This window comes from Brevundimonas naejangsanensis DSM 23858 (assembly GCF_000421705.1).
GTDB lineage: Bacteria > Pseudomonadota > Alphaproteobacteria > Caulobacterales > Caulobacteraceae > Brevundimonas > Brevundimonas naejangsanensis.
Window position 1 is genome coordinate 1 of the sequence record NZ_ATXN01000002.1, and the last position, 110817, is coordinate 110817.

Sequence of the window (110817 nt, forward strand, 5' to 3'; positions counted from 1 at the left end):
TCCTGACAACCCATCGCGTAGGAGCCCGCATGTCCGCAGGCGACGAGATCATCACTCCGGTCACCAAGCCGGAGGCCGTCAGCATGGCCGAAATCCATGCCATGCGCGGTCTGACCGACGCGGTGTCAGCGCTTGGCCGTCAGGTCGAGCGGATGAACGCCAAGGTCGATGACGTGCGCGAGCGGGTCATCAAACTGGAGGCGCGCGAGTACGAACGTCAGATCGAAGCCCTGAACGATCGCCTGTCCGCCGCCTTCAAGCGGATCGATGATCTGGAGGGGACCCGCGACCAGCAGAAGGGCGCCAAGGCCCTGGTCGACTGGCTGCGTCAGACCGCGCCCTGGCTGCTGGCCGGCATCGCCGCCTTTATCGCAGGCATTAGCGTCAAGAACGGAGCCGGAGCATGACGCACACCCCTATCCAGCCGCCCCCGACCCGGCTTGAGCGCATCAAGAGCTTCATCGGCGATCTGGCTCGGCCGTTCGCCATCATCGCAACATCGTTCGCCGCATCGTGGGCCACCATCGTGATCGCCTATCGGGTTGAGAACGGGAACGACGGCGCCATCTTCATCGGCGGCGTCTTCGCAGGTGTCGGCGCGCTCTACATCGGCAAAGCCTGGGAAGTGGCCAAGACGGGAAAACAATCGGCCGAGGTCGAGATCGCCAAGGCGAAGACAGAGCCAAGTTAGACTGGAAACACCAGGATCGTTCGGTCTTTCACGAAGTCTGTAATCTCTTCACGATCCAGCCCCGCATTGCGCGCAAACCGGATTGCACGGGCTGCTGCTGAACGCCAAGCCTGCGTAACGGTGCCCGAGGCTCGCGCCCGCTCCATTTTCAGGTCGGCGATCTGGTTCCTTGCTTGGCGTTTAGCCTCAGCGTTGCTCATAGGGGAAGCTCCTTTTTTGCACCCCAGAGCGTACCTCATCGTTGGCGAGCCTTGCACACCCCCCTAGGCGAGCCAGCGCCACAGCCCCGCAACCAGCAGGATCACACTGCAGATCGTCAGCCCCTTCGTGGCCGGGACGAGACCCGGCGCCCACGGTGGCCGCTTACGTAGCTTAGTCCAGGTGTCCAGCGACCAGATCAGCCCTGCCGCACCCAGCAGCGCCTGAACCCACCAGGGCCAGATCAAGCTGTTCACATCCATGCAGTCGCCCTCCCGAGGGTGAGGCTGCCATACGCGCACGCCGTGCGCATCCTGCGAAAACTGAACTGGAGAACGCGTTGAATACCATCGCTCAAATGGCACAGACTTGCGCCTGCTCCGAAGCTGCGTGCCGCTCGAAAGGTTGCGCCATCGTCAGGGGTCGAGAAGCGCGACGTTCGTCATTTGGGACGGATCGCTTGGAAGTTGAAGGGCCAGAATCGAACTGGCGATCCGCAGTTCTACAGCCCGAGATGGCGGCATCGCGAGCCAGCGCTGCCAAAGTATCGATCAGCGGCCCGAGATATTCTGTCGGCGGCTCACCAGGTCAGCCGAATTTCACCGCCTTTAGGGCCGACGGTCAGATGAAAATGTTGGATGAAGTCCATCCCCAGCAGGATGTCATACTTCATTCCTGATGATCGCAGGTCGGCGGTTGCAAAGCTGCCCGTTAACGTGAAGTCGCTGCCCACGAGCCCTATTATACCCACCTTGCGTGGCCGGCTTGTTGCAATGCCCACTGCCCATCCGGACTGGAAACCATCCTCTGCGCAGTTAGCGCCAAGCTCCGCATCGATTCGGCAGAGGTCAGCGCCAGTGTCCAGCATTCCTATCACCTGCTTTGCTGGGCCGCCCGGCGGTCCAAAAAGAACATGAACTGCAGGATGTCGAAGGCCGGGAATATCGTCATTGCCTGCCAGCGGCTGGGTGAAGAAGCCCAACACCATATTTTCTGCCGCCCCTCGAGCAGCCTCTGAAGCGCTGGCGTGGGCGTGAAGCGTGGATGTCATCTGCCTCTCCGTTGGCGTCGTCACCGCGACGACGCAGGCTAACCACGGCCCCGCTTAAAGAGTCGAGTCCCCGAACTCGGTTCGCCAATCCCATCTGAAAACCTGAACTGGAGACCATCATGGCCTTTCGCCTTGGTGCGCAGTCGCGTGCCCGGCTCGCTGGCGTTCACCCGGATCTCGTCCGCGTGGTCGAGCGGGCCATCCAGCTATCAACCGTCGACTTCTCTGTGCTGGAGGGCGTTCGCACGCCGCGCCGCCAGCGCGAGCTTTATGCGCAGGGCCGCACGAAGCCCGGCGCTAAGGTCACCTGGACGCTGACCAGCAACCACTTCGTCAATGCACAGACGGGCTATGGCCACGCCGTCGATCTGATCCCGTTCCCGGTGGACTGGGAGGGGCCGGTGCGGTTCCCGAAGTTCGACGCCATCGCCAAGGCCATGTTCGCGGCGTCGGCCGAGCTGGGCGTTCCGATCCGCTGGGGCGCCGACTGGAACCGCAACGGCAAGCCGCGTGAGCGCGGCGAGACCGACAGCCCGCATTTCGAGCTGGCGCTATGAACTGGCTCCGCACCCTCACCGCCACCGGCTGGCTTGCGGTCGCCTGTCTGGCGCTCGCGCTGATCCTACTGACCATGTGCGTCGCCGATGACCGCCAGAGGGCCGCTGACCGCACTCGGCAGGCTGATGCGCACAAAACCCTCACCGAGGGGCGCACGGCCGCCGCGCAGGACGCCAGCGCCATCCGCGACCGGGCCGACGCTCGCGACCAGTTCACCGCTTCCATCGTCACCCAAGCCGAAAAGGAAATCCGCCATGCGCCTGATCGCAATGCTGCCGCTGATGCTGCTCGCCGCAGGGTGTGCCAGCTCTCCGATTACCGTGATGCACAGTGCGCCGTGTTCCGCGCTGATCCCGGCCGGGTGGACTGAGCCTGTCCCGTCCGCCTCCCTTCCGCTGGAGCCCTCCGACGAGCGGGACTGGATGGCTTTCGGGGTGGCGCAGACTGGGGCGCTCAGGGCGGCCAATGGGCGGACGGCGGATGTGATCGGCATCGTGCGAGCTTGTGAGGCGAGGGATGCGGAGGCCGTCGAGCGAATAGGGCGGCCGTGGTGGGCTCGCCTCAGGCCGGGCTGATCATTTCGGTGGCGTCGCCAATATGAACCGGCGTCGAGCCCTCGGGCTCCGCTACGCACTCCATTCCCAAACTCACAGGAATGTCAGTTTCTGAAAGAGCGATGTTTTCTAATATGCTCGAGCGGCAACGGAGCCGTTTGGGAGAGAAAAGATGAAGAAGCTGATTATTGCCGCGTCTTTCGCGGGTTCAATGCTGGTCGGTGTCCCCGCTGCTAACGCCAGCCCACTGGAATGCATGCAACAGTACGATTCTGCTGTGGCTGCCTGCGCTGCTGCTGGGCAGGGTTATGGCAGCGCCTGTGAAACGAAGGCTGCCATCGAAATGGTAGACTGCATGAAGAGGTTGGCGTTGATCGTTTCTTAAGAACGTCGTCTCTGGCCCGCCCTCTTCGGAGGTCAGGCCTCCATTTTCGCCCCGTCGCCCTCACCGGGTGGCGGGGCTTTCTTCGTTTGTAGGCTTGGCGCGCTCGCGGGCTTTAGTGTGCAATTCAATCAAGAGTTGGCATACTACTGCCGTGTACCGTGAGCGCTGGGGCTAAACCATCATGCATGTCCATATTTGGTGAGTTATGAGCGACTTTCTACAAACTCGCGCTCTGGTGAGCTCGGCGCGCTCAAATATTACAAAACTGAGAGAGCTGTGGCGGCGGCATTTAGATTCGTGTACTTTTACTTTGAGTATAGAGCCCTCTTCCGGGAGAGCGCACCACTACGCTAACTATGATCCGTCTGTGCCGATCGACCTAGCTATTACATCAAAACATATACTGTCCGACCTTCGCTCAGCACTGGATTACGCCGTCTTCGCGTCCGCCCGGGCCGCCGGCACCGCCGCAAGTGGGGGGCGGAATGTAGCATTTCCTTTCGGAAGGGACGCCGATGATGTCTCATGTCAATTCCTTAGAAAATACAGTGGCGTTCCGGAATATTTACGTGACCATATCCTAAATATGCGACCATACGTTGGAGGTGATGCGCAACTAACAAGATTAAATAATCTCAGAAATCGCAAAGATCATCGCGCTTTGTTGGGTCTAATTTCTCACGCAGTGGGCGTTAGGTTCAACCCGAGTCATAATATGAATCTTTTTACCCCATCCCCCTGCGGTGAGCCAGTTGAAGACAGGTTTCTACTAGGGACATCCCCTCTGGCCGGCGACGTGCGTCTAGATGTAAGCCTTATCCTAGAGCTTCTTTTTACAGCCGAAGGCATCTCCCCCGCAATTGAAGCGTTGCCAACTTTATCGGCCATAGCGGACCGGGTAGAAGAAGTGGTGAGATCGATTGAAACTCTAGCAAAGGAACATGCCGGTATTTAGCAGGATCGGCCTGCCCTATCGCGCTTCTCAGCAATCCACGTCAGAAGCAGCAAGAGCAATTTCAGCCGCATCGCTGTCGCCCTATTCTAAGGGGTGCTTTTGACGATTGCGCGTCGAACTGCGTTTGCAGAAAGATCAAGCGCGAGGCACAGGGTCCCGATAAGGTGCGCCGCACTCTCCCGCTTCAGCCCGCGTCAGCACCTTCGTTTCCTGCTGCGATCCGACGTGGACCACGATGTCCCGATAGCGCAGGCCGTCATGAAGGGCTGCGCAAGTCGCCCGAACGGCAGACAGCACATCCACCCAATGGCCGCTCTCGACCGTGATCAGGCCGGGCAGAAGGTTGGCGTCATCGCCAGCGGCGGCGGCCATTGCGTCGAGGGCGGCGTTTAGTTCGTCAGGGGTCATGCGGCGGACGTGTAGCTGAGTCGGTCGCTTGGGGCGCCCCTCATTCACCACAGAGGAAACTGCACCGTGGGGCGGACGGCCCCGCAGCGCGTGCATTTGAGCCGTTTGGCGATTACGCTGAGGTGGATATCGCCGTAGCCTTTCTGGATCAGGCTGCGGGGCGCGATTGTCGCTTCGTGGGTGCAGCGAGCCGAGGTGCAGATGACGCGCAGCATTCCGCCCTGGCGGGCGAGGCCGCGAGGGGTGTGAGGCTCGTCGTGCAGGGCAGGGCGATGCGGCATCAGGCGAGGCCCGAGGCGCTCCGTTGTTCGGCGCGATGAATGGCGGTCATGGCGCGCAACCGAGCAAGCGTCCCTGGCGCCTTCGCTTCGATCTCGCGCAGGATAAAACCCGCACCCGCCCGGCCGTCTGCGCTGTGAAGGTCCAGGCCGGTCAATTGCAGCATCAGCGCGGCTAGCTCTTTGTCCCGATCACTCATTGCGGTCGCCCCACAAGCCGCATGCCCGCGACCAGCCCGGCGACCAGATCGACGGTCGGCTGGGGGATGTCAGCGCGCTCTCGCTGTTCCAGCTCGCGATCCAGCTGCTGCAGATCGCGGGCGAAGGCCTCATCGGGGCCAAGGGGTTTCGTTTCCATGTTCGTCCTCCTCAAGCACCGACCCGAGGCGGACTCCTACATGAGAACGAAATGAGAACAAGCGGAATTGGGAGGGGGCTCGTGCTTTCCAGTTACTTGCCAGAAACCCCGCAGAACACCGTGAACAAACCCGGAAAGTTTGAAACCACAAAGTGTTATAATCCAACGCGTTAGGTAACAAGCGCTTTCGTTTACACCGAGGGGGTCGGCGGTTCGAACCCGTCGCCGCCTACCATTCATCGCCATTGTCCGATCTTGTCGCCGCGATCACTATCGCGCGCGGGCGCTCGCCTGGCCGCCGGACGGAGGCGGCGAGGCCGAGCTGGCGGCTGCAATGCTTCGGCGTTGACCGTCGCGTCGGCGGTGGCGGTCAGATCCTCGTCCGGTGAAAGTCTGGTCCAGCAGTCTGACGGCAGCGCAGCGTTTGAGCGTGCCGTAGCGGGTGATGTCATGATGTTCGACCGACTGGGCGGCGGCCAGCAGGCCGGCATCCAGCGCCGCCGTATCCTTTGGGGGCGGTCTTTAGACCGCCCCCCTCAGCGAATCCTCGCGGCGGGCGTCAACCGAGGCTGGATTGCAACTGCTTGGCGCGCTCCAGGTGCGCCTCGATCTTGGGCAATACCGTGCGGGCGTGTTCCGCGAGGGCGGGCACGTCCGTGTTGTTCGAGAAGCCGCGATGCAGGGTGACGGCTTCTTCATGGGCGGCGACTTGTTGGTCGACGTAGGTCTTGTCGAAGTTCGCCGCCGAGGCCGAGCGGAGGTTGTCGATCAGGCCCTTGCGGCGCTGGTCCAGTTCCGTCGGCAGGGTCGTGTCCGGCGCCGCCTGCCCTGCCGCCGTTTTCAGCGCGGCGGAGGCGGCGGTGTGATCGGCCTTGATCATTTGGGCCAACTCCTTGACCTGAGCGTTCTGCGAGCGCTCGAGGGCGATGTCAGCCGCTTGAATCTCGTACATGTCGCCCATCGCCGCGTTGGGGACGTAGGCGCTGACCATATTGGCCCCCATGGTCGCGGCCGAGGTCTGACCCACTGGCTCGGAGACGGCGTCTTGGGCCTTGTCGATAGCTTCAGAGGCTTGCTGCTGATTGCAGGCGGCCAAGGTCAGGGCGGCGGTGGATACAGCCAGAACGGCCACGGTTTGCTTGATCATAATCGATTTCTCCTTGGATAATTTTCAGGACTTAGCGGCCATGCCCGGTGTGCTGGGCGCCATCTCTTCAGCCTGAGTCTTGGGCGGCGGCGCGTCGGCCTGCTGCAACCCGTCGTCAGGGCTTTCTCGAATGGACAGAATGGCCTCATGCGCGCGCATCAAGGGAGCGGCGGCGTCGGCGGCCTGGGCGTCGGTGGGCGAAGCCACGCGCAAATGCCGCTGCGGTCCGCTGTCGCTGCCGACCACCACTTCATAGAAGCGCATGGCGGACTCCCTGTATGAAGGGACGGCGCAGTCGTGAGCGATGCTCGGTCATTATTTCCTCCCTGTGACAGGAGGTTAAGCAGCGAAAGCGCGAGCCCGTTCCAAACGGTCAAGCTTGGCGGTCGCTACATGGCGCGCTCCAGCGGCGCTTCGCCTCCGGTCATCTGCGGGTCCGGAACCTTGCTGTGGGTGCGCAGAAAGCCGGTAGCGGCGGTCGCCAGATAAACGATCAGCAGCAGCGCCAGGAGAGCGCCGACGACCATCAGCAATCGCCGCGGGCGCTGCAGAATGGGCGGTTTTTGCTTGTTGGCGAGAGGCAAGGCGGTTCCTTTCGTTCTGAGGAGAAGCGACAGGCATGCGGCCTGTTCCATACGGCGCCGGTGGTTCGCCTATTTCTGTCGCGGCGGGCGGCGAGAGGGTTCCACAGGGCCGCCGTCTTCCCGTCCGGCGATAACGGCGCGAACTAACTCTTCCGCCGCCAAACGCACCTCGTCCTGGATGGCCTCGTCATGGTCCAAGGCCTCGTGACTGGTCGCGTACGGCTCCCAGTAGCCGATATAGCGGTCGATCTCCGCGTCGGGTCCGGCCGGCGACAACTTCATCGATACAAGCCAGTCAGACAGCGATCGGCGCACGTTCTCCGCTCCTTCTACGTCGCCATGGACCACCAGGGCGAAACGCCGGCCGGCCAGGTGACGCGGATAGGGCCAATCGGCAAGCTCCAGAGCCTTGGCCAGGGCGACGGTCTTGCCCTGCGTCGACGTGGGGTCCGGGTTGCCGCCGTCGGCGCAGACCAACCGGTCCATCATCAGCTTGAATGGGCTGGAGGCGTGATACCAGTTCACCGGCGTGACGATCAGCACCCCGTGCGCCCGGACCCACATGGGATAGATGTCGTTCATCCAGTCGTGGACCTGGCCCAGGCTGTAGTTGGGATAGCAGCTGCACGGCCAGTGACAGAGAGCGGCCGCCGTCGAGAAGCACGCCTTGCAAGGGTGGATTTCGCGGCCGTACTCCGATGCCAGCCGCGACAGGTCGAGGATTTCGCCCTCTATCTCGGGGGTGCGCTCAATGGCCTCAAGCGCTATCTGGACCAGGCGCCAGCTCTTGGACATTTCTCCGGGGCAGGTGTGTTCCGATCGGCTGGAAGCGTTGATGATGAGGATGCGTAAAGGCGCCGACGCATCGTCGTGACAGGCCTGGGCGGCGCGGACGGCGGCGTGGGCGTACACCCAGTCGAGAGCCAGCTCATATTCGGGATCAGCAAAACCCTGGCCGGCGGCCTGCGTCAGCGGCGATTTGCGGCCCGAGATATATCCGTCCCAGGCTGTGGCGGCCAAGCGATCGATCTCCTCTCGCAAAGAATCGAAGGCGGGGTCAGCGAACCGGCTGCGAAAGCGCGCGTTGAAGGTCGCGCGATCCAGTTCGGGGTTGGGCATGCCTTTGCGCGGCTCGGGGACGGCAGGAGGCGGGGCGACGGAATCGGGCATGGATGCCTCCGGCTTGGCTTTGCCGGAAACGTCGCTTCCGATCCCGCCGTTCCATCCTTGCGCCGGGAACGCCCGCGGCGGGCACGACTTAGAATGGCGACCTTCAGTCGTTCAGAGGAGCCGTCATGCCCGACCGCATCACCATGCAAGACCCCCGAAATCAGTATCCGCGGCCTCCCTTTCCGCGCCAGCCCCAGTCGGCCCCCGGCTTGGTCGCCAAGATGGAGCCGCAGCCCGATCATGGGGAAGAGACCTATCGAGGCCACGGGCGGCTGAGGGGGCGACGCGCCCTGATCACCGGCGCCGATTCCGGCATAGGCCGTGCGGTCGCCATCGCCTACGCTCGTGAGGGCGCCGACGTTGCGATCTCATATCTTCCTTCAGAGGAAGCCGATGCGCGCGAGGTGATCGCCTTGATCGAGGCCGAGGGCGTCAAGGCGCTGGCCTTGCCCGGCGACGTGCGCGATGAGGCGTGGAATGCGACCATGGTGGAGCGCACGCTGGAGGCCTTCGGCGGGCTGGACATCCTGGTGGTCAATGCCGGACGCCAGCAGTTCCGCGAGGATGTGGGCGAGGTTTCGACCGATGATTTCGACGCCACGATGAAGACCAATCTCTATGCCCTGCACTGGCTGTGTCAGGCGGCGACGCCCCAGCTGCCGCCGGGCGGGGCGGTCATCACCACCGCCTCGATCCAGGCCTATGAGCCGTCGGACATTCTGCTGGACTACGCCACCACCAAGGGCGGGATCGTCACCTACACCAAGGCCCTCGCCAAGCAGTTGATCGAAAAGGGCGTTCGCGTGAACGCCGTGGCGCCAGGCCCTTTCTGGACGGTGCTGCAGCCCAGCGGCGGCCAGCCTCAGGAAAAGGTCGAACAGTTCGGCGCCCACAGCGCGTTCGGCCGACCGGGCCAGCCGGTAGAGATCGCACCGATCTATGTGCTGCTTGCCTCGCAGGAGGCCAGTTTCGTCACGGGCGAGGTCTGGGGCGTCACCGGCGGCGCCGGGATCGCCTGAGCTTTCAGACCTCGAACACGCGATAGGGGGTGTCGCCCAGCGTCCGCAGCACGGGCAGGGCGACGTTGTAGACCGGAACGCCGCGCGCCGTGCGGCCTTCCGGCGCCCCGCGATGGGCGTGACCATGCAGCACCAGCTTAACGTTCTCATAGCGGTCGACGACCTCGGCCAAGCGTGACGAGCCGAGGAAGGCGTGAATCTCGGGCGGCTCGCCGATCACCGTGTCCACGACCGGGGCGTAGTGGAGCAGCACGACGCTTCGTTCGGTGCGCAGGGTGCGGATCGAATTCTCGATAAGGTTGGCGTCTTCCACCGCTTCATTGACGAAAGTCTTGATCGAGGCCTCGCCGAAGGAACTGAGCATGTAGCGACCGAAGCCGCCGACGAAGCCCTTGCCGCCGGCGAAGCCGACGCCGTCGATCTCATAGGCCTCGCCGGCCAGCATCTTGATCCCGGCTTCGCTCAGCATGCGGGTGACTTCCAGGGGCTGGCCGCACTCGTGCTCGTGATTACCCAGAACGCCGACCATGGGGATGCGGCAGGCGCGCAGGTCTTCCAGCAGGTTCTCCACCTCGACCGTCTTGCCGAAATTGACCAGGTCGCCGCACAGGCACAGCACGTCGGCGTCTTCATGCACCCGATCGAACAGGTCGCGATAGGCGCGATGCGAGGTCTCGCCGACATGCAGGTCGCCGACGGCGGCGACGCGCAGCTTCTTCTTCGGTCCGGCCTCCATGCCCGGCTGAGGCGTCTGGCCTTCAGCGGGGGCGGGGGCGGTTTCAGGCGACGGGGTCATGGCGTTCCTCCAGGCCTTTGCCGACGACGTCGCCGAAGCCCCACTCGGAGATGTCGGCGATGTAGTCGCGCGGGCTGAACAGGCGGCCGCGGCAGACCTTCACGCGCGGCGGCGGAAGATCGACCTGAGCTTGCAGGCGGCCGATCAACTCGGTCATCAACCAGCCGGGCACCAGGCCGCGCTCGGTCGGATAGGCGAAGCGGAAGTTGAGCAAGTGCGCCATCAACACCTCCCAATAGAGGTCCATCTGATCCAGCAACGACTTCCAGTCGATGGCGTCCGCCTGCTTCAGGATGACGTGGTTTACGTCGGCGCCGTCGTAGCGATAGCGGTCCTGGATGAAAACCTTCGACAGGATCAGGGCTGTCGGCGGGGTGATCGTGACCTCATGACCGTAGACGGTGATGCGGTCGGGGCCGAACCAGCTGTCGGACACGGCGATCGTGCCGTTCGACATGGCGAAGATGACGTCGAAGAAGTGTTTATCGTCTTTCCAGACCTTGGCGATCCAGCGCTCGTCCTCGACGTCGGTGCGATAGCCGCGCGCCTGGAAGAAGGACAGGATACGGGGGTAGTCGCCGGGCTTGCAGAAGACGTCCAGGTCCTTGGTCGGGCGTCGGATGCCCGTATAGGCGGTGACGGCGTAGGTCCCCGACAGCAGGAAGGGCACGCCCGATTCCTTCAGCAGGCCCAACGCCTCCTCATAGAAGGCCTGCGCCTCGGGAGGCGGTTCAAAGGCGGGTTCGGCGACCGTATCAGACATGGTGTCGGGGTTCCTGAGCAGGGCAGGAAAACGGCGCAGGTCGAAGCCCGGTTCCGCCGCTCGTCGGGCCGACCACGCGCTCGCCTCGCCGTCGGCGACGCTCTGGCCGCGTTGGCAGGCAGGCTGCTCCATGGGCGCATGCCTGTTCGCGACCGGTGGAACCGCTTGGGAAAATCTGAGGTTTGCCTCAGCATGGCTTCTGGCATTCATTTCGGCCGCATCCCGGCCAACGCCGTCCACCTGTGCGTGGACATGCAACGGCTCTTTGCTGAAGACACCGCCTGGCGCACGCCGTGGATGCCGCGCGTTCTGCCCATTGTCGAACGCCTGTGCGAGCGTAAGTCAGACCGGACCTGCTTCACTCGGTTCATTCCCGCGCGTTCGCCTAGTGAGGGGCGGGGGACGTGGCGGCGCTACTGGGAGCGATGGTCGTCGATCACGCTCGAGAACTTGGGTGAGGACAAGGTGCAGCTTCTGCCTGAGCTTCAAGGCTTCACCCCGCCCGCCAGGGTCTTGGACAAGGCGCATTATTCTCCATGGGTAGATACCGGTCTGGCGAAGGCCCTTGCGGCCGGTCATGTGGACACCCTGGTGGTGACGGGGGCGGAGACCGACGTGTGCGTGCTTGCGACCGTGCTCGGCGCCGTGGATCTGGGCTTGCGGGTGGTGGTGGTTTCCGACGCCCTGTGCAGTTCGTCGGACCAGTCGCACGACGCCTTGCTCGGCCTCTATCATGACCGGTTCGGCCAGCAGATCGAGACGGCGGAGTGCGATGAAGTCTTGGACGCCTGGGTCTAGTTCGCCTGAGGGTCTCATCTGCCGGTTCGCCTGGGCGTGATTGGCGGCTGATTCCGGAAGCGCGCTTTCGGAACGGCGGCGCAGGCCTAGCGTTGGCCGGTCATGAATGACCAGCTAGCGAACATCATAGGCACGGCGGCGGCGATCTGCTCCATCACCAGTTTTGCGCCGCAGGCATACAAGATCTGGAAGGAGCGCGATGCGTCGGCGGTCAGCCTCAAGACCTATTCCTTGACCGTCAGCTGCTTCATCCTCTGGACGATCTATGGCGTCATGACCCAGGCGTGGCCTGTAACCTTCGCCAACGCCTGCGCTCTGGTCATGGCGTCGGCCGTTCTGATCATGAAGTGGCGCTTTCGAGACAGAGGCGCCCAGTGACGCGGGAGCGGAAGTCAGACGCCGGCGTTGGATGGGCATGAACTCGCTGCAGGATATCGGGAAGGCGGAAGACGGCGCCTATATACGGGACCTGGGCCGGGCGTTCGGCGGCGCGCTGCTGTTCAGCCTGCCCCTGCTGATGACCATGGAGATGTGGGCGCTCGGCTTTGCTGCTGAGCCGGTGCGGCGTCTGCTCTTCTTGTTGGCGGCGCTGCCGGTGCTGTTCGGGTTGGCGCATTACGCCGGGTTCTCGGCGCGACGAGGCCTGGTGAACAATGCGTTGGACACCCTGGTCGCTCTGGCCGTGGGATTCATCACCGCCACCGCGCTTCTGTTGATGTTCAATGTTCTGGATGGGAGTTCGCCGGCATCCGCCGTGGGGCAGGTCTCCTTGCAAGCGGTGCCGGCCGCGCTTGGCGCCTTGGCGGCGCGACGTCAGCTGTCCGGCGATCCGAACGAGGGTGAGGAGGACCAAGCCTCTTATCCGGGCGAACTGTTTCTCATGCTGGCCGGGGCGCTCTATTTCGCCCTGAACTTGGCTCCTACGGAGGAGATGCGGCTGATCGCCTATCTCACCACTCCTTTGGGCGCTCTGGGGGTGTTGGCGGTGTCGGTTATCCTGCTGCACCTTATCGTGTTTGAAGCCGGATTCGCGGGGCAGGAAGAGGCGGAGACGCCGCTGCGGGCCTTCCTCGACTTCACCCTGCCGGGCTACGCCCTGTGCCTGCTATCCAGCCTGGCCATGCTTTGGGTGTTCGGAGGAGCAGACGGCCACGGCGTTCAGTCGCTGGCCGCCAATACGATCATCCTGGCCTTTCCGGCGTCTGTCGGCGCGGCTGCGGCCCGGCTGTTGGTGTGACCATGGCGCGCCGAGGGAAAGAGCAGATGGATAAGAAGTCCGTGTCGCGGCTGCAGGCCTGCTGCGCCGTCGCGGGGTGTGTCGTTCTGTTCGGGGCCGTGGCCGTTCTCGCTTCTGCGGCCTTTTCCAAACCGTCGCCGGCGGACCTGACCATCACGCGCGATGATACTCGGCCCTCGGCGGGCGGATGGGTGGTCGACATCGTTGTCGCCAATCATGGCGATCTGGCCGCCGCCGCCGTGGATATCGAGGGCCAGTTTGGCGATGAACGGTCCGGCGTGTCGCTGGACTATGTGCCGGGACGGGGAGAGAAGAAGGTCAGCTTGGTCTTCTCAGGTGCGCAGAAGCCTGAGCCGCGTCTGCGCGTGCTGGGTTGGTCCGAGCCTTAGCTGGCGGCTTGTCGTTCAGTCGCGGCGCCCGCGAGGCGGGCCTCGCGCCAGGCGGCGGTGGTGAGGGCAGGCAGCATGGCCACGGCGTCGGCGGCCTTGGCGCTGGAGGCGTTGCCCGACAGCATCCGCTTCTTCACCCCCTGGATGATGCCGATCAAGCGGAACAGGTTGAAGGCGAAGTGCCAGTGCAGGTCCGGCAGGGCGTCGCGGCCGGTGGCGGCGCAATACCGCAGGGCCATGTCGTCCAGCGACGGAATGCCCGCGGCCTCGAGGTCCAGACCGTTCAGCCCGGCGCGGCCGTCGGCGGGCAGGATCCAGTTCATGGCCATATAGGCGAAGTCGGCCAGCGGATCGCCCAGCGTCGCCAACTCCCAGTCCAGCACGGCGCGGACAGTCATGGAGTCGGGGGCGTAGATCAGGTTGTCGATGCGATAGTCGCCGTGGATGATGGCGGTGCGAGTTTGTTCCGGCGCCGTGCGCGGCAGGAAGTCGATCAGGCGCTCGACCTCGGGCAGGTCGTCGGTCTGGGCGGCGCGGTACTGTTTGGTCCAGCGGGCGACCTGGCGCTCGAAATAGTTGCCAGGGCGGCCGAAGTCCTCCAGCCCGGCGGCGACAGGATCGACGCTGTGCAGCCGGGCCAGCGTGTCGACCATGGCCTCATAGGCGGCGCGGCGCTCGGACGGCGACAGGTCGGGCAGGGCGCCGTTCCAGAAGGTGCGGCCTTCGACCAGTTCCATCACATAGAAGGCCGAGCCGATGACGGCGTCGTCCTGACACAGGGCCAGCGGTGCGGGCACTGGAAAGCCGGTCGGATGCAGGGCGCTGATCAGCCTGTATTCGCGCTCGACCGCATGGGCCGAGGGCAGCAGGGGGCCGAATGGGCGGCGACGCAGAACATAGTCCCGGCTGTCGACAGTCATCCGATAGGTCGGGTTCGACTGGCCGCCCGGGAACTTTTCCAGGCGGATGTCGGCGGGCGCGGCGGGCAGGACGCCAGCCAGCCATTGCCCCAGACGCGCGACGTCCAGATCGCTCATCGGGTCGCCTCAGCGTGGCGGGCGAACTCGGACCGGGCGATGGCGCGCGCGTGGACCTCGTCGGGACCGTCGGCGAAGCGCAGGGTGCGGATGCCCGCCCAGGCCGCCGCCAGTTCGAAGTCCTGGGACACGCCGCCGCCGCCGTGGGCCTGAATGGCGTCGTCGATGATGCGCAGGGCCATCATCGGCGCCTGGACCTTGATCATGGCGATCTCGTCCTTGGCCGCCTTGTTGCCCGCACGGTCCATCATGTCGGCGGCCTTCAGGCACAGCAGGCGCGTCATCTCGATGTCGATGCGGGCGCGGGCGACGCGCTCTTCCCAGACCGAATGCTCGCCGATCCGCTTGCCGAAGGCGACGCGCGTCATCAGGCGGCGGGCCATCGCCTCCAGCGCTTCTTCGGCCGCGCCGATGGTGCGCATACAGTGGTGGATGCGGCCCGGCCCCAGGCGCCCCTGCGCGATCTCGAAGCCGCGCCCCTCGCCCAGCAGGATGTTCTCGACCGGCACGCGCACGTCGGTCAGGCTGACCTCCATGTGGCCGTGCGGGGCGTGGTCATAGCCATAGACGCTGAGCGGCCGCTCGATCTTCACGCCCGGCGTATCCATCGGCACCAGGATCATCGACTGCTGGCGATAGGTCTTTTCGTCCGGGTCGGTTTTGCCCATGACGATGGCGACGCGGCAGCGCGGATCGCCCGCGCCTGACGACCACCATTTGCGGCCGTTGATGACATAGCAGTCGCCGTCGCGACGGATCTGCGTCTGGATATTGGTGGCGTCGGACGAGGCGACAGCCGGTTCGGTCATCAGGAAGGCCGAGCGGATCTCGCCGTTCATCAGCGGCGTCAACCACTTCGCCTTGTGCGAAGGCGTGCCGTAGCGGTGCAGCACCTCCATGTTGCCGGTGTCGGGCGCCGAGCAGTTGAACACCTCGCTGGCCCAGTCGATGCGGCCCATTTCCTCGGCGCACAGGGCGTATTCCAGGTTGGTCAGCCGCTCGCCCGTGAACTTGAAATCGTCCGGTTCGGCCATGCCTTCGGGCGCGGGCGGCATGAACAGGTTCCACAGCCCTGCGGCGCGCGCTTCGACCTTCAGCGCCTCGATCGAGGGCAGGGGCGCGGCCCAGCGGTCGCCCTGCGCCACCTCGGCGTGAACGGCGGCGACGCGTGGGCGCACCTTTTCGGCCATGAAGGCCCGGACGCGCGCCTGAAACGAACGCTCGCGTTCCGTCAGGGTGAAATCCATCGCTTAGCTCTCCTTGGATCAGGCCACGATACCGAGTCGGCTTTTCAACCGGTCGAAGATTCTCGACAGGCTTCACCATGCCAGACCGTTCGTCATTTGAAATCGCTGGCGGGGTTCGAAGGCAGAGGGCGCGCTCCCGCCTGGCGTGGGAGAGCGCGCCGGTCGCCTGAGCCTATTCCGAGGTCTTGCCGTCGAAATGCTCTTCGGACTCGTCGGCCTTGGTCGGGTGGACCACGTCGTGGCGATGCTCCGGCGGGCCATAGAGGGTGTAGAGCTTCAGCGGCTCCGAGCCCGTGTTGATCAGGTTGTGGCGGGCTCCGGCGGGAACAATGACGCCGGACTCGGCCTGGGCAGGGCGCGATTGCCCGTCGATGACGATCTGTCCTTCGCCCTGTTCGATGCGGAAGAACTGGTCGTGGCCCTCATGGACCTCTTCGCCGATCTCTTCGCCTGGCTGAAGCGTCATCAGCACCAGTTGCAGGTGACGGCCGGTGTAGAGCACGCGGCGATAGTCGTCGTTGTCGAGCGTGGCCCGTTCGATGTCGTCGAGATAGCCTTGCATGGCGGATCCTCATGAAGAAGAACTGGGAGAGTTCGACTCTTAGCGCGCCTGATGCGGCCGGGTCTTGATCTTTCGCAAAGCCAAGAAAAAACGCCGGAGCTCTCGCCCCGGCGTTTGTGCAGTCTTACGCTTTTGATCTCTTAGCCGCGCTGAGCCAGCGGGACGTAGTCGCGCTCGGTCGGCCCGGTGTACAGCTGACGCGGGCGGCCGATTTTCTGCGACGGATCGGCCATCATTTCCTGCCATTGGGCGATCCAGCCCACGGTGCGCGCCAGGGCGAACAGCACGGTGAACATGGTGGTCGGGAAGCCCATGGCCGACAGGGTGATGCCCGAGTAGAAGTCGACGTTCGGGAACAGCTTGCGCGAGGTGAAGTACTCGTCCGACAGGGCGACCTTCTCCAGTTCCTTGGCGACCAGGAACAGCGGATCGTTCTCGCGACCCGTGGCGGCCAGCACTTCGTAGGCCGACTGCTGCATGACCTTGGCGCGCGGGTCGTAGTTTTTGTACACGCGGTGGCCGAAGCCCATCAGCTTGTACTTGCGCGCCTTCACGCCCTCGATGAACTCGGGGATGCGGTCCGGCGTGCCGATTTCCTTCAGCATGTTCAGCGCCTCTTCATTGGCGCCGCCGTGTGACGGGCCCCACAGGCAGGCGATGCCGGCGGCGATACAGGCGAAGGGATTGGCGCCCGACGAACCCGCCAGACGAACGGTCGAGGTCGAGGCGTTCTGCTCGTGGTCGGCGTGCAGGATGAAGATGCGGTCCATCGCGCGCACCAGTGCCGGATCGACCTGATAGTCCTCGGCCGGCACGGCGAAGCACATGCGCAGGAAGTTCTCGGCGTACGACAGGTCGTTGCGCGGCGAGATGAACGGCTGGCCGATATGGTACTTGTAGGCACGGGCCGCGATCGTCGGCATCTTGGCGATCAGGCGGATGGCCGAGATGTTGCGCTGCACCGGATCATGGATGTCCAGGCTGTCATGATAGAAGGCCGACAGGGCGCCGACAGTGCCGACCATGATCGCCATCGGATGGGCGTCGCGGCGGAAGCCTTCGAAGAAGCGGTCGAACTGGGCGTGCAGCATGGTGTGCCGCGTGACGCATTGCTCGAACTCTTCGTATTCGGCGGCGTTCGGCAGTTCGCCGTGCAGCAGCAGGTGGCAGACTTCCAGGAAATTGGACTTCGAGGCCAGTTGGTCGATCGGATAGCCGCGGTGCAACAGAACGCCAGCGTCGCCGTCGATGTAGGTAAGGGCCGATTCGCAGGCCGCGGTGGAGGTGAAGCCGGGGTCGAAGGTGAAGGCGCCGGTGCCGCCGTACAGCTTGCGGATATCGATGACGTCCGGGCCGGTCGAGCCGGAAAGGACGGGGAGCTCTACGGTCTTGTCCTGGTAGGACAGGGTCGCCGAGCCGGCGGGTTTCGCTTGTTCAGTCATCTAGGCCCCTTGTTCTTCCTTGGACCGGCGCGGGGAGGCGGTCGGCCTGAGTTGGTTATGGGTGATCACTTAGTCTGTTGCAGCGCATCATCCAAGCGTCCGAGACTTTCGTTATGCCCGAGAGCGCAAAGAGTTCGCGCGATATCGGGCGAGGCCGAACCGCCCGTCAAGGCTGCGCGCATGGAAGGTCCTATTTTTCCGAAGCCTACGCCTTCTTCCTCCGCAAAGGCCTTAAGTTCGGCTTCAAGGGCGAAGACGTCCCAGCTCTGGAAAAGATTCAGACGTTCACGCAGTCGTGAGATTCTCTGCCGGCTTTCGCCCTGCAGCAAACCGGCCGATTTCTCGTTGAGCGCGAGTGGACGCGCCTGCAACACGAATGCCGTTTGATCCGCCAGCTCAGGGATGGTTTTGGCGCGATCCTTGACGAAAGGCATGGCCCGCAGAAGCCGTTCCTCGTCGTCCGGCTCCAGCGAACGGCCGCGCGCCAGATGGGCGTCAAGTGTGAGCTTGGCGAGGCGGTCGTCGTCCGCCAGCCGCAGCCAGTGGGCGTTGACGTGGGCCAGTTTGTCGAAGTCCAGCCGGGCTGGCGCCTTGTTGACGCCCGCCAGGTCGAACCATTCCAGCGCCTGCTCGTCACTGAACAGCTCGTCGTCGCCGTGCGCCCAGCCGAGGCGGGCCAGATAGTTGCGCATGGCTTCGGGCAGATAACCCATGTCAGCGTATTCGTGCACGGCCTGGGCGCCGTGGCGCTTGGACAGCTTGGCGCCGTCCGGACCGTGGATCAGGGGGATGTGGGCGAAGGTCGGCCGCGTCCAGCCGAGGGCGTCGTAGATCAGGCTCTGACGGGCCGCGTTGTTCAGATGGTCGTCGCCGCGGATGACGTGGGTCACGCCCATGTCGTGGTCGTCCACCACCACCGCCAGATTATAGGTCGGCGCCCCGTCCGAGCGCAGGATGACAAGGTCGTCCAGCGACGCCGATTCCCAGCGCACCGTCCCCTGCACGGCGTCGTCGACCATGACGGCCTGATCCAACGGGCGGCGGAAGCGCACCGTGTGCGGCTTGGCCAGATCATCGACGCTGGGCTCGCGGTCGCGCCAGGGCGAGACGAAGTCGCGACCCTCGGCCTTGGCCTGGTCGCGCAGGGCCGTGGTCTCGTCCGCCGTCAGGAAGTCGCGATAGGCGTGACCCGTCGCCAGCAGTTCGTTGATCACCTCGCGGTGACGGTCGGCGCGAGCGAACTGGAAGACAGGCTCTTCGTCGCCGAACAGTTCGAGCCAGGACAGGCCGTCGAAGATGGCCTTCACCGCCTCATCCGTCGAACGCTCTCGGTCGGTGTCCTCGATACGGATCAGGAATTTGCCGCCGCGCCCCTTGGCGTACAGCCAATTGAATAACGCAGTTCTCGCCCCGCCGATATGCAGATAGCCTGTGGGCGAGGGGGCGAAGCGGGTGACGACGGTCGACGAGGGTGAGGTCATAGAGGCAGCATCCATAGGGCAGGGTCTTATACGCCCGCCCGTGGGGAAGCGAACCCTTATGGCTGGGTTATTTGCCAGTCTGGTCGCAGATGCACGGGCGCAGGCCGAACGCTGGCCGTTGTGGTCGTCCGTCTGCTTCGGCGCCGGATGCGGGGCCTATTTCACGCTGAAGGACGAGCCGACGACCTGGCCTCTGGTGCTGGGCGCCGCCGTCTTGCTCGGCGCCTGGATCGTCAGTCGGGCCAGAGGCGCGCCGCGCTGGGCGACCCTGATCCTGCTGATGCTGGCCTGTTTCGCGGGCGGACTGGCGGTGGCCAAGCTGAGAACAGACGCTGTGGCGGCGCCGATCGCCCCTGCGGACATGGCGCCGACCCAGGTGGAGGGCTGGGTCATGGATGTGGATTCGTCCGGCCAGAATGGGGCGCGCGTGGTGGTGGCGCCTGTGCGCGTGCGGGGTCTGGCGCCTGAGCAGACGCCCGAGCGGCTGCGCGTGACGGTGAAGGGGACGCCCCCGCCGCCCGGCGCGCCGATCCGGGTGTTCGGCATCCTGAACCCGCCGCCGCCGCCCGCCAGTCCCGGAGCCTACGATTTCGGCCGCAACGCCTATTTCAAGGGGATGGGCGGGATCCTGTTCGCCCTGGGCCCGACGCGTCCGGCGGTACTCGCCCCGCCGCCGTGGCGGGTCAGGGCGGCGATGAAGGTCAATGCCGTACGCTACGCCCTGGCTGAGCGGATCGTGGCGCGTCTGGGCGAGCGGACCGGCGGGGTGGCAGCGGCCATGACGACCGGTCACGAGACGTGGATCCAGGATCCGGATCTGGACGCCATGCGCGATTCCGGGCTGGCGCATATCCTGTCGATCTCGGGCCTGCATATGGCGGTCGTGGGCGGCTTCGTTTTCTTTGCGGTCCGCCTTCTGGTTGCGGCGTGGCCGTGGCTGGCGTTGCGTGTGTCGGGCAAGAAGGCGGCGGCGATTGCGGGGTTGATCGCGGTCGGGACCTATCTGGTCATCTCGGGCGCGCCGCCCCCGGCTGAACGCGCCGCGATTACGGCGTCGATCGCCTTTCTGGCGATACTGACGGATAGGCAGGCCGTGACCATGCGGGCGCTCTCGGCAGCGGCCTTTGTCGTCCTGTTGCTACGGCCCGAGGCCGTCGTGACGCCGGGGTTCCAGATGTCGTTCGCGGCGACGGCGGCTCTGGTTGCCCTGGTCGAGGTCTGGCCGCGTCGCGTCCGCGAACTGTCCGTTCCCTGGCCGATCGCCGCCGTTCAAAGGTTTGCAAGCTGGGTGATGGCCGCCTGCGCCGCCAGTCTGGTGGCGGGGATGGCGACCGGGCCGTTCGCCATGCAGCACTTCAATCGCACGGCCGTCTATGGGCTGATCGCCAATATGGCGACGGCGCCGCTGGCGGATTTCGTCATGATGCCCATGCTGGCGTTGGGTGCGGCGCTGGAGCCGCTGGGGCTGGGCGCGCCCTTCCTGTGGGCGGCGGGTCAGTCGGTGGACGCCATGCTGGCGATCGGACATTGGGCGGCCAATCTGCCCGGCGCAGTGAAGGCGATTTCCAGCGCCCCTGCGGCGGCCCTGCCGGTCGCCTTTCTGGGTATATTGTTCATGTGCCTGTGGCGCGGATGGTGGCGGTTGCTGGGGCTGCCTTTTGCGGCCGCTGTGCTGATCTGGCCGCGCGCGGCGCCGCCGGATATCTGGATCGGCGATGGTGGAGCGAATGCGGCCTATCGGCTGGAAAGCGAGGCGGTTGTGGTGCGGCCTGCGGTTCGCAGGTTCGCCATCGATCTGTGGTCCCGGAGACGAGGGCTGGAGCCCGTCGCGCGGTCGCCCGAGGGTTGGGTCTGTAAGCGTTCTTTCTGTGCGCCGGACGGCGGAACGGGGCCGCTGGCGCTGTGGTGGGGCAAGGCGGCGCCGACGGCCGAGCAGTTGGATCAGATGTGCCGTAGCGCGCAGGTTGTCAGCGTGCGCGCCGTGATCACAACCCTGCCGTCGTCATGCCAAGGGCGATTGGTGCTGGACGGCGCCGACTATGCGCGCGGCGGTTCGGTGGAGTTATGGCGCGATGACGCCGGCGGCTGGCGCGCCTTGTGGGCGGCCGAAGTGCGGGGCAGGCGGCCGTGGAGCGGGCCTCTCTCTTAACCCGCTCATCCCGGCGGACGCCGGGATCCAGTAAGAGCCACATGTATTGTCGCTGGCCAGGGGAGGCCGGCGGACAATCAAACGGCTCCGCTTGCGGCCAAAGCACTGGGTCCCGGCGTCCGCCGGGATGAGCGGAAAGAAGGCGCGCGTGGGGCCTCTGCCCCGTCCTCAGTGATATCGGCGCAGCAGGCCGACCAGCTTGCCCTGAACCTCGACCTGATCGGGGCCGAAGATGCGGGTCTCATAGGCGCTGTTGGCGGGTTCCAGCGCGATGGATTGGCCCTTCTTGCGCAGGCGTTTCAGCGTGGCTTCCTCGCCCTCGACCAGGGCGACGACGATTTCGCCGGAAGAGGCGTTCTCGACTCGCTTGATGATGACGGTATCGCCGTCGAGGATACCGGCCTCGATCATGGAATCGCCTTCGATTTCCAGCAGATAGTGTTCGCCCGCGCCCAGCATGGCTTCGGGGACCGGCAGGCGCTCGCGTTCGTGCTGGATGGCGGCGATGGGGGTGCCGGCGGCGATCTTGCCCAACAGGGGAAGGTCGCGGACATCGTTGGCGGCCTCGGCGACGGACGGGCGCGGGTTGAGGCCGCCGCCCTGGATCACGTCGGGCTTGAAGGGGGCGCGTCCCTTGGCCGGAGCAGCGGTCGTCGCCTGTTCTGGCAGTTTCACCACCTCCAGCGCGCGAGCGCGGTGGGCCAGACGGCGGATGAAGCCGCGTTCCTCAAGCGCCGTGATCAGGCGGTGGATGCCCGACTTGGACGCCAGGTCCAGCGCCTCCTTCATCTCGTCGAAGGAGGGCGACACGCCCGTTTCCCGAATGCGCTCATGAATGAACATCAGGAGTTCGTGCTGTTTCTTCGTGAGCATGGCGGCGAATCCAGAACAAGGCGTGAACCGTTGGTGATGTTCTGTAAGTGTTCTGGTTAAAAGTCAACTAACGCCACGCTGGCCCCCGCGCCCGTCGCCGGACGGACGCGGGGAGGCTCTTACTGCGCCGTCGTGGTCGGGGCGCCGTCCTTATAGCGTTCGAACCACTCGATCATGGCGTTCATGCGCGCGGCGTTCTGGGACGGGCGAACGGCCAGGCTGTGGCCGACGCCGGGGATCTTCACCAGGGCCGTGGGCACACCGCGCAGTTGCAGGGCGGTGTAGTACTGCTCCGACTCGCTGACCGGGGTGCGGTAGTCCTCGTCGCCGACGACGACCATCGTCGGGGTCTTGACGTTGCCGACCAGTGAGAGCGGCGACCGGCGCCAATAGGCCTCCGGGTTCTCCCACGGGAACTCGCCGAACCAGTAGCGGGCGAAGAAGGCGGGATTGTCGGCGGTCAGCACGAAGCTGGCCCAGTCGATGACGGGCTTCTGGACCACGGCGGCCTTGAAGCGGTCGGTCTTGCCGACGATCCAACTGGTCAGCACGCCGCCGCCCGAGCCGCCGGTGACGAACAGGCGGTTGGGATCGGCGATCCCCTGAGCGATGATGGCGTCGACGCTGCTGATCAGGTCGTCATAGTCGTTCGACGGATAGTTGTGGTGGATCAGGTTGGCGAACTCGTCCCCATAGGAGGTCGAGCCGCGCGGGTTGACCGACAGCACGGCGTATCCGGCGGCTGCGAACAGCTGATTGTCGGTTGCGAAGTGCGGGCCATAGGCGGCGAACGGGCCGCCATGGATTTCCAGCACCAGCGGATAGCTCTGGCCCTCGACGTAGTCGGCCGGCAGGGTCAGCCAGCTTTCGACCGCGCGCTGGTCGTGAGACGAGGCGACCTGGATGCGGCGCACCTCGCCCAGGCGGCGGGCGCTGAGGAAGTCCGCGTTCAGGCGGGTCAGCTGAGTGCTGCGGCCGCCCTTCAGGACGTGGACATCGGCCGGACGCATCGGCGTGCCGCGCGTAAAGGCGATGGCGCCGTCGTCGGCCACGGTGAAATCGCCGCCGGTGTAGGGACGGCCGAAATCGTCGCCCGTCAGGTCTTCGATCAGGGTGGTGACGGCGCCGTCCAGCGAGACGCGGGCGACCTTGGTGCGCCCCTGATCGTCATAGGCGACATACACCGAGCGGCCGTCGCGGCTCCACACCGGCGATTTGACCGAGCGGTCCAGATTCGGCGTCAGCACGCGGCTGTTCGAGCCGTCGGCGTCCATCACATAGAGGCGGGTGTTATGATAGCCCATCCGCTGGTCGTCATAGCCGAGATAGGCGATGCGGCGTCCGTCGGGTGAGGCGACGGGCGAGTTGTCCGGCCCGGCGCGGCTGGTCAGGGCGGTCAGGCCGCCAGTCTGCACGTCCAGGGCGAAGACTTCGCTGTCGGCGGCTTCGCGCTGCCAGTCGGGTCGACGGTTGGCGCTGAGATAGAGGGTGCGGGAATCAGCCGACCAGGACAGACCGCCGCCGTGATTGAAGTCTCCGTGAGTCAGTTGGCGCGCGCCGCCGCCCTGGGCGCCGACGACGAAGACATGGCGGAAACCGGGCTTGAGATAGCCCTGACCGTCCGAGCGGTACGAGACGGTGTCGATAATCTCCAGCGGCGGGGCCCATTTGGCGCCTTCGGGCTTGGGCAGCGGCGAGCCGATCTTGGGCTTGTCGCCGGGAACCAGGACCGAATAGGCCAACTGCTCGCCGTTGGGCGACCAGCTGATGCTGGACGGGGTGTTGGGCAGGTTGGTGACGCGGACCGCTTCACCCGACGCCATCCAGCGCACGAAAAGTTGCGGCGCGCCGCCCTCGGCGTTCGAGATGTAGGACAGGCGCGTTCCATCCGGCGACCAGCGCGGCTGGCGGTGGGAACCGGCCGAAGCGATTAGCGGCGTGTGTTGGCCCGTCTTCACGTCGATCAGCCAGATGGTCGGACGCATCTGATCGGTCATGATGTCGGCCGTCTGGCGCACATAGGCGATCCGGCTGCCGTCGGGGCTGATCTGGGCGTCGGAGGCGACCTCCATGCCGAACAGGTCCTGGGCGGTGAACAGGCCGCGGTCGGCAGAGGGCAGGGCGGCCTGAGCAACAGCAGGCGCAGTTTGCGCGAGCGCCGGCGCATGGGCGCTAAGGATCAGGGCGCAGGCGGCCCAGGCGAACTTGTTCATATGAATCCCCCTCTGAACTGACAGGGATCATAGGAAGACGCGAGGCGACGACAAGATACGGAAAAGGCCGCCGGAACGAATCCGACGGCCCGTTTTGATCCGAATCCCGAAGAAGAATCAGAACTTGAAGCTGGCCCGCAGCAGCAGGGTGTAGCGGACGTAGTCTTCCAGCAGTTCGGCGTCGCCGGTGATGGCCAGCATCCCCAGGTCGTTGCCGACGTTGAGACGGAAGCCCAGGATCGGACCGCCGCCTTCGATGCTGGCGGGCGTCAGGGTGAAGGCGTCGCCGCCTGAGGCGAAGCGGGCGATGGTGGTCCCGGCGTCGACCGAGAAGTTCTGACGCCAGCCGAGGCGGACTTCCGGGCGGATCCAGCCGTCCTTACCGAAGCCGTAGCCGATGTTGACGGCCGCCACGCCTGAGAACATGTGGCCGTCGCGCTCGTCGATATCCAGATCGAAGCCGTCGCCGCCGCCGCGTTCGGAACGGGCGTCCTCGCTCAGCGAGAAATATTCGACGTAGGCTTCGGGGCGGACATTCAGGCGGCCGAAGTGACGCTCGTACGAAGCGCCGCCCGCTGCGGCCAGGGTGAGGCCGTGCCAGTCGGATTCGTTCTTCAGGTTGACGCCTTCGGCGACCAGCTTGCGCGTCGCGCTGAAGGAGGCGTAACCGCCCGCCGCACGCGCCCATGTCGTCCAGTACTGACCCTGGGCGCGCCAGTAGAGGCCCAGTTCCAGTAGGTTGGCCGAGAGGACTTCTTCAGCGGCCGATTCCGGGTCTTCCAGATCGGAGGAGGTGAAGGCGGCCGTCAGACCGAAGGCGCCCATCGAGGTCCCACGCTCGACGCCGCCCGCCAGGCCGAAGCCTTCCGAGCGGAAGCCGTAGGTGTCGGTCTTGTCCTTGTCGGCGTAGAAGTTGATCTCCTGCACCCAGGCGCTGGTTTCGCCCGGAGCTGCGGCGGCGTTGCGGCCGGTCAGGGCGCGGGTCACGGCGTCGACGCCGCTGGCCAGCGACAGCAGCGGCCCGCCCGAATGCTCGGGCAGCAGTTGCTGATAGATGTGGAAGAAGCCTTCGCGATCCGTCTGGTTCAGCAAAGCCGCGCGGATGATCTCATTGTCGGCCAGACCGGCGTAGAGCACGTCGTACGCGGCGGCTTCCGCGTCGATCATCTTGGCCTCTTCGGCCGTGATCCTGCGGGCGTCGATCGACAGTTCGTTGCCGGTCACGTCGCCGATTTCGACGACGAAGGCGTAGGGCGAGTTTGATTGCAGTTCTTCGGACGTCAGATCGCCGGCGTTCAGGTCGCCCGCCTTGATCACCTTGAAGGTGGTCGTGCCTTCAGCGTCAATCAGGGAGTTGAAGCGGACGCCCAGGCTGCTGGCGCCCGCCAGGTCGGCCGAGCCGCTGACATTGTAGCGGAACTCGTCCTTGGTCGCCTCGTCCAGGGTGACGATCAGCTTGCCGTCTTCGCCGACGTTCAGGCTGGAGATGTCCAGGCTTGTCGTCTGTTGAGCGTCCAGAACGCCCTTGGTGATGTCGATGTCGAGCTGGCCGTCATCGTTCGACAGCTTGCCCGTGACCACGGCGCCGCCGCTGATCGACAGGCGGTCGGCGCCGGTCCCGAACGAGATGTCGCCGTTCACCGTGCCGTTGCGGATATCCAGCACGTCAGCGCCTGAGCCGAAGCGGATGTCGCCGACGATCGCCGGTTCATTGGCGTCCGGCACCCCGTCGCCGTCAGCGTCAGGCAACTTGTGGTCCGGTACGACGACGCCGTCCTGAACGAAGGTCACGCCGGTCGTATTGGCGCTGACATCCACGGCGATGGCGGACCCCGTCTTCTCGACATCCTTCTCGGGCGTGACGACGGCGATAATGCGACCGGTGTTGTCGATTGTGGAAAGCGTGCCGGATTCGTCGCGAATGGCCACGGCGGAACCCTTGGACCCGTTCACCGCCACGGCGATGTTGCCCGAGTTCGAGATCGAACCGACGTTGGCGCCGTTTTGGATCAGGACGCCGCTGGCCGTGTCGGCGTCGGAGGTGGCGATGGAGCCCTGAATGGCGCCGCTGTTGAAGATGGTAGGCAGCGAAGCGCCGCTGCCGACCAGCACGGTGCTGCTGTTCGCGGATACGGCCGATGAGACGATGGTGCCTTCGTTACGGAAACCTCCGGCGACCGTCACGTCCTGGCCCGTACCGCCGATCTGCACGGCCTTGGCGTCGATGTCCTTGTAGACGCCGGCCGCTTCGATGGAGCCGCGGTTGATCAGGCCATAGGCGGAATCGCCTGTGCCGGCCGCGCCCAGGGTGATGGCGTTGTCGGTCGAGCCCACCAGCACCGCCGCCGCGCCGCCGAACGAGCGGATGGTGGCGGTCGTTTCCTGGGCGTCGGGGATGCCGTCGCCATCGCGGTCATCGTCTTCGCGGTTGATCTTGCCGTCGCCGTCGTCGTCCTCGTCGCCGTTCTTGACGCCGTCGCCGTCGTCGTCGCCGTCGATTCCGCCGGGACCGTAGGAGGGGGCGGTGTCGAACACGACGCCCTTTCCGACATCGCCTGCGATTCGCACGGCCGGGCCACCCTGCAGCAGGTCGTCCTCGTCCAGGTTTTCGAGATAAGTCTGGCCGGGCCACGGCTCGCCGGTCGTGGGCTTGGAGGGCGGGGCCGTGGTGTAGCGGTAGCCGGTGGCGGTCACGGCGCCCTGAATCTTGACCTGGCCGCCGACATCGCCGTCGATGGCGACGCCGGTCGAGTTCTCGCCCACCACGCCGATGCCGCCCAGCAGGGTGACGTCGCCGCTGACATCGCCGGTCGTGCGCACGCCATAGCCGTTGTCGCCGATGACGTTGATCTGGCCCATGCTGACGATGTTGCCGGTGAGAGGCGCTTCGACCGACAGACCGGCGGAATTGTTGCCCTCAACGCGGATCGAACCGGAGTTCTCGATCCGGATGTCGCCCGTCAGGGGCGAGCCGCCGGTGACGCGCACGCCATAACGGTTATTGCCGTCGGCGAAGGGACCATCCAGGTCGCCGTCCTTGTCGTCGTCCTTATACTCGTCGATCCCATCGGTGATGGTGATGGCGCCGCCGATGGTGATGTCGCCGGTGTTGCCGCCGTTGGCCAGGATGCCCGTGGCGCCGTCGGCCGCCTTCAGCATGTCGATCTTGGAGCCGGCGTCGAGCTTGACGCTGTTGCTTGAATCCAGCGTCACGGCCGAGCCGGACGTGACCGTGACGGAGCCGCCGCTGGCGATCCGCACGTCGTCGCGCGCGCCGTTGTTGACGGTCGAGGTGCTGACCGGCGTGGTGCGGCCGTTGGAGATGACCTGTTCGGCCTGGGCGCCGGCTGCAACCATCAGGGGAGCGATCGCTACAGCGGTCGCGAGCAGAATACGCATCGGTAGGAAACCCCTCGTGGTCGCACGCGCAAGGATTGAGGCGCCCCTCCTAACAGGGTCCGCACCCACATGCCCCAAGTTTCTTGAATTTGAGGCGATTGCAAGGCCTCGCGTTAGGGGATGGAAGCTGAACGGCAGATGAAAACCGCACCGTGGCCGGGACGCAAGCGCGGCCTTGTGCGCTTCCGGCTTGCAGCGTAGCCGGAGGGGAATATAGGGCGGAAAATCTGCCGGATGCTGATTTGCACCGTCCCGCATCCAAAGTCGGAGCCTTGGCGTTAACGTGAAGAAGTTCAGCGGAAAGGCCCCAGGCATGAGCGTCAACCCGATCGACGTCCAGGAAAACGAACTGCGCCTGTTTCCGGGCCTGGATGATGAGGTTGCGACGACCTTGCGGGCGCTGAAGGCCTGCGCGGCCGAGGATCGGCCCCGGCTGGTGGACACCACGATGTTGTTCGCGCCGCGCTCGGGCGGGGTGAAGCGTTATCTTCTGTCCAAAAAGGCGTGGCTGGCGGACAATCGCCCCGATGTGGCGCACAGTCTCGTCGTGCCCGGCGCCGGTTACAGGGCCAGCGGCGACGGCGTGGTGCGGCTGCAGGCCCCCAAGCTGCCGTTCGGGGACGGTTATCGCTGGCCCGGTTCGGTGCGCCGTTGGGGCGCATGGGTATCGTCGCTGAATCCCGCGCTGATCGAGGCGGGCGATCCCTATACGCCGGGGCAGGGCGCGCTGGAGGCGGGCCAGCGGGTCGGTTGCCCGGTCGTGGGTTTCTGTCATTCGGATCCGGCGAGTCTGGCGGCGCTGCATTTCGGCGAATGGGCCAAGAAGCCGGTCGAGAAACGCTGGGCCAAGCTGTTCTCGCAGTTCGATCGCGTCGTCTCCCCCAGCCGCTTCATTGCTCGACGGCTGGAAGAGGCCGGGGTCGGCGGCATCGTCGTGCGCCCGCTGGGCGTGGAGGTCGATACCTTCCATCCGGATCGTCGCGATCGCGACTGGCTGCTGAAGAAGCTGGGCCTGGGCGCAGACGCCCGTCTGCTGTGCTTCGCCGGGCGTCCGGCCAAGGAGAAGAACGTCGGCGTGCTGATGGACGCGGTCCAGCGTCTGGGCGCGCCCTATCATCTGGTGCTGGTCGGCGCGGGCGCAGGAATGCCGCCGGAAGATCGCGTGATCTCCCTGCCGTATGAGAAGGACCCGCGCGCCGTGGCCCGGATCATCGCCAGCTGCGACGCCTTCGTGCACGCCAATGACAAGGAGCCTTTCGGCCTGATCGTGCTTGAGGCGATGGCCTGCGGCCGGGCCGTGGTCGGCGTCAATGCGGGCGGCGTGGCCGAGACGGTCGATGACAGCGTGGGGCAACTGGCGGCCTCGGCTGATCCGGTCGACTACGCCGCAGCCATTGAGGCGTTGTTCGCGCGCGACGTAGAGGCGCTGGGCGCGGCGGCGCGGGTCAAGGCGGTCGAGCAGTTCGCCTGGAACCGCGTGTTCGAGGATCTGACCATGTTGTACGGCGAACTGACCGGGAAGGCCGCCTTCGTCACGCCGCGAGAGAGGCTGCCGCTCAACTAGGCTTGGGGACCGATGAACTGCGGGCGTGCGAAAACGGCGCCTGCGGGTCGGTTTTGATTTTCAGGAGAAGAGGGAAGGGCGGTGCGCCACTCCCTCAAAGCCTTGAGAGGAGTGGCGCGAGTGACGGGGCTCGAACCCGCGACCTCCGGCGTGACAGGCCGGCACTCTAACCAACTGAGCTACACCCGCGTTCCCATCCGAAGCGACTGTGCGCCCCGGCGAGGGGCGTCGTTTAGGCGGGGCTGCGCCGAAGGTCAAGCGACCTGGCTGTGGATAAATCAAATCATCTTGTCGGAGCGGCTGCGGCGGCCTGAGGCGGGGCGGCGGGACCGGCGATTCCGCCGTCCGCAGGCAGTTGCGACGCCGTGGCGGGCGGCGGCGGTTCGTAGTGGACGCCTACGCCCGGTCCCAGCGGCAGATCCAGCGCCACCCAGGACGCGACCATGATCAGGCCGGCGATCAGGAAGGCCCCGGCGTAGGGCAGCATGGTCGCCATCAGCGATCCCAGGCCGAATCTGGGATCCCAGCGCTGGGCGAAGGTCAGGATCAGCGGGAAGTAGCTCATCAGCGGGGTGGCGATGTTGGTGACGGAATCACCCATGCGATAGGCGGCGGTCGTCATCTCGGGGCTGATGCCCAGCAGCATGAACATGGGCACGACGATGGGCGCGAGCGCCGACCACTTGGCCGAGGCCGAGCCGATGAACAGGTCGAAGATGCAGGACACCAGCACGACCATGATCAGCAGCACTGGCGTCGGCAGGGCCAGTTCGCGCAGGGAGGCGGCCGCATTGACCGCCAGGATCGGCCCCAGGCCGGACCAGTTGAACATGGCGACGAAGTGGGCGGCGAAGAAGGCCAGGACGATATAGGGCGCCAGTTGGCTGATCCCCTCGCGCATCATCCGCACCAGGTCGTGGTGGCTCTTGATCGAGCCGGAGCCCGCGCCGAAAGCCGCGCCCGCCATGAAGAAGGTCAGGGCGAAGAAGGCCACCAGCGAGCGATACAGAGGATTGAAGCGCTGCTCCGGCTCGGCGTCGGCGTCCATGAAGGGCGAGCCGGGCAGGAAGGTCACGGCGGCCCAGACGGCGATCATGGCCAGTATGGTCAGGCCCGCCCAGCCCAGTCCGCGCTTCTCGGCGGCGGTGAGAGGGGTCTTCTCCTCGGCGGCGACCGGGGCGGCGTCGTGCGGGATCCAGGCGCCCAGGCGCGGCTCGATCACCCGGTCGGTCAGGAACCAGACGATGGGGGTGAAGACGATCACCACACCGACGATGAAGAACCAGTTGCCCGCGATGCTGACGGCGTAGGACGGATCGATCAGATGGGCCGCCGGTTCGGTGATGCCCAGGATCAGGGCGTCGCTGGCGCCAGGGAACAGATTGCCCGCATAGCCGCCCGACACGGCGGCGAAGCCAGCGGCCAGGCCCGCCAGCGGATGGCGGCCCGCAGCGGCGAAGATGACGGCCGCCAGAGGAATCACCACGACATAGGAGGCGTCCGACGCATGGTGCGACACCATGCCGGTGATCACCACGATCGGCGTCAGGATGAAGCGCGGCGCGTTCAGCAGCGCGCCACGGATCGCCGTCGAGAACAGGCCTGTCCGCTCGGCCACCGAAGCGCCGTAGATGATGGTGATGACGATCCCCAACGGCGGAAAGTCGGCCAGGGTGCGCGGCATGCCGATGAACAGCCGTTCCAGATTGGCGGGCGACAACAGGCTTTGCGCCTGCAGCACCTCGCCGGTCACGGGATTGACCGCAGACCAGCCCAGGCCAGCCCCGACCAGACTCAGGACCACCAGTCCCAGGATCAGCCATAGGAATAGAAAGACAGGATCTGGCAGCCGATTGCCGATGCGTTCGACGGAGTTCAGCAGGCGGGCGGCCAGGTTCATGCGCAGGCTCTGGGCTATCTATGGGCGACAGCGCATTTCGCGGATCACCGGCATAGGAAGCAATCGGGAGGGCTGCGGCAAATCGCGCAAAAAACTGCGAACCATTCGCAACAAAGAACCTTTGCCGACATGGGTTTGAACCCTGGCGAGGTTGGGTCTAAGAAGCCCCGAATCCGCCCCCTACCTCCCGGCGGGCGAGGCAGCTCGAATGAACGAATTTCTTCTAGAATATCTTCCGATCGTCGTTTTCCTGGGCATCGCCATCGTGCTCGGCGCCGGCTTCATGCTGGCGGCCTGGGTGCTGGCTCCCAAGAACCCCGATACCGAGAAGCTCTCGGCTTATGAGTGCGGCTTCAACGCCTTTGACGACGCGCGCATGAAGTTCGACGTGCGCTTCTATCTGGTGTCGATCCTCTTCATCATCTTCGACCTGGAAATCGCCTTCCTGTTCCCGTGGGCGGTGTCGATGTTCGACCTGTCGCACGGCGGCATGGTCTTCGCCTTCTGGTCGATGATGGTCTTCCTGGGCGTCCTGACTGTCGGCTTCATCTACGAATGGAAGAAGGGAGCACTGGAATGGCAGTGATCGCCCCCTCCAGTCCTCTGGTCCCCGCAGGTTCGGCTGCGCGTTCGACCGTCGAGGGCTATGATCCCAAGATCCACGACAAGTTCTTCGAGTCCGTCAATACGGAACTGGGCGAGCGCGGCTTTCTGACGACCTCGCTGGACGACGTCATCACCTGGGCCCGCACGGGTTCGCTGATGTGGATGTCGTTCGGTCTGGCCTGCTGCGCCGTGGAGATGATCCACCTGTCGATGCCGCGCTTCGACCTGGAGCGTTTCGGCACCGCGCCGCGCGGTTCGCCGCGCCAGTCGGACCTGATGATCGTCGCCGGGACGCTGACCAACAAGATGGCTCCGGCCCTGCGCAAGGTCTACGACCAGATGCCGGACCCGCGCTACGTCATCTCGATGGGCAGCTGCGCCAACGGCGGCGGCTACTATCACTACAGCTACAGCGTCGTGCGCGGCTGCGACCGCGTGGTGCCGGTGGACGTCTATGTTCCGGGCTGCCCGCCGACCGCCGAGGCCCTGCTGTACGGCATCCTGCAACTGCAGAAGAAGATCCGCCGCACGGGGACCATCGAGCGATGAGCGAACTGGTGCGCGTTGCGGAGCGCGAATCCGCTCTTACGCCTCTGGGCACGGAAATGGTCGCGGCGCTCGGCGTCGAAGCTGTGGTGGCCTATGGCGAACTGACCCTGATCGCTCCGCGCGAGAAGATAGTCGAGATCATGACGGCCCTGCGCGATCAGTTCGGTTTCCAGCAGTGCATGGATGTCTGCGGCGCCGACTATCCCGATCGCGCCGAGCGGTTCGAAGTCGTCTATCACCTGCTGTCGCTGACCCGCGCCGCGCGCGTTCGCGTCAAGGTGTCGACCGACGAAGTGCAGCCGGTCCCCAGCGTGACCTCGGTCTATCCGTCGGCGGGCTGGTTCGAGCGTGAAGCCTTCGACATGTACGGCATGATCTTTTCGGATCATCCGGACATGCGCCGCATCCTGACCGACTACGGCTTCCAGGGGCACCCGCTGCGCAAGGACTTCCCGATGACGGGCTACGTCGAGGTCCGCTACGACGAAGAGCAGAAGCGCATCGTCTACGAGCCGGTGAAGCTGACGCAGGAATTCCGCAACTTCGACTTCCTGTCTCCGTGGGAAGGCGCCGACTACCCGACCGTCCTTCCGGGCGATGAAAAGGCGGGAGCGCAGTAATGGCCGACGTCAAGAACATGCCCGCGCCGCTCGGTTCGGCCATCGACCCGTTCGAGGATTATGAAGACGGCCTGACCCCGCACGCACGGGCGATGGACGACCGCAAGTTCACCATCAACTTCGGCCCGCAGCACCCGGCCGCGCACGGCGTGCTGCGTCTGGTGCTGGAGCTGGACGGCGAGCTGGTCACGCGCGTCGATCCGCACATCGGCCTGCTGCACCGCGGCACCGAGAAGCTGATGGAGGCGCGCACCTACCTCCAGAACATCCCCTACCTGGACCGGCTGGACTACGTCTCGCCGATGAACCAGGAGCACGCCTTCTGTCTGGCCATCGAGCGCCTGCTGGAGATCGACGTGCCGTATCGCGGCCAGCTGATCCGGGTCCTGTACTCGGAGATGGGCCGCATCCTGAATCACCTTCTGAACGCGACCATGCAGGCCATGGACGTGGGCGCTCTGACCCCGCCGCTGTGGGGCCATGAAGAGCGCGAGAAGCTGATGGTCTTCTACGAGCGCGCCTGCGGCGCTCGTCTGCACGCCAACTACTTCCGCCCGGGCGGCGTCCACCAGGACCTGACGCCCGAGCTGATCGACGACATCGGCCGCTGGTGCGCCGAGTTCCCGGCTGCGCTGAACGATATCGAAAGCCTGGTCACCGAGAACCGCATCTTCAAGCAGCGCAACGTCGACATCGGCGTGGTGTCCAAGGAGAACGCCCTGGCGTGGGGCTTCTCGGGCGTCATGCTGCGCGGTTCGGACATCGCCTGGGACCTGCGCAAGGCCCAGCCGTACGACTGTTACGCCGACATGGAGTTCGACATCGCCGTCGGCAAGAACGGCGACTGCTGGGACCGCTATCTGTGCCGCGTCGAAGAGATGCGCCAATCGGTGCGCATCATGGAGCAGTGCATCCACAAGCTGCGCAACTGCCCCGGCGAGCCGGTCCTGACCGAAGACCACAAGGTCGCCCCGCCGCGTCGCGGTGAGATGAAGCGTTCGATGGAAGCGCTGATCCACCACTTCAAGCTCTACACCGAGGGCTTCCGCACCCCGGAAGGCGAGGTCTATGCGGCCGTCGAGGCGCCGAAGGGCGAGTTCGGCGTCTATCTGGTGTCGGACGGCACCAACAAACCCTACCGCGTCAAGCTGTCGGCCCCCGGCTTCCGTCACCTGCAGGCGATGGACTGGATGAACCGCGGCCACATGCTGGCGGACGTGTCCGCCATCCTCGGCTCGCTCGACATGGTGTTCGGAGAAGTGGACCGATGAGCGTTCGTCGTCTCGCCAAGGAGCAGCCGTCCTCTTTCGAGTTTTCGAAGGAGACGATGGAAAAGGCTCAGTGGTGGATCAAGAAGTACCCGGAATCGCGTCGCCAGTCGGCCGTGATCCCGATCCTGTGGCTGGTTCAGAAGCAGGAAGGCTGGGTGTCCGAGCCGTCGCTGCGCGCCATCGGCGACCTGCTGGGCATGGCCTATATCCGGGTGCTGGAGGTCGCGACCTTCTACACCATGTTCCAGTTGACGCCGGTCGGTACGGCCGCGCTGATCCAGGTCTGCGGCACGACGCAGTGCATGCTGCGCGGCTCCAATGAGCTGATGCGCGTGTGCCGCGAGAAGATCGGTCCCAAGGACGAACTGTCCGCTGACGGCCGCTTCACCTGGCAGGAAGTCGAATGCATCGGCGCCTGCTCGAACGCGCCGGTGGCCCAGATCAACGACCTCTATTACGAAGATCTGACGCCGGAAAACATGGCCCAGATCATCGATGATTTCGCTGCGGGCAAGACGCCGAAGGCGGGCAGCTATGTCGGTCGTCACACGTCTGAGCCGGTAGGCGGCGCGCGCGTGCTGACGGATCCGGCGCTGTATGACGGCTCGGCCGCCAAGAAGATCAAGAAGCTGCCGAACTCTGAGCCTGTCGCTGAAAAGGCGCCGGTCTGATGGCGCGGCCGGACCTCGAGACAGAAGCGGGCAGGGCGGCCTATCGGGCCGAGCTGCGTCGCGTGGGCTGGCGTCAGCGTTGGGCTGGCCTGGCTTGCATCGTGGTCGCGGCCGCATTGGTTTTGTTCGCGCGCGACGGCCGTTTCGGCCTGACTGACAACGCGGTGATGGCGGCCTATGGCCTGTTGGCTATCGGATGGGTGCTGGTGATCTACGCCGTCTTCCAGCGCACCCGCCACCATAAACGCCGCATGGCGGAAGGACTTTAAGGGATCATGGTCGGCATCCTCCAAGACAAGGATCGGATCTTCACCAACCTCTACGGCTTCCACGACTGGGGCCTTGAAGGTGCGAAGAAGCGCGGCGCGTGGAACGCCACCAAGGACATGCTGGACCTTGGCGGCGACTGGATCATCAACAACGTCAAGAACTCGGGCCTGCGCGGACGCGGCGGCGCCGGTTTCTCGACCGGGCTGAAGTGGTCCTTCATGCCCAAGGAAGTGAAGGATCGCCCTCACTACCTGGTCATCAACGCAGATGAGTCCGAGCCCGCGACCTGCAAGGACCGCGAGATCATGCGTCATGATCCGCACCTGCTGATCGAAGGCGCCCTGATCGCCTCCTTCGCGATGAAGGCCCACGCCTGCTACATATACCTGCGCGGCGAATACATCCTCGAGCGCGAGCGCATGGAAGCCGCCGTCAAGCAGGCCTATGAGGCCAGGCTGATCGGTGACGACAACATCCACGGCTGGGACTTCCACGTCTACATCCACCACGGCGCCGGGGCCTATATCTGCGGCGAGGAGACGGCGCTGCTGGAGTCGCTGGAAGGCAAGAAGGGCCAGCCGCGCCTGAAGCCTCCGTTCCCGGCGGGCGCCGGCCTCTATGGCTGCCCGACGACCGTGAACAACGTCGAGTCGATCGCCGTGGTCGGCACCATCCTGCGTCGCGGGGCTGACTGGTTCGCCAGCTTCGGCCGTCCGAACAACGCGGGCACCAAGCTGATGTCGCTGTCGGGTCACGTGAACACGCCCTGCGTGGTCGAGGAGGCCATGTCGATCCCGCTGCGCCAGTTGATCGAGGATCACGGCGGCGGCGTGCGCGGCGGCTGGGAAAACCTGAAGGCCATCATTCCGGGCGGCGCGTCCTGCCCCGTCATCACGCGCGAACAGGCCGAAGTCGCCCTGATGGACTTCGACTCCATGCGCGAGCATCGCTCGTCGCTGGGCACCGCCGGCGTGACCGTCATGGACCAGTCCACCGATATCGTGAAGGCGATCGCCCGCATCAGCTACTTCTTCAAGCACGAGAGCTGCGGCCAGTGCACGCCGTGCCGTGAAGGCACCGGCTGGATGTGGCGCGTGCTGGAACGTATGGCCATCGGTGACGCCGACCCGTCCGAGATCGACCTGCTGCTCGACGTGGCCGGTCAGGTCGAAGGCCACACCATCTGCGCCCTCGGCGACGCCGCCGCCTGGCCCGTTCAGGGCCTGATCCGGCACTTCCGTCACGAGATCGAAGAGCGCATCCACACCTACCGCAGCCGCCGCGCGAACTTCGCCGGCCACGCGATCGCGGCGGAGTAATCGTAATGCCTATCGCCAAGGTCAACGGCGTTGAAGTCGAGTTCGAACCGGGCATGACCGTGCTGCAGGTCGCCGAGCGCGCCGGGCAGGAAATCCCGCGCTTCTGCTACCACGAGCGCCTGTCCATCGCCGGCAACTGCCGCATGTGCCTGGTCGAGGTGAAGCCTGGACCGCCGAAGCCGCAGGCTTCGTGCGCGCTGCCGGCCGCCGACGGTCAGGAAATCTTCACCGACACGCCGATGGTGAAGAAGGCCCGCGAAGGGGTGATGGAGTTCCTGCTCATCAACCACCCGCTGGACTGCCCGATCTGCGACCAGGGCGGCGAATGCGACCTGCAGGACCAGGCTGTCGGCTACGGCCGTGACGGTTCGCGCTACGGCGAGAACAAGCGCGCGGTCGAAGAAAAGAACATGGGCCCGACGGTCAAGACGTTCATGACGCGCTGCATCCAGTGCACGCGTTGTGTCCGCTTCATCACCGAGGTGGCGGGCGTTCCGGACATCGGCATGATCTCGCGCGGCGAAAGCGCCGAGATCACGACCTATCTGGAAAAGAACATCGACAGCGAACTGTCGGGCAACGTCAACGACCTGTGCCCGGTGGGCGCCCTGACGCACCGCCCGTGGCAGTACCACTACCGCCCGTGGGAGCTGAAGAAGACCGAGACCATCGACGTGATGGACGCGCTCGGCTCCAACATCCGTGCCGACTCGCGCGGCGCCGAGGTCATGCGCGTGCTGCCGCGCGTGAACGAGGGCATCAACGAGGAATGGCTGTCGGACAAGAGCCGCTACGCCGTCGACGGCCTGCAGGCGCGTCGTCTGGACCGCCCGTGGGTGCGTGAGAACGGCAAACTGCGTCCGGCCTCGTGGGACGAGGCTCTGTCGGTCGTCGCCGACAAGATCAAGGCCGCTTCGGCTGACCGCATCGGCGTCATCGCAGGCGATCTGCAGGACGCCGAGTCGATGAAGGCGACGCTGGATCTGTTCCGCGCGCTGGGCTCGGCCAACACTGACTGCCGTCAGGACGGCGCGGCGCTGGGCGGCGAGGCTCGCGAGGGCTGGCTGTTCAACTCGGGCCTGCAAGGCATTGAAAACGCTGACGCCATTCTGATCGTCGGCGCCAATCCGCGCACGGAAGCGCCGCTGCTGAACGCGCGCATCCGCAAGAGTTGGCTGAAGGGCGGCGTCGAAGTCGGCGTCATCGGCCCGCAGGCCGACCTGACCTATGACTACAACTACCTGGGCGCCGGTTCGAAGACCGTCGGCAAGCTGCCCAAGGCGGCGACCGACTTCCTGACCAAGGCCGAGCGTCCGGCGATCATCGTCGGCGCGGGTGCCCTGACCGGCGAGACCGGCCCGGCCGTGCTGAACGCCCTGGGCGCGCTGGCCAAGAAGGTCGGCGTCGTCAAGGACGGCTGGAACGGCTTCAACGTCCTGCACGCCGCCGCCGCGCGCGTCGGCGGGCTGGACATGGGCTTCCTGCCGGGCGAGGGCGGTCTGGATGTGGCCACCATGCTGAAGCCGGGCGCGCTGGACGTGCTGTTCCTGCTGGGCGCCGATGAGGTGAACGCTGACGCATCGGGCGCTTTCCGCGTCTATCTGGGCTCGCACGGCGATCGCGGCGCGCACGGCGCGGACGTGATCCTGCCTGGCGCGGCCTACACCGAAAAGTCGGGCCTGTACGTCAACACCGAAGGCCGGGTGCAGATGGCCGAGCGCGTGGTCTTCCCGAAGGGCGAGGCCAAGGACGACTGGGCCATCATCCGGGCCCTGTCGGAGCGCGTCGGCCACAAGCTGCCGTTCGACACCCTTGAGCAACTGCGGACGAAGCTGATGGGCGACCATCCGACCTTTGGCCGCATCGACTATCTGGCCCCCGCCGCGACGTTCGACGTCGCCAAGCTGGGCGCCAAGGGGGACCTGGGCGACGTCGCCTTCGTCTCCGTCATCGCCGATCCCTACCTGACCAACCCGATCGCGCGCGCCAGTGAAACCATGGCCCAACTGTCCGCTGAGCGGATGGCGCCGGTCGCCCTGGCGGCGGAGTAAGACATGGACGCTGCGACTTCCTTCTGGGCCACTCCCGTCGGCTGGACCCTCGCCACTCTGGGCGGGATCCTGCTGGTCGTGGTCGGCATCCTGATCTCCCTGGCCTTCCTGCTGCTGGCCGACCGCAAGATCTGGGCGGCCGTTCAGCTACGCAAGGGTCCGAACGTGGTCGGTCCCTTCGGCCTGCTGCAATCCTTCGCCGACTTCTTCAAGTTCGTGTTGAAGGAGATCGTCGTCCCGGCCGGGTCGGACAAGGTGGTCTTCATCCTGGCCCCGCTGATCAGCTTCGTGCTGGCCTTCATCGCCTGGGCGGTGATCCCGTTCGCGCCGGGCTGGGTGGTGTCGGATCTGAACGTCGGCATCCTGTACATCCTCGCGATCAGCTCGCTGGGCGTGTACGGCATCATCATGGGCGGGTGGGCTTCGAACTCGAAGTATCCGTTCCTGGGCTCGCTGCGTTCGGCGGCGCAGATGGTGTCCTATGAGGTCTCGATGGGCCTCATCATCATCAACGTCATCCTGCTGGCCGGGACGATGAACCTGACCGAGATTGTGACCCAGCAACAGGGTTGGATCTGGAACTGGAATGCCTTCGGCGGCGGCCTCGAGACCCTGCCGACGATCATCGTCATGCTGCCGATGACCGTGGTCTTCTTCATCTCGGCCCTGGCCGAGACCAACCGCCCGCCGTTCGACCTGCCCGAAGCGGAGTCGGAACTGGTGGCCGGTTATCAGGTCGAATATTCCTCGACCCCCTATCTGCTGTTCATGATCGGCGAGTACGCCAACATCGTCTTCATGTGCGCCATGATCACCCTGCTGTTCTGCGGCGGGTGGAATCCGGGCTTCCCCACCGACTTCCTGAACAGCGTCCCGGCCTTTGTCGCCAACCTGTTCTACCTGGCGGTCTTCGCCGTGAAGGTGGTCTTCTGGTTCTTCATGATCGCCCTGGTGAAGGCCTTCGTGCCTCGCTATCGCTATGACCAGCTGATGCGTCTGGGCTGGAAGATCTTCCTGCCGGCCTCGCTGGTCGCCGTGGTCTTCGTGGCGGCGTGGCGCGTCTTCGCGGTGGGCGGCTGATGGGCGGTTACGCCACATTCCTGATCGCGCTGGCGCTCGCCGCCGGCCTGTCGGCCTGCACCTTCAAGCCGATGGATCCGGCCGCGCCCGAGACTGCGTCCGCGCGTCTCGAGCGGCTGGACCGCGAGCGGGGAGAGGAGGCGGACAAGCGTGCTTATTGCCAACGTCTGTCGCGGGACGATCCGCGCTTCAACAGGGACGGCTGCGAACGCCGGATCGGCGGATGAAGACGAAAGCCGCAGGCCTGATGTTCGCCCTGGCCGCGCCCATGCTGGCGTCGGCCTGCGCGCCCTATGAGGCCGAGCCCGTCTCGGTCTATCAGTGGGAACGCAAGGTGCAGGAAGTTGAACGGCGCGAGGCGGAACGCCAGCGCCTGTGCCAGACCCTCGACAAGGAAAGCGCCCGCTATCAACGCGAGTGCGCTGGAGTGAAATCGTAATGCTGACCCGTATCGTTCAGGCGGCCAAGGGCGCGATGCTGACCGACGTGTTCGGCGCTGTCGGCCTGTCGCTGAAGTACATGGCCAAGCCGAAGGCCACGGTGAACTATCCGTTCGAGCGCAATCCGCAGTCGCCGCGTTTCCGTGGCGAACACGCGCTGCGCCGCTATCCGAACGGCGAAGAACGCTGCATCGCCTGCAAGCTGTGCGAGGCCATCTGCCCCGCCCAGGCCATCACCATCGAGGCCGAACCGCGCGCCGACGGCAGCCGCCGCACGACGCGCTACGACATCGACATGGTCAAATGCATCTACTGCGGTCTGTGCCAGGAGGCCTGCCCGGTGGACGCCATCGTCGAGGGACCGAACAGCGAGTTCGCCACCGAGACCCGCGAAGAACTGCTCTATGACAAGGCGCGCCTGCTGGACAACGGCGACCGCTGGGAGCGTCTGATCGCGAAGAATCTGGAACTCGACGCTCCGTATCGCTAAACGGAGCGGCGATTCCGCCACGCTGACCCTGACCTCCGGGCCGGGGCCGATTTCTTGAAGGGTCCGGGATTTCCATCCGGGCCATTGGTTTTGAAGAGGGGCGTCGTCCCGCACATGTTGCAAGGCCTGGCCTTCTATCTTCTGGCGACGGTCGCCGTGGTTTCCGCCCTTCTGGTGGTGACCGCGCGCAACCCCGTGCACTCCGTTCTCTGGCTGATCCTGACCTTCTTCTCGGCGGCCGGTCTGTTCGTTCTGCTGAGCGCCGAGTTCCTGGCGATGCTGCTGGTGGTCGTCTACGTCGGCGCCGTGGCGGTGCTGTTCCTGTTCGTCGTCATGATGCTTGACGTCGACTTCGTGAAGCTGCGCGAGGGTTACGCGCGCTACCTGCCGCTGGCGGGCATTGTGGCGGGCGTCCTGCTGGCCGAGATGATCATGGTGTCGATCAGCGTTGTGCAGGGCGGAGCAGCCCGCGACGCCGCCTCGCCGGTTCCGGCCGGACCTGACGTCACCAACATCGAGACGATCGGCCGCGTGCTCTATACCGACTACGTCTACTTCTTCCAGGCGGCGGGCGTGGTTCTGCTGATCGCCATGATCGGCGCCATCGTCCTGACCCTGCGTCACCGTCCGGGCGTGCACCGCCAGGATCTGGCGGCCCAGGCCAACCGCGAACGCGCCAAGGCCGTCGAGGTCAAGTCCGTGACCACGGGCCAGGGCGTTACCCCCGAGGAGCTTCTGTGATGGATATCTCGCTCCAGCACTATCTGGCGGTCGCCGCCATGCTGTTCACCATCGGCGTCTTCGGCATCTTCGTGAACCGCAAGAACGTCATCATCATCCTGATGTCGGTCGAGATGATCCTGCTCGCGGTGAACATCAACTTCGTGGCCTTCTCCACGCACCTGAACGATGTGTCGGGGCAACTGATGGCCATGTTCGTCCTGACCGTCGGCGCGGCCGAGGCCGCTGTCGGCCTGGCCATTCTCGTGACCTTCTTCCGTAACCGCGGCGACATCGCGGTCGACGACGCCTCCGTGATGAAGGGCTGATCGGAACCGTGACTATCCAGACTCTCGTCACTCTCGGCGTCTTCGCCCCCCTGCTGGGGGCGATGATCGCCGGCTTCTTCGGTCGCCGGATCGGCGACATTCCGTCTCAGGCCGTGACCACCGGCCTGCTGTTCTTCTCGTGCGCGGTCTCCTGGATCGTGTTCAGCCAGTGGACCTGGGGCGGGCTGGAAGCCTTCACCGTGCACATCGCGCCGTTCATCCACGTCGGCGACTTCCAGTCGAACTGGTCGATCCGCGTCGACGCCATGTCGGCGGTCATGCTGATCGTCGTGACCAGCGTCTCGTCGCTGGTTCACCTCTATTCCTGGGGTTACATGAAGGAGGACGACAGCCGTCCCCGCTTCTTCGCCTATCTGTCGCTGTTCACCTTCATGATGCTGGCGCTGGTGACGGCCGCCGACTTCGTGCAGATGTTCTTCGGCTGGGAAGGCGTGGGCCTGGCGTCCTATCTGCTGATCGGCTTCTGGTACAAGAAGGCCTCGGCGTCTTCGGCGGCGATCAAGGCCTTCGTGGTCAACCGCGTCGGCGACTTCGGCTTCCTGCTCGGCATGATGACCGTGTTCTGGATGTTCGGCACGATCGAGTTCGCCAAGCTGTTTCCGCTGATTGAGGGCAAGGTCGGCACGGGCTGGGAGTTCCTGGGCTACACCTGGTCGGCGCTGGACCTGGCCGGTCTGCTGCTGTTCGTCGGCGCCATGGGCAAGTCGGCGCAGTTCTTCCTGCACACCTGGCTGCCGGACGCGATGGAAGGCCCGACCCCGGTGTCAGCCCTGATCCACGCGGCCACCATGGTCACGGCCGGCGTCTTCATGGTCTGCCTGCTGTCGCCTCTGTATGAGCACGCGCCCGTCGCGTCGCAGTTCATCGCCATCATCGGCGGGATCACCGCCATCTTCGCCGCGACCGTCGGCATGATGCAGAACGACATCAAGCGGGTGATCGCCTATTCGACCTGTTCGCAGCTGGGCTACATGTTCTTCGCGGCGGGCGTCGGCGCCTATCAGCCCGCCATGTTCCACCTGTTCACGCACGCCTTCTTCAAGGCCCTGCTGTTCCTGGGCGCCGGTTCGGTGATCCACGGGATGCACCACGAACAGGACATGCGGAAGATGGGCGGCCTGTGGAAGCTGCTGCCCGTCACCTATGCGACTATGATGATCGGCACCATCGCCATCACTGGCCTTGGCATGCCCGGCGTCGGCGGCTTCGCAGGCTTCTACTCCAAGGACTCCATCCTCGAGAGCGCCTATGCCGCGGCGACGACCGGCCACTCGGCCGCAGGCATGTTCGCCTTCGTCATCGGCATCTCGGCAGCCCTGCTGACGGCCTATTATTCCTGGCGTCTGGTGTTCATGACCTTCCACAACAAGCCGGTTTGGAAGGAAGAGGAGGGCGCGCACGCCCATCACGCGGACGATCACGCCTCGCACGCTCAGATCGAAACCCATTCGGAACCGCTGGACGGCGACGATCATGCGCACGACGACCATCACCACGGTCCGCTGAAGCCGCACGAGAGCCCGTGGGTCATGGTGCTGCCGCTGCTGCTGCTGTCGGTTGGCGCGGTGGCTGCGGGCATGATCTTCGCCCCGCACTTCATCGGCCATCATGAGGCCGAGTTCTGGCGCGGCGCCATCTTCGTCGGCGGCGACAACCACGTCCTGCACGAGAGCCACAACGTCCCGACCTGGGTGAAGTGGGCGCCGCTGATCGTGACGCTGCTGGGCACGGCCATCGCCTACTGGCTGTATGTCGTGAAGGAAGGCGCGGCCAAGGAAATGGCCGACCGCAAGGGTCCGCTGTGGACCTTCCTCTACAACAAGTGGTTCTTCGATGAGCTGTATGACGCCGTCTTCGTGAAGGGCGCCAAGGCGATCGGCGACTTCTTCTGGAAGATCGGCGATGTGAAGATCATCGACGGCCTTGGCCCGAACGGCGCGGCCTGGGCTTCGCTGAAGTCGGGCGGCTGGCTGTCCCGGTTCCAGTCCGGTTTCGTCTACTTCTATGCATTCGTGATGCTGATCGGCGTGGCTGCGTTCCTTGCCTTCGCCATCTTCACGTGGGGAGCCTGAGCCTCGTGCCTCACATTCTGAGCATCGTCACCTTCCTGCCGCTTCTCGGCGCGGCCGCGATCCTGGTCGCGCGCCTGCTGAACAAGGGCGGTCAGGACGCCGCGGCCCCGGCCGCCCGCTGGATCGCCCTGGTCACCACCATGCTGGTGCTGGCGGTGTCCGTCGTGCTGGTCGCGCAGTTCGATCCGTCGAACCCGGCCTATCAGTTCGTCGAGAACCACGCCTGGTTCGCGGGCGCCGCCTATCATTTGGGCGTGGACGGGATTTCCATCCTGTTCGTCCTGCTGACGGCCTTCCTGCTGCCGATCTGTATCGTGGCCAGCTGGAAGTCTATCCAGACGCGCGTCGTCGAATACATGATCGCCTTCCTGATCCTGGAGACGCTGGTCATCGGGGTGTTCACCTCGCTGGACCTGTTCCTCTTCTATATCTTCTTCGAAGGCACCCTGGTCCCGATGTACCTGATCATCGGCATCTGGGGCGGCGCCAACCGGATCTACGCGGCGTACAAATTCTTCCTGTACACCCTGCTCGGGTCGGTCCTGATGCTGCTGGCCATGCTGTGGATGGCGCACACGACCGGCACCACCAGCATCCCTGAGCTGAAGCAGTACGCCTTCGACGCCTCGGTGCAGCCGCTGTTGTGGCTGGCCTTCTTCGCCTCCTTCGCGGTGAAGATGCCGATGTGGCCGGTGCACACCTGGCTGCCCGACGCTCACGTTCAGGCGCCGACGGCGGGTTCGGTTATCCTGGCCGGCATCCTGCTGAAGCTGGGCGGCTACGGCTTCATCCTGTTCAACATTCCGATGTTCCCGCTGGCGTCGCAGATGTTCACGCCTCTGGTGCTGACGCTGTCGGTCATCGCCATCGTCTACACCTCGCTGGTCGCCTTCCGTCAGACGGACATCAAGAAGCTGATCGCCTATTCGTCGGTCGCCCACATGGGCTTCGTGACCATGGGCATCTTCGCCGGCAACGACACCGGCGTTCAGGGCGCTGTCTTCCAGATGCTGAGCCACGGCCTGATCTCGGGCGCGCTCTTCCTGTGCGTCGGCGTGGTCTATGACCGGATGCATACGCGTGAGATCGCCCTCTACGGCGGCCTGACGGCGCGGATGCCGTGGTATGCGGCCATCTTCCTGATGTTCACCATGGCCAACGTCGGCCTGCCGGGCACCTCGGGCTTCATCGGGGAAGTGCTGACCATGACGGGCGCCTATCAGGTCTCGACCTGGACGGCTCTGATCGCCGCCTCGGGCGTGATCCTCTCGGCGGTCTATGCGCTGACGCTGTTCCGTAACGTCATGTACGGCCCGATCACCAACCCGGCGCTGGAAAACATCACCGACATCGACAAGCGCGAACTGTTGATCTTCGTGCCCCTGATTGTCGGCACCATCTGGCTGGGCCTCTATCCCAACGCCGTTCTGGACTACACCGGGCCAAGCGTTGAGGCCCTGACGACCGCCTATCGCGCAGCCATCGGCGGGTGAGAGCATAATGACTGATCTGTCTTCCGCCCTTCATCTCTCGGCTCCCGAACTGACCCTTGCGGTCGGCGGTCTGGTGCTGCTCATGGTCGGCGCCTTCTCCGGCGAGAAGTCGCCCCGCCTGGTTTCGGGCCTGTCGGTTCTGCTGCTGCTGGCGGCGACGGCGTTGGCTGTCGTCGGCCCGTTGGGTTCGGCGTTCAACGGGGCCTATGTGGCTGACCCGCTGGCCGTTTACGGCAAGGCGGTGATCTTCCTGTCCGCCGCTGTGGCTGTGGTGCTGGGCGACAGCTGGATGCACCGCAACAATATCGCCAAGTTCGAGTATCCGATCCTGATCGTGCTGGCCTCGGTCGGCATGGGCATGATGGCCTCGTCAGGCGACCTGATCTCGCTCTACATCGGCATCGAGATGCATTCGCTGGCCCTCTATGTTCTGGCCGCCTATCGCCGCGACGACCTGAAGGCTTCGGAAGCCGGTCTGAAGTATTTCGTCCTGGGCGCCCTGTCGTCGGGCCTGCTGCTGTACGGCGCCAGCCTGATCTACGGTTTCGCCGGTTCGATGCGGTTCGAGGACATCGCCGCCTTCGCCAGCGCCAACCCCGGCCCGGGCCTGATCTTCGGCCTGGTCTTCCTGATCTGCGGCCTGGCGTTCAAGGTTTCGGCCGCGCCGTTCCACATGTGGACGCCCGACGTCTATGAAGGCGCCCCGACGCCGGTCGTGGCCCTGTTCTCGACGGCGCCCAAGGTGGCGGCCATGGTGCTGATCATCCGCGTGCTGGTCGAAGGCTTCGGCCTGGCCCATGCCCAGTGGGCCCAGGTCGTGATCCTGATCTCGCTGATCAGCTTCGCCGTCGGCGCCTTCGGCGGCCTGATGCAGAAGGACATCCAGCGCCTGCTGGCCTATTCCTCGATCATCAACATCGGCTACGCCCTGTTGGGTGTGGCGGCGGGCACGCATGTCGGCGTTCAGGCGACCCTGATGTTCATGACCCTGTATGTCGTGGATCAGATCGGCTTCTTCGCCATCCTGCTGTCGCTGAGCCGCAATGGCCGTCCGATCCGCAAGATCGCCGACCTGGCGGGCCTGAAGAAGGACCGCCCGCTGACCGCCGTGGCCCTGACGATCCTGTCGCTGTCGGCCGTCGGCATTCCGCCGATGTCGGGCTTCTGGGGCAAGTTTTACGTCTTCGGCGCGGCCGCCGACGCCGGTTACTGGATGGCGGGCGCTGCGGGTCTGGTGGCCTCGGTCGTCGCAGCCTTCTACTACCTGCGCATCATCAAGGTGATCTGGTTCGACACGCCGGAGTTCGACGTGACCACGGACAAGGCGCCGGTCAGCGCCCAGTGGATCGGCTGGGCGGCTGCGGCCTTCAGCTTCCCGGTGCTGCTGATCGCCCTGACCTGGCTGGAGCCGCTGACACGCGCGGCGGCCGCGGGCGTCGGGATCGGATAAGGGGCCTTGGCGGCTCCGGTCCTGATCCTCGAAGAGACCGACTCCACCAACGCCGAGGCGCGTCGCCGCGCCGAGGCGGGCGAGGTCGGGCCGCTGTGGATCGCGGCCCGGCGTCAAACCGCCGGGCGGGGCCGTCGCGGCCGCGCCTGGGACAGCCGGGACGGCAATCTGGCCGCGACCCTGCTGCTGACGCTGAACCGCACTCCGGCCGAGGCGGCGCAACTGACCTTCGCCGCTGCGCTGGCGGTGGCCGATCTTCTGGACCGCTATGTTCCGCCCGCGCTGGTCAGCATAAAATGGCCCAATGACGTACTGCTGGACGGGCGCAAGTCGTCGGGCATCCTGATCGAATCCGGGCCGTCTCCCAGCGGCGGCCTGTGGTTGGCCGTCGGCATCGGCGTGAACCTGTCCCATGCGCCTGAAGGGACCGAGCGCCCGACCACCTGCGTCGCCGAGCACCTGCGTCACGACGTGACCGCTGCGCCGTCGATGGAGGAGGGCGCGAAGGCGCTGGCCGAAACCTTTGACGCCTGGCTGGAACGCTGGATGCGTCTGGGCTTTCAGCCGGTGCTGGACGCCTGGGTCGCGCGGACGCCGGGCCTGTTCGGGCCGTGCACGGCGCGGCTGAGCCACGAAACCCTGAGCGGGATCGCCGACGGCGTCGAGGCCGACGGCGCCCTGCGTCTGAAACTGGCGGACGGAAACCTGCGAGTGATCTCTGCGGGCGACGTCTTCTTTGGAGAGGCCGCCTGATGCTGCTGGCGATCGAGCAAGGCAACACCAACACCCTGTTCGCCGTCCATGACGGTCAGGAGTGGATCTTCCAGTGGCGCACGGCCACCGATCCCATGCGCACGGCCGATGAATACGCCGTCTGGCTGCATCAGTTGTTCGAGATGCGCGGGCATGGCCTGACGATGGGCGACATGGACGGCTGCATCATCTCCAGCGTGGTGCCGCAGTCGATCTTCAACCTGCGCAATCTGGCGCGGCGGTATCTGAGCGTCGAACCCCTGGTGATCGGCGAGAACGTCGAGCTGGGCATCGAGGTGCGTATCCATAAGCCCAGCGAGGCCGGGGCCGACCGTCTGGTCAACGCCATCGGCGCCTTGCAGGTTTACGAGGGCGACCTGCTGCTGATCGACAGCGGCACGGCGACGACCTTCGACATCATTTCCGGCGCCAACGGGCAGGGCATGGGCGCCTTTGAGGGCGGTCTGATCGCGCCGGGCATCAATCTGTCGCTGCAGGCCCTGCACGAGGCGGCGGCCAAGCTGCCGCGCATCGCCATTCAGCGCCCCGAGACCGTGATCGGGCGCGACACCGTCACCTCCATGCAATCAGGCGTCTTCTGGGGCTATATCGCCCTGATCGAAGGGCTGGTGGACCGCATCAAGGCCGAGTGGGGCAAGCCCATGACGGTTATCGGCACCGGCGGCGTCGCCTCACTGTTCGAGGGCGCAACTGACTCTATCGACCGGTTCGATCCGGACCTGACCATCCGCGGCCTACTCGAAATCTGGCGGCGGAACTCCCATCTGTAAGGCCGTATGACTAAGAAAAATCAAAACGACGAACTCGTCTTCCTGCCGCTGGGCGGCTCGAACGAGGTCGGAATGAACCTGAACGCCTATGGCTTCGGCCCGGCGCATGATCGCAAATGGATCATCGTCGACGTTGGCGTGACCTTTGGCGACCAGTCCACGCCGGGCGTGGACGTGATCGTGCCCGATCCGACCTTCCTGGAAGGCGAGAACATCCTCGGCATCGTGCTGACGCACGCGCACGAGGATCACATTGGCGCCCTGGGCTGGCTGTGGCCCCGTATTCAGGCGCCGCTGTACGCCACGCCTTTCACCGCCTTCCTGATCCGCGAGAAGCTGCGTGACGCCGGCATCTATGAAGATGTCGAACTGATCGAGGCGCCGCTGGGCTCGACCGTGAACCTTGGCCCGTTCGAGGTGACATACGTCACCATCACCCACTCGATCGCCGAGCCGAACGGCCTGGCCATCAAGACGCCGCTGGGCACCGTGCTGCACACCGGCGACTGGAAGATCGACAACGATCCGGTCGTGGGCGAACGCACCGACGTGGACTTCATCCAGAAGCTGGGCGACGAAGGCGTCCTGGCGATGGTGTGCGACTCCACCAACGTCTTCGTCGACGGCGTCGCCGGGTCCGAGGGCGAGGTGAAGGTCAAGCTGGCCGAGCTGATCAGCGGTTTGAAGGGTCGGGTCGCGGTCGGCTGCTTCGCCTCCAACGTCGCGCGCATGGACAGCGTGATCCGCGCCGCCGAGGCCGCCGGGCGCCGTGTGGCGCTGGCCGGTCGCTCGATGCACCGCATCACCGCCGCCGCCAAGTCGGTCGGCATGTTGAGCGACCTGAAGCCCTTCCTGTCGGAGCAGGAGGCCAAGATCTGGCCGGCGGACGAGATCCTGTACCTGTGCACCGGCAGCCAGGGCGAGGTGCGCGCCGCCCTCTCGCGTGTGGCCGAAGGAACGCATCCCTTCATCAAGCTGGGGCAGGGGGATCACTGCATCTTCTCGTCGCGCGTCATCCCCGGCAACGAACTGGCCATCGGCCGTCTGCAGGACAAGATGGCCGAGCGCGGGGTGCGCATCTACACTGAGAAGGATCATCCCGGCATCCACGTCTCGGGCCACCCGTGCCGTGACGAACTGCGCCAGATGTATCAGTGGGCCCGGCCGCAGATCGCGGTGCCGACCCATGGCATGCGCCGTCACCTGATCGAGCACGGCAATCTGGCCAAGGACATGCAGGTGCCGGAGACGGTGACGCCGCGCAACGGCGACATGGTGCGCCTGGCGCCCGGACCGGCGGCCATCATCGACGAAGTGCCCTCGGGCCGTCTGTTCGTCGACGGCGGCATGCTGGTCGAGGAGGGCGGCGAGGCCCTGCGCGAGCGCAAGCACGCCGCCAGCAACGGCATCCTGATCGTCAGCTTCGCTCTGGATAAGCGCGGCCGGATCGCCAGCGACATCGACGTGCGCGGCATCGGCCTGCCCGGCGACGCGGACCGTCCGCTGGGCGATGTTCTGGACGACATGGCCGAGCGTGTCGAGAACACGGTGCGCGGCCTGAAGGGTGAGGCTCTGGAAGACGAGATGGTCATCGAACAGGCCGTCAGCCGGACGCTGAAGAAGGCCAGCCAGCAGATCTGGGATCGCCGTCCCATCGTCGAAACCGTGGTGCTGAGGCTCTGATGGCGGATCGTCTGTATCTGCTGAATCCGGATTGGTTCGACGATCAGGGCGGGCCGTGGTTCTGCCCGCCCGGCGCGCGGATCGAAGGCGTTCTGGGCCTGTATCCGCGCCTGCGCGAGCACCTGACCGTGACCTATCTGGATCACCCGTGTCCGCGCCCGGCCGTAATCGCCGAAGTGGGGGAGGCGAACCAGAGCTGTCCCCTGCTGGTGCTGGACGGCGAGTTCGACTGGCCGGATGCTCAGGTCAGCGAGGAAACGGGCGCGCGCTTCCTGCAGGACGACGACATCCTGCCCTACTGGACCGCGCGCTACGGCATCGGGCGGCCGCATCCGTAACCGATGTTCCCTTCTCCCGGTGGGAGAAGGTGGCCCGAAGGACCGGATGAGGGTTCCGGCCGATGTCGGCGAAAGCCGTTGCAATACGGCTCCGAACCCTCACCCTTTTGCTTAGCGGATCGCCTTCGGCTCTCCGAAGCTCAAGCCCTCTCCCATCGGGAGAGGGTGTTAGAGTGTGACCTTGCGATAGTTGTCGCGGTCCAGGTTTCCGATTTCGACCGAGATCTGGCGTGGGCCGTCATAGGGCGAGACGCCCGCCAGCAACGCGGCCTGGACAGCTTCGCCCAGCGCAGTCTTCTGTTCCTGGGTGCGGCCGCTGAGGATGCGCAGGTCGCAGTGGACCATCGCCTGCTCCGGGGAGCCGTCGGCGATGATCAGATTTTCGCAGCGGACGATGCGGGTCTTGCAGGCCGGCAGGGTCGCGCCGACCATGTCGACACAGAGGCGATGAATCTCCAGCGCCAGGGCGCGCCAGTCGGTCGCGTCGAAATGGGTGGAGTGTTCCAGCGTAATCTGTGGCATTCAGGGCGTCCTTGTTGCGGAGCCCCTCCTTATCGCTCCGCGACGATGATTGCGATGAACGGACTTTAGAGACGATGCCCCTTGGCCCCTTCACCCTGATCGCCACTTTCCTGACGGTGTGGTGGATCGTCCTGTTCGCCATTCTGCCGCTGGGGATGTCTGATCAGGTCAAGGATCCGCCGACGGACGGCACCCAGTGGGGCGCGCCGAAGAATCCGAACCTCAAGAAGAAGTTCATCACCACGACCTGGGTGTCGGTCATCGTCTGGCTGGTGATCGTCGCCTTCGTCTGGATCGGCTGGACCCCTGTTCCCGACATCACCCACGCGAACGCGCTCTAGCTTTCGCCCCCTTCGCCCGGTTAAACCTCGGGCCTGACTGAATTTGCCGAGAAACGTCCAATGCGCCTGTCGCGCTACTTCCTGCCTATCCTGAAAGAAGCCCCCTCCGACGCCCAGATCGTGTCGCATCAGCTGATGCTGCGCGCGGGCATGATCAAGCAGGAGGCCGCCGGCATCTACGCCTGGCTGCCGTTGGGCCTGCGGGTGCTGCGCAAGATCGAGAACATCGTGCGTGAGGAGCAGGTCAAGGCCGGAGCCGTCGAGCTGCTGATGCCGACGCTGCAACTGGCCGACCTGTGGCGCGAGAGCGGCCGCTACGACGCCTATGGCCCGGAGATGCTGCGCATCACCGACCGCCACGAGCGCGAGCTGCTGTACGGGCCGACCAATGAGGAGATGGTCACCGACATCTTCCGCGGCTTTGTGAAGTCGTACAAATCCCTGCCGCTGAACCTCTTCCACATCCAGTGGAAGTTCCGCGACGAGCGCCGTCCTCGCTTCGGCGTCATGCGGGGCCGCGAGTTCCTGATGAAGGACGCCTATTCCTTCGACATCGACGAGGCGTCCGCGCGCATCGCCTATAAGCGGATGTTCACGGCCTATCTGAACACCTTCGCCCGTCTGGGCCTGAAGGCGGTTCCGATGCGCGCCGACACCGGCCCCATCGGCGGCGACCTGAGCCACGAGTTCATCGTCCTGGCCGAGACCGGCGAGAGCGAGGTCTTCTGCGACCGCAAGCTGGTCGAGATGGCCCCGCCGGGCCACGATCTCAGCGTCGAGCAACTGGAAGGCGTGTTCAACGATCGCACCGCCCTGTACGCCGCGACCGAGGAAATGCACGACGCGGCCCAGTTCGAGACCCAGACCGCCGAGGGCGACCGCCTGTCGGCGCGCGGCATCGAAGTCGGCCACATCTTCTATTTCGGCACCAAATATTCGGCGGCGATGAAGGCCAATGTCCAGGGGCCGGACGGCAAGGACGCGCCGGTCCACATGGGCAGCTACGGCGTCGGCGTCTCGCGCCTGCTGGGCGCCATCATCGAGGCCAGCCACGACGCTGGCGGCATCATCTGGCCGGACTCGGTCGCCCCGTTCGACGTGGTGGTGATCAACCTGCGCGCCAGCGACGAGGCCGTCTCGACCGCGTGCGAAGAGGCCGTGGCCAAGCTGGAAGCGGCGGGCAAGGACGTGCTCTACGACGATACGGACGAGCGTCCGGGCGGCAAGTTCGCCACCGCCGACCTGATCGGCGTGCCGTGGCAGCTGACCATCGGACCCAAAGGCCTGGCCGAGGGCGTGGTCGAACTGAAGCGTCGCGCCACCGGCGAGAAGCAGAGCCTGTCGCTGGACGCCGCCCTGGAGCTGCTCACGAAATGACCGACGCCGCGACGGCTGCCGCTCCGCCGCCCGCATCGAAAGGGTCCGGCCCGTTTTCCAGCTGGGAGATCGGGCTGGCGCTCCGCTATCTACGCGCCAAGCGCAAACAGGGCGGGGTGGCGCTGATCGCCATGATCAGCTTCATCGGCATCATGTTGGCCGTCGCCGTGCTGATCAGCGTCATGAGCATCATGGCGGGTTTTCGCGGCACCCTGATGGACCGTATCCTGTCGTTCAACGGCCATATGTATGTGCAGGGGCCGGTGCTCTATGCGCCTGATCGCGACGCTGCGCTGAAGCGGATCGGCGACGTGCCGGGCGTCGTCTCGGTGACGCCTTTGACCGAAAGCCCCGCCATGTTCCGCGCGGGCAATCTGGCGACCGGCGGCATGGTGCGCGGCGTAAGGCCTCAGGACCTGGCCTCGATGAAGTTCGTCTTTGAAAGCCTGAGCCCTGAGGCACGCGAGCGTTTCGGTAATGGCGAATACGGCGGCGACCACGTCCTGATCGGCAAGACGTTGGCTGAGGAAGCCGGGCTGCGCGAAGGCGATCCGATCTCGCTCTACACCCCCACCGGCGCCGACAGCGCCTTCGGCAATCTGGGCGGGCTGGAGAAGACCTATATCGTCGGCGGCGTCTATACGTCGGGCGCAGCGGATTACGACCGGGCCTTCATCTTCATGCCGCTGGAGCAGGCTCAGCTCTTCTTCGGCAAGGATGGCGTCTGGGACATCATCGAGATGAAGGTGGCCGAGCCGGACAAGGTCGAGAGCCTGCTGACGCCGGTCCAGCACGCCGCTGGGCCGGGCAATGCGGTCACCGACTGGCGCAACCGCCAAGCCGCGATCTGGGGCGCGCTTCAGGTCGAGCGCACGGCCATGAGCATCATCCTGGGCATGGTGGTCGCCATCGCCGCGATGAACATCATCAGCGGCATCGTCATGCTGGTGAAGAACAAGACGCGCGACATCGCCATCCTGCGGACCGTGGGCGCCAGCCAGTCGTCCATCCTGCGCATATTCTTCATTTCGGGCGCAGCCATCGGCATCGGCGGCACGATCGCGGGTCTGGTGCTGGGCCTGCTGTTCTGCTGGAACATCGGCGCGATCCAGCATTTCCTGGAGGGACTGCTGGGCGTCCAGTTGTTCAACGCCGAGGTCTATATGCTCGATTCCGTCCCGGCCAAGGTCGATCTGTGGGACGTGGTCGGGGTGACCGTCTTCTCCTTCTTCATGAGCTGCCTGGCTAGCCTGCCGCCGTCGTGGACCGCGTCGCGCATCGATCCGGTGGAGGCCCTACGCTTTGAATAGGCTGCTGAAGAAGAAGCCGACCGTGACGACGGAGACCAACGGCGCCATCCTGTCGCTGCGCGGGGTGACGCGCACCTATCCGACGGCTCAGGGCGGGTTGACTGTGCTCAAGGGCGTCGACCTGGAGGTCATGCCGGGCGAGGTCGTAGGCCTCATCGGTCCGTCTGGTTCGGGCAAGTCCAGCCTGCTGCACGCGGCGGGCCTGCTGGAGCGGCCGACCAGCGGCCAGGTGCTGATTGACGGCGAGGATGTGGGCGGGCTGGACGAGAGGGCGCGTACCCGTCTGCGGCTGCATCGAATTGGTTTCGTCTATCAATTCCACCATCTGCTGCCGGAATTTGATGCTTTGGACAATGTCGCCCTTCCCATGCGGATTGCGGGCGTGCGGGAAGGGGAGGCACGTCGCCGTGCGACCGAGCAACTGACCGCGCTCGGCCTCGGCCAGCGTATCACGCACCAGCCGGCGCAACTGTCGGGCGGCGAACAGCAGCGCGTCGCCATCGCCCGCGCCCTGGCCAACAGCCCGCGCCTGCTGCTGGCGGACGAGCCGACCGGCAATCTGGACCCCGTCACCAGCCAGGCTGTGTTCGAGGCCCTGCGTGAACTGGCCAAGACCACGGGCGTCGCCGCCCTGATCGCCACGCACAACATGGAACTGGCCGGCCACATGGACCGCGTCTTCGCCCTCAAGGACGGCCATCTGGAACAGCGCGCCGCCGAAAGTCAGACCTATTAGGAGACGACAAGCCTGTTCGTGGGCGTGAGCGCGGTCCGATAGGGCTGCATCACCCATCGCATGGCGGCCGCGCCGAGCAGTGGCGGGATATCGCCATAGGCGGGGGCGTCAGGACGAAGAGCCTGCTGCAGGGCCAGAATCTCTTCGGACATCAGAACCGGTTGTGACAGGGCCAGCACGCGCTGAACGCGGAAACGAATGGTCTCTCGCCAGGCTTCGTGCGTCACGGCCTGACAGGGACTGACGGTCAGCAGGCGGAGGAAATCATCCAGCGCCGCCGGGCCGCCTTCCATTGCGTAGATGATGAGGTCATCGACCGTGACCATGACGCCGGCGAGATTCAGGCTGCGGGCTTGGTCGCGGCGCATATCGGTCAGCGCGGGCCAGCGTGCGCTGTCAATGAAGCCGCAGGCCGGGCGGGCTAGAAAAACAGCGCTTTGCAGCACGTCGAACCTTCCCGTCTCGTAGCGTGACCGAGACATCGATCGGCGATGAGAAGAAGCGGATCAACTGCGTGGGAATACGAGGTTTTCACGTGGGAAAGCTTGCGTATTTTCAAATGTATGATGCTTGATAACGCCGTCGGTAATCGAAATGATCAGATCGCGAACAAAGCAGGGCGTCCCATCACCGAAGTCGCCATCATCGACGACGATCGAGCGCTGCTGGAACTGACGCTTCTGGCGGTGCGTGAGGCGGGCTTTTCCGTTGTCGGTTTTCACGAACCGCTCGACGCCCTGATGTGGGCCTCCGACGCGGAGCCGACCTGCATTATCGCCGACCTGAAGATGCCGGGGGTCGAGGGGCTGGATCTGGTGGCGGCCTTCTGCGCGCTGAACCGGCACGCGGTCATTATCGTCAGCGCCTTTGTGGACGTGCGAACGACCGTCGACGCCATGCGCTTGGGCGTTGACGACGTCCTGCCCAAGCCTGCGACGATTGATGAGTTGGTGCGCGCCCTGCGACGGGGCATGACCGCGCTGGCTGCGACGGCGCCGCGTGAAGAACTGACATTCACACGTCGCGAACGACAGGTCGCCGAAATGCTGGTCGAGGGCCTGACGACCAAGCAGATCGCTCAGAACCTGGAGCTCAGCCCGCGCACGGTGGAATTTTTCCGCGCCAGCCTGCTGCGCAAGACCCAGTCCCCCAACTCCGCCGCCCTGGCGTCGGCGCTGACCCGTCTCGGCTTCCTCGCGAATTGAGGTTGACGAGAACAAAGAGGCAACTTAGAACAAATGGGCAACATTTGATCTGGGGATAAAATCAATGGCGCGTTGGGTGAGGGATCTGCTGTCGCTTGCGTCCTGCGGCGGCTTCGTCTGGATGGTCTGGCAGGCGGCCTTCCTGGTGACATGACCGCGCCCCGTTGAGGGGCGACTCCCTGCATGATGATGAAGCGTCGTTTGAACGACGCTGCGATGCGGAGTTTTCTTTTGTCGGATGCGGTGAACAGTCAGGGTTTCGTCCACCTGCGGGTCCGCAGCGCCTATTCCCTGCTGGAAGGGGCGATCAAGGCCGGCAAGATCGGCAAGATGGCGGCTGACGTGGGAATGCCGGCGGTCGGCATGGCCGACCGCGCCAACCTGTTCGGCGCGCTTGAGTTCAGCCAGACGACCAGAGATGCGGGCGTTCAGCCCATCGTCGCCTGCGCCCTGCCCGTGCTCGACATTGGTGGGCAGGTCGCTCAGCGCTGGGCCAAGACTCCCACGCTCGTTCTGATCGCTCAGAACGAGCAGGGCTGGCTCAACCTGTGCGCCCTGTCTTCGGCCGCCTACCTCGACGCGGGCGAGATGGCCGAGCCGGGGGTGCCCTGGGGACAGGTTGTGGATAAGTCCGAGGGGCTGATCCTGCTGTCCGGCGGGCCTGACGGTCCCGTTGATCCTTTGTTCGTGCAGAAGAAACCGGCGGAGGCCGCCGCGGCGCTTGATGAGATGAAGCGGGTCTTCGGCGATCGCTTCTATGTCGAGCTTCAGCGCCACGGCCTGTCCAGCGAGACGGTGGCCGAGGGAGGGCTGGTCGAGTGGGCCTACGCCCACGATGTCCCGCTGGTTGCGACCAATGACGTCTATTACGCCAAGGCGGCGCAGGCGAAGTCGCACGACGCCTTGCTCTGCATCTCCGACGGCGCCTTTACGGGCCAGGAAGATCGCCGCCGGGTTACAGGAGAGCACTGGTTCAAGTCGGCCGAGGCGATGAGAGAGTTGTTCGCCGACCTGCCCGAGGCCTGTGACAACACCGTTCAGATCGCCCGCCGCTGCGCCTTCCTGGTCAAGACGCACAAGCCCATCCTGCCGCGCTTTGATACGGGCGCGGGCCGTTCCGAGGCCGACGAACTGGCGCACCAGGCGCGCGAGGGGCTGAGGGCGCGGCTGGAGAAGAACAAGGCCTATGCGCCCGAGGAGGACTACTGGAACCGTCTCGAGTGGGAGGTCGGGATCATCCAGCAGATGGGCTTCCCCGGCTACTTCCTGATCGTGTCGGACTTCATCAAATGGGCCAAGCTGCATGACATCCCGGTGGGGCCGGGACGGGGGTCGGGCGCGGGCTCGCTGGTGGCCTGGTCGCTGACCATCACTGATCTGGATCCCTTGCGGTTCGGCCTGCTGTTCGAGCGCTTCCTGAACCCCGAACGCGTATCGATGCCCGACTTCGATATCGATTTCTGTCAGGAGCGGCGCGAAGAGGTCATCGACTACGTTCAGGACCATTACGGCAAGGATCGGGTGGCCCAGATCATCACTTTCGGCACCCTGCAGGCGCGGGCCGTGCTTCGCGATGTGGGCCGCGTGCTGCAGATGCCGTTGGGTCAGGTGGACCGTCTGGCCAAGATGGTGCCGGCCAACCCCGCCAACCCGGTGACCCTGGCACAGGCCATTGATCTGGAGCCGCGGCTGCGCGAGGCGCGCGATGCCGAGGCCTCGGTCAAGGCGCTGCTGGAGACGGCGCTGGAGCTTGAGGGGCTGTACCGCAACGCCTCGACCCACGCAGCGGGCATCGTCATCGGCGACCGGCCGCTGACGGAACTGGTGCCGCTGTATCAGGACCCGCGCTCCACCATCCCGGCCAGCCAGTTCAACATGAAGTGGGTCGAGCCTGCGGGCCTGGTGAAGTTCGACTTCCTGGGCCTGAAGACCCTGACGGTTCTGGACCGGGCCAAGGGCTATCTGGAGCGGCGCGGCGCAGCTCAGGACTGGGGCCTGCTGCCGCTGGACGATCCCAAGACCTATGAGCTGATGGCCTCGGGCCAGACGGTCGGGGTGTTCCAGCTGGAATCCCAGGGCATGCGCGACACTTTGCGCAAGATGCGCTGCGGCTCGATCGAGGAGATCACCGCCCTGATCTCCCTCTACCGGCCGGGGCCGATGGAGATGATCGACACCTATATCGACCGGAAGTTCGGTCGGGCCGAGGTCGACTATCTGCACCCCAGCCTGAAGGAGGTGCTGACCGAGACCTACGGCGTCATCATCTATCAGGAACAGGTGATGAAGATCGCCCAGATCCTGGCTGGCTACAGCCTGGGCGAGGCCGACCTGCTGCGTCGGGCGATGGGCAAGAAGAAGAAGGAGGAGATGGACTTCCAGCGCCTCCGCTTCGTCAAGGGCGCGTCCGAGAAGGGGGTGCCGGAGAGCCAGTCCGGCTCCATCTTCGACCTGGTGGCCAAGTTCGCAGGCTATGGCTTCAACAAGTCTCACGCGGCCGCCTATGCGCTGATCTCGTTCCAGACGGGCTGGTTGAAGGCCAATCATCCGGTCGAGTTCTTCGCCGCCTCCATGAGCCTGGACCTGTCGAACACGGACAAGCTGGCGGTCTTTTATCAGGACTGCCGACGGTTCGAAGTGCCGGTGCTGGCGCCCGACATCAACCGCTCCTCGGCCGACTTTGATGTGGCATGGAAAGACGGGCAGGGCAGCGTGCTTTATGCGCTCGGCGCCATCCGCAACGTGGGTCTGGAGGCGATGCGCCACGTCGTCGAGGTGCGCGAGACGGGCGGGCCGTTCGCCGATATTTTCGACTTCCTGGAGCGGGTCGATCCCAAGGCCGTCAACAAGCGTGCGCTGGAAGGACTGGCGCGGGCGGGCGCCTTCGACAGCATTCATCCTAACCGCCGTCAGTTGTTCGAACAGGCCGACGTCCTGATCGCCTATTGCCAGAGCGTGGCGGCTGAACGCGCCTCGGCTCAGGTGAGCCTGTTCGGCGCCGATCAGGCAGGGGCCGCGCGTCCGCGCCTGAAGAGCGTCGAACAATGGGCCGGGCCGGACAAGCTGGACCAGGAGCTCTATGCTGTCGGCTTCTACCTGTCCGGCCACCCGCTGGAGGAACTGACGCCCGCCTTGAAGCGCAAGCGGGTGACCTTCGTGGCCGAGGCGCAGGGGCTGGCTGAGGCGGGGCATGAAGCCTTCCAGATGGCCGGGGTGGTGCGTCGTCGTCAGGAACGCGCCAGCGCCCGCACCGGCGAGAAGTTCGCCTTCGTCACCTTCTCGGACCCGACGGGCGAGTTTGAGTGCCTGTTTCCGCCCGAACAGCTTCGGCGTTGCCGCGAGGTTCTGGAGGTCGGGACCTCGGTTCTGGTCAGGGTGCGGGCCAAGGCGGCGGACGGGGAGGTGCGCTTCTTCGGCGACGACGCCAGCCGCATGGACGTGTTGCTGGACGACGCCCAGATCGGATTGCGGGTCATCCTATCGGCGCAGTCGGCCGACGCCGAGGCGCTGAAAGCGCGGCTGGACCGGGCGCGGGCACAGGGCAAGGGCGGGGAGGTCTGGCTGCAGGCGACGCTGGGCGGCCGCACTGAAGTGGAGATCAAACTGCCCGGACGATACCGGCTGGACGCGGCGCTGCGCGGCGCGTTGAAGTCGGCGCCGGGGGTGGTGATGCTGGAGGATGCATGATGAGCGAGACGAGCGTAAAGACCCATGCCGGGTCCTGCCACTGCGGCGCGGTGGCGTTTGAGGTCGATGTCGGTCTGGATGGACTGGTCGAATGCAACTGCTCCCATTGCTATCGCAAGGGGTTCGTTCTGGCCTTTGCGCCGCGTTCGGCCTTTCGACTGACGAAGGGGGAGGGGGAGACGACCTCCTATTTCTTCAATCAGCACAAGATCGACCATCGCTTCTGCAAGACCTGCGGAGTGCAGCCGTTCGGTTACGGCGTAGCGCCGGACGGAAGCGAGGTGGCCGCGATCAACATCCGCACCCTGACCGATATCGAGCCGTGGACCTGGACGGCGCAGCGCGTGGACGGTCGCAGCTTCTGATCCGGCCGGAGCGTCGGCTCGCGGGATGACATCGGGCTCGCGGCGCCTGTTGTGGCCATGTTGTTCGGCCGCTTGTGTTTTTCAGGCCTTTCGCCTATATGCGCGGCGCACTTCGCACGTGGGCGTGGCGCGGTCCGGGGAGACATCCCGGCCTGCACCGTTCCGAGGGATCAGCCGATCCTTTTAACCGCCCACGCTAGGTTTGATCGGAAAAAGGAAAACACGATCATGGCTCTGCCTGAATTCTCGATGCGCACCCTGCTGGAAGCCGGCGCTCACTTCGGTCACCAGACGCACCGCTGGAACCCGAAGATGGATCGCTACATCTTCGGCTCGCGCTCGAACATCCACATCATCGACCTGTCGCAGACGATGCCGCTGCTGCATCAGGCTCTGGTCGCCGTCCGCGATGTGGCCGCCAAGGGCGGTCGCGTGCTGTTCGTCGGCACCAAGCGTCAGGCCGCCGATCCGGTCGCGCAGGCCGCCACGCGCTGCGCCCAGTACTATATGAACAACCGCTGGCTGGGCGGCACCCTGACCAACTGGCGCACCGTCTCGAACTCGATCCAGCGCCTGCGCGAACTGGAAACCATCCTTCAAACCGGCGAAGGCCGGAACAAGAAGGAGCTGCTGACCCTGCAGCGCGAGAAGGACCGTCTGGAACTGTCGCTGGGCGGCATCAAGGACATGGGTTCGGTGCCGGACATCATGTTCGTGATCGACACCAACAAGGAATCGATCGCGATCCAGGAAGCCCGCAAGCTGAACATCCCGATCATCGCCATCCTGGACACCAACTCGGACCCGGACGGCATCACCTATCCGGTACCGGGCAACGATGACGCCGCCCGCGCCATCCAGACCTACTGCGACCTGATCGCCGACGCCGTCCTGGACGGCCTGGCCGCCGGGGCCGTCGCCCAAGGCATCGACCTGGGCGCTTCGGAAGCTCCGGTTGAGCCCATGCTGCGCGAAGCCCCGGCCCCCGTGGCCGCCGACCCGGCTCCGGCCGGCACGGAAGGCGTGGCTGAAGAACTGGTCGCGGCCGATGCTGCTGCCGTCGAAACCCCTGCGGTTGAGGCTGCCGAGGTCGTCGAGGCTGAGAAGGTCGAGGGCTGAGATCGACGTCCGGGGCCTAGAGCGCCGGAGTGACGTCAACTTGACATGCGGCCGGGCTATCCAGTCCGGCCGCCCATTTTGAATTTCAGGAGAAAGACATGGCCGAGATCACTGCCGCCCTCGTGAAGGAGCTTCGCGAGCGTTCGGGCGTCGGCATGATGGACTGCAAGAAGGCGCTGGTTGAGAACAACGGCGACATCGAAGCAGCCATCGACTGGCTGCGCGCCAAGGGCCTGTCCAAGGCCGCCAAGAAGGCCGACCGCGTCGCCGCCGAAGGCCTGGTGGCCGTCGCCGTGCGCGAAGACGGCAAGGGCGAAGTCGCCTCGGCCATCGAGTTCAACGCCGAAACCGACTTCGTGGCCCGTAACGACCTGTTCCAGTCGGCCGCCAAGGAATTCGCTCAACTGGGCCTGCACCACGACGGCGTCGAAGCCATCCACGGCGCGACCCTGGAAAACGGCAAGACTGTCGAGGCCGAAGTCACCAACCTGATCGCCACCATCGGCGAGAACATGCAGCTGCGTCGCGCGGCTCGTCTGTCGGTTGGCGAAGGCGCGATCGCGACCTACGTGCACAACGCCGTTTCGCCGGGCGTCGGCCGCATCGGCGTGCTGGTCGCCCTGGAAGGCGCCGGCGACAAGGAAGCCCTGCGCGAAGTGGGCCGCAAGATCGCCATGCACGTGGCCGCAACGGCTCCGCTGGCGCTGGACACCTCGGATCTGGATCCGGCTGCGATCGAGAAGGAGCGCACTGTCCTGATCGAGAAAGCCAAGGAAGAAGGCCGCCCGGAAAACATGATCGAGAAGATCGTGTCGGGCCAGATCGCCAAGTTCCAGAAGGACGTGGTGCTGACCAAGCAGCCGTTCGTCATGGACCCGGACGTGACCATCGAACAACTGGTCGCCAACACCGGCAAAGAGCTGGGCTCTGAGCTGAAGCTGGCCGGTTTCGTCCGCATGGCTCTGGGCGAAGGCGTCGAGAAATCCGACGCTCCGGACTTCGCGTCGGAAGTCGCCTCGATGACCGGCGGCAACTAAGAAGACCTCTCCCTCCCCGCGAAGGGGAGGGAGAATTATGCGTTTGGGCGCGTTCGGCTTTGAAGGCTGACGCGCCCTTCGTCTATGATGAGCCGCCGATTCACTTCGCGCGGATGCTAACCCCTGTATCCACGGACCCCTGATCATGCCCGACGCCCCCTCTGAGTTTCGTTACAAGCGCGTCCTGCTGAAGGTCTCGGGCGAGGTCCTGATGGGCGATCAGCCCTATGGCATCGACATGAAGACGGTGGATGTGGTCGCCGCCGCCGTTGCCGCCGTGGCGCGTCAGGGCGTCGAAATCTGCCTGGTCATCGGCGGGGGCAATATCTTCCGTGGCCTGTCCAAGGCGGCCGAGGGCATGGACCGCGCCAACGCCGACTACATGGGCATGCTGGCCACCATCATGAACGCCCTGGCCATGCAGGGCGCGCTGGAGAAGATCGGCGTCGATACGCGGGTTCAGAGCGCCATTCCGATGGCCGCGATCGCCGAGCCCTACATCCGTCGCCGCGCGCTGCGTCACCTTGAAAAGGGCCGGGTGGTGATCTTCGCCGCCGGCGTGGGCGCGCCCTTCTTCACCACGGACTCCGGCGCCGCGCTGCGGGCGGCCGAGATGGGCTGCGACGCCTTGCTAAAGGGCACCAGCGTTGATGGCGTCTACACGGCCGATCCGAAGAAGGACCCGACGGCCACCCGCTATGAAACGCTGACCTATCAGGATGTCCTGGCCAAGGACCTGCGGGTCATGGACGCTTCGGCCATCGCCCTGATGCGCGACAGCGGCATTCCGATCGTGGTCTTCTCGATTCGCGAGGAAGGTTCGCTGCACAAGACCTTGACGGGGCAGGGGACCTATACCGTCATCACCAACAAGCCCGCCTGAGCGGCTTCGCTATTCAACGACAGGACCAAGGACATTCGTCATGGCCAAACCCGATCTCAAAACCTTTCGTGACCGGATGGAAAAGTCGGTCTCCTCGCTGAAGGATGACTATGCGGGCCTGCGCACGGGCCGCGCCAACGCGGGCCTGCTGGAGCCGGTCGTCGTCGAAGCCTATGGCGCGACCTCGCCGCTGACCGCCGTCGCCGCTATCAGCGTGCCGGAACCGCGCATGATCTCGGTCAGCGTCTGGGACAAGGGCATGGTGGTCTCGGTCGAGAAGGCGATCCGCTCCGCGGGCCTGGGCCTGAACCCGATCGTCGACGGCCAGAACCTGCGTATTCCGATCCCGCCGCTGACCGAAGAGCGCCGTAAGGACCTCGCCAAGCTGGCCGCGAAATACGCCGAGGACAAGAAGATCGCTGTGCGCAACGTGCGCCGCGACGCCAACGACGAGCTGAAGAAGGCTGAAAAGGCCGGCGATATCAGCCAGGATGAACAGAAGAAGATGGAAGCTGAGGTCCAGAAGGACACTGACGCCGCCATCAAGCGCATCGACGAGACCTTGAAGGCCAAGGAAGTCGAGATCATGCAGGTCTGACGCCCGCGTCAGGTCTGTCCAAGGAAGGTCTCATATGTCGGCCGAGCCCGTCGCCACGGCGCCTGCAAAGGGGCCTCGTCACGTCGCCCTGATCATGGACGGCAACGGCCGCTGGGCGCAGCGACGGGGCCTTCCGCGCGCCGTGGGTCACCGCGAGGGGGTCCAGGCCCTGCGCCGGACCATCAAGGCCGCGCCTGAACTGGGCGTGCAGTGCCTGACGGTGTTCGGCTTCTCGACCGAGAACTGGAGCCGTCCGGCCGACGAGGTGTCCGACCTCATGGGGCTGGTGCGCGCCTTCGTCGGCAGTGATCTGAAGCGGCTGGAGGCTGCGGGCGTGCGGGTCAAGGTGCTGGGGCGCCGCAAGGGCCTGCCTGAGGACATCGCCGGCATCGTCGCGCGGGCCGAGGCGCAGACGGCCCACAACGACAAATTCCTGCTGCAGGTGGCCTTCAACTATGGCGGCCGCGCGGATCTGGCCGATGCGGCCCAGCGGCTGGTCGATCGCGCCCGCGCGGGCGAGGACATCGTCGTCGACGAAGAGGCGCTGGGCGCCGGTTTGTCGACGGCCGGGGCGCCGCCGGTCGATCTGATCGTGCGGACCTCGGGCGAGCAGCGTCTGTCCAACTTCCTGTTGTGGGAGGCGGCGTACGCCGAGATGGTTTTCCAAGACATCCTGTGGCCGGACTACGGCGCTGAAGCCCTGGCCGAGGCCATCGCCCAGTTCGCCTGTCGCCAGCGTCGTTATGGCGGGCGCGAGGTCATGGACACGGCTTATGGCGAGGCGGCGGTCTGATATGGCGCTGAAGCCTCGCGACATCGCCCTGCGCGCCGCCTCTGCGGTCGTACTGGCCCCGGCGGCGGTTCTGGCGACCTGGGCCGGCGGCGACTGGTTCTGCGCCCTGGTGGTGGCGGGCGCGGTGCTGCTGGCGTTTGAATGGGCGCGGATGTGCGCGCCCAGGCTGTGGCGACCGATCGGTATCGGCGTGGCCCTGGCCCTGGTCGTGGCGGTGATCGCCGCCCACGTCGGCCAGATTTCCCTGGCCCTAGTGCTTATGGTGTTCGGAGCGCTGGCGGCGGGTCTGTTCGCCCGAACGCGCGGCGAGTCGGCGCTCGATACGGCCTATGGCGTGCTGTATCTCGGCTGGCCCTGCGTCCTGCTGATCTGGCTGCGCGACCTGCATGAGGTGCAGGGGCTGTACTGGACCGTGCTGGTCTTCGCCGTGGCATGGTCGGCGGACATTCTGGCCTATCTGGTCGGCAGCTTCGTCGGCGGCCCCAAGCTGTGGCCGCGCTTTTCGCCGAACAAGACATGGTCCGGCTTCATCGGCGGGCTGACCGCTGGGATGATCGCCGGCGCCGCGATGGCGGGCTGGCTGGATATGGGGATGCTGACCGCTGTCTGGGGCGGGGTGCTGGGCCTGGCCGCCGCCCTGGCCACTATGGGCGGCGATCTGTGGGAGTCGGCGCTGAAGCGGCGTTTCGGGGTCAAGGACGCGGGCAATCTGATTCCGGGCCACGGAGGCCTGCTTGACCGCGTCGACGGCCTGATGTTCGCCGTGGTCGTGGTCGCCGCCGGGCGCCTGATCGTCCTCATGCTGGAGCGGGCGGCGTGATCGCGCGGCGCGTGACGGTTCTGGGCTCGACGGGGTCCGTCGGCTCGTCGACGCTGGACCTGATGGAGCAGGCGCAAGGCGCGGGCTCTGCGCGGTTCGAGGTCGAGGCCCTGACCGGCGGCGCCAATATCGCCCGGCTGGTCGAGCAGGCGCGCCGCTGGCGCCCGCGCATCGCTGTGACAGCCGATCCCGCGCGGCTGAATGAACTGCGCGAAGCGCTGAGGGGAACAGGGATCGAAACGGCGGCCGGTCCTGGCGCCATTGTCGAGGCGGCCACGCGGCCAGCCGACTGGATCATGGCCTCCATCGTCGGGGCGGCGGGCCTGCGCTCGGCCTGGGCGGCGGCGGGAACCGGAGCGACCTTGGCCCTGGCCAATAAGGAGAGCCTGGTCTGCTGCGGTCCGACGTTGATCGAGCGGGTCCGGCGCAGCGGCGGCCAGTTGATCCCGGTTGATTCCGAGCATTCCGCCATCTTTCAGGTCTTCCCCTTTGAGGCGCCCGAGCGCGTGTCCAAGCTGGTGCTGACGGCCTCGGGCGGGCCGTTCCGCACCTTGCCGCGCGCCGCCATGACGCGGATCACGCCCGAACAGGCGGTCGCCCATCCGAACTGGAGTATGGGCGCCAAGATCTCAGTCGACAGCGCCACCATGGCCAACAAGGGGCTGGAACTGATCGAGGCCGCCTATCTGTTCGACATGCCGGGCGAGCGGGTCGATGTGGTGGTCCACCCGGAATCAATCATCCACAGCCTTGTGGAATATGTGGACGGTTCGACCCTGGCCCAGATGGGTCCGCCGGACATGAAGACGCCGATCGCCTGCGCCCTGTCCTGGCCGGATCGGCTGGCCTGGCCTGCGCCCAAGCTGGACCTGGCGTCGTTGGGGCGGCTGACGTTCGAGGCTCCCGACGAGGCGCGCTTTCCGGCCCTGAGGCTGGCGCGCGAAGCCTTGGCCGCAGGCGGCGCATCGCCGATCGTCTTCAATGCAGCCAACGAAGTGGCGGCTCTGGCGTTTCTTGACCGAAGGCTGGGCTTTCTCAATATTGCCGCAGTCGTCGCCGACACCCTTGAGAAGGCGACCAGCGCGGGCGTGTCTTGCGGTTCGGACGATGCCTGCGACGCGGCTCTGGCCGTCGATGCGCAGGCGCGGCGGATTGCGGGCGACGTCATCGCCTCGCTGAACATGGCTGCCTGAGGGCGCAGGAGAGATGAGCGGCATGATAGGCGTGATCAGCCAGATTCTGACCTATGTCGTGCCGTTTCTGCTCGTTCTGACGTTGGTCGTGACGGTGCATGAACTGGGGCATTTCCTGACCGCGCGCGCCTTTGGCGTGAAGATGGATCGCTTCGCCATCGGCTTTGGCCGCGCCATCTTCAAACGCACTGACAAACACGGCGTCGAATGGCGCGTGGGCTGGCTGCCGCTGGGCGGCTACGTCAAGTTCTCCGGCGATCTGGATGCCACCGGCGTGCCCGACCGTGCGGGGCTGGAGACGATGCGCCAGGCGTTGACGGTCAAGCACGGACCGGGCGCCGAGCGCGATTATCTGTATTTCAAGCCGCTGTGGCAGCGCGCCCTGGTCGTGGCGGGCGGCCCGTTCGCCAACTTCGTCCTGGCCATCTTCATCTTCACACTGCTGTTCAGCCTGGTCGGCGTCGAGCTTCGTCCGGCGCGGGTGATGCAGGTGCAGGCGGGATCGCCCGCCGCCGCCGCCGGCTTCCAGCAGGGCGACCTGATCACTCACGTCAACGGCAAGCTGATTGCCGATGGCGGCGAGGTGACGCGCGTTGTGGCTCTGAGCAGCGGAGATCCGGTGCGCTTCACCGTCGAGCGCGGCGATCAGGCGGTGCAACTGACCGCTACGCCTGAGCGCCGGGTTGAGACTGATCGCATCGCGGGTCGCGTCACCGTCGGCCGCATCGGTCTGGCCCTGGGTTCGACCCGCGACGAGATTCGTCATGTCCGTTACGGCCCGATCGCAGCTGTGGGGCAGGGCGTGCGCGAGACGGGCGCCATCCTGAATACGACCCTGACCTATATCGGCCGCATCTTCACGGGCCGCGAGTCGGGCGATCAGTTCAGCGGGCCGCTGGGCATCGCCAAGGCTTCGGGCGCCCTGACCAACGCCGCCGTGGCGGCCAATCCCGAGCCCTGGGCCATTGTTCGCAATCTGTTGCTGACGCTGACGAGCTTCGCGGCCATACTTTCGGTCGGAATCGGCTTTTTAAATCTGATGCCCATTCCCGTTCTGGATGGGGGGCACCTGCTGTTCTACGCTTATGAAGCCGTGGCGCGCCGTCCGATGGCGGCCAGGGTGCAGGAAGCGGGGTACCGGGTCGGTCTTGCTTTGCTGGCGAGTTTGATGTTGTTCGCGACCTGGAACGATCTGCAGAAGCTCAATCTCTTCAAATTCCTCGGCGGGCTCGTCTCGTGAGCCGACGCCAGCCCCCGATGGTACCCGCATGAATCAAAACGACAGTCGCCTCATGACCCAGACCCGTGGCCGCATTCTCGGGGTCAGCGCCCTAGCCCTGACCTTCGCCGCCGGCCTCGCGAGCCCTGCGCTGGCCCAACAGACGCCCAACGTCGTGGTTCAGGAAGCGCCGCCCCAGGCCGATCGCGCCGTGGTGAACCGTATCGTGGTGCGCGGCAATGAGCGGATCGACCAGACGACGGTCCTGTCCTATCTGCCGATTCAGCCGGGCGACACCATCGACGCCGTGACCATCGACGTGGCGGTGCGGACCTTGTCGCGCACAGGTCTGTTCGCCGACGTTCAACTGGGCCTGCAGGCGAACGGCGATCTGATCGTCGAGATCGCCGAGAACCCGATCATCAACCAGGTGACGTTCGAGGGTAACAAGGCGCTGGCTGAGAAGAAGCTGCGCGACGAGGTCACGATCCGCCCGCGCGGCATCTACACCCGCGCCCGGGTTCAGGAAGACGTCGGCAAGATCGTCGAACTTTACCGCCTGTCGGGCCGCATCTCGGCGACGGTGACGCCTAAGCTAGTCCAACTGGATCAGAACCGCGTCGACGTGGTGTTCGAGATCGACGAGGGCCCCGAGACGGGCATCGCCGCCATCACCTTCCTGGGCAATCGAGCATTTTCGGACAGCGACCTGGCCGGGGTCATGGTGACGAAGACCTCCAAATGGTGGCGGCTGTTCAGCTCCAACGACAACTACGATCCGAACCGGCTGGATTACGACCGGGAACAGCTGCGCAAATTCTATACGAACCGCGGCTATTACGACTTCCGCATCCTGTCGTCGGTGGCTGAGCTGAAGCCGGACAACAGCGCCTTCGGCGTCACCGTCACGGTGGACGAGGGCGACCGCTACAACTTCGGCGAGATCAAGGTCGTCACCGAGAATGACCGGCTGAACGGCGACTTCCTGCAGTTGCTGCTGCCGATCCGCAAGGGCGATCTGTATGAAAGCGATCGCATTCAGGCGGCGGTCGACACCCTGACCTTCGCCGCTGGCTCGGCCGGTTACGCCTTCGTCGAGATCAACCCGACCTATCGCGCGGATCCTGAAACCGATACCGTCAACGTCACCTTCAACGTGCGTGAAGGCCAGCGCGTCTACATCGACCGCATCAATGTAGTCGGCAACACCCGCACGCTGGACACCGTCATCCGCCGCGAACTGATGGTGGGCGAAGGCGACGCCTTCAACCGCTCGCTGGTCGAGCGTTCGCGCAACAACCTGCGCGCCCTGGGCTTCTTCAAGGACGTCAAGATCGAAGAGACGCGCGGCAGCGCGCCGGACCGCTCGGTCGTCAACGTGACCGTCGAAGAACAGCCCACCGGCGAGTTGTCGGTCGGGGCAGGTTTCAGCTCGGTCGACTCCTTCGTGCTGAACCTGGGCATCACCGAGCGCAACTTCCGCGGTCGCGGCCAGAACGTCGTGGCCCGCGCCGAATGGGGTTCGCTGCGTCAGCAGATCGACTTCCGCTTCACCGAGCCCAAGTTCCTGGGGCGCGACGTGCGGGCGGGCTTCGACCTGTTCCACACCCGCTACGACCTCAGCAAATATTCGTCCTATGACTATCGCTCTACGGGCGGCGGGGTGCGTGTAACTTATCCGCTGAACGGCTACGCCAGCTTCAGCGCTCGCTACTTCCTGAAGAGCGATGAAGTCGTCATCCCGTACGGCTATTGCGGGGGCGTCGGCGCCGGCTCGTCGGCCTTGTGCGATCAGGCAGGGTCGTTCCTGAACTCCTCGGCGGGCTATACCTTGCTGGTCAACCGCCTGAACGATCCGGTGCGCCCGACGCGCGGCTGGACGGCCTCCCTGCGTCAGGACTTTGCCGGCATCGGCGGGGACGTGAACTACATCAGGACCGAGGCGGACGCCTCCTGGTACTATGGCATCCGTCCGAACTGGGTGGTCAGTTTCCAGGGCCAGACGGGTTATGTCAGCGGGTGGAACGGCGATCCGATCCGGATCAACGACCGCTTCTTCAAGGGCGGCAACACCTTCCGCGGCTTTGAGACGGCGGGCATGGGCTCGCGCGATCTGACCACGACGGACGCCCTGGGCGGCAACTTCTACGCCATCGGTACGGTCGAACTGACCGTGCCGAACATGCTGCCCGATGAATACGGCATCAAGACCTCGCTGTTCGCGGACGTCGGCACGATCGGCAAGCTGGATGACCGTTATCTGGTCGACCCGTCGACGGGGCTTCGCAACCCCAACATCGTCGACGACCTGGCCTTGCGCGCGGCGGCGGGCATCAGCATCCACTGGCGTTCGCCGATGGGGCCGATCCGTTTCGACCTTTCCAAGGTTCTGGCCCGCGAAGACTACGACAAGACCGAGACGTTCCGCTTCTCGACCTCCACCCAATTCTAACTGCGGCCTGACCGCCGTCACTAAGGCTTAGATTATGAAACTCATCGCTATCGGCGCCTTCGCCCTCGCTTCGCTGACCGCCTCGGCTGCCCTGGCCCAGTCGCAGGGCCCGGCCAACCCCGGCCCGGTCATTCCCGGCGTCTGCGTCTATTTCAACCAGCGCGTTCTGGCCCAGTCGACTGTCGGCCAGGCCGTTCAGACCCGCATGGAACAGCTGGCGCAGGAAGTTCAGGGCGAAATCCAGCCCTACGCCACCACCATCCAGACCGAGGCTCAGGCCCTGCAGCAGGGTCAGGCGACCATCCCGGCTGACCAGATGAACCAGCGCCGCCAGCAGCTGCAGCAGCGCATCCAGGAAGCCCAGCAACTGGAAGCCACGCGCGAGAACGAACTGCGTTACACCCTGGCTGAACAGCGCCGCAAGATTTCGGAAGCCATCGAGCCTCTGCTGGTCGCCGTCTATCAGGAGAAGGGCTGCGGCATCATGATCGACCGCGAGAGCGTCTTCATCCTGAACCCGGCCATGGACGTCACCGATACCGTGATCCAGCGCCTGAACGCCCAGCTGCCGACGCTGAGCTTTAACCGCATGCCGGTTCCGGCCCAGCCGCAGTCGTAAGACGGGCCATGCCCGATCCGAGGTTCTTCCAGACCCTGTCGCCCCTGACGGTCGCCGCCCTCGCCGAACACATCGGCGGGGAGGTGGTCCGGGGCGGCGAGGTCGTCATCTCGGCCGTTGCGCCCCTGTCCAGTGCGGACCGGGGCGCGATTGCGTTTCTGGGCGACCGCAAGTTCGCCGCCGCCCTGGCGCAGACCAAGGCGGGTTGCGTGATCGTGCCGCCGTCGGCCGTGGATGCGGCGCCCGCTGACGCCGCCGTCATCGTGTCGGGCGAGGCTCAGGCCGCCTGGGCGCGGGCATCGTCGCTGCTGCATCGGCCGATCCGTCTGGACCGCGCCATCACGGTCGCCGAGGCCGCCGAGGACGACACCGTTGTGGTCGAGCCGGGCGCCATTCTGGGCGAGGGCGTCCGCATCGGGCGCGGCACGCGCATCGGCGCCAACACCGTGATCGGACCGGGCGTCCAGATCGGCCGCGACTGCCTGATCAGCGCTGGCGTCACTGTCGGCTTCGCCCTGCTGGGCGACCGGGTGAAGCTTCTGGCCGGCGCGCGCATAGGCGAGGCGGGCTTCGGCGCCGCCGGGTCGAAAGCCGGGCCGGTGGATATTCCCCAATTGGGTCGCGTCATCCTGCAGGACGGGGTGACGGTCGGGGCCAATTCCTGCATCGACCGGGGCGCCTATGACGACACCGTCATCGGCGAGAATACCAAGATCGATAATCTGGTCATGATCGGCCACAACTGCGTCATCGGCCGCAACAACCTGATGGCGGCGCACACCGGCATCTCGGGTTCGGTCACCAGCGGCGATAACTGCATCTTCGGCGGCCGGGCGGGCGTGGGCGACCACATCACCATCGGCGAAGGCGCGCGCGTCGCGGCCGGCGGCGGCGTCCTGGCCGACATTCCGCCGGGCGAGATCTGGTCCGGCTATCCCGCCAAGCCTTTGCGCCAGTTCTTGCGCGAGACGGTCTGGCTGTCCAAACAGGCGTCCCAGAAGAAGGGCGCGAAGGAATCGAAAGAATGAGCGAAGACAACAAGATCGATTACGCCGAGGTGATGCGTCGCCTGCCGCACCGCTATCCCTTCCTGTTGGTCGACAAGGCGCAGGACTTCGTGGCGGCGACCTCCATCGTCGGCATCAAGAACGTCACCCACAACGAGCCCTTCTTCCCCGGCCACTTCCCGATCGACCCGGTCATGCCGGGCGTGCTGATCGTCGAGGCCATGGCCCAGACGGGCGCGCTGCTGATGTCCAAGTCGCTGGACGTCGCGGTGGCCGACAAGGTCATCATGTTCATGTCGATCGACGGAGTGCGCTTCCGCAAGCCCGCGCGTCCGGGCGACCAACTGCGCATGGAGGTCAAGGTCATCAAGGCGCGCGGCGACGCCTACAAGTTCCGCGGCGAGACTTTCATCGACGGCAAGCTGGCCGCCGAGGCCGAGTTCATGGCCATGGTCGTGACCGTGGCGGAGCCCGCCCAGTGACCATCCACCCGACCGCCGTGGTGGACGCCTCGGCGACCTTGGCGGACGGGGTCGAGATCGGCCCGTTCTGCACCGTGGGGCCGGGCGTGGCGCTGGCTTCCGGCGTGCGTCTGGTCAGCCATGTGGTGATCCAGCAGGATGTGAGCGTCGGCGCCAACACGACGGTTCACCCCTTCGCCGTCATCGGCGGCGATCCGCAGCACGGCGGCTACAGGGGCGAGCCGGTGCGGCTGGAGATCGGCGAGAACAACCTGATCCGCGAGCACTGCACCTTCAACCGGGGCACGCCGCAGGGATCGGGCGTCACCCGCGTCGGCTCGAACAACCTGTTCATGACCGGCGCCCACGTCGGCCACGACTGCGTGGTCGGCGACAGCGTCACCATGGCCAACAACGCCACCCTGGGCGGCCACGTCCATGTCGGCGACAAGGTGTTCCTCGGCGGCCTGTGCGCCATCCATCAGAACGGCCGCGTCGGGCAGGGCGCCATCGTCGGCGGTCTGGCCGCCGTGACGCGCGACGTCATTCCTTACGGCTCGGTCTGGGGCAATCACGCCAGCCTGCACGGACTCAACCTGATCGGGCTGAAGCGCAAGGGCTACGGCAAGGACGCGGTGCGCCGCCTGCTGGCCGCCTATCGCGACCTGTTCGAGGGCGAAGGGGTCTTCGCTGAGCGTCTGGACCGGGTCGAGGCGAACTACGCCGACCTGCCCGAGATCATGGAGATCACCGCCTTCATCCGTGACGGCGGCAAGCGCCCGCTGTGCCTGCCGGGCGCGGAATGACGACCGCGCCCAAGCTGGCCTTGATCGCGGGTTCGGGCGATCTGCCCATCCGCGTCGCCCAGCGCTGCGAGGCCGAGGGGCGCGAGGTCTTCATCATCCGCCTGAGGGGCTTCGCCGACGCCCACCTGCACCGTTGGCCGGGACAGGACTTCGGCATGGCCGAGATCGGCAAGATCGTGAAGGCCATGCGGGCCGAGGGCTGTCGCGCGGTCTGTCTGGCGGGCTACGTTAACCGCCCGGATTTCAAGACGTTGAAGCCCGATCTTAAGGGTGCATCCCTGCTGCCCGGCATCATCGCGGCGGCGTCAAAGGGCGACGACGCCCTGTTGCGCAAGATTCTGTCGGTATTCGAGGACGAAGGCTTCGCCGTCGAGGGCGCGGACGACATTCTGGGCGGCGAGATGCTGGCGGCGGGTGCGCTGGGCCGCGTGGCGCCGACGGCGGAGCAACTGGCGGACCTGGAGAAGGCGCTGCACGTCGCTGAAAAATCAGGCGAACTGGATATCGGTCAGGGCGCGGTCGTCTGCGACGGACTGGTGCTGGCGGTCGAGGCTCAGGAAGGCACGGACGAGATGCTGCGCCGCGTGGCGGGTCTGCCCGCCGACCTGCGCGGCTCGCCCGGCTTTGCGCGCGGCGCGCTGGGCAAGGCGCCCAAGCCGATCCAGGATCTGCGCGTCGACATGCCCGTTATCGGGCCGACGACGGTCGAACTGGCCGCTGCTGCGGGTCTGGCCGGGATCGGCGGGTTCGAGGGGCGGCTGATCGTCATCGACCACGAAGGTCTGGTTGAGGCGGCCGACCGTCTGGGCCTGTTCGTGTGGGGAGAGCCGCGATGAGCCGTCCGCTGAAGGTCATGTTGGTGGCGGCCGAGGCCTCGGGCGATGCATTGGGCGCCGGTCTGGCGCGGGCGCTGAAGGCGCGGCTGGGCAAGGACGTGGTCTTCGTCGGCGTGGGCGGCCCCAAGATGGCGGCTGAGGGCGTCGAGAGCCCCTTCGACATCGCCGAACTGTCGATCCTGGGCTGGATCGAGGGGCTGAAGGCCTACGGACGGGTCAAGAAGCGCGTGGCCGAGACGGCGGCGCTGGCGGCGGCGGAGAAGCCGGACGCCGTGGTTCTGATCGACAGCTGGGGCTTCACCATCCGCGTGGCTCAGGCGATCCGCGCCGCCTCGCCGAAGACGCCGCTGATCAAATACGTCGGGCCGCAGGTCTGGGCCTCGCGGCCGGGGCGGGCCAAGACGCTGGCGGGGGCGGTGGATCACCTGCTGGCCCTCTATGTGCTGGACGCGCCGTGGTTCGAGAAGGCGGGTCTGCCGACGACAGTCGTCGGCTCACAGGCGCTGCACGTCGACATGGCGGGGGCCGACGGCGCCCGCTTCCGCGCGGCGCGAGGCATTACGGCGGATGCGCCGCTACTGCTGGTCCTGCCGGGCAGTCGCCCAAGCGAGATCACGCGCATGACGCCTGTCTATGAGCAGGCGGTGAAGCAGTTGAAGGCGCAGATTCCGGGGCTGGAGATCGCCGTCGTCGCGGCGGGCACGGTCGCCGCCGACGTGGCGGGCCGCGTCGCCGCCTGGCCGTTCCGCGCCCATGTCGTGCAGGAGGCCGACAAGTACGACGCGATGAAGGCTGCAAACGCCGCCCTGGCCACCAGCGGCACGGTTTCGACCGAACTGGCGCTGGCGGGCGCGCCGATGGTCATCGCCTATAAGATCGACGGGCTGAGCTACGTCCTGATGAAGCGGCTGGTGACGGCCAAGCACATCACCCTGTTCAACATCGCCGCCGACGAGGCCATCGCGCCCGAGTTCATCCAGCACGAGGCGACGCCGCAGGCGCTTGCCAAGGTGGTGGGGCGGCTACTGACCGATCCCGAGGCGGCGGCCGATCAGGCGCGCCGTCAGACCGAGGCTCTGGACCTGATGGGGCGCGGCGGGCCGGACCCGTCGGAACTGGCGGCCGATGCCGTGCTGCGGGTGATCGCGACGAAGGCGGGCTGATCCCTTACTCCCCGCTCATCCCGGCGGACGCCGGGATCCAGTAAGAACCACGCGCGCAGTTTTTAGTGAACCGAGCCTGGGACGGCCATGGCTGCGGCCTTAGCCAAAGCACTGGATCCCGGCGTCCGCCGGGATGAGCGGGAAGAGGAGCTTAGGCCAGCAAGGCCCGGGTCGCGGCTTCGACGTCCGCCTGTCGCATCAGGCTTTCGCCGACCAGCAGGGCGCGGGCCCCCGCATCCGCCCCTCGCGCTACATCCTCTGGCGTAAACAGGCCGCTTTCGGCGACCAGCAAAGCGCCGTTAGGGCTCATCGCCGCCAGGCGCTCGGTCGTCGCCAGATCGACCTCGAAGGTTCGCAGCGAGCGGTTGTTGACGCCGATCAGGGCGTCGTCGCGGCCCTGAACCAGTTTGGCGGCGCGCGCCATTTCGTCGGCGTCGTGGGTCTCGATCAGAGCGTCCATGCCCCAGCGGGTCGCCTCGGCCAGCAGGTCTGCGGCCAGGGCGTCGTCCACCATGTCCATGATGATCAGGATGCAGTCGGCGCCCAGCGCCCGGCTCTCGGCCACCTGCCACGCATCGACCAGAAAGTCCTTGCGCAGGCAGGGCAGGGCGGCGGCCGCGCGTGCGGCGGTCAGATAGGCGTCGTCACCCTGAAAGCTGGGGCCGTCGGTCAGGACGGACAAGCAGGAGGCGCCGCCGCGTTCATAAGCCTGCGCGAGGGCGGGCGGGTTGAAGTCGGCGCGGATCAGGCCCTTGGAGGGGCTGGCCTTTTTGATCTCGGCGATCAGGGCCGGGCGGCCGGTTTCGGCGAAACGTCTGGCCAGGGCGGCGCGGAAACCGCGCGGGGCCGTAGCCTCTTTCGCGCGGGCCTCGATCGCGTCCTGCGAAACGGCGGCCTTGCGGGCGGCGACATCCTCGCGCTTGTAGGCGGCGATGCGGTCCAGAACGTCGCTCATCAGGCGTCCTCGTCTTCGATCGGCGCGTGGGAGACGCGCACCAGTTCAGCCAGGGCGGCGGCGGCGCGGCCGTCGTCGATGACGGCGGCGGCCAGTTCGGCGCCCGATTTCAGGTCCTCGGCCCGCCCGGCCACTACAAGGGCGGCTGCGGCGTTCAGCAGGACGATGTCGCGGTAGGGACCGCGCTCGCCCGCCAGCAGGGCGGTCAGGGCCGCCGCATTATGCTCGGCGTCGCCGCCGCGCAGGTCGTCCAGCGTCGACAGCGGCAGGCCGGCGTCGGCGGGCGTGACGGTGAAGCGGCGGACGACGCCGTCCTTCCACTCGGCCACCTCAGTCGGGCCTGTGGTGGTCAGTTCGTCCAGACCCTGACCGTTGACGGTCCAGGCGCGCCGGGCGCCCAGTCGGCCCAGAACCTCGGCTAGCGGCTCCAGCAGGGCAGGGTCGTAGACGCCCATCACCTGATGCGTCGCGCCCGCCGGATTGCACAGCGGCCCCAGCAGGTTGAATACCGTGCGGAAGCCGATCTCGCCGCGCACCGGCCCGACGTGACGCATGGCCCCGTGATAGGTCGGCGCGAACAGGAAGGCGATGCCCGCCTGATCCAGCGCCCGCGCCTGCTGGGCGGGCGTGGCGTCCAGATTGACCCCCAGCGCAGCCAGAACGTCGGACGAACCGGACTTGGAGCTGATGGCGCGGTTGCCGTGCTTGGCGACCTTCAGCCCTGCGCCCGCCAGAACGAAAGAGGCCGCCGTCGAGACGTTATAGGTGTGCTGGCCGTCGCCGCCGGTGCCGCAGGTGTCGATCACCTGATCGAACGGGTGGTTCAGCGACAGGGCGGCCTCGCGCATGGCGCTGGCGAAGGCGACGATCTCGTCCACCGTCTCGCCGCGGATGCGCAGGGCGGTGACGGCGGCGGCGACCTGGGACGGGGTCGGTTCGCCGCGCAGGCAGGCGGCGAAGAAGGCCTTGGCCTCGTTCAGGGTCAGCACCTGTCCATCGACCAGCTTGGCCAGCAGGGGCTTGATGCTGTCCATCACACGCTCGCCGGATTCTTCAGGCTGGAATGGCGCTTGACGCCCGCCAGATCCAGGAAATTGGCGATCATCGCATGGCCGTGCTCGGTGGCGATGGATTCCGGGTGGAACTGGACGCCGTGGATCGGGCGCGTGCGGTGCGACAGGCCCATGATCTCGCCGTCCTCGGTCCAGGCGGTGACCTCCAGCGCGTCGGGCAGGGTTTCGCGGCGCACGGCCAGCGAATGATAACGCGTCGCTGTGAAGGGCGAGGGCAGGCCGCCGAAGACGCCGCGCCCTTCGTGCAGGATAGGCGAGGTCTTGCCGTGCATCAGGGTCTTGGCGCGCACCACCTCGCCGCCGAAGGCTTGGCCGATCGACTGGTGACCCAGGCAGACGCCCAGGATGGGCATGGTCTCAGCCGCCGTCTCGATCAGCGACAGGCAGATGCCCGCCTGATCCGGCGCGCAGGGGCCGGGCGACAGCAGGACGGCCTCGGGCTGAAGGGTCCAGGCTTCCTCGACGGTCAGGTCGTCATTGCGGACGACGTGTGTCTGGGCGCCCAACTCCGCGAGGTAGTGGACGAGGTTGTAGGTGAAGCTGTCGTAGTTATCGACGACGAGGATCATGGCGAAGGCTTCTTGAAGACGGGGAGGCAGGGCGGCCCAAGCATGGAAGGCAAACGGGCCGATTGAAAGCGGACGTTAAGCTGTCCGGGCGATAGAGGGGCATCGCCATCGGAAGAAATCCGTCTTGACCCCTGTAGAATGCATCCGTGACGCTCGAGCCCTGTTGAACGAGGCGCCCGTCGAACAACCCAAGCCGCTGCGCCTGCTGGCGGCTGCCGCCTTCGCCGCGACGACGGCGGTCCTTCTGGCCGGGACCATGGTCGTGGGCCCAGGCATATCATTTGACCAGGCTGCCATGGTTTCCAATCCCTAGCCGTCGGAACCTTGGCCGCGCGTGGTCGCAGTGAAACGCCAGGCGTCCTCGGCCGCTTTCATCGGAGCGCGGGCTTTAGCCAGAGTTTCAGCATACTCCGCGGCCGGGTCGCTGTCGGCGACGACGCCTGCGCCCGCCTGAACGAAGATCTGGCCCTTGGCGAACATGGCGGTGCGCAGGACGATGCAGATGTCCGCCTCGCCATTGGCCGAGATATAGCCGACGCCGCCGCCGTAGCCGACTCCGCGCTTTTCGGTCTCAAGTTCGTCGATGACCTCCATCGCCCGAACCTTGGGCGCGCCCGACAGCGTGCCGGCGGGCAGGGCGGCTAGCAGGGTGTCCACCGCGTCCAGCTTGGGATCGGCGTCGCCGTTCACGTTGGAGACGATGTGCATGACCTGGCTGTAGCGCTCGACCACGAAGCTTTCGGTCACCTCGACCGAACCGGGCTTGGAGACGCGGCCCACGTCGTTACGGCCCAGGTCCAGCAGCATCAGATGCTCGGCCCGTTCCTTGGGATCGGCCAGAAGTTCGACTTCCAGCGCCTTGTCCTGCTCGGGCGTGGCGCCGCGCGGACGGGTGCCCGCCAGCGGGCGGATGGTGACGCGCCCGTCCTTCAGCCGGACCAGGATTTCCGGGCTGGAGCCCGCCAGCTGGAAATCCACATAGTCGAGGAAGAACAGATAGGGCGACGGGTTGCCGCGACGCAGCGACCGATAGAAGGCGAACGGGTCCAGGGCCCACGGCGCCGAGAAACGGTGCGCCAGCACGACCTGGAAGATGTCGCCGGCGACGATGTAGTCCTTGGCCCGCGCCACCATGCGGCCGAAGGCGGCCTCGTCCACGTCCGAGTGGAAATCGGGCGCCGCAACCGGCTCGACCTCGCGCTGGATCGGCAGGGGCCCGCGCAGGCGGTCCTCGAAGTCCTCCAGCCGGGCCTCGGCGGCTGTGTAGGCCTGATCCGGGTCTGTCACAGTGTCGGGATAGGCGGCGGCGATCAGGACGATTTCGTGTTTCACCGAATCGAAGATGGCGACCAGCGCCGGACGCGCCATCACCGCGTCGGACAGGTCCAGCGGGTCGGGGTTAGCCGGGCCCAGCGGCTCCAGCAGCCGCACCATGTCGTAACCGAAGACCCCGAACAGACCGGCGGCCATGGGGGGCAGGTCAGCGGGCAGCTCGAACTTCGTCGCCGCGATCAGGGCGCGCAGGGATTCCAGCGCGGGCCGGTCTTCGGGCGTGAAGGTTTCCGACAGGACGTCGGCGCCGCGCGCGATCTCGGCCTTGCCGTCCCGGCAGCGCCAGACCACGTCCGGCGACAGGGTGACGAAGGAATAGCGGCCGTTGACGGCTCCGCCTTCGACCGACTCGAACAGGCTGGCGTAGCGCCGCCCATGCCCGACCTTCAGGAAGGCCGAGACGGGGGTCTCCAGATCATCAATCAGGCGGCGGACCAGAACCTGAGGGCGGCCCGCCGTCAGGCCGGCGATGAAGGCGTCGCGTTCTTGCTGCATTACTTCTTGGCGGGAGCGGCCGGGGCCGCCGCCGGAGCGGCGGGGGCCTCGACGCCCAGGGCCTGAAGGGCCAGGGCCGGATCGTTGCGCGACTTGGTGCGCGCGGCGGCGGCGGCGATGGTGCGGTCAGCCATCGTGTTGGCCAGTTCCTCGGTCAGGCGCGGACGAGCCTGCTCGGCCAGCGGCGCCGCCAGAGCCGGATCAGCGGCGTGGATGGCGTCGACACGGCCGACGACGAAGCTGTCCTGGGCCTGCTGGCCCGAGAAGACCTGACCCTTGGCCTGACCGAACAGACCGCGCAGCACGCCATCGCCGACCTGAGCCTGCGACTCGCGGCTTTGCTGGACGGCGGTGCGGACCGTCAACTGGACGCCTGCGTCGGCGGCGACCTTGGCGATGTCTTCGCCGGCGCGGACGCGACCGGCCAGCTCTTCGGCCTTGGCCGACAGCAGGCGGGCGTTTTCACGCATCGTCCATTGCTGGCCCAGCGGCGCGCGCACCTCGTCCAGCGTGGGCAGGGCCGACGGGCGGATTTCGTCCAGACGGACGGCGAAATACTGACCGTCGCCGGCGTCGATGACGTCGCTCTCGCCGCCCTTGGACAGGGCGTAGGCGCTTTCCAGAACCTGACGCGGGGCGTTCATCGGCTGGCCGTCCGGCAGTTGGCCCTGTTCGGTGAAGGGCGGCAGCTGGATCACGCGAGCCTTGGCGGCGGTCGCGGCGTCGGCCAGGTTCTTGCCTTCCTGACGCGCCTTCTCGAACTGTTCGACCTTGGCGTAGGTCGCGGCCTTCACAGCTTCGGCCTGAAGCTCCTGAACCACGGCGGCGCGGGCGGTTTCCAGCGACACGGCCTCGCCGGCCTGAATCGTGGCGACCTTGGCGACCGTGAAGCCCAGACGGCCCTGAATCGGCGCGGACACCTGATCGGCGGCCAGGGCGAAGACGGCGGCGCCGACGGCGGGGTCGCCCACGGCGGCCTGCGGCGTGGCCTTGTAGTCGCCCAGTTGAATGTTGTTGGCCTTAGCCACCTCGGCGGGGTTCTTACCAGCGCGCAGGTCGGCGGCGATCTTGTCGGCGGCTTCCTTGGTCGGGACCGTCAGGGTGACGAAGGTGCGCTTTTCCGGTTCGGCCAGGGCGGCCTTGCGGAACTCATAACGCTCCTTGATCTGCTCTTCGGTGATCGCGGGGGGGGCGTCGTTCGGGCCGGGCGAGAACAGGACCAGAGAGATCATGCGGAACTCGGGGCTGCGCAGACGCGCCTCGTTTTCCTTCATAAAGGCGGTCAACTGCGCGTCGGTCGGAGCGCCGGCGCGGCCCGCCATGGCTTGAGTGACCGAGAACCAGCGGCCGTCGCGCGTTTCCAGCGCCTGGCCCGCAAGCAGGGCGGCGTAGACGCGCGGCGCCTGCAGGCCGGCGAAGACGGCCGATCCGACGTGGGCGGTGACATACTGGTCGCGCAGGTCGTCTTCCAGCATTTCGGACGTCAGGTTCTGCTGGGCCAGGGCCTGGGCGTACAGGTCTTTGTCGAACTGGCCCGTGATCTGGTTGAAGAAGGCGGGAATCTTGCGGATCTGAGCCAGGATCAGCTCCTTGCCCGGACGGATGCCGGCCTTGTAGGCCCAGTCCAGGAAGCCCAGTCGTTGGGTCTGGCTGTCGAGATACTGCTGGTGCAGGTTCTCCTTGACCATGTCGTCATAGCTGACGGGACGACCGGCCTGCTCCTGAAGATTGGCGCGGACGCGCTCGAAGTCGGCGCGGAACTGGCCGGAATCGACGCTGCGGTCCCCGGCGCTGATGATGTGGCGCGGCCCCAGATTGGCGAAGATGTCGGATTGCGCCCCGACGATCAGGAAGCTGAGGATGATCAGGGCGAACAGGCCTGCGGCCCATTTCGACTTGGCGAAGTTTCGGAAGTACGTGATCATCGAAAAGAACCTGACGAGGGCCGGCGTCAAAGGGGCGCCAAGGGTCGCGTATAGGGGGTGCGGGGCCGCCGCCGCAAGTGAGGCCTGACGACATCTTGGCTTCTGTCGCGCTCGCCACTAGACAGGCCGCATGAAACAATCTGTGAAGCTGGTCGCCGGCAATTGGAAAATGAACGGTCTGGGCGCGAGCCTGGCCGAGGCTGAAGCCCTCGAAAAGGCGTTGAAGGAACAGGCTGCGGCCTGCCGCGTGGCCCTGTGCCCGCCCGCTACCCTGATCGATCGGATGGCGCAGACGCTGAAGGACGGCGTTGTTGAAATCGGCGGGCAGGACTGCCACGCCGAGGCGTCGGGCGCCTACACCGGCTCGGTCTCGGCCGGGATGGTTCGCGATGCGGGCGCCGGTCTGGTGATTCTCGGCCACTCGGAGCGCCGCGCCGGATTCGGCGAGACGGACGCTGACGTCGCCGCCAAGGTCGAAGCCGCCCTGACCGCTGGTCTGGAGCCCATCATCTGCATCGGCGAGACGCTTCAGCAGCGCGAAGCCGGGCAGGCCGTCGAGATCGTCAGCCGCCAGGTCGCCGGTTCGCTGCCGTCCTCGTTGTCGGGCAAGGCTTTCGCCGTGGCTTATGAGCCGGTCTGGGCCATCGGCACCGGCCTGACGCCGACGCTGGAACAGATCGAAGAAGTCCACGCCGCCGTGCGCGCCGCCATGGTCGCCAAGCTGGGGGAGGGCGGCCGCGCCGCGCCGATCCTGTACGGCGGCTCGGTCAAGCCGTCGAACGCCAAGGAGATCCTGGCCGTGACCGAGGTCGGCGGCGCTCTCGTCGGCGGCGCCTCGCTGAAGGCCGAAGACTTCCTGGGCATCATCCGCGCGGCCTGACCGCGCGGACTGTTTGCTCGAAACCCTCAACGGTGTTAGAGGCCGCCGCTTGATCGGCGCGCTTTTGCGCCCACATGAATGACGCCATGCTCCAGACCATTCTGCTCGTCGCGATGATCATCATCTCGGTCTCTTTGTCGGCCGTGATCCTGCTGCAACGTTCCGAGGGCGGCGCCCTGGGCATGGGCGGCGGGCCGTCGGGCTTCATGACGGCGCGCGGCGCGGGCAACCTTCTGACCCGCGTGACGTCGATTCTGGCGGTTGCCTTCTTCGTCTGCGCCATCGGCCTGACGATCGCAGGCAACTATGCGCGCGGGTCGCGTTCGGTGATCGACGCTGACGCCGTCGGCTCCATCGCCCTGGATCAACCTGAGCAGACGGCCCCGGCGCCTGAAGCCGCTCCGGCGACGCCGGCCGCTCCGGCTGCGCCGTCGCTGGACGATCTGGAAGCCAGCCTGCCCGCCGGTCAGGGCGCGCCCGCCCAGTAAGGGCGACGTCGCCATCGAGTTCGAGGAAGCGCGCCGCGAGGCGCGCTTTCTTCTTTTGATCAACAGTTGGATTTGTTCAGAGCCTCTCCGCTCAGGACGAATCATGGAGTAAGGTGTCCGCCCATGGCTCGCTATGTGTTCATCACCGGCGGCGTGGTTTCCTCTCTTGGAAAAGGCCTCGCTTCCGCCGCTCTCGGCGCTCTTCTGCAGGCGCGTGGCTATAAGGTCCGCCTGCGCAAGCTGGACCCTTATCTCAACGTCGATCCGGGCACGATGAGCCCCTATCAGCACGGCGAGGTCTTCGTGACCGACGACGGCGCCGAGACCGACCTCGATCTGGGCCACTATGAACGCTTCACCGGCGTCTCGGCGGCCAAGTCGGACAACATCACGACCGGCCGCATCTATCAGACGATCATCGAGAAAGAGCGTCGTGGCGACTATCTGGGCGCGACCGTCCAGGTGATTCCGCACGTCACCGACCAGATCAAGCAGTTCTGCCTGAACCCGGCCAAGACGGATGCGGGCGAGGATGTGGACTTCGTTCTCGTCGAAATCGGCGGCACGGTCGGCGATATCGAGGGCCTGCCCTTCTTCGAGGCGATCCGCCAGCTGGAGCAGGACCTGCCGCGCGGCCAGTCGTGCTTCGTCCACCTGACCCTGCTGCCCTTCATCAAGACCGCCGGCGAGATGAAGACCAAGCCGACGCAGCACTCGGTTAAGGAACTGCGCTCCATCGGCATCCAGCCGGACATCCTGCTGTGCCGCTGTGAAGAGCCGATCCCAGCCGATGAAAAGCGCAAGATCGCCCAGTTCTGCAATGTCCGTCCCGACAGCGTCATTCAGGCGATGGACTCGGCCGACATCTACGCCGTGCCGCTGGATTATCACCGCGAGGGTCTGGACACCCAGGTGTTGGCCCACTTCGGCATGGACGACGCCCCGGCGCCCGAACTGTCGGGCTGGAACGAGATCGTGCGCCGCCGCCTGCACCCGGACGGCGAGGTCAACATCGCCGTGGTCGGCAAATACACTGTCCTCAAGGACGCCTATAAGTCGTTGATCGAGGCCCTGCAGCACGGCGGGGTGGCCAACAACGCCAAGGTCAATATCGACTGGGTCGAGGCCGACACCTTCGAAGGCGACCCGCAGGCCTGCGCCGAACGCTTGGAAGGCGCCCACGCCATCCTGGTGCCCGGCGGCTTCGGCGAGCGTGGGGCCGAGGGTAAGATCGAGGCGGCGCGTTACGCTCGCGAGCGGAAGATCCCCTATTTCGGCATCTGCTTCGGCATGCAGATGGCGGTGATCGAGGCGGCGCGGAACCTGGCGGGCTTCCCCAAGGCGACCTCGACCGAGTTCGGCCCGGCCGATGAGCCCGTGGTCGGCCTGATGACCGAATGGGTCCAGGGCAATGAGCGCGTCAAGCGCGAGCATGGCGGCGATCTGGGCGGCACCATGCGTCTGGGCGCCTATGCCTCGACCCTGGCGGCGGGCTCCAAGATCGCGGAGATCTACGGCCAGACCGACATCAACGAGCGCCACCGTCACCGCTATGAGGTGAACATCAACTACCGCGAGGCGGTGGAGGAAAAGGGCGGCCTGTTCTTCGCCGGCATGTCGCCCGACGGCGTCCTGCCCGAAACGGTCGAGCGTCGGGATCACCCCTGGTTCATCGGCGTGCAGTACCACCCCGAATATCGCAGCCGCCCCTTCGCCCCGCACCCGCTGTTCGCCAGCTTCATCGCGGCGGCCCTGGTGCAGAGCCGGCTGGTCTGATCACGGACGATTGTAGCGGCGTTATCCGGTTTTCGTGTCAACCTGTCGTTAATGATCTGGAACGACGTCGATGGCCGGTAACATCCTTTACTTCCTGCACCGTCACTTTCGTGCGGTGTTCGCGATCAGCGTGACGCTGGGCGTAGTGCTGGCTTTTGCCGTTGCGCGCACGATGCTGCGTCTGATCGGCGGGGTTTAAGACGCGCCTTAACGGCTCAGGACAGCTTGGTTAGGGCGTCTTTTTTGTGGGCCGCGACATGGTCGGTCTTGTCGCTGGCGATTTCGTATTGGGGCGCGTCGTGTGATGCATGTCGCCTGTGCCCTTTATAATCAAAGTCCTGGCGATGGATGCGGATGATTTTACCGCTCACCCGGCCGGCTTCTGAATTCCAGCTGACATGATCGCCGATTGAGAATTCCGCCATTATCTCCCTGCCTCCAGAGGTCATAGAAGGCGCCGCTGTCCGATGATCATCTTGAACAGGTCGTCGAGCGCCGAAAGCAGATATCCGCCAAATCCAGTCATGCTCAGTGAACCCGTCAACTCCATGATGGGTTGCGGCGGATAGAGGTCACGATGGCGGGAACTGCTCGGCGCTGCGTCGGCCCTAAAGCGACTGGCCGTCGTCGACAGTGATGATCGAACCTGTGATGAAGCGCGCCGCAGGGCCCGCCAGAAGCATCAGGGCCTGATCCAGCGCGTCTTCGTCCATCAAGCGTCGACGGGGAAAGCCGTTGATCTGAGCCTGGCCCTGTTCGGTGGCGAACCAGTCGGCGTTGATCTCAGTCTCGATATAGCCGGGCGCGATGGCGTTGACGGCGATCAGGCGCCGGGCCCATTCGCGCGCCATGCCCTTGGTCATAGACACGACGGCGGCCTTGGAGGCGCAATAGGCGGTCAGGCCCGGCAGTTGGACCGACCCGGCGATCGAGGCGATGTTGACGATGCGCGCGTCGCCCTGTGCGGCTACGCCGCTGTCGATCATGCGGCGGGCAGCCTCGCGCGCGGCGATGTAGACGCCTCGGACATTGACGTCGAAGGTCTGGTCCAGCCGGTCCAGAGGCATGGACAGGGCCGCGCCTTCGCCGCCGACGCCTGCGTTGTTCACCAGAATGGACAGGGGACCGAGGGCGGCCTGCGCCGTATCCATCGCGGCGCCGATCGTTTCTGCGTTCGCCACGTCCAGAGGGACGGCAACCGCCTGACCGCCTGCGGCGTGGATGGCGGCGACTTCCGTTTCCAGCCGGTCTGTCCGACGCGCCGCCAGGGCGACGCGCGCGCCTGCCTGAGCCAGGACATGAGCGAATCGCAGGCCCAGCCCGCTGGACGCTCCCGTGATGAAGGCAGTGCGATTCTCTAGTGATTTTATGGGCATGGCGCTCTCCTCTGAGCCAAGCTTCACCGGAGTTCAGGGCGATTTCAATAACATTCGCTATCACGCGAGCGAATGTTGACTCCCGCGCTAATGCGTGTCCCAATCCGGCTCAAGCGCTGACGGAAATAAACGGCGCATGGGAGGGAAAATCTGATGAAGGCTTTACTGCTCGCTTCGGCGTGCCTGTTGGCGCCTGCCGCTGTTCTGGCGCCGGGCCAGGTCTGGGCGCAGGATCAATCTTCGGCCGTGTCGCAGGCGGAAGGCCGCGACCAGTCGACCGCGCAGGTCGAGGACGTGATCGTCACCGCTACTCGCCGCGCCGAACGTCTTCAGGACGTGCCGGTCAGCATTACCAGCCTGTCGCAGGAAGAACTGACGCAGCGCGGCATCGTCAACTATGACGGTCTGGCCACGGCGACGCCGGGCGTCGTGCTGAATCGGGCCTCGGCCAACTTCAACAACTTCACCGCGCGCGGCGTCGCCACGAACGGCTATGGCGCCAATCTGCAAAGCACGGTCGCCATCTATCTGGACGAACTGCCGATCTCGTCCAACGGCAACTCCACCATTCTTGACCCCACGCTGTATGACGTTGAGCGGATCGAGTTCCTGCGCGGGCCGCAGGGGACGCTGTTCGGGTCGGGTTCGCTCGCGGGGGCGCTGCGCATTCTGACTCACGACCCCGATCCGTCGGGCTTCGACGCTTCCGCGCTGGTTGATCTGGGCGTGATGGCCGAAGGCGGTCTGCGTCAACGTTATAACGCCATGGTCAACTTGCCGCTGATCGAGGACGAGCTGGCTCTGCGTATCGTCGGCTTCTCGCGCAATGAAGAGGGCTGGGTCGACAACATCGGCACCGGGATCGAAGACGCCAACACCCTGGTCCAGTACGGCGGCCGCGCCATCCTCAAGTGGGAGCCGACCGACCGCTTCTCGGTCCGCCTGATGTACTCGCGCGAGATCAGCAATCCGCACGACTCCTCGCTGACCAATCCGAACCTCGGCGAATACGTCCGCCTGACCGACCGTCCGGACCGCTTCCAGAGCGACATGACGAACTATAACGCGACGCTGGAATACCAGTTCGACGGCGCGCGGCTGACCAGTTCATCGACCTATTCGGATTATGAGGGGCTGTTCTACGTCGATCTGGCGGGCTCTTACGCCCAGGCCTTCCCCTTCGCTCTGGATGCGGACGCATGGGACAGCACCTTTGTGCAGGAACTGCGGCTGGTCTCTGATCCGGGCGGCAAGTTCGACTGGTCGGTCGGCGGCTTCTATTTCCGCAAGCGCCGGGACGTGGACTACAATTATCGGTCGAACCCGGAGTTTTTGGCGGCGTATCAGCTCGGCGGCCTGCCGGACGAATATTACAACCGCTTCGGATCGCATTTCATCAGCCATGAGGTAGCTGCCTTCGGCCAACTGACCTATCGCTTCACGGACGACCTGTGGGTGACCGGCGGCCTGCGTTACGGCAAGACCGACGCCCAGGGCTTCACCGAGGAAGGGGGGTACACCTCCGACTATCTAGGGTTGGCCTATGACATGACGGTCAACGACAACTACCAAGCCTACGTCGATTACTATCTGACGTTCCTGGGTCAGAGCAGCATTCCAATTACCATGACGCCGATCGCGGCCGCGACGGGCGTCAAGGCCAAGGAAGACGGGCCGTCCTATCGCCTGAGCCTGTCATGGCGGCCGACGCCGGCCATCACGACCTATGGGGCGATCTCTACGGGTTTCCGCCCGCCGATCATCAACGCCCAGGCGGGGACGGTCAGCCAGATCGACCCCAATGACATCGTCATTCCCACGGGGGCCAGTTCCGACAACCTGATCAACTACGAGATCGGGGTTAAGGGCCGCTGGTTCGGGGGCAAGGTGTATGCCGATGCGGCTCTGTACTGGGTCGACTGGAACGACATCCAGGTTCAGGCCAACCGCGTGTCCGACTCCATCCAGTTCGCGACCAACATCGGCGGCGCGACCAGCAAGGGGCTGGAAGTGTCGGTCGTGGCCCTGCCGGCCGACGGCTGGACCGTGGCCCTGACCGGCTCGTTGAACGAGGCCAAGGTCGATGATCTGAGCGTGCAGGAGGCCGCCATCTCTGGCGCCGTTCTGGGTGCGCGTCTAGCCGGGCCGAAGGCGTCGGGCTCTCTGCGGGTCAACTATGAGTGGCAGCCGATGGCGGGCGTCATGGGCAATGCGTCGGTGGCGGTGTCGCACGTCGGCAGCTTCCCCAACGCCTTCCCGAACACGCCGGGTCGCCCGCTTGTGCCGCTGCCGACCTATGACGACACCGACAGCTATACGGTGGTCAACGCTAACGTCGCCTTCGCCTTCACGCAGTTCACTGTCGGGGCCTATGTCGAGAACCTGTTCGACGACCGGTCAATCAACTACGTACACCCCGAAGCCTTCATCGACGGGCGTTATGGTCGTCAGCGTCCGCGCACGTTCGGTGTGCGCGTCGGCTATGAGTTCTGATCGATGGCCGCCGCAACTCCTTCGGCCGTTCCGGGCGCGCAATCTGCGCGTCCGGGAGCCCGCGCCTGGTTCGTTCTGGCGCTTCTCTGCTTCGTCTACGTCCTGAATTTTCTGGATCGGCAGTTGCTGTCGATCCTGGCCAAGCCGATCCAGGACGAACTCGGCGTCACCGACGGCCAACTGGGTCTGATCAGCGGCCTGTATTTCGCGATGTTCTACTGCATCCTCGCCATTCCGGTGGGTTGGCTGGCGGATCGGACCAATCGGGTCAGGGTGCTGTCCCTGGCCTGCGCCCTGTGGAGCGCGGCGACGGCGGCGTGCGGCTTCGCTCAGAACTATCCGCAACTGGCGACCGCCCGCATGATGGTGGGCGTGGGCGAGGCGGGGGGCGTGCCCCCGTCTTACGCCATCATCTCCGACTATTTCCGGCCCGGTACGCGCGGCACGGCTCTGGGGCTGTTCAACCTGGGGCCGCCGATCGGATCGGCCATGGGCGTGGCGTTCGGGGCCTCGGTCGCCGCCGCCTATTCCTGGCGCGACGCCTTCATCTGGGTGGGCGTCATCGGGCTCGTCACCGCCCTGATCGTCTGGTTCTTCGTGCGCGAGCCGAAGAAGGGCGGGCTGGATGAACCGGTTGAGGCCGTGGAAGAAGCCGTGCAGACGCTTGCTGCGCCTGAGCCCGCGCCGGGTTTCATGGCGACCTGCCGGATGTATTTCTCCAATCCGGTGCTGAGGGGCATGGCTCTGGCCAGCGGGGCGACTCAGTTCGTCACCTATGCCCTGATGAACTTCGCCACCCTGTTCCTGATGCGGGAAAAGGGCATGACCCTGCAGGAGATCGCGCTGTGGTACGCCCTGCTGCTGGGCGTCAGCGTCAGCCTGGGCATCTTCGGTTCGGGCTGGCTGATTGATCGCCTTAGCCGTCGTTACAAGACCGCCTATGCCTATCTGCCCGCCGTCGGACTGATTGTGGCCGCGCCCTTCTTCGCCGGTTTCGTCTGGGCGTCGGACTGGCGTGTCGCCCTGCTGTTCCTGTCCGTGCCGATGGCGCTGAACTACTTCTATCTGTCTCCGGCCGTGACGCTGGTGCAGGAAGAGGTGAGGCCCAATCAGCGGGTCCTGGCCGGCGCCCTGTTGCTGTTGGTGATGAACCTGATCGGTCTGGGGCTGGGGCCGACCTTCCTGGGCGCCGCCAGCGATTTCTTCCGGGCCAGCCATCCGGATAATTCGCTGCAGATGGCGTTCTACTGCCTGCTGCCCTTCTATGGGTTGGCGATTGTGATGTTCCTCGGTCTGGCGCGGAAAATCCGGCTCCAGTCGCAAAAGGAGGTCGTGTCGTAATGAAAGCTGCTGTCCATATTCTGGCGGGCCTGGCCGCCCTCGGATGCGTCACTGTTCAGTCGCCTGCGTGGGCGGAATCTGGGCCGGTGGTCCAGGCTCCGGCCGGACCTTTGCGGGGCGAGGCCGTCGACGGGGTCGACGTTTTCCGGGGCGTGCCTTACGCCCTGCCGCCCACGGGCTGGCGCCGCTGGCGTCCGCCCGCCGAGATGTCGCCCTGGACCCGGACGCGCGATGCGACCCGGTTCGGCGCCGCCTGTCATCAGCCGGTGGCGCGCGGCGAGAGCATCTATTCCGGCGAAGAGCCGACGATGAGCGAGGACTGCCTGTTCCTCAACGTCTGGGCGCCGCAGGGCGCCGAGGCTGCACCGGTCTTCGTCTGGATCCACGGCGGAGCCCTGACCACCGGCGCCTCGAACGAGGCCATGTACGACGGCGCCCGCATGGCCGCCGCCCAGGGCATGGTGGTGGTGTCGATCAACTATCGGCTGGGGGTGCTGGGCTATCTGGCGCACCCCGAGCTGAGCGCTGAATCGCGACAGAAAATCTCGGGTAACTACGGGCTGCTCGACCAGGTCGCGGCCCTGAAATGGATCAAGGGCAACATCGCCGCCTTCGGGGGCGATCCGGGCAATGTCACCATCGCCGGAGAGTCCGCCGGGGCGCTCAGCGTCATGTATCTGATGGCCTCGCCCGAGGCGCGCGGCCTGTTCCACAAGGCGATCGCCCAGAGCGCCTATATGATCTCGACGCCTGAACTGCGCTCCACCCGCCACGGCGACCCGGCCGCAGAGACGGTGGGCGTCTGGCTGCAGGCCCAGCTGGGACGTCAGAACCTGGCGGATCTTCGCGGCATGGACGCTCAGGAACTGACGACGGCGTCTCTGGCCAAGGGTTATGCCCCGTGGGGCACGATCGACGGCAAGATCCTGCCGGAACAGCTGGTCGAGGTCTTCGACCGGGGCGAACAGGCGCCCGTGCCGCTGATGGCGGGCTTCAACGAGGGCGAGATCCGCTCGCTGCGGTTCCTGCTGCCGCCGTCGCCGCCTGCGGACGCCGAGGCCTATGAGGCGGCCATCCGCGCCAGCTACGGCCCGTTGGCCGAGACCTTCCTGAAGCTCTATCCGTCTTCGGACCTGAAAGAGAGCCTGCTGGCGACGCCGCGCGACGGGCTCTACGGCTGGACCGCCGAGCGCCTGGCGCGCCGCCAGGAACGCACGGGCCAGCCCGGTTTCCTCTACTTCTTCGACCACGGCTATCCGGCGATGGACGAGGCGGATCTGCACGCCTTCCATGCATCCGAGATTCCCTATGTCTTCGGCAATGTTGATCGGACGCCGCCGCGCTGGCCTGCTATTCCCGAGACGGAAGGCGAACGCGGTCTGTCTCAGGCCATGATGGCCTATTGGGCGAGTTTCGCGCGGACGGGCGCGCCTGTTGCGCCGAACCAGCCGGATTGGCCGGCCTATGGCGAGGGCCGCTTCTATATGGCCTTTGAGGAGACTCCGGTGGTGCGGGACCATCTGATGCCGGACATGTACGAGACCCACGAAGCCGTAGTCTGCCGCCGCCGCGCGGCGGGGGGGATCGCCTGGAACTGGAACTTCGGGGTCCTGTCTCCCGCCTTGCCGCCGAAAACGCCCGCCTGCCAGTGAATAAAGAGAACGTCATGGCGTCTGATGCCCCTCCGGAATCTCCTGTCGCACCCCGCAAGCCTGCGGCCCGGCCGCGCCGCCCGCGCAGCAAGGTCGAGCAGCGCGCCGAAACCATGGAGCAGATCCTCGACGCGGCCGAGTATCTGTTCTCGGTGCACGGCCTGTACGGGGTGACGCTGAAGGATGTGGCCCAGCGGGTCGGTGTCCATCACACCCTGCTGAACTACTATTTCACCGACAAGAAGAAGCTCTACGACGACGTCATCGCTCGGCGTGCGGGCGTCACCGTCGCCCTGCGGATGAAGGCGCTGGAAGACTGCGAGGCGGCGGCGGAGGGCGGTCGTCCGACGGTCGAGGCGGCCCTTCGCGCCTTCCTCGATACGGACCTGGACCTCTACAGCCAGGGCGGAGAGAACTGGAAGAACTACGGCGTATTGGGCGCCCTGTCCTCGAACACGCCCTATGGGGCCGAGCTGATGGACTTCCACTTCGATCCGGTGGTGTTGAAGCTGATCGAGTTGTTGAAGCGGGCCCTGCCGGACTGCGCCGAGGAAGACATCTTTTGGGGCTACCACTTCGTCACCGGCGCCCTGATGCTGACGCTGGCGCGGACGGGTCGGATCAACCGCCTGTCGGGCGGCTTGTGCGACTCCGACGATTTTGAAGCGGTGAAGACCCGCATGGCCCGCTTCATGGCGGCCGGCTTCATGGCCATCTGCGAGGGGGCCGTCTGCGAAGGGGCTGGCGGTTCGCGCGAAGCCGCCGCCCTTGCCGCAATGACCGGCGCTCTGTCCGACGATTGATGGCGGCTGCCTGACCGCCTCCTGTTTCGCGTTAGCGGCGTCTACGCGCGCCCGAAGGGATACGCAACCCATGATGATGAACGACGGGGACGTTCAGTCCTTTCCCCTGACCCTCGACAAATTTCTGGACCACGCAGCCAAATGGCGGCCGAACGCCGAGGTGGCGACGGCGCGTGACGACGGCTCGGTTGTGCGCATCGGCTATGCCGCCCTGCGCAGCCGCAGCCTGAAGATTTCCGCGCTTCTGCGTCACTGGGGCGTGGGGCAGGGGGATCGGGTCGCCACTTTGGCCTGGAATACTCAGGGCCATGTCGAGGCCTGGTTCGCCATCATGGGCATGGGCGCGGTCTGCCACACGCTGAATCCGCGCCTGACCGCCGAGCAACTGGCCGCCATGCTGGCCCAGTCCGAGGCGAAAATCCTGTTCATCAGTCCCGACCTGATCGATCTGGCCAGCCGTATTGCGGACCTGTCGCCGCTTTCACGCATACTGGTGCTGGATCAGGCCGAGGCGATCTCCGCCCTGCCGCATGGCCGGGCCGAGATCGCCGTGCTGGAGCCGCTGCTGGCCGAGGCGTATCCTCCGGTCGTGTGGGGCGACTTCCCCGAAACCGCGCCCTGCGGGCTGTGCTTCACCTCGGGCACGACCGGGGCGCCCAAGGGCGTGACCTACACCCACCGTTCCAGCTTCCTGCATACGCTGCGCGTACTCCAGGCCGACGTCATGGCGGTGACCAGTCGCGACAGCCTGCTGGCCGTGGTGCCGATGTTTCACGCCAACGCCTGGGGCCTCCCGTTCGCTACGGCGGCGGTCGGGGCTAAGCTGGTGCTGCCGGGGCGGCGGCTGGACGGCGCCAGTCTGGCGCGTCTGGTCATCGCCGAGGGCGTCACGGCGGGCGTTGGCGTGCCGACCGTCTGGCTGTCACTGCTGGAGCACGTCGAGGCGGCGGGGCTGGAGCTGCCGTCGCTGGAAAGGATCATCATGGGCGGCGCGCCGCTGGCTCCAGCCTTGATGGAGCGGATTGAGAAGCGGCTGGGCGTCATCGTTCAGACCAGCTGGGGCATGACCGAGCTGTCGCCCTCCGGCACGGTCGCCTCGCCGCAGGAAGTGCGTCGGTCAGCGGGCGTCTCGGGGCGTCCCGCGGTGGGGGTCGACCTGTTGCTGACGGATGAAGCGGGGCAGTCCTTGCCCGAACAACGCGGCTTCGAGGGCCATCTGAAGGTTCGCGGCGCCGCCGTCGTGCGTCGCTATTTCGGTCAGGATCAAGACGCCGTCGACGCGGACGGCTGGTTCGCCACCGGCGACCTGGCGCGACTGGACGAAGAGGGCAACCTGACCATCACCGGCCGAGCCAAGGACCTGATCAAGTCCGGCGGCGAATGGATTAACCCGGCCGAGATCGAAGCCGTCGTCGGCGCCCTGCCGGGGGTGGCGCTGGCGGCGGTCATCGGCAAAAGCGACCCCAAATGGGGCGAGCGTCCGATCCTGTTGGTGGAGGTTTCGGCCGAAGCGCCTGAAGACGACGAGGCTCTGCTGGAGCCGCTGAAGGGGCGGGTGGCGTCATGGTGGATCCCCGACGCCGTCTATCGGCTGGAGCGGATGCCGCTGGCCGCTACCGGCAAGATCGACAAGCTGAAGCTGCGCGCTGAATACGGCGCACGGTGATCGGTTTCTATTGGTTTCGAGACAGGAGTTTGCAGGGATGTTGCTGAAGGACCGAGTGGCGATCGTGACGGGTTCGGGCGGGGGGCTGGGCCGCTGTCACGCGCTGTATCTGGCCTCGCACGGCGCGCGGGTCGTGGTCAATGATCTGGCCGAGGCGGCGGCGCAGGGGGTCGTGGACGAGATCGTCGCGGCGGGCGGTCAGGCGATGGCGGCGGCCGGGTCGGTGACCGACGTGGACGCAGTGCAGGCGATGGTCGATGCGGCGATGCAGGCCTGGGGCCGGATCGACATCCTGGTCAACAACGCCGGCATCCTGCGCGACAAGAGCTTCGCCAAGATGACGATGGACGATTTCCGCCTGGTGGTGGACGTGCACCTGATGGGCGCCGCCATCTGCTCCAAGGCGGTGTGGGAGATCATGCGCGCCCAGACCTATGGCCGCATCGTCATGACCACCTCGTCTTCGGGCCTGTACGGCAACTTCGGCCAGGCCAACTACGGCGCGGCCAAGCTGGCTCAGGTCGGGCTGATGCAGACCCTGGCCATCGAAGGCGCCAAATACGACATCAAGGTCAACGCCCTGGCCCCGACGGCGGCGACACAGATGACGGCGGGCATCCTGTCCGAAGAGGTGCTGAAGGCGCTGGACCCGGCCCTGGTCAGCCCCGGCCTGCTGGCCCTGGTCGGCGAGGACGCCCCGACGCGGGCCATCCTGTGCGCGGGCGCCGGTCACTTCGCCACGGCCAACATCACCCTGACGCAGGGCGTGCGCATCGGCAGGGCCGAGGACGCCGGCGAACAGCTGATCGCGCGCTGGGGCGAGGCGGCTGACCGCACCGGCGAGGCGGTCCCCGCCTTCGGCTTCCAGCAGGCGGCCCAGGAAATGGCCTCGGCGGGCGTGGAAGGCCCGGTGACGGCATGAGGCGCGACGCTGTCATCGTTTCGACCGCCCGCACACCGATCGGGCGAGCCTATCGCGGCGCCTTCAACGCTACGCCGTCTCCGACTCTGGCCGCCCACGCCCTGAGCCATGCCGTTCAGCGGGCAGGCGTCGATCCGGCCGAGATCGAGGATTGCATCATCGGCTGCTCCCTGCCGCAGGGCGTTCAGCAGACCATAGGCCGCAACGCGGCCCTGGCGGCCGGTTTCCCCGTCTCGGTCGCGGGCATGACGATGGATCGCCAGTGCTCTTCGGGCCTGATGACCATCGCCACTGCGGCCAAGCAGATCATCGTCGACCAGATGCAGATCGCGGTGGCGGGCGGGGTGGAGTCCATCTCGATGGTCCAGACCGAACAGCTCCGCATCGAGCCGGACCCTCTGGTCCTGCAGCATCAGCCGGACGCCTATATGTCCATGCTGGACACCGCCGAGACGGTGGCGCGGCGTTATGGAATCGGGCGCGAGGCGTGCGACGCCTATGCCCTGCAGTCTCAGCAGCGCACGGCGGCGGCGCAGGCGGCGGGTCGTTTCAACGATGAGATCGTGCCTCTAGCCTCGCGCATGAAGGTCGTCGACAAACAGACCGGCGAGGTCAGTTGGCGCGACGTCGCCTTGCAACAGGACGAGGGCGCCCGCGCCGACACCACGGCCGAGGGGCTGGCCGCCCTGCGCACCGTCTTCCCTGACGGCACGGTGACGGCGGGCAACGCCAGCCAACTGTCGGACGGCGCCTCGGCCTGCGTGTTGATGGAAGCGAAGGAAGCCGAGCGCCGGGGCCTGCAACCGCTGGGCCGCTATGTCGGCATGGCTGTTGCGGGCGTCGCGCCGGACGAGATGGGCATCGGCCCGGTCGTGGCCGTACCGCGCCTGCTGGAGCGTTTCAACCTCAAGGTCAGCGACATCGACCTGTGGGAGCTGAACGAAGCCTTTGCGGTTCAGGTGCTCTATTGCCGCGATCAGCTCGGCATTCCGGACGAGCGGCTGAACGTCAACGGCGGCGCCATCTCCATCGGCCACCCCTACGGCATGAGCGGCGCCCGCATGACCGGCCACGCCCTGATCGAAGCCCGCCGTCGCGGCGGCCGCTATGTCGTCGTCACCATGTGCGTGGGCGGCGGCATGGGTGCAGCGGGACTGTTCGAAGTTCTTTAAGATCAGGCGAAGGGGATGGAGTTCATCCGTCCCCTTTGAAACTGCTGATCAGACCCGTTCGAAGATGGCGGCGATGCCTTGACCGCCGCCGATACACATTGTGGCCAGGCCGTAACGCCCTCCGATCCGTTGCAACTCATGCACCAGCTTGGTGGTAATGATGGCGCCGGTGGCGCCGACAGGGTGGCCCAGCGAGATGCCGCTGCCGTTCGGATTGACCTTCGCCGGGTCGAAGCCCAGTTCGCGGCTGACGGCGCAGGCCTGGGCCGCGAAAGCCTCATTGGCCTCGATCACGTCCAGGTCGGCGACGCTCAGCCCGGCGCGCTCAAGAACCGTACGGGTCGCGGGCACGGGGCCGATGCCCATATAGGCCGGATCGACGCCCTGGTGCGCATAGGCGACCAGACGGGCGAGCGGCTTGAGGCCCTGCGCCTTGACCGTGGCCTCGTCAGCCAGGACGACGGCGGCCGCGCCGTCGTTGATACCCGAGGCGTTGCCTGCCGTGACCGTGCCGTTCTCGGCGCGGAAGATGGGGCGCAGCTTGGCCAGATCTTCCACCGTGGTTTCGCGGCCGTGCTCGTCGACGGCGAATTCCGCAGGCTTGCCGCGCACCTTGATCTGGACGGGCAGGATCTGGCTGGTGAAGCGGCCCTCGGCGATGGCGTGTGCGGCGCGGGCCTGGCTGGTCGCGGCGAGTTGGTCCTGGTCCTCGCGGCTGATTCCGTAACGCTCGGCGACGTTTTCGGCCGTGACTCCCATCAGGATGTCGCCGAACGGATCGGTCAGAGCGCCGTTCAGCGCGTCGATCAGGACTTCATCGCCCATCTTGCGGCCCCAGCGCATGCCGGTCGACAGGAAGGGCGCGCGGCTCATGACCTCGGCACCGCCGCCGATCGCGACCTGGCAATCGCCCAACCGGATCGCCTGCGCCGCCGAGACGATGGCCTGCAGGCCCGAGCCGCACAGCCGGTTCACCGTCATGGCGGGCGTCGCGTGCGGGACGCCGCCGTTCACCGCAGCGACACGCGCCAGATAGGCGTCTTTCGGCTCGGTCGGGATCACCTGGCCGAAGACGACGTGGCCGACTTGTTCAGCATTGAGCCCCGAGCGCGCAATGGCCTCGCGCGTCACAAGCGCACCCAGTTCGGTCGGGGCGTGGTTCTTGAGCGAGCCGCCGAAGGCGCCGATGGCGGTGCGGACAGCGGAGACGATGAAGACGTCGGACATGGTCGATCTCGATAGGATGTAGGAAGGGGAGGAGGGATCAGAAGCTGTCGTTGCTCAGGGCGCCGGTCAGGTCACTGGCTGACACGGCGGCGGCCAGCCACGGCCCGACTTTGGGAAGCTCGAACTCGAAGAAATAGCGGCAGGCGGTCACCTTGCCGGCGTGGAAGGCGTCGGCGGGCGCCTGGCTGGCCGCCCTGGCCTGATCCAGCCACAGCCAGGCCGTGACCACATGGCCGAACGCGCGCAGGAAGGCGGTCGCATTGTCCATCCGGGCTGCTTCGGGCAGGTTCTGGATCGCCCGCAGAGCGCGCAGGATGTCTTGCCAGGCGGCGCGCAGGGTGTCGGCGGCGTCGGCCAGATCGGCGCTCTGCGCCGCCTGACCGCAGGTTTCGCCTAGACGGCGTTCCAGCACCGCAAGCCCGGCTCCGTCCGCGCGCAACAGCTTGCGGCCCAGCAGGTCGAGACCCTGGATGCCGGTCGTGCCCTCGTGGATCGGGTTCAGCCGGTTGTCGCGATAGAGTTGCTCCACATCGAAATCGCGCGTGTAGCCGTATCCGCCATGAATCTGGATGGCGATGTCGTTGGCGGCCAGGCCGTATTCCGACGGCCAGGTCTTGGCTACCGGAGTCAGCAGGCCCAGCAGGGCGGCGGCGTCAGGATCGTCTGGCTGGTCGACCAGCTTGGCGCAATAGAGGCACAGCGCCAGCGCGCCCTCGGCATAGGCCTTCTGCGTCAGCAGCATGTGGCGAACGTCGGGGTGTTCGATGATGGCGACCGAACCGGCTTGACCCGGGCGCTGTCCCTGCACACGCTCCTGCGCATAGGCCAGCGCATGGCGATAGCCGCGATAGCCTAGGGCGGCGGCGCCCAGACCGACGCCGATGCGCGCCTCGTTCATCATCAGGAACATCTGTTGCAGGCCGCGCCCCGGCTCGCCGATGCGCCAGCCGATAGCGCCTTCACCCTCGCCGAAGTTGAGCAGGCAATTGGCCGTGCCGCGATAGCCCATCTTGTGATTCAGGCCTGCCACGCTGATGTCGTTGCGCTGACCGTCCGGCAGGATTTTTGGCACGATGAACAGCGACAGCCCCTTGGTGCCGTCCGGCAGGGCGCCGTCGTCCAGCGGAATCTTGGCCAGCACCAGGTGGACGATGTTGTCGCTGATGTCCTGATCGCCGCCCGAGATCCACATCTTGTTGCCGGACAGGCGATAGCGGGCGCCCAGTTCGTCTTCGCCGTCGGCCACGGCGCGCGTGCGCACGTCCGCCAGGTTCGAGCCGGCCTGCGGCTCCGACAGGCACATGGTGCCGAACCACCGGCCCGTGATCTGGGGCAGGGCGAAGGCCTCGGTCTGAGCTGGCGTGCCGAACTCGGCGATCAGGCGGGCGTTGGCTGTCGTCAGCATCGGATAGGCCGCCGTGGCGATATTGGCGGCGGCGAATAAGGCGAACGACGCCGAACAGGCCAGATAGGGCAGGCCCAGTCCGCCCAGTTCCTCGCCGAAGCCCGCGGAGAACAGGCCAAGCTCGGCGTATTGCTCCAGAGCGGTCCTGATCGCGGGCAGGGTGATCACCCGCCCATCCTCCAGCCGAGGCTCAGCCGCATCGGCCGCCTTGTAGTGAGACAGGAATAGATCGATGGCGAGGTTTTCCGACAGGTCCAGCACCGCGTCGACGCTCTCGCGGCTGTGGTCGGCGAAGGCGGGCGCCTGGAACAGCGTCTCCATCTTCAGCCAGTCGTGCAGCATGAAATCCAGGTCGCGACGGACAATCAGGGGATGGCTCATGCGTTCAGGGCTCCAAGGCTGCGGTCATGGGCGGTCCGGCACGAACAATCTCCCGCATTGGCGGCCCAGTCGATGCCTGATAGCCTATTGTTGGATTGTTGGACAAAGAGAGTCTAGATGACAAATCACCTGAAGCGCCTGACGATCCCCAAGGCGTATGAGGCGGTTCACCGGGCGTTGGAGGAGGAAATTCTCAGCGGCCGGATTCCCATGGGCTCGCCCCTGCCGACGGAAACGGAACTGGCTGAACAGTTCGGCGTCACGCGACACACGGTTCGCGAAGGGATGCGCGCCCTGGAACAGAGCGGCCTTGTCCGGCGAGAAGCGGGACGGCGCCTGCACGCCGTTTTACCTCATCATGAAGACCTGGCGCCGCGCGGATCGCGCGCCTTGCTGATGCAGGGCGTGACCTTCCGCGAGTTGTGGGAGGTGGCATTGAGGCTGGAGGTCTGGGCGGTCGAAATGGCGGCGCCTTTGATCGACGCGGCGGTCATCGAAAGGCTGGAAGCCAATGTCGCCGCTATGGAGAAGGCCCTGGCCGAAGGCCGCTCCATCATCGCCCTCGACGTCGAGTTCCACGCCCTGATCGCTGAGGCCGCCTGCAATCGGGTGCTGCTGATGTCGCGCGAGCCGGTGTCGCTACTGTTTTATCCGTCGCTGGAAAAACTGTTTCGCCACCCTCGGACGGCGGACCTGTCGCCCGCGCGCGTCTTAGAGGCGCATCGGGAAATCCTGCGCGCGCTACGCCAGCGCGACGCCGTCGCCGCGCGCGACTGGATGGAGCGTCACATCATGGATTTCCGACGCGGCTATGATCTGGCGGGCATCGACCTCGATCAGCCCGTAGACACCAAGGTCGAGCCGTCGACAGGCCGCTGACGACGCTGCTCTGGCTGAACGTTGCCGCCGCTGACCTGCCCAAGAGCATCGATCCTCTAGCGGTCCGGCTCCTCACGAAAGGCCGCCAGCGGCGCCGGGCGGGCCGTGTTGGCGATCAGGGCCTTGCGTCTCAGAAATCGTCCGAGGCCGTCGGCGCCCATGCGCGACGGGCCGAGGCCGGAAGCTTTGAAGCTTTGTTTGCCTGCTTCGTGGAAAAGGGCGGTCAGGGCGGCGTCGTTCAGGCTGATCGCGCCGACTTCCAAGCGCCGCCCGATCTCTTCGGCCTTATCCAGATCAGGAGCGAAGACGGCGCCGGAAAGGCCGTAATCGCTGTCGTTTGCCAGGTGCACGGCGTCATCCTCGTCGTCGAACGCCATAACAGGCAAGAGGGGCCCGAACGTTTCTTCACGCATCACGTCCATTGTGTGATCGACGTCGGCGATGACGGTCGGACGCAGCCATAGGCCGCCTCCGAGAGTCTCGACAGTTCCGCCGGTCAGGACGCGTGCGCCCTTGGCCTTGGCGTCGTCGATTTGCGCCTGGAGCACGGCGCCCTGCTTTTCGAAGATGAGCGGGCCGATGTCGCCGCTCGTGATGTCCGGATGGTTCAGCCGTACTGCGGCGGCTTTGGCGACCAGGCGCTCCAGAAAATCGTCGTAGATGGTTCGCGCCACATAGAGGCGCTCGATGGACTGGCAGGCCTGGCCGGTGGACAGGACGCAGCCGCGCAGGGCCGCGTCGGTCGCGGCGTCCAGATCTGAGCCCTCCAGGACGATCATCGGATCTTTTCCGCCGAGCTCCAGAAAGGCTGGGATCAAGCGCTGAGCGGCCTGGACGGCCACCTTTCGGCCGGTGGACACCGAACCGGTGAAGCAGACGCAGTCGACCTGAGCCGCCAGGGCCTGACCGGTTTCGCCGCCGCCCAGAACAAAGCCGAACACCTCGCCAAGGCCGGGCGTCGCGGCGACGGCTTCCATCACCGGGCCGACGAAGCGCGGCGTTACTTCAGAAGGCTTGACCAAAACGGCGCATCCCGCGGCGAGCGCGGGCAGGGCGTCGATCATCGACAGCAGGAACGGGAAGTTCCAGGGACTGATGACGCCGACGAGGCCGTAAGGCGTCCACTGGCTGGTATGCCGGATATGCGGCGCGGCGAGGCCGTGTCGCCATTCCATTTGTCCGAATGATTGAGCGGCGTGGCGTACACCCGCCAGCATGCCGTCGATAACGCCGGCCTCTATTCCCGCGATCCGGCGTCGGCCAGTGTCAGCCTCAAGCGCCTGAGTCAGGGCGGGGCGGCGCAGCGCCAGTTCCTCGGCGAAACGGGAGAGCGTTTCAAGGCGGGCCGGAAAGTCCAGTTTCGCCCATGAAATCTGGCCTTCTCTCAGCCGTTCAGCGATCTTTCGTACGTCGTCGGACGAAGCCTGACGGATGACTTCGTCGCGATGGCCGGTCCTTGGGTTGCGGATGGCAAGGTCGGTCGCTGGGTGCGGAAAAGGCTTCTGGGCCTCGGGAATACGGCTCATGGCTGCGCCTTCAAATGACATATTCCTATATCATTTGAACTGTGTCAGGATTGCAAGCGTCAGTTATCGGCTTTCCCGCCCTCATTGGCGGCGGGGGGTTTTCTGCGGTGGGTCTTGACGTGATATTGAAAGCGGTCAGAGCGATAGTGGGAGTGGATGAGCTGCACCGGCCGTCCGTTCACGTCGCGCATGACACGCTCGACCTTCAGCAGCGGCGCGCCCAGAGCCACGCCCAGAGCGGAAGCCACCTGCGGCTCAGCAGCAACCGCCGTAATCGACTGCTCCGCATCAAACACCGCCGCCCCGCTGCGTTCCAGCAGAACCAGCAGAGAGGTCGTGGCCATGTCCCTGACCGAAAAACGGTCGGCGATCTCGCCGGGAATGTGCGTCACCAGGTGCGAGAAAGGCTCTCCCTGCAGCTTGCGACGCCGCACGGCGCGCTGCAGTCGCGTCCCGACAGGCACCTCCAGGGCGTCCGCCGTCAGGGCGTCGGCGGGCATGTCGGTGACGTCCAGCACCTCGATCTCCGTCTCCAGTCCCATGATCCGCAGGCTTTCCAGCAGATTGTCGAACGAGCCCTTCACCACCGGCACGGCTGCAGCGTTGGTGACGATGGTGCCCCGGCCGCGATGGCGGTTCAGCAGGCCATCGGCGGCCAGTTCGTTCAGGGCGCGCTTCACCGTGATCCGAGACACGTTGAAAATCTTGGCCATGTGCTGCTCGCCAGGCAGCAGGGCGTTGGCGGGAATGGCGCCCGACCGGATCTGCTCGCGCAGCACCAGATAGATCTGGTGATACAGCGGGGTCGGCAGGCTCTCATCCAACTGGGGCGTAGAGGGGAAGGGCCAGGCGTCGCCGGTCATCGTGAAGCTTTCTTGCGGTTGAAAGGATCATGGCGTCGCATGACGCGCCTTTAATTATATCAATATGACAGATTGGTCTGAAACTTCTATGTCAATTCCCGAACCCTACATCGCCCTGGCCCTACAGACGGTCTGCGACGCCGTGAACGCGGATCAGACGGTCGAGACAGCGCGCGAACGCATGGCCCGCTCTCTGGAGCGCATCCGGATGCAGATTCTGGGCTCCAAACGGTTCATCGGCGCCGATGTGCGGCTCGTGGTTCTGCCGGAATATTTTCTGACGGGTTTCCCGATGGGCGAGCCGGCGGCGCTCTGGGCGAAAAAGGCGGCGCTGGAAATCGACGGCCCCGAGTATCAGGCCCTGGGCCGGATCGCGGCGGAGGCCGACGTCTTCATCGGCGGCAACGCCTATGAGCGCGATCCGCATTTCCCCGGCCTCTATTTCCAGACCTCGTTCGTCGTCGCGCCCTCGGGCGAAACGGTGCTGCGCAACCGGCGTCTGGTGTCGATGTTCGCGCCCAGCCCCTATGACGTCTACGACCGCTATGTGGAGGTCTACGGCAAGGACGCCCTCTTCCCGGTCGTCGATACCGAGATCGGGCGGCTGGCGGCCATTTCGTCGGAAGAGATTCTCTACCCCGAAATCGCGCGCGCTCTGGCTCTTCGCGGGGCCGAGGTGATCATTCATCCGACCAGCGAGGCGGCTTCGCCGATACCCAGCCCCAAGAACATCGCCAAACAGGCGCGGGCGATCGAAAATCTGGCCTATGTGGTGTCGGCCAACAGCGCCGGCATCGACGGCATTTCCATCCCGCGCGCCTCGACCGACGGCAGTTCCAAGGTCATCGACTATCGCGGTCTGGTGCTGGCCGAGGCGGGCTATGGCGAGAGCATGACGGGCTACGCCGAAATCGATATCGCAGGGCTGCGCCGTTACCGTCGTCGTCCCGGCATGGCGAACATCCTGTCGCGTCAGCCGATGGAATTATGGCGAGAGGCCTATGAAGGCTTCGACATTCAGCCGCGCAACAGCCTGCTGGACGATGGAGGCGCGCCGATCACGCCGACGCCTCCATTCTACGCCGAGCGTCAACGCAAGGTGATCCAGAAACTTGTCGACAAGGGCGCCGTCTAGAAGCGTCCGTCGAACAAAGCAGAAGCCGAAAGAAAAACAGGGAAGAGGCGAAATGAACGAGAAGGCGAGCGGATACGGCGAATTCCGCCAGGGGTGGCCAGTAGTGGTCGCCGCCATGCTGGGGATCGGATTGGGGCTGTCGCCCGTCCCCCTTTATACGACCGGCGCGCTGGCGCCCCACCTGGCCCAGGCCTTTGGCTGGGGCTTCGGACAGATCATGGCCGGGCTGACGGTCATGACCTTGACGGTATTGCTGGCGGCGCCTGTGGTCGGGATGCTGGCGGACCGGTTCGGCGTTCGACTGGTGGCGCTGATCTCGGTCGTGCTGTTCGGCTTCAGCTTCATGGGTTTCGCCCTGTCGAACGGCTCGCTGGTCCTCTACTACGCCACCTGGGCCGTCATGGCCGTGGCGGGGGCGGGGACGCTGCCCATCACCTGGACGCGGGCCGTCAATAACTGGTTCGAGGCGCGCAAGGGCCTGGCCCTGGGCGTGGCGTTGTTGGGAACCGGCCTGTTCGGCTTCCTGGTCAAGCCGCTGACGGCCTGGCTGGTGGCTGAGTTCGGTTGGCGCGGCGCCTATGTGGCGATCGGCGCGCTGCCTCTGATCCTGGCGCTGCCGATCGGTTATTTCTGGTTCAAGGACAAGGGCGCCGCCGCCGGTGAAAGCGTCGCCGAGCGGCGCGCACGTCAGGCGGCCTTGTCCGAGAGCACGCCGGGGCTGACGTTCGGCCAGACCCTGCGTGAATGGCGCTTCTGGCTGCTGGGCGCAGCCTTCCTGCTGGTCAGCTTCGCCGTCGGCGGCTCGATCCCGAACATGGAGAAAATCCTGGGGCAGGCCGGTTTCGGCGCCTCGGACATCGTCTGGCTGGCCTCGCTGATCGGGCTGTCGGTGATCATAGGGCGTATCCTGGGCGGCTGGCTGATCGACCGCTTCTGGGCGCCGGGCGTGGCCTTTATCTTCCTGGCTATTCCCGCCCTGGCCTATTGGCACCTGGCGGCGGGCGGAACGGATGTGACGGTGACGGCGCTGTCGATCTTCGTCATCGGTTTTGCGGCGGGTCTGGAATACGACCTGATGGCTTTCCTGGTCGCGCGCTACTTCGGAATGAAGGGCTATGGCGGCATCTATGGCGCCCTCTATGGCTTCTTCGCCCTGGGCGCCGGGTTCGGGCCGGTGGTGTTCGGCGCAGGCTTCGACAAGAGCGGTTCCTATGCAAGGCCTCTACACGTCTCGGCGGTGCTGCTGCTGATCTCGGCGGTGCTGCTGCTGCTGATGGGGCGTTATCGTCGGTTCGATCAGACCTGAACCAGCTCGATCAGGGTTTCGTCGGGGCCGATCACGGTCCCGACAGCCTTGCCTTCGTAGATCGCGCCTTCACGCACGCTCGGGGCGCAGAACCACGGCGCACCCACGGCCTTCAGGTCGGGATGGACGAAGGTGGTCATGGCCACGCCGGGAAACAGCTTGCCCTGGCCACGCGGCCGCTGAACGGCGGCTTCCGGGTATTGATCCAACTCCAGGAAGCCGTCGCTGTCATGCAGGGCCATAGCGATGGGGTGCTTGCGCTCGACAGGCAGGTCAAAAGCCTTGGCCAGCATGGTGTAGGTGATCGTCATCGTGGGCGTCGTCTTCGCGCCAAGGACGGCTTCGATCCAGCTCTTGGAGGCTTCCAGGTCCGAGCAGGCCAGGACCATGATAAAGATCCGGTCGATCAGGCTGCGCGCACGCGGCAGGCGCATCCCCGGCGGGTCGTCCTCGATCTGCGTCAGATAGACGATCTCGCCATCCGGGCCGCGCACCTGCATGGCGTGGATCATGGGCATGCCGTCCAGACGGCGCGGCGGCCCGATCACTTCGAACGGACAGCCCGGCTGCTGCATCCGGTCATGCACGGCAAGAACGTCTGAGACGCAGATCTCGGTCGCCGCCCAGCCGAAGGATCGCAAGGGGCGATAGGACTGCGGCGCCTCTCCTTTGACGAAACGCAGGAAAAGCGGCGCGCCCGATTCCGGCCTGCAGACGACCTGAGGTTTTCCTTCGACAGCGGGCGCGCCCCAGCTGGCGGCCAGAGGAGCCTCGATGAAGCTGGTCTCTACCGTTTCATAACCCAGCCATTCGCCATAGCGGCGGGCGGCGCCCTGAGGGTCGGGCGTCGTCAGGGTCGCCGCGCGTAGCATCTGCATCAGGCGTCTTCCGAAAGCTCTGCGGCCACTTCCTCGGATCGGATGTCGCCCCTGGCGTCGGCCTTGATGGCCTCGCCTTCCTGTTGGACGTTGCGCAGGACGCGCACCAGGTATTCCTGCATCCACAGGCCTCGTTCGGCGGCCTGATCGGCGTCCGGACGGAAGGCGTTGATTTCGTCGCGCGTCATCACGCCCTTGGCTTCCAGTATCCGCTCCAGGGTGTCCATGCGCTGGCGGGCGACGGCCAGTTCCTGCACCGCAGCCATGGCGATGCCCAGAACCCGCTCGACCTCTTGTTCCATGAAGTAGGGGCGTTTGCCTGCGGGCTTGGCCGAGGCGACATCAAGAGCGAGGGGCAGGCTCATTTGCGGGCTCCGATGACGTGCCAGGCGGCCTTGCGGCCGAAATCTTCGCTATCGTCGTCTGCGGCGTCGGGGAACAACTCCCGGTCGACCACGGCGGTCACGCCGACATGCAGCAGGCGATCGCGCGCAAAGCCCGCCTCGACCAGCCAGCCGTCCAGATCGATCTCGTGCAGCGTGCTCCAGAAGGGCTCGTTGTTGTAGAAACAGTCCCAGTCGCGCATCGCCTGTTCGAACAGCGACATATCCGGCGTGTACTGCGGCTGTTCGACGTGCAGGACGAAGCCGTCGGGCGCCAGGACGCGATGGCTTTCGGCGAAGATCGCCTTCATCGAGGCGTAGGACAGTTCGTGCAGGAACATGGTCGTCTGCACCCAGTCGAAATGGCCGTCCGCCCAACGCGACAGATCCGAACCGTCAGCCTGAACGAAGGTGATGTTCTCGACGCCCAGCGACTTGGCCCGCGCCAGCCCATAGCGCAGCATGGGGGCGCCCACGTCGATGGCGATCACTTCCGCCTCGGGGAAGGCCTGGGCGATCGGCACGATGTTGTGCCCCAGGGTGCAGCCGATATCGAGGATGCGGCGCGGCTGGAAATCGGGATGGGTCTTCTTCATCCAGGCGGCCACGGCCTGACCGCCGCCGTCCAGATAGCGGCCCAGCATGCCGCCGGTGGTGGCGAAGATCCCGTGATCATAGCTGGCGGCGACGCTGACATCGCCCTCGAACAGTTCCGAATGATAGCTGCCGGGCATGCAGTGGTGATCGACCGCTGAAACATAGCGCGGGATCGGCAGGTCGGGGTTCAGTTGCAGCCGAGGGTCGCCTTCGGTCAGGTCACGGACCTTGGCGGCCAGGCTTTCGGCCTGACGCACGGCAGTCCAGCGACCAGCCTGCTGGCGCTGCTCCATCGTCAGGCGACGAAGGGCGGACCAGGTCTGGAACATGGGATCGGCGGTCAGCGCCTTGCGGACATCATGGCGCGACTTCGGTTGTCCGGATGTCTTGACCAGATTCGGCTCTACACGCTGCTCCCACGCCGTCTTCACGAACGGCATCACGCGGGTCGACAGGTGCCGATTCATCTGCGCCAGAAAGTTCAGCCGCGCGACCTCGTCGTGGTCCGTTTCCGGAAAGACGGCGTGGCGTCCGACGGCCTGATAGTCCGGCGGCCCGTCATAGGTCTGGGCCGGACCGGCGTTGGCGATGGAGGGGGAGGCGGTCATGCAAACCTCGCTTCCGGGCTTTCCCAAGCAAATGGTCTATGTTTATATCTTTATCTGACGCGGCGGCGCAAGGCTGCCGCCTGATAGGGGAGGACGTAGATGGCCGGCACCCGGATCATCGCCTATTTCAATCTGAAGCCTGGGGTGTCGGTCGCCGACTATGAAGCCTGGGCGCGATCGACGGACATTCCGACCGTGACGGGCCTTCCGTCCATCGAGCGATTCGAGGTGTTTCGCTCTACCGCCGTTCTCGGTTCGGATGCGCCGCCGCCCTATGCCTATTTCGAGATCATCGACGTGGCGGACATGGAGGCGTTCGGCCAGGACGTGGCCACGCCCCTGATGCAGAAGATCGCCGGCGACTTCCAGGGCATGGCCGATGTCGTCTTTGTTCTGACCGAGCGGCTCTGATGGGTCGCTTTACCGGCAAGGTTGCGGTCGTCACCGGATCGGGCCGCCGTCACGGTCTGGGTGAGGCCATCGCCGTCCGCCTGGCGTCAGAGGGGGCGGCGGTGGTGATTTCCGATATCGGCGCCTCGCGCGACGCCGCGACGCCCGGCGCCATGATCGGCGCCACCGAGGAGATGGAGGCCATCGCCGCTGATTTGCGCGCGTTGGGCGGGGCGGCCTCGACCTTCGCCTGCGACGTGCGTGATCCGGTTCAGGTTCAGGCCCTGGCCGACCATGCGGTCTCGGCGCACGGCGGCCTGGATATCTGGGTCAATAACGCAGGCATCGGCTACATCATGAAGCCCTTGCTTGAGGTGACGCCAGACGACTGGAGCGCTGTCATCGGCGTCAATCTGACCGGCGCCTTCTTCGGCCTTCAGGCGGCCGCCCGCGTGATGGCGGCGCAGAAAAAAGGCGGCCGCATCGTCAACATCGCCAGTCAGGCCGCCAAGTCCGGCTTTCCTCATGCTCAGGCCTATACAGCGTCAAAGCATGGCCTTGTCGGCCTTGTGCGCTCGGCCGCCATCGAACTGGGCCCGCTTGGGATCACCGTCAACAACGTCTGCCCGAACCACGTCACGACGGGGCTGGGCGCGTGGCAGAACGAGTATTTCGCCAAGGTTACCGGGGCGGATTCGGTCGAGGACTATCTGCAGAAGATGGCCGCGCGCATCCCGATGCAGCGCCCCGGCCTGACCCAGGACACCGCCAACGCCGTCGCCTTCCTCTGCTCTGAGGAGGCCGCCTACATCACCGCCGAGAGCCTCAACGTCTCGGGCGGAGAGGAGCCGCATTAATGAACCGCCCGCCCGCCACGCCCGCCCTCGCGCCGGAAGGTTTCACCTGGCCGAACGGCGCCAAGCTGGCCCTGTCCATCGTCGTCAATGTCGAGGAAGGCGCCGAGCAGAACATCCTTGACGGCGACCGGGGGCCGGAGCCCGTCGATGAACTGTCGGCCTCGCCCAAGCGGGCGATGCGCGTCCACGGCAATGAGAGCAACTACCAGTACGGCATCCGCGCCGGGGCGCCGCGGGTGCTGCGTGAACTGGACCGTGCGGGGGTCAAGGCGACCTGGACCGCAGCGGCCCTGGCGCTGGAACGCGCGCCCTGGCTGGCCGAGGCCATTGTCGCGCGCGGCGACGAGGTCTGCTGCCACGGCTGGCGTTGGGCGCACCAGTACTGGATGAAGGAAGAGGCCGAGCGCGACTATATCCGCAAGGGCCGCGACTCGCTGGTGCAGACGACCGGCAAGCGTCCGTCAGGCTGGCTGTCGCGCTATCTCCATACCGACATCACGCGGCGCCTGCTGGTGGAGGAGGGGTTCGCCTATCATATGGACGACTATTCCGACGACTTCCCCTATTGGGATCTGGTTGAGATGGCGGACGGGTCGAAGTCGCCGATGGTTGTGCTGCCCTACGCCATCGATTCCAACGACATGAAGTTCTGGCTGGCGCCGTCGCTGACGCCCCAGAATTGGACGGCCTACGCCATCGACACTTTCGACCAGTTGTACGACGAAGCGAATGAGTTGGGGGCTCGGTACATGAGCCTGGGCCTGCATCTGCGGATCATCGGCCGTCCCGGTCGGATCGGCGCCTTCAAGGCTTTTCTGGATCATGTGAAAACCCGGTCGGATGTCTGGATCGCCTCGCGCGAAGAGATCGCCGCCGCCTTCGCCGCCGCTGTTCCGCCGCCGTCAGTCTGAAGCCGTTTGAAACTGTTTGACCGGACAAATTCTGCCCCCTAGATTGTCCGGACAATTAAGTGTGAGTTCCATGATCCACCGTTCTCTTCTCTTCGTTCCCGGCGCCAGACCCGAGCGGTTTGAAAAGGCGCTGGCGGCAGGCGCCGACGTAACCTGTATCGACCTGGAGGACGGCACCCCGCCACAGTCCAAGGATGAGGCGAGGGCGGCGACGGCGGCCTTTGTCGCCACGCGCCCGGCGGCGGTGCGCATCAACGGCGTGGGGACGCCTTGGTTCGAGGCGGATGTCGAGGCCTTGAAGGGCGTTTCAGGCCTGACGCTGATCATGCTGCCCAAGGCCGAAAGCGCCGATCAGGTCGCCCTACTGTCGCAGAAGTTGGGGCCGGATCACGCTCCGCTCTGGGTCGTGATCGAGTCGGCCGAGGGCCTGAAGAACGCCTGGGACATCGCCGCCGCGCCGGGACTTCAGGGGGTGCTGTTCGGCGGCGCCGACTATTCGGTCGATATCGGTTCGGACATGGAATGGGACGCCCTGGCCTATGCGCGGGGACGACTGGTCGCAGCCTGCGCGCGGGCGGGGGTGCAGCTTCTGGACGTGCCCTTCCTCGATGTCCGCGATCCGGACGGGCTGATCGCAGCGACGCGCCGCGTGCGGGCTATGGGCTTTACCGGCCGCGCCTGCATCCATCCTGATCAGGTCAAGGGCGTGCACGAGGCTCTGACTCCCACGCCGGCCCAGGTCGACCACGCCAACAAGGTCATCGAGATTTTTAAGGCGGCCGAGGGCGGCCCGGCCCTGCTGAACGGCAAGCTGATCGATCTTCCCATTCTGAGGGCCGCCGAGCGCGTCCTCGACACCGCAAAAAGAAGCTGAGAGTCCAATCATGGTCCAGAACGTCAAACAGGTCGGCCCGCAACGCTATCGCGAGACCTTCGGCCGCTATTTCGAGGACTTCGTCGTCGGCGACGTCTATGAGCACCGCCCCGGAAAGACGGTGACGGAATACGACAACCACCTGTTCACCCTGCTGACGCTCAACACTCATCCGATGCATTTCGACGCCGAGTTCGCGGCCGCTTCGGAGTTCAAGAAGAACCTGGTGGTCAGTCCCTACACCCTGGCCCTGCTGATCGGCATGAGCGTGACAGACACCAGCCAGAAGGCCATCGCCAACCTGGGCATGGACGAGGTCAAGTTCACCGCCCCCGTCTTCGCCGGCGACACCATCTACGGCGAGAGCGAGGTGCTGGAGAAACGCGAGAGCAAGTCGCGTCCTGGCCAGGGCATCGTCACCATCAACACCATCGGCAAGAACCAGCGCGGGGAGGTCGTGTGCACTTTCAAGCGCAACCTGCTGATCCCCGCGCGCGGCAACGCCGTCGAGGACAAGGTGGGGCACTACTGATGAGCGAATCCCACATCACTGAGGCCGACGAACGCGCCATCCTGGACGCCATCGACAAGTGGCTGGAGCAGAAGGTCGCCCCCGTCGCCATGCAGCTGGAGCATGACGACGAGTATCCGGCGGAACTGGTTCAGGATATGATCGACCTGGGCCTGTTCGGGGCCCTGGTCGATCCGGAGTACGGCGGCCTAGGCCTGTCGGCGACGACCTATTCCCGCATCGTGGCGCGGATCAGCGAGGAGTGGATGAGCCTGACGGGCGTGTTCAACTCCCACCTGATGATGTGCATCGTGGTGCAGAAGTTCGGTACGCAGAAGCAGAAGGACTACTGGCTGCCGAAGTTCGCGGCCGGCGAACTGCGCGGCTGTCTGGGCC

The 110817-nt window shown here is 65.7% G+C and carries 115 protein-coding genes and 1 tRNA gene (1 of these 116 only partly in view); 76 read left to right on the forward strand and 40 right to left on the reverse strand.

Annotated elements, in window-relative coordinates; genetic code table 11:
- Positions 1–29 precede the first annotated feature (29 nt).
- Both H556_RS0100175 and H556_RS0100180 read left to right on the forward strand, forming a co-directional pair.
- Entirely contained in the window at positions 30–407 is a 378-nt protein-coding gene (locus H556_RS0100175; RefSeq protein ID WP_024352512.1) for a hypothetical protein, read from the forward strand.
- Positions 404–691 carry a hypothetical protein gene (locus H556_RS0100180; RefSeq protein WP_024352513.1) on the forward strand — a complete coding sequence of 96 codons (288 nt, stop codon included), beginning with the start codon at positions 404–406 and terminating at the stop codon, positions 689–691. The genes H556_RS0100175 and H556_RS0100180 overlap by 4 nt, the downstream gene beginning before the upstream one ends.
- Here H556_RS0100180 and H556_RS16220 read toward each other — a convergent pair.
- The 3 genes from H556_RS16220 to H556_RS16225 all read right to left on the reverse strand — a co-directional run bounded on the left by H556_RS16220 (position 688) and on the right by H556_RS16225 (position 1940).
- Positions 688–891 carry a hypothetical protein gene (locus H556_RS16220; protein WP_155802368.1) on the reverse strand — a complete coding sequence of 68 codons (204 nt, stop codon included), beginning with the start codon at positions 889–891 and terminating at the stop codon, positions 688–690. The two genes, H556_RS0100180 and H556_RS16220, sit on opposite strands and share 4 nt — an antisense overlap.
- Positions 892–954: 63 nt before the next feature.
- Complete coding sequence (locus tag H556_RS0100185; protein ID WP_024352514.1) at positions 955–1152, reverse strand: hypothetical protein; 198 nt, start codon at positions 1150–1152, stop codon at positions 955–957.
- Positions 1153–1469: 317 nt separating this feature from the next.
- Positions 1470–1940, reverse strand: coding sequence for a hypothetical protein (locus H556_RS16225; RefSeq protein ID WP_155802370.1), 471 nt, complete (start codon positions 1938–1940; stop codon positions 1470–1472).
- 119 nt (positions 1941–2059) lie between these two features.
- On the opposite strand from H556_RS16225, the gene H556_RS0100195 reads away from it, so the two are divergent.
- The 3 genes from H556_RS0100195 (at position 2060) to H556_RS0100205 (ending at position 3437) form a co-directional block, all read left to right on the forward strand.
- Complete coding sequence (locus tag H556_RS0100195) at positions 2060–2497, forward strand: M15 family metallopeptidase (RefSeq protein WP_024352515.1); 438 nt, start codon at positions 2060–2062, stop codon at positions 2495–2497.
- The gene (locus tag H556_RS0100200) at positions 2494–2868 is read left to right on the forward strand and encodes a hypothetical protein (protein ID WP_024352516.1); all 375 of its coding nucleotides are present in this window, start codon (positions 2494–2496) and stop codon (positions 2866–2868) included. Before H556_RS0100195 ends, H556_RS0100200 begins: the two co-directional genes overlap by 4 nt.
- Before the next feature lie 356 nt (positions 2869–3224).
- Positions 3225–3437 (forward strand): hypothetical protein, encoded by a 213-nt coding sequence (locus tag H556_RS0100205; RefSeq protein WP_024352517.1) that lies wholly within the window; start codon positions 3225–3227, stop codon positions 3435–3437.
- A 1090-nt stretch (positions 3438–4527) separates the two neighbouring features.
- Here H556_RS0100205 and H556_RS0100210 read toward each other — a convergent pair.
- From H556_RS0100210 to H556_RS0100245, 9 genes are all read right to left on the reverse strand, one after another.
- Positions 4528–4800 (reverse strand): hypothetical protein, encoded by a 273-nt coding sequence (locus H556_RS0100210; protein WP_155802372.1) that lies wholly within the window; start codon positions 4798–4800, stop codon positions 4528–4530.
- A 44-nt stretch (positions 4801–4844) separates the two neighbouring features.
- Entirely contained in the window at positions 4845–5081 is a 237-nt protein-coding gene (locus H556_RS0100215) for a hypothetical protein (RefSeq protein WP_024352519.1), read from the reverse strand.
- Entirely contained in the window at positions 5081–5245 is a 165-nt protein-coding gene (locus H556_RS0100220; protein ID WP_162140888.1) for a hypothetical protein, read from the reverse strand. Before H556_RS0100220 ends, H556_RS0100215 begins: the two co-directional genes overlap by 1 nt.
- A gap of 29 nt (positions 5246–5274) precedes the next feature.
- Positions 5275–5436 (reverse strand): hypothetical protein, encoded by a 162-nt coding sequence (locus H556_RS16230; protein ID WP_155802374.1) that lies wholly within the window; start codon positions 5434–5436, stop codon positions 5275–5277.
- A gap of 270 nt (positions 5437–5706) precedes the next feature.
- Positions 5707–5931 carry a DUF892 family protein gene (locus H556_RS16770; RefSeq protein ID WP_081650900.1) on the reverse strand — a complete coding sequence of 75 codons (225 nt, stop codon included), beginning with the start codon at positions 5929–5931 and terminating at the stop codon, positions 5707–5709.
- Positions 5932–5995: 64 nt separating this feature from the next.
- Complete coding sequence (locus H556_RS0100230; RefSeq protein WP_245559384.1) at positions 5996–6583, reverse strand: DUF4142 domain-containing protein; 588 nt, start codon at positions 6581–6583, stop codon at positions 5996–5998.
- A 24-nt stretch (positions 6584–6607) separates the two neighbouring features.
- Positions 6608–6847 (reverse strand): hypothetical protein, encoded by a 240-nt coding sequence (locus tag H556_RS0100235; RefSeq protein ID WP_024352522.1) that lies wholly within the window; start codon positions 6845–6847, stop codon positions 6608–6610.
- A 125-nt stretch (positions 6848–6972) separates the two neighbouring features.
- On the reverse strand, positions 6973–7167 hold the full coding sequence (locus H556_RS0100240) for a hypothetical protein (protein WP_245559385.1): 195 nt from the start codon (positions 7165–7167) through the stop codon (positions 6973–6975).
- Positions 7168–7236: 69 nt separating this feature from the next.
- On the reverse strand, positions 7237–8337 hold the full coding sequence (locus H556_RS0100245; protein ID WP_024352524.1) for a flavodoxin family protein: 1101 nt from the start codon (positions 8335–8337) through the stop codon (positions 7237–7239).
- 125 nt (positions 8338–8462) lie between these two features.
- Between H556_RS0100245 and H556_RS0100250 the strand changes: the two genes are divergently transcribed.
- Entirely contained in the window at positions 8463–9356 is an 894-nt protein-coding gene (locus H556_RS0100250; RefSeq protein WP_024352525.1) for an SDR family oxidoreductase, read from the forward strand.
- Between the two features lie 4 nt (positions 9357–9360).
- Here the strand turns inward: H556_RS0100250 and H556_RS0100255 are convergent, their stop codons facing one another.
- Positions 9361–10152 carry a metallophosphoesterase family protein gene (locus tag H556_RS0100255; RefSeq protein ID WP_024352526.1) on the reverse strand — a complete coding sequence of 264 codons (792 nt, stop codon included), beginning with the start codon at positions 10150–10152 and terminating at the stop codon, positions 9361–9363.
- Positions 10136–11047 carry a nucleotidyltransferase family protein gene (locus H556_RS0100260; protein ID WP_245559386.1) on the reverse strand — a complete coding sequence of 304 codons (912 nt, stop codon included), beginning with the start codon at positions 11045–11047 and terminating at the stop codon, positions 10136–10138. The genes H556_RS0100255 and H556_RS0100260 overlap by 17 nt, the downstream gene beginning before the upstream one ends.
- Positions 11048–11107: 60 nt before the next feature.
- Here H556_RS0100260 and H556_RS0100265 point away from each other — a divergent pair, with 60 nt between their 5' ends.
- The 4 genes from H556_RS0100265 (at position 11108) to H556_RS15525 (ending at position 13339) form a co-directional block, all read left to right on the forward strand.
- Positions 11108–11713 (forward strand): cysteine hydrolase family protein, encoded by a 606-nt coding sequence (locus tag H556_RS0100265; protein WP_024352528.1) that lies wholly within the window; start codon positions 11108–11110, stop codon positions 11711–11713.
- A gap of 102 nt (positions 11714–11815) precedes the next feature.
- Entirely contained in the window at positions 11816–12091 is a 276-nt protein-coding gene (locus H556_RS0100270; protein ID WP_024352529.1) for a SemiSWEET family sugar transporter, read from the forward strand.
- 37 nt (positions 12092–12128) lie between these two features.
- Positions 12129–12950 carry a TIGR02587 family membrane protein gene (locus tag H556_RS0100275; protein WP_029673079.1) on the forward strand — a complete coding sequence of 274 codons (822 nt, stop codon included), beginning with the start codon at positions 12129–12131 and terminating at the stop codon, positions 12948–12950.
- Between the two features lie 26 nt (positions 12951–12976).
- On the forward strand, positions 12977–13339 hold the full coding sequence (locus H556_RS15525; RefSeq protein ID WP_024352531.1) for a hypothetical protein: 363 nt from the start codon (positions 12977–12979) through the stop codon (positions 13337–13339).
- On the opposite strand, the gene H556_RS0100285 is transcribed toward H556_RS15525, so the two are convergent.
- From H556_RS0100285 to gltX, 5 genes are all read right to left on the reverse strand, one after another.
- Positions 13336–14376 carry a phosphotransferase family protein gene (locus H556_RS0100285; protein WP_024352532.1) on the reverse strand — a complete coding sequence of 347 codons (1041 nt, stop codon included), beginning with the start codon at positions 14374–14376 and terminating at the stop codon, positions 13336–13338. The genes H556_RS15525 and H556_RS0100285 overlap by 4 nt on opposite strands.
- A complete protein-coding gene (locus H556_RS0100290) occupies positions 14373–15623 on the reverse strand; it encodes an acyl-CoA dehydrogenase family protein (protein WP_024352533.1) in 1251 nt (416 codons plus the stop codon). The genes H556_RS0100285 and H556_RS0100290 overlap by 4 nt, the downstream gene beginning before the upstream one ends.
- Positions 15624–15795: 172 nt before the next feature.
- Positions 15796–16185 carry a cupin domain-containing protein gene (locus tag H556_RS0100295; RefSeq protein WP_024352534.1) on the reverse strand — a complete coding sequence of 130 codons (390 nt, stop codon included), beginning with the start codon at positions 16183–16185 and terminating at the stop codon, positions 15796–15798.
- A 140-nt stretch (positions 16186–16325) separates the two neighbouring features.
- Positions 16326–17627 (reverse strand): citrate synthase, encoded by a 1302-nt coding sequence (gene gltA / locus H556_RS0100300; protein WP_024352535.1) that lies wholly within the window; start codon positions 17625–17627, stop codon positions 16326–16328.
- A gap of 65 nt (positions 17628–17692) precedes the next feature.
- Positions 17693–19108 carry a glutamate--tRNA ligase gene (gene gltX, locus H556_RS0100305; protein ID WP_024352536.1) on the reverse strand — a complete coding sequence of 472 codons (1416 nt, stop codon included), beginning with the start codon at positions 19106–19108 and terminating at the stop codon, positions 17693–17695.
- 58 nt (positions 19109–19166) lie between these two features.
- On the opposite strand from gltX, the gene H556_RS0100310 reads away from it, so the two are divergent.
- On the forward strand, positions 19167–21257 hold the full coding sequence (locus H556_RS0100310; protein WP_024352537.1) for a ComEC/Rec2 family competence protein: 2091 nt from the start codon (positions 19167–19169) through the stop codon (positions 21255–21257).
- A 168-nt stretch (positions 21258–21425) separates the two neighbouring features.
- On the opposite strand, the gene lexA is transcribed toward H556_RS0100310, so the two are convergent.
- From lexA to H556_RS0100325, 3 genes are all read right to left on the reverse strand, one after another.
- A complete protein-coding gene (gene lexA / locus H556_RS0100315; protein ID WP_024352538.1) occupies positions 21426–22130 on the reverse strand; it encodes a transcriptional repressor LexA in 705 nt (234 codons plus the stop codon).
- 119 nt (positions 22131–22249) lie between these two features.
- Complete coding sequence (locus H556_RS0100320) at positions 22250–24343, reverse strand: S9 family peptidase (protein ID WP_024352539.1); 2094 nt, start codon at positions 24341–24343, stop codon at positions 22250–22252.
- A 117-nt stretch (positions 24344–24460) separates the two neighbouring features.
- Entirely contained in the window at positions 24461–27742 is a 3282-nt protein-coding gene (locus tag H556_RS0100325; protein ID WP_024352540.1) for an autotransporter outer membrane beta-barrel domain-containing protein, read from the reverse strand.
- A 313-nt stretch (positions 27743–28055) separates the two neighbouring features.
- Here H556_RS0100325 and H556_RS0100330 point away from each other — a divergent pair, with 313 nt between their 5' ends.
- On the forward strand, positions 28056–29306 hold the full coding sequence (locus H556_RS0100330; protein WP_024352541.1) for a glycosyltransferase: 1251 nt from the start codon (positions 28056–28058) through the stop codon (positions 29304–29306).
- 112 nt (positions 29307–29418) lie between these two features.
- Here the strand turns inward: H556_RS0100330 and H556_RS0100335 are convergent.
- Both H556_RS0100335 and H556_RS0100340 read right to left on the reverse strand, forming a co-directional pair.
- Positions 29419–29495 (reverse strand) — tRNA-Asp (locus H556_RS0100335).
- A gap of 94 nt (positions 29496–29589) precedes the next feature.
- The gene (locus H556_RS0100340) at positions 29590–31206 is read right to left on the reverse strand and encodes an AbgT family transporter (RefSeq protein ID WP_024352542.1); all 1617 of its coding nucleotides are present in this window, start codon (positions 31204–31206) and stop codon (positions 29590–29592) included.
- Positions 31207–31414: 208 nt separating this feature from the next.
- On the opposite strand from H556_RS0100340, the gene H556_RS0100345 reads away from it, so the two are divergent.
- The 21 genes from H556_RS0100345 to H556_RS0100445 all read left to right on the forward strand — a co-directional run bounded on the left by H556_RS0100345 (position 31415) and on the right by H556_RS0100445 (position 50223).
- Positions 31415–31792, forward strand: a complete 378-nt coding sequence (locus tag H556_RS0100345; protein WP_003164585.1) for an NADH-quinone oxidoreductase subunit A — start codon at positions 31415–31417, stop codon at positions 31790–31792.
- On the forward strand, positions 31762–32361 hold the full coding sequence (locus tag H556_RS0100350) for a NuoB/complex I 20 kDa subunit family protein (protein ID WP_119412176.1): 600 nt from the start codon (positions 31762–31764) through the stop codon (positions 32359–32361). Before H556_RS0100345 ends, H556_RS0100350 begins: the two co-directional genes overlap by 31 nt.
- Positions 32358–32981, forward strand: coding sequence for an NADH-quinone oxidoreductase subunit C (locus H556_RS0100355; protein ID WP_024352543.1), 624 nt, complete (start codon positions 32358–32360; stop codon positions 32979–32981). Before H556_RS0100350 ends, H556_RS0100355 begins: the two co-directional genes overlap by 4 nt.
- A gap of 92 nt (positions 32982–33073) precedes the next feature.
- Positions 33074–34252, forward strand: coding sequence for an NADH-quinone oxidoreductase subunit D (locus tag H556_RS0100360; RefSeq protein WP_233551885.1), 1179 nt, complete (start codon positions 33074–33076; stop codon positions 34250–34252).
- Entirely contained in the window at positions 34249–34923 is a 675-nt protein-coding gene (nuoE, locus tag H556_RS0100365; protein ID WP_024352545.1) for an NADH-quinone oxidoreductase subunit NuoE, read from the forward strand. Before H556_RS0100360 ends, nuoE begins: the two co-directional genes overlap by 4 nt.
- Positions 34923–35192, forward strand: coding sequence for a hypothetical protein (locus H556_RS0100370; protein WP_024352546.1), 270 nt, complete (start codon positions 34923–34925; stop codon positions 35190–35192). Before nuoE ends, H556_RS0100370 begins: the two co-directional genes overlap by 1 nt.
- Positions 35193–35198: 6 nt before the next feature.
- Positions 35199–36512, forward strand: a complete 1314-nt coding sequence (nuoF, locus tag H556_RS0100375; RefSeq protein ID WP_024352547.1) for an NADH-quinone oxidoreductase subunit NuoF — start codon at positions 35199–35201, stop codon at positions 36510–36512.
- A 5-nt stretch (positions 36513–36517) separates the two neighbouring features.
- Positions 36518–38563: an NADH-quinone oxidoreductase subunit NuoG gene (gene nuoG / locus H556_RS0100380; protein ID WP_024352548.1), complete on the forward strand. Its 2046-nt coding sequence runs from the start codon at positions 36518–36520 to the stop codon at positions 38561–38563.
- Between the two features lie 3 nt (positions 38564–38566).
- Positions 38567–39643, forward strand: coding sequence for an NADH-quinone oxidoreductase subunit NuoH (nuoH, locus tag H556_RS0100385; RefSeq protein WP_024352549.1), 1077 nt, complete (start codon positions 38567–38569; stop codon positions 39641–39643).
- Positions 39643–39870 carry a hypothetical protein gene (locus H556_RS0100390; RefSeq protein ID WP_024352550.1) on the forward strand — a complete coding sequence of 76 codons (228 nt, stop codon included), beginning with the start codon at positions 39643–39645 and terminating at the stop codon, positions 39868–39870. The genes nuoH and H556_RS0100390 overlap by 1 nt, the downstream gene beginning before the upstream one ends.
- Complete coding sequence (locus H556_RS0100395; RefSeq protein ID WP_024352551.1) at positions 39867–40082, forward strand: hypothetical protein; 216 nt, start codon at positions 39867–39869, stop codon at positions 40080–40082. Before H556_RS0100390 ends, H556_RS0100395 begins: the two co-directional genes overlap by 4 nt.
- Positions 40082–40573 carry an NADH-quinone oxidoreductase subunit NuoI gene (nuoI, locus tag H556_RS0100400; RefSeq protein WP_003170180.1) on the forward strand — a complete coding sequence of 164 codons (492 nt, stop codon included), beginning with the start codon at positions 40082–40084 and terminating at the stop codon, positions 40571–40573. The genes H556_RS0100395 and nuoI overlap by 1 nt, the downstream gene beginning before the upstream one ends.
- Before the next feature lie 114 nt (positions 40574–40687).
- Positions 40688–41314 carry an NADH-quinone oxidoreductase subunit J gene (locus tag H556_RS0100405; protein ID WP_024352552.1) on the forward strand — a complete coding sequence of 209 codons (627 nt, stop codon included), beginning with the start codon at positions 40688–40690 and terminating at the stop codon, positions 41312–41314.
- Positions 41314–41622, forward strand: a complete 309-nt coding sequence (gene nuoK, locus H556_RS0100410; RefSeq protein WP_024352553.1) for an NADH-quinone oxidoreductase subunit NuoK — start codon at positions 41314–41316, stop codon at positions 41620–41622. Before H556_RS0100405 ends, nuoK begins: the two co-directional genes overlap by 1 nt.
- 14 nt (positions 41623–41636) lie before the next feature.
- The gene (gene nuoL, locus H556_RS0100415; protein WP_024352554.1) at positions 41637–43715 is read left to right on the forward strand and encodes an NADH-quinone oxidoreductase subunit L; all 2079 of its coding nucleotides are present in this window, start codon (positions 41637–41639) and stop codon (positions 43713–43715) included.
- Positions 43716–43720: 5 nt separating this feature from the next.
- Positions 43721–45208: an NADH-quinone oxidoreductase subunit M gene (locus tag H556_RS0100420; protein WP_024352555.1), complete on the forward strand. Its 1488-nt coding sequence runs from the start codon at positions 43721–43723 to the stop codon at positions 45206–45208.
- 7 nt (positions 45209–45215) lie between these two features.
- Positions 45216–46658 (forward strand): NADH-quinone oxidoreductase subunit NuoN, encoded by a 1443-nt coding sequence (gene nuoN / locus H556_RS0100425; protein WP_024352556.1) that lies wholly within the window; start codon positions 45216–45218, stop codon positions 46656–46658.
- A gap of 6 nt (positions 46659–46664) precedes the next feature.
- Positions 46665–47411: a biotin--[acetyl-CoA-carboxylase] ligase gene (locus H556_RS0100430; RefSeq protein ID WP_024352557.1), complete on the forward strand. Its 747-nt coding sequence runs from the start codon at positions 46665–46667 to the stop codon at positions 47409–47411.
- Entirely contained in the window at positions 47408–48202 is a 795-nt protein-coding gene (locus H556_RS0100435) for a type III pantothenate kinase (protein ID WP_035302753.1), read from the forward strand. Before H556_RS0100430 ends, H556_RS0100435 begins: the two co-directional genes overlap by 4 nt.
- A gap of 6 nt (positions 48203–48208) precedes the next feature.
- Positions 48209–49885 carry a ribonuclease J gene (locus tag H556_RS0100440; protein WP_024352559.1) on the forward strand — a complete coding sequence of 559 codons (1677 nt, stop codon included), beginning with the start codon at positions 48209–48211 and terminating at the stop codon, positions 49883–49885.
- A complete protein-coding gene (locus H556_RS0100445) occupies positions 49885–50223 on the forward strand; it encodes a DUF3088 family protein (RefSeq protein ID WP_024352560.1) in 339 nt (112 codons plus the stop codon). The genes H556_RS0100440 and H556_RS0100445 overlap by 1 nt, the downstream gene beginning before the upstream one ends.
- A 168-nt stretch (positions 50224–50391) precedes the next feature.
- Here the strand turns inward: H556_RS0100445 and H556_RS0100450 are convergent, their stop codons facing one another.
- Entirely contained in the window at positions 50392–50745 is a 354-nt protein-coding gene (locus tag H556_RS0100450) for a 5-carboxymethyl-2-hydroxymuconate Delta-isomerase (protein WP_024352561.1), read from the reverse strand.
- 74 nt (positions 50746–50819) lie between these two features.
- Between H556_RS0100450 and H556_RS0100455 the strand changes: the two genes are divergently transcribed.
- The 4 genes from H556_RS0100455 to H556_RS0100470 are packed head-to-tail and all read left to right on the forward strand — an operon-like array spanning position 50820 to position 54509.
- Complete coding sequence (locus H556_RS0100455; protein ID WP_024352562.1) at positions 50820–51086, forward strand: DUF1467 family protein; 267 nt, start codon at positions 50820–50822, stop codon at positions 51084–51086.
- 60 nt (positions 51087–51146) lie between these two features.
- On the forward strand, positions 51147–52463 hold the full coding sequence (proS, locus tag H556_RS0100460; RefSeq protein ID WP_024352563.1) for a proline--tRNA ligase: 1317 nt from the start codon (positions 51147–51149) through the stop codon (positions 52461–52463).
- The gene (locus H556_RS0100465; protein WP_024352564.1) at positions 52460–53773 is read left to right on the forward strand and encodes a lipoprotein-releasing ABC transporter permease subunit; all 1314 of its coding nucleotides are present in this window, start codon (positions 52460–52462) and stop codon (positions 53771–53773) included. The genes proS and H556_RS0100465 overlap by 4 nt, the downstream gene beginning before the upstream one ends.
- A 22-nt stretch (positions 53774–53795) precedes the next feature.
- Complete coding sequence (locus H556_RS0100470; RefSeq protein ID WP_029673083.1) at positions 53796–54509, forward strand: ABC transporter ATP-binding protein; 714 nt, start codon at positions 53796–53798, stop codon at positions 54507–54509.
- Here H556_RS0100470 and H556_RS0100475 read toward each other — a convergent pair.
- Positions 54506–54955, reverse strand: coding sequence for a hypothetical protein (locus tag H556_RS0100475; protein WP_024352566.1), 450 nt, complete (start codon positions 54953–54955; stop codon positions 54506–54508). The two genes, H556_RS0100470 and H556_RS0100475, sit on opposite strands and share 4 nt — an antisense overlap.
- Positions 54956–55000: 45 nt before the next feature.
- Between H556_RS0100475 and H556_RS0100480 the strand changes: the two genes are divergently transcribed.
- From H556_RS0100480 to lpxB, 18 genes are all read left to right on the forward strand, one after another.
- Positions 55001–55714 carry a response regulator transcription factor gene (locus tag H556_RS0100480; protein WP_245559387.1) on the forward strand — a complete coding sequence of 238 codons (714 nt, stop codon included), beginning with the start codon at positions 55001–55003 and terminating at the stop codon, positions 55712–55714.
- A 231-nt stretch (positions 55715–55945) separates the two neighbouring features.
- Positions 55946–59401: a DNA polymerase III subunit alpha gene (gene dnaE, locus H556_RS0100490; protein WP_024352568.1), complete on the forward strand. Its 3456-nt coding sequence runs from the start codon at positions 55946–55948 to the stop codon at positions 59399–59401.
- Positions 59398–59766: a GFA family protein gene (locus tag H556_RS0100495; RefSeq protein ID WP_346523180.1), complete on the forward strand. Its 369-nt coding sequence runs from the start codon at positions 59398–59400 to the stop codon at positions 59764–59766. The genes dnaE and H556_RS0100495 overlap by 4 nt, the downstream gene beginning before the upstream one ends.
- A gap of 228 nt (positions 59767–59994) precedes the next feature.
- Positions 59995–60885, forward strand: a complete 891-nt coding sequence (rpsB, locus tag H556_RS0100500; RefSeq protein WP_024352570.1) for a 30S ribosomal protein S2 — start codon at positions 59995–59997, stop codon at positions 60883–60885.
- 98 nt (positions 60886–60983) lie between these two features.
- The gene (gene tsf, locus H556_RS0100505) at positions 60984–61922 is read left to right on the forward strand and encodes a translation elongation factor Ts (protein ID WP_024352571.1); all 939 of its coding nucleotides are present in this window, start codon (positions 60984–60986) and stop codon (positions 61920–61922) included.
- Between the two features lie 145 nt (positions 61923–62067).
- Entirely contained in the window at positions 62068–62805 is a 738-nt protein-coding gene (gene pyrH / locus H556_RS0100510) for a UMP kinase (protein ID WP_024352572.1), read from the forward strand.
- A 40-nt stretch (positions 62806–62845) separates the two neighbouring features.
- On the forward strand, positions 62846–63403 hold the full coding sequence (frr, locus tag H556_RS0100515) for a ribosome recycling factor (RefSeq protein WP_024352573.1): 558 nt from the start codon (positions 62846–62848) through the stop codon (positions 63401–63403).
- A gap of 34 nt (positions 63404–63437) precedes the next feature.
- Positions 63438–64196 carry a polyprenyl diphosphate synthase gene (gene uppS / locus H556_RS0100520; protein ID WP_024352574.1) on the forward strand — a complete coding sequence of 253 codons (759 nt, stop codon included), beginning with the start codon at positions 63438–63440 and terminating at the stop codon, positions 64194–64196.
- A gap of 1 nt (position 64197) precedes the next feature.
- Complete coding sequence (locus tag H556_RS0100525) at positions 64198–65016, forward strand: phosphatidate cytidylyltransferase (protein WP_024352575.1); 819 nt, start codon at positions 64198–64200, stop codon at positions 65014–65016.
- Positions 65013–66209: a 1-deoxy-D-xylulose-5-phosphate reductoisomerase gene (gene dxr / locus H556_RS0100530; RefSeq protein ID WP_024352576.1), complete on the forward strand. Its 1197-nt coding sequence runs from the start codon at positions 65013–65015 to the stop codon at positions 66207–66209. Before H556_RS0100525 ends, dxr begins: the two co-directional genes overlap by 4 nt.
- A 13-nt stretch (positions 66210–66222) precedes the next feature.
- Positions 66223–67449, forward strand: a complete 1227-nt coding sequence (locus tag H556_RS0100535) for a M50 family metallopeptidase (RefSeq protein ID WP_245559388.1) — start codon at positions 66223–66225, stop codon at positions 67447–67449.
- A gap of 52 nt (positions 67450–67501) precedes the next feature.
- The gene (bamA, locus tag H556_RS0100540; RefSeq protein WP_029673085.1) at positions 67502–69880 is read left to right on the forward strand and encodes an outer membrane protein assembly factor BamA; all 2379 of its coding nucleotides are present in this window, start codon (positions 67502–67504) and stop codon (positions 69878–69880) included.
- Between the two features lie 34 nt (positions 69881–69914).
- The gene (locus H556_RS0100545) at positions 69915–70499 is read left to right on the forward strand and encodes an OmpH/Skp family outer membrane protein (RefSeq protein WP_024352579.1); all 585 of its coding nucleotides are present in this window, start codon (positions 69915–69917) and stop codon (positions 70497–70499) included.
- A gap of 8 nt (positions 70500–70507) precedes the next feature.
- Positions 70508–71527, forward strand: a complete 1020-nt coding sequence (gene lpxD / locus H556_RS0100550; RefSeq protein WP_024352580.1) for a UDP-3-O-(3-hydroxymyristoyl)glucosamine N-acyltransferase — start codon at positions 70508–70510, stop codon at positions 71525–71527.
- Positions 71524–71988, forward strand: a complete 465-nt coding sequence (fabZ, locus tag H556_RS0100555) for a 3-hydroxyacyl-ACP dehydratase FabZ (RefSeq protein ID WP_024352581.1) — start codon at positions 71524–71526, stop codon at positions 71986–71988. The genes lpxD and fabZ overlap by 4 nt, the downstream gene beginning before the upstream one ends.
- Positions 71985–72773 carry an acyl-ACP--UDP-N-acetylglucosamine O-acyltransferase gene (gene lpxA, locus H556_RS0100560; protein ID WP_024352582.1) on the forward strand — a complete coding sequence of 263 codons (789 nt, stop codon included), beginning with the start codon at positions 71985–71987 and terminating at the stop codon, positions 72771–72773. The genes fabZ and lpxA overlap by 4 nt, the downstream gene beginning before the upstream one ends.
- A complete protein-coding gene (lpxI, locus tag H556_RS0100565) occupies positions 72770–73609 on the forward strand; it encodes a UDP-2,3-diacylglucosamine diphosphatase (RefSeq protein WP_024352583.1) in 840 nt (279 codons plus the stop codon). The genes lpxA and lpxI overlap by 4 nt, the downstream gene beginning before the upstream one ends.
- A complete protein-coding gene (lpxB, locus tag H556_RS0100570) occupies positions 73606–74772 on the forward strand; it encodes a lipid-A-disaccharide synthase (RefSeq protein ID WP_024352584.1) in 1167 nt (388 codons plus the stop codon). Before lpxI ends, lpxB begins: the two co-directional genes overlap by 4 nt.
- A 151-nt stretch (positions 74773–74923) precedes the next feature.
- Here the strand turns inward: lpxB and trpC are convergent, their stop codons facing one another.
- From trpC to H556_RS0100585, 3 genes are read right to left on the reverse strand one after another with little or no spacing between them, the layout of a single operon-like run.
- Positions 74924–75727 (reverse strand): indole-3-glycerol phosphate synthase TrpC, encoded by an 804-nt coding sequence (trpC, locus tag H556_RS0100575; RefSeq protein WP_024352585.1) that lies wholly within the window; start codon positions 75725–75727, stop codon positions 74924–74926.
- A complete protein-coding gene (gene trpD, locus H556_RS0100580; RefSeq protein WP_024352586.1) occupies positions 75727–76764 on the reverse strand; it encodes an anthranilate phosphoribosyltransferase in 1038 nt (345 codons plus the stop codon). The genes trpC and trpD overlap by 1 nt, the downstream gene beginning before the upstream one ends.
- Positions 76761–77369 carry an anthranilate synthase component II gene (locus H556_RS0100585; protein WP_024352587.1) on the reverse strand — a complete coding sequence of 203 codons (609 nt, stop codon included), beginning with the start codon at positions 77367–77369 and terminating at the stop codon, positions 76761–76763. The genes trpD and H556_RS0100585 overlap by 4 nt, the downstream gene beginning before the upstream one ends.
- 124 nt (positions 77370–77493) lie before the next feature.
- Between H556_RS0100585 and H556_RS0100590 the strand changes: the two genes are divergently transcribed.
- Positions 77494–77682: a hypothetical protein gene (locus H556_RS0100590; RefSeq protein WP_024352588.1), complete on the forward strand. Its 189-nt coding sequence runs from the start codon at positions 77494–77496 to the stop codon at positions 77680–77682.
- Here the strand turns inward: H556_RS0100590 and trpE are convergent.
- The gene (gene trpE, locus H556_RS0100595) at positions 77679–79196 is read right to left on the reverse strand and encodes an anthranilate synthase component I (protein WP_024352589.1); all 1518 of its coding nucleotides are present in this window, start codon (positions 79194–79196) and stop codon (positions 77679–77681) included. The two genes, H556_RS0100590 and trpE, sit on opposite strands and share 4 nt — an antisense overlap.
- Positions 79196–81121: a peptidylprolyl isomerase gene (locus H556_RS0100600; RefSeq protein ID WP_024352590.1), complete on the reverse strand. Its 1926-nt coding sequence runs from the start codon at positions 81119–81121 to the stop codon at positions 79196–79198. Before H556_RS0100600 ends, trpE begins: the two co-directional genes overlap by 1 nt.
- 130 nt (positions 81122–81251) lie before the next feature.
- Here H556_RS0100600 and tpiA point away from each other — a divergent pair, with 130 nt between their 5' ends.
- The 4 genes from tpiA to H556_RS16705 all read left to right on the forward strand — a co-directional run bounded on the left by tpiA (position 81252) and on the right by H556_RS16705 (position 84464).
- Complete coding sequence (gene tpiA, locus H556_RS0100605) at positions 81252–82001, forward strand: triose-phosphate isomerase (RefSeq protein WP_024352591.1); 750 nt, start codon at positions 81252–81254, stop codon at positions 81999–82001.
- Between the two features lie 86 nt (positions 82002–82087).
- The gene (gene secG / locus H556_RS0100610; RefSeq protein WP_428979865.1) at positions 82088–82489 is read left to right on the forward strand and encodes a preprotein translocase subunit SecG; all 402 of its coding nucleotides are present in this window, start codon (positions 82088–82090) and stop codon (positions 82487–82489) included.
- A 123-nt stretch (positions 82490–82612) separates the two neighbouring features.
- Entirely contained in the window at positions 82613–84265 is a 1653-nt protein-coding gene (locus H556_RS0100615) for a CTP synthase (protein ID WP_024352593.1), read from the forward strand.
- Positions 84266–84335: 70 nt separating this feature from the next.
- The gene (locus H556_RS16705; protein ID WP_272866952.1) at positions 84336–84464 is read left to right on the forward strand and encodes a hypothetical protein; all 129 of its coding nucleotides are present in this window, start codon (positions 84336–84338) and stop codon (positions 84462–84464) included.
- Between the two features lie 16 nt (positions 84465–84480).
- Here the strand turns inward: H556_RS16705 and H556_RS0100625 are convergent, their stop codons facing one another.
- Both H556_RS0100625 and H556_RS0100630 read right to left on the reverse strand, forming a co-directional pair.
- The gene (locus H556_RS0100625; RefSeq protein ID WP_024352594.1) at positions 84481–84690 is read right to left on the reverse strand and encodes a hypervirulence associated TUDOR domain-containing protein; all 210 of its coding nucleotides are present in this window, start codon (positions 84688–84690) and stop codon (positions 84481–84483) included.
- Positions 84691–84873: 183 nt separating this feature from the next.
- Entirely contained in the window at positions 84874–85641 is a 768-nt protein-coding gene (locus H556_RS0100630) for an SDR family NAD(P)-dependent oxidoreductase (protein WP_024352595.1), read from the reverse strand.
- Positions 85642–85794: 153 nt separating this feature from the next.
- Here H556_RS0100630 and H556_RS0100635 point away from each other — a divergent pair, with 153 nt between their 5' ends.
- The 7 genes from H556_RS0100635 to H556_RS0100665 all read left to right on the forward strand — a co-directional run bounded on the left by H556_RS0100635 (position 85795) and on the right by H556_RS0100665 (position 95690).
- On the forward strand, positions 85795–88134 hold the full coding sequence (locus H556_RS0100635; protein ID WP_024352596.1) for a TonB-dependent receptor: 2340 nt from the start codon (positions 85795–85797) through the stop codon (positions 88132–88134).
- 3 nt (positions 88135–88137) lie between these two features.
- On the forward strand, positions 88138–89475 hold the full coding sequence (locus tag H556_RS0100640; RefSeq protein WP_024352597.1) for a spinster family MFS transporter: 1338 nt from the start codon (positions 88138–88140) through the stop codon (positions 89473–89475).
- The gene (locus tag H556_RS0100645; protein WP_024352598.1) at positions 89475–91127 is read left to right on the forward strand and encodes a carboxylesterase/lipase family protein; all 1653 of its coding nucleotides are present in this window, start codon (positions 89475–89477) and stop codon (positions 91125–91127) included. Before H556_RS0100640 ends, H556_RS0100645 begins: the two co-directional genes overlap by 1 nt.
- Positions 91128–91141: 14 nt before the next feature.
- Positions 91142–91930, forward strand: a complete 789-nt coding sequence (locus tag H556_RS0100650) for a TetR/AcrR family transcriptional regulator (protein WP_024352599.1) — start codon at positions 91142–91144, stop codon at positions 91928–91930.
- A 70-nt stretch (positions 91931–92000) separates the two neighbouring features.
- A complete protein-coding gene (locus tag H556_RS0100655) occupies positions 92001–93596 on the forward strand; it encodes an AMP-binding protein (RefSeq protein ID WP_029673087.1) in 1596 nt (531 codons plus the stop codon).
- A 37-nt stretch (positions 93597–93633) separates the two neighbouring features.
- Positions 93634–94518, forward strand: a complete 885-nt coding sequence (locus H556_RS0100660; RefSeq protein ID WP_024352601.1) for an SDR family NAD(P)-dependent oxidoreductase — start codon at positions 93634–93636, stop codon at positions 94516–94518.
- Entirely contained in the window at positions 94515–95690 is a 1176-nt protein-coding gene (locus H556_RS0100665; RefSeq protein ID WP_024352602.1) for an acetyl-CoA C-acyltransferase, read from the forward strand. The genes H556_RS0100660 and H556_RS0100665 overlap by 4 nt, the downstream gene beginning before the upstream one ends.
- A 48-nt stretch (positions 95691–95738) precedes the next feature.
- Here H556_RS0100665 and H556_RS0100670 read toward each other — a convergent pair whose 3' ends face one another.
- On the reverse strand, positions 95739–96917 hold the full coding sequence (locus tag H556_RS0100670; RefSeq protein ID WP_024352603.1) for an acetyl-CoA C-acyltransferase family protein: 1179 nt from the start codon (positions 96915–96917) through the stop codon (positions 95739–95741).
- A 37-nt stretch (positions 96918–96954) separates the two neighbouring features.
- Positions 96955–98703, reverse strand: a complete 1749-nt coding sequence (locus H556_RS0100675; RefSeq protein ID WP_024352604.1) for an acyl-CoA dehydrogenase — start codon at positions 98701–98703, stop codon at positions 96955–96957.
- A gap of 117 nt (positions 98704–98820) precedes the next feature.
- Here H556_RS0100675 and H556_RS0100680 point away from each other — a divergent pair, with 117 nt between their 5' ends.
- Positions 98821–99582 carry a FadR/GntR family transcriptional regulator gene (locus tag H556_RS0100680; RefSeq protein WP_024352605.1) on the forward strand — a complete coding sequence of 254 codons (762 nt, stop codon included), beginning with the start codon at positions 98821–98823 and terminating at the stop codon, positions 99580–99582.
- A gap of 56 nt (positions 99583–99638) precedes the next feature.
- Here the strand turns inward: H556_RS0100680 and H556_RS0100685 are convergent, their stop codons facing one another.
- Both H556_RS0100685 and H556_RS0100690 read right to left on the reverse strand, forming a co-directional pair.
- Complete coding sequence (locus tag H556_RS0100685) at positions 99639–101108, reverse strand: aldehyde dehydrogenase family protein (RefSeq protein ID WP_024352606.1); 1470 nt, start codon at positions 101106–101108, stop codon at positions 99639–99641.
- A gap of 59 nt (positions 101109–101167) precedes the next feature.
- Positions 101168–101971 (reverse strand): GntR family transcriptional regulator, encoded by an 804-nt coding sequence (locus tag H556_RS0100690; protein ID WP_051130192.1) that lies wholly within the window; start codon positions 101969–101971, stop codon positions 101168–101170.
- Positions 101972–102059: 88 nt separating this feature from the next.
- Between H556_RS0100690 and H556_RS0100695 the strand changes: the two genes are divergently transcribed.
- Entirely contained in the window at positions 102060–103106 is a 1047-nt protein-coding gene (locus tag H556_RS0100695) for a nitrilase-related carbon-nitrogen hydrolase (protein WP_051130193.1), read from the forward strand.
- Positions 103107–103158: 52 nt separating this feature from the next.
- Complete coding sequence (locus tag H556_RS0100700; protein WP_024352609.1) at positions 103159–104412, forward strand: MFS transporter; 1254 nt, start codon at positions 103159–103161, stop codon at positions 104410–104412.
- Here H556_RS0100700 and H556_RS0100705 read toward each other — a convergent pair.
- Genes H556_RS0100705 through H556_RS0100715 form a run of 3 tightly spaced genes read right to left on the reverse strand, consistent with a single transcriptional unit; the run spans position 104403 to position 106878 of the window.
- The gene (locus H556_RS0100705) at positions 104403–105290 is read right to left on the reverse strand and encodes a hypothetical protein (RefSeq protein WP_024352610.1); all 888 of its coding nucleotides are present in this window, start codon (positions 105288–105290) and stop codon (positions 104403–104405) included. The two genes, H556_RS0100700 and H556_RS0100705, sit on opposite strands and share 10 nt — an antisense overlap.
- Positions 105290–105655 (reverse strand): hypothetical protein, encoded by a 366-nt coding sequence (locus H556_RS0100710; RefSeq protein WP_024352611.1) that lies wholly within the window; start codon positions 105653–105655, stop codon positions 105290–105292. The genes H556_RS0100705 and H556_RS0100710 overlap by 1 nt, the downstream gene beginning before the upstream one ends.
- Positions 105652–106878, reverse strand: coding sequence for a class I SAM-dependent methyltransferase (locus H556_RS0100715; RefSeq protein WP_024352612.1), 1227 nt, complete (start codon positions 106876–106878; stop codon positions 105652–105654). Before H556_RS0100715 ends, H556_RS0100710 begins: the two co-directional genes overlap by 4 nt.
- A 99-nt stretch (positions 106879–106977) precedes the next feature.
- Here H556_RS0100715 and H556_RS0100720 point away from each other — a divergent pair, with 99 nt between their 5' ends.
- From H556_RS0100720 to H556_RS0100745, 6 genes are all read left to right on the forward strand, one after another.
- Entirely contained in the window at positions 106978–107289 is a 312-nt protein-coding gene (locus H556_RS0100720; RefSeq protein ID WP_024352613.1) for an REDY-like protein HapK, read from the forward strand.
- A complete protein-coding gene (locus tag H556_RS0100725; RefSeq protein WP_024352614.1) occupies positions 107289–108125 on the forward strand; it encodes an SDR family NAD(P)-dependent oxidoreductase in 837 nt (278 codons plus the stop codon). Before H556_RS0100720 ends, H556_RS0100725 begins: the two co-directional genes overlap by 1 nt.
- On the forward strand, positions 108125–109036 hold the full coding sequence (locus H556_RS0100730) for a polysaccharide deacetylase family protein (RefSeq protein WP_024352615.1): 912 nt from the start codon (positions 108125–108127) through the stop codon (positions 109034–109036). Before H556_RS0100725 ends, H556_RS0100730 begins: the two co-directional genes overlap by 1 nt.
- A gap of 70 nt (positions 109037–109106) precedes the next feature.
- Complete coding sequence (locus H556_RS0100735; protein WP_029673093.1) at positions 109107–109910, forward strand: HpcH/HpaI aldolase/citrate lyase family protein; 804 nt, start codon at positions 109107–109109, stop codon at positions 109908–109910.
- A 10-nt stretch (positions 109911–109920) separates the two neighbouring features.
- On the forward strand, positions 109921–110442 hold the full coding sequence (locus H556_RS0100740) for a MaoC family dehydratase (protein WP_024352617.1): 522 nt from the start codon (positions 109921–109923) through the stop codon (positions 110440–110442).
- Positions 110442–110817 carry the 5' portion of an acyl-CoA dehydrogenase family protein gene (locus tag H556_RS0100745; RefSeq protein ID WP_024352618.1) on the forward strand. It continues 812 nt past the right edge of the window, so the window shows 376 of its 1188 coding nt (coding positions 1–376); its start codon is at positions 110442–110444; its stop codon lies beyond the right edge, outside the window. Before H556_RS0100740 ends, H556_RS0100745 begins: the two co-directional genes overlap by 1 nt.

Bases quoted from the DNA above. Each gene is read 5' to 3' on its own strand.
- H556_RS0100175 (WP_024352512.1), top strand. From the start codon at position 30: ATGTCCGCAGGCGACGAGATCATCACTCCGGTCACCAAGCCGGAGGCC.
- H556_RS0100180 (WP_024352513.1), top strand. From the start codon at position 404: ATGACGCACACCCCTATCCAGCCGCCCCCGACCCGGCTTGAGCGCATC.
- H556_RS16220 (WP_155802368.1), bottom strand. From the start codon at position 891: ATGAGCAACGCTGAGGCTAAACGCCAAGCAAGGAACCAGATCGCCGAC.
- H556_RS0100185 (WP_024352514.1), bottom strand. From the start codon at position 1,152: ATGGATGTGAACAGCTTGATCTGGCCCTGGTGGGTTCAGGCGCTGCTG.
- H556_RS16225 (WP_155802370.1), bottom strand. From the start codon at position 1,940: ATGACATCCACGCTTCACGCCCACGCCAGCGCTTCAGAGGCTGCTCGA.
- H556_RS0100195 (WP_024352515.1), top strand. From the start codon at position 2,060: ATGGCCTTTCGCCTTGGTGCGCAGTCGCGTGCCCGGCTCGCTGGCGTT.
- H556_RS0100200 (WP_024352516.1), top strand. From the start codon at position 2,494: ATGAACTGGCTCCGCACCCTCACCGCCACCGGCTGGCTTGCGGTCGCC.
- H556_RS0100205 (WP_024352517.1), top strand. From the start codon at position 3,225: ATGAAGAAGCTGATTATTGCCGCGTCTTTCGCGGGTTCAATGCTGGTC.
- H556_RS0100210 (WP_155802372.1), bottom strand. From the start codon at position 4,800: ATGACCCCTGACGAACTAAACGCCGCCCTCGACGCAATGGCCGCCGCC.
- H556_RS0100215 (WP_024352519.1), bottom strand. From the start codon at position 5,081: ATGCCGCATCGCCCTGCCCTGCACGACGAGCCTCACACCCCTCGCGGC.
- H556_RS0100220 (WP_162140888.1), bottom strand. From the start codon at position 5,245: ATGCTGCAATTGACCGGCCTGGACCTTCACAGCGCAGACGGCCGGGCG.
- H556_RS16230 (WP_155802374.1), bottom strand. From the start codon at position 5,436: ATGGAAACGAAACCCCTTGGCCCCGATGAGGCCTTCGCCCGCGATCTG.
- H556_RS0100230 (WP_245559384.1), bottom strand. From the start codon at position 6,583: ATGATCAAGCAAACCGTGGCCGTTCTGGCTGTATCCACCGCCGCCCTG.
- H556_RS0100235 (WP_024352522.1), bottom strand. From the start codon at position 6,847: ATGCGCTTCTATGAAGTGGTGGTCGGCAGCGACAGCGGACCGCAGCGG.
- H556_RS0100245 (WP_024352524.1), bottom strand. From the start codon at position 8,337: ATGCCCGATTCCGTCGCCCCGCCTCCTGCCGTCCCCGAGCCGCGCAAA.
- H556_RS0100250 (WP_024352525.1), top strand. From the start codon at position 8,463: ATGCCCGACCGCATCACCATGCAAGACCCCCGAAATCAGTATCCGCGG.
- H556_RS0100255 (WP_024352526.1), bottom strand. From the start codon at position 10,152: ATGACCCCGTCGCCTGAAACCGCCCCCGCCCCCGCTGAAGGCCAGACG.
- H556_RS0100260 (WP_245559386.1), bottom strand. From the start codon at position 11,047: ATGGAGCAGCCTGCCTGCCAACGCGGCCAGAGCGTCGCCGACGGCGAG.
- H556_RS0100265 (WP_024352528.1), top strand. From the start codon at position 11,108: ATGGCTTCTGGCATTCATTTCGGCCGCATCCCGGCCAACGCCGTCCAC.
- H556_RS0100270 (WP_024352529.1), top strand. From the start codon at position 11,816: ATGAATGACCAGCTAGCGAACATCATAGGCACGGCGGCGGCGATCTGC.
- H556_RS0100275 (WP_029673079.1), top strand. From the start codon at position 12,129: ATGAACTCGCTGCAGGATATCGGGAAGGCGGAAGACGGCGCCTATATA.
- H556_RS15525 (WP_024352531.1), top strand. From the start codon at position 12,977: ATGGATAAGAAGTCCGTGTCGCGGCTGCAGGCCTGCTGCGCCGTCGCG.
- H556_RS0100285 (WP_024352532.1), bottom strand. From the start codon at position 14,376: ATGAGCGATCTGGACGTCGCGCGTCTGGGGCAATGGCTGGCTGGCGTC.
- H556_RS0100290 (WP_024352533.1), bottom strand. From the start codon at position 15,623: ATGGATTTCACCCTGACGGAACGCGAGCGTTCGTTTCAGGCGCGCGTC.
- H556_RS0100295 (WP_024352534.1), bottom strand. From the start codon at position 16,185: ATGCAAGGCTATCTCGACGACATCGAACGGGCCACGCTCGACAACGAC.
- gltA (WP_024352535.1), bottom strand. From the start codon at position 17,627: ATGACTGAACAAGCGAAACCCGCCGGCTCGGCGACCCTGTCCTACCAG.
- gltX (WP_024352536.1), bottom strand. From the start codon at position 19,108: ATGACCTCACCCTCGTCGACCGTCGTCACCCGCTTCGCCCCCTCGCCC.
- H556_RS0100310 (WP_024352537.1), top strand. From the start codon at position 19,167: ATGGCTGGGTTATTTGCCAGTCTGGTCGCAGATGCACGGGCGCAGGCC.
- lexA (WP_024352538.1), bottom strand. From the start codon at position 22,130: ATGCTCACGAAGAAACAGCACGAACTCCTGATGTTCATTCATGAGCGC.
- H556_RS0100320 (WP_024352539.1), bottom strand. From the start codon at position 24,343: ATGAACAAGTTCGCCTGGGCCGCCTGCGCCCTGATCCTTAGCGCCCAT.
- H556_RS0100325 (WP_024352540.1), bottom strand. From the start codon at position 27,742: ATGCGTATTCTGCTCGCGACCGCTGTAGCGATCGCTCCCCTGATGGTT.
- H556_RS0100330 (WP_024352541.1), top strand. From the start codon at position 28,056: ATGAGCGTCAACCCGATCGACGTCCAGGAAAACGAACTGCGCCTGTTT.
- H556_RS0100340 (WP_024352542.1), bottom strand. From the start codon at position 31,206: ATGAACCTGGCCGCCCGCCTGCTGAACTCCGTCGAACGCATCGGCAAT.
- H556_RS0100345 (WP_003164585.1), top strand. From the start codon at position 31,415: ATGAACGAATTTCTTCTAGAATATCTTCCGATCGTCGTTTTCCTGGGC.
- H556_RS0100350 (WP_119412176.1), top strand. From the start codon at position 31,762: ATGGAAGAAGGGAGCACTGGAATGGCAGTGATCGCCCCCTCCAGTCCT.
- H556_RS0100355 (WP_024352543.1), top strand. From the start codon at position 32,358: ATGAGCGAACTGGTGCGCGTTGCGGAGCGCGAATCCGCTCTTACGCCT.
- H556_RS0100360 (WP_233551885.1), top strand. From the start codon at position 33,074: ATGGACGACCGCAAGTTCACCATCAACTTCGGCCCGCAGCACCCGGCC.
- nuoE (WP_024352545.1), top strand. From the start codon at position 34,249: ATGAGCGTTCGTCGTCTCGCCAAGGAGCAGCCGTCCTCTTTCGAGTTT.
- H556_RS0100370 (WP_024352546.1), top strand. From the start codon at position 34,923: ATGGCGCGGCCGGACCTCGAGACAGAAGCGGGCAGGGCGGCCTATCGG.
- nuoF (WP_024352547.1), top strand. From the start codon at position 35,199: ATGGTCGGCATCCTCCAAGACAAGGATCGGATCTTCACCAACCTCTAC.
- nuoG (WP_024352548.1), top strand. From the start codon at position 36,518: ATGCCTATCGCCAAGGTCAACGGCGTTGAAGTCGAGTTCGAACCGGGC.
- nuoH (WP_024352549.1), top strand. From the start codon at position 38,567: ATGGACGCTGCGACTTCCTTCTGGGCCACTCCCGTCGGCTGGACCCTC.
- H556_RS0100390 (WP_024352550.1), top strand. From the start codon at position 39,643: ATGGGCGGTTACGCCACATTCCTGATCGCGCTGGCGCTCGCCGCCGGC.
- H556_RS0100395 (WP_024352551.1), top strand. From the start codon at position 39,867: ATGAAGACGAAAGCCGCAGGCCTGATGTTCGCCCTGGCCGCGCCCATG.
- nuoI (WP_003170180.1), top strand. From the start codon at position 40,082: ATGCTGACCCGTATCGTTCAGGCGGCCAAGGGCGCGATGCTGACCGAC.
- H556_RS0100405 (WP_024352552.1), top strand. From the start codon at position 40,688: ATGTTGCAAGGCCTGGCCTTCTATCTTCTGGCGACGGTCGCCGTGGTT.
- nuoK (WP_024352553.1), top strand. From the start codon at position 41,314: ATGGATATCTCGCTCCAGCACTATCTGGCGGTCGCCGCCATGCTGTTC.
- nuoN (WP_024352556.1), top strand. From the start codon at position 45,216: ATGACTGATCTGTCTTCCGCCCTTCATCTCTCGGCTCCCGAACTGACC.
- H556_RS0100440 (WP_024352559.1), top strand. From the start codon at position 48,209: ATGACTAAGAAAAATCAAAACGACGAACTCGTCTTCCTGCCGCTGGGC.
- H556_RS0100445 (WP_024352560.1), top strand. From the start codon at position 49,885: ATGGCGGATCGTCTGTATCTGCTGAATCCGGATTGGTTCGACGATCAG.
- H556_RS0100450 (WP_024352561.1), bottom strand. From the start codon at position 50,745: ATGCCACAGATTACGCTGGAACACTCCACCCATTTCGACGCGACCGAC.
- H556_RS0100455 (WP_024352562.1), top strand. From the start codon at position 50,820: ATGCCCCTTGGCCCCTTCACCCTGATCGCCACTTTCCTGACGGTGTGG.
- proS (WP_024352563.1), top strand. From the start codon at position 51,147: ATGCGCCTGTCGCGCTACTTCCTGCCTATCCTGAAAGAAGCCCCCTCC.
- H556_RS0100465 (WP_024352564.1), top strand. From the start codon at position 52,460: ATGACCGACGCCGCGACGGCTGCCGCTCCGCCGCCCGCATCGAAAGGG.
- H556_RS0100480 (WP_245559387.1), top strand. From the start codon at position 55,001: ATGAGAAGAAGCGGATCAACTGCGTGGGAATACGAGGTTTTCACGTGG.
- H556_RS0100495 (WP_346523180.1), top strand. From the start codon at position 59,398: ATGATGAGCGAGACGAGCGTAAAGACCCATGCCGGGTCCTGCCACTGC.
- rpsB (WP_024352570.1), top strand. From the start codon at position 59,995: ATGGCTCTGCCTGAATTCTCGATGCGCACCCTGCTGGAAGCCGGCGCT.
- tsf (WP_024352571.1), top strand. From the start codon at position 60,984: ATGGCCGAGATCACTGCCGCCCTCGTGAAGGAGCTTCGCGAGCGTTCG.
- pyrH (WP_024352572.1), top strand. From the start codon at position 62,068: ATGCCCGACGCCCCCTCTGAGTTTCGTTACAAGCGCGTCCTGCTGAAG.
- frr (WP_024352573.1), top strand. From the start codon at position 62,846: ATGGCCAAACCCGATCTCAAAACCTTTCGTGACCGGATGGAAAAGTCG.
- uppS (WP_024352574.1), top strand. From the start codon at position 63,438: ATGTCGGCCGAGCCCGTCGCCACGGCGCCTGCAAAGGGGCCTCGTCAC.
- H556_RS0100525 (WP_024352575.1), top strand. From the start codon at position 64,198: ATGGCGCTGAAGCCTCGCGACATCGCCCTGCGCGCCGCCTCTGCGGTC.
- H556_RS0100535 (WP_245559388.1), top strand. From the start codon at position 66,223: ATGAGCGGCATGATAGGCGTGATCAGCCAGATTCTGACCTATGTCGTG.
- bamA (WP_029673085.1), top strand. From the start codon at position 67,502: ATGACCCAGACCCGTGGCCGCATTCTCGGGGTCAGCGCCCTAGCCCTG.
- H556_RS0100545 (WP_024352579.1), top strand. From the start codon at position 69,915: ATGAAACTCATCGCTATCGGCGCCTTCGCCCTCGCTTCGCTGACCGCC.
- lpxD (WP_024352580.1), top strand. From the start codon at position 70,508: ATGCCCGATCCGAGGTTCTTCCAGACCCTGTCGCCCCTGACGGTCGCC.
- fabZ (WP_024352581.1), top strand. From the start codon at position 71,524: ATGAGCGAAGACAACAAGATCGATTACGCCGAGGTGATGCGTCGCCTG.
- lpxI (WP_024352583.1), top strand. From the start codon at position 72,770: ATGACGACCGCGCCCAAGCTGGCCTTGATCGCGGGTTCGGGCGATCTG.
- lpxB (WP_024352584.1), top strand. From the start codon at position 73,606: ATGAGCCGTCCGCTGAAGGTCATGTTGGTGGCGGCCGAGGCCTCGGGC.
- trpC (WP_024352585.1), bottom strand. From the start codon at position 75,727: ATGAGCGACGTTCTGGACCGCATCGCCGCCTACAAGCGCGAGGATGTC.
- H556_RS0100585 (WP_024352587.1), bottom strand. From the start codon at position 77,369: ATGATCCTCGTCGTCGATAACTACGACAGCTTCACCTACAACCTCGTC.
- trpE (WP_024352589.1), bottom strand. From the start codon at position 79,196: ATGCAGCAAGAACGCGACGCCTTCATCGCCGGCCTGACGGCGGGCCGC.
- H556_RS0100600 (WP_024352590.1), bottom strand. From the start codon at position 81,121: ATGATCACGTACTTCCGAAACTTCGCCAAGTCGAAATGGGCCGCAGGC.
- tpiA (WP_024352591.1), top strand. From the start codon at position 81,252: ATGAAACAATCTGTGAAGCTGGTCGCCGGCAATTGGAAAATGAACGGT.
- secG (WP_428979865.1), top strand. From the start codon at position 82,088: ATGCTCCAGACCATTCTGCTCGTCGCGATGATCATCATCTCGGTCTCT.
- H556_RS0100615 (WP_024352593.1), top strand. From the start codon at position 82,613: ATGGCTCGCTATGTGTTCATCACCGGCGGCGTGGTTTCCTCTCTTGGA.
- H556_RS16705 (WP_272866952.1), top strand. From the start codon at position 84,336: ATGGCCGGTAACATCCTTTACTTCCTGCACCGTCACTTTCGTGCGGTG.
- H556_RS0100625 (WP_024352594.1), bottom strand. From the start codon at position 84,690: ATGGCGGAATTCTCAATCGGCGATCATGTCAGCTGGAATTCAGAAGCC.
- H556_RS0100630 (WP_024352595.1), bottom strand. From the start codon at position 85,641: ATGCCCATAAAATCACTAGAGAATCGCACTGCCTTCATCACGGGAGCG.
- H556_RS0100635 (WP_024352596.1), top strand. From the start codon at position 85,795: ATGAAGGCTTTACTGCTCGCTTCGGCGTGCCTGTTGGCGCCTGCCGCT.
- H556_RS0100640 (WP_024352597.1), top strand. From the start codon at position 88,138: ATGGCCGCCGCAACTCCTTCGGCCGTTCCGGGCGCGCAATCTGCGCGT.
- H556_RS0100645 (WP_024352598.1), top strand. From the start codon at position 89,475: ATGAAAGCTGCTGTCCATATTCTGGCGGGCCTGGCCGCCCTCGGATGC.
- H556_RS0100650 (WP_024352599.1), top strand. From the start codon at position 91,142: ATGGCGTCTGATGCCCCTCCGGAATCTCCTGTCGCACCCCGCAAGCCT.
- H556_RS0100655 (WP_029673087.1), top strand. From the start codon at position 92,001: ATGATGATGAACGACGGGGACGTTCAGTCCTTTCCCCTGACCCTCGAC.
- H556_RS0100660 (WP_024352601.1), top strand. From the start codon at position 93,634: ATGTTGCTGAAGGACCGAGTGGCGATCGTGACGGGTTCGGGCGGGGGG.
- H556_RS0100665 (WP_024352602.1), top strand. From the start codon at position 94,515: ATGAGGCGCGACGCTGTCATCGTTTCGACCGCCCGCACACCGATCGGG.
- H556_RS0100670 (WP_024352603.1), bottom strand. From the start codon at position 96,917: ATGTCCGACGTCTTCATCGTCTCCGCTGTCCGCACCGCCATCGGCGCC.
- H556_RS0100675 (WP_024352604.1), bottom strand. From the start codon at position 98,703: ATGAGCCATCCCCTGATTGTCCGTCGCGACCTGGATTTCATGCTGCAC.
- H556_RS0100680 (WP_024352605.1), top strand. From the start codon at position 98,821: ATGACAAATCACCTGAAGCGCCTGACGATCCCCAAGGCGTATGAGGCG.
- H556_RS0100685 (WP_024352606.1), bottom strand. From the start codon at position 101,108: ATGAGCCGTATTCCCGAGGCCCAGAAGCCTTTTCCGCACCCAGCGACC.
- H556_RS0100690 (WP_051130192.1), bottom strand. From the start codon at position 101,971: ATGACCGGCGACGCCTGGCCCTTCCCCTCTACGCCCCAGTTGGATGAG.
- H556_RS0100695 (WP_051130193.1), top strand. From the start codon at position 102,060: ATGTCAATTCCCGAACCCTACATCGCCCTGGCCCTACAGACGGTCTGC.
- H556_RS0100700 (WP_024352609.1), top strand. From the start codon at position 103,159: ATGAACGAGAAGGCGAGCGGATACGGCGAATTCCGCCAGGGGTGGCCA.
- H556_RS0100705 (WP_024352610.1), bottom strand. From the start codon at position 105,290: ATGCAGATGCTACGCGCGGCGACCCTGACGACGCCCGACCCTCAGGGC.
- H556_RS0100710 (WP_024352611.1), bottom strand. From the start codon at position 105,655: ATGAGCCTGCCCCTCGCTCTTGATGTCGCCTCGGCCAAGCCCGCAGGC.
- H556_RS0100715 (WP_024352612.1), bottom strand. From the start codon at position 106,878: ATGACCGCCTCCCCCTCCATCGCCAACGCCGGTCCGGCCCAGACCTAT.
- H556_RS0100720 (WP_024352613.1), top strand. From the start codon at position 106,978: ATGGCCGGCACCCGGATCATCGCCTATTTCAATCTGAAGCCTGGGGTG.
- H556_RS0100725 (WP_024352614.1), top strand. From the start codon at position 107,289: ATGGGTCGCTTTACCGGCAAGGTTGCGGTCGTCACCGGATCGGGCCGC.
- H556_RS0100730 (WP_024352615.1), top strand. From the start codon at position 108,125: ATGAACCGCCCGCCCGCCACGCCCGCCCTCGCGCCGGAAGGTTTCACC.
- H556_RS0100735 (WP_029673093.1), top strand. From the start codon at position 109,107: ATGATCCACCGTTCTCTTCTCTTCGTTCCCGGCGCCAGACCCGAGCGG.
- H556_RS0100740 (WP_024352617.1), top strand. From the start codon at position 109,921: ATGGTCCAGAACGTCAAACAGGTCGGCCCGCAACGCTATCGCGAGACC.